The organism is Clostridium sp. BJN0001 (assembly GCF_022869825.1).
Classification (GTDB): Bacteria; Bacillota; Clostridia; order Clostridiales; family Clostridiaceae; genus Clostridium.
Map to the genome: position 1 here is coordinate 2,031,874 of NZ_CP094971.1, position 108,127 is coordinate 2,140,000.

Annotated in this window: 98 protein-coding genes, 9 tRNA genes, 1 rRNA gene and 2 riboswitches (2 of these 110 running past the window's edge); of the genes, 17 read left to right on the forward strand and 91 right to left on the reverse strand. The window is 28.4% G+C overall.

Going from position 1 to position 108,127, the window contains the following annotated elements; all coding sequences use genetic code 11:
• Positions 1-552 carry the 5' portion of a polysaccharide deacetylase family protein gene (locus MTX53_RS09910; RefSeq protein WP_244833639.1) on the reverse strand. It extends 216 nt beyond the left edge of the window, so only the first 552 of its 768 coding nucleotides appear in the window; the start codon lies at positions 550-552; the stop codon falls past the left edge of the window.
• A gap of 146 nt (positions 553-698) precedes the next feature.
• On the opposite strand from MTX53_RS09910, the gene MTX53_RS09915 reads away from it, so the two are divergent.
• Both MTX53_RS09915 and MTX53_RS09920 read left to right on the forward strand, forming a co-directional pair.
• On the forward strand, positions 699-1,994 hold the full coding sequence (locus tag MTX53_RS09915) for a D-alanyl-D-alanine carboxypeptidase family protein (RefSeq protein ID WP_244833640.1): 1,296 nt from the start codon (positions 699-701) through the stop codon (positions 1,992-1,994).
• Between the two features lie 21 nt (positions 1,995-2,015).
• Positions 2,016-2,612, forward strand: coding sequence for a flavin reductase family protein (locus MTX53_RS09920; RefSeq protein ID WP_244833641.1), 597 nt, complete (start codon positions 2,016-2,018; stop codon positions 2,610-2,612).
• 54 nt (positions 2,613-2,666) lie between these two features.
• On the opposite strand, the gene MTX53_RS09925 is transcribed toward MTX53_RS09920, so the two are convergent.
• The 5 genes from MTX53_RS09925 to MTX53_RS09945 all read right to left on the reverse strand — a co-directional run bounded on the left by MTX53_RS09925 (position 2,667) and on the right by MTX53_RS09945 (position 7,731).
• Positions 2,667-3,509 (reverse strand): YitT family protein, encoded by an 843-nt coding sequence (locus tag MTX53_RS09925; protein WP_244833642.1) that lies wholly within the window; start codon positions 3,507-3,509, stop codon positions 2,667-2,669.
• An 88-nt stretch (positions 3,510-3,597) separates the two neighbouring features.
• Positions 3,598-4,416 carry an ABC transporter permease gene (locus tag MTX53_RS09930; protein ID WP_244833643.1) on the reverse strand — a complete coding sequence of 273 codons (819 nt, stop codon included), beginning with the start codon at positions 4,414-4,416 and terminating at the stop codon, positions 3,598-3,600.
• The gene (locus tag MTX53_RS09935; protein ID WP_244833644.1) at positions 4,416-5,174 is read right to left on the reverse strand and encodes an ABC transporter ATP-binding protein; all 759 of its coding nucleotides are present in this window, start codon (positions 5,172-5,174) and stop codon (positions 4,416-4,418) included. Before MTX53_RS09935 ends, MTX53_RS09930 begins: the two co-directional genes overlap by 1 nt.
• Positions 5,175-5,203: 29 nt before the next feature.
• Positions 5,204-6,220 carry an ABC transporter substrate-binding protein gene (locus tag MTX53_RS09940; protein WP_244833645.1) on the reverse strand — a complete coding sequence of 339 codons (1,017 nt, stop codon included), beginning with the start codon at positions 6,218-6,220 and terminating at the stop codon, positions 5,204-5,206.
• Between the two features lie 209 nt (positions 6,221-6,429).
• Complete coding sequence (locus tag MTX53_RS09945; protein ID WP_244833646.1) at positions 6,430-7,731, reverse strand: IS110 family transposase; 1,302 nt, start codon at positions 7,729-7,731, stop codon at positions 6,430-6,432.
• 418 nt (positions 7,732-8,149) lie between these two features.
• Between MTX53_RS09945 and MTX53_RS09950 the strand changes: the two genes are divergently transcribed.
• On the forward strand, positions 8,150-8,854 hold the full coding sequence (locus MTX53_RS09950; protein WP_244833647.1) for a DUF975 family protein: 705 nt from the start codon (positions 8,150-8,152) through the stop codon (positions 8,852-8,854).
• On the opposite strand, the gene MTX53_RS09955 is transcribed toward MTX53_RS09950, so the two are convergent.
• The 4 genes from MTX53_RS09955 to MTX53_RS09970 all read right to left on the reverse strand — a co-directional run bounded on the left by MTX53_RS09955 (position 8,849) and on the right by MTX53_RS09970 (position 15,494).
• Positions 8,849-11,005 (reverse strand): type IA DNA topoisomerase, encoded by a 2,157-nt coding sequence (locus MTX53_RS09955; RefSeq protein WP_244833648.1) that lies wholly within the window; start codon positions 11,003-11,005, stop codon positions 8,849-8,851. The genes MTX53_RS09950 and MTX53_RS09955 overlap by 6 nt on opposite strands.
• 69 nt (positions 11,006-11,074) lie before the next feature.
• Entirely contained in the window at positions 11,075-11,572 is a 498-nt protein-coding gene (locus MTX53_RS09960; protein ID WP_244833649.1) for a TspO/MBR family protein, read from the reverse strand.
• A gap of 63 nt (positions 11,573-11,635) precedes the next feature.
• Positions 11,636-13,633, reverse strand: a complete 1,998-nt coding sequence (locus tag MTX53_RS09965) for a HAMP domain-containing sensor histidine kinase (protein ID WP_244833650.1) — start codon at positions 13,631-13,633, stop codon at positions 11,636-11,638.
• The gene (locus MTX53_RS09970) at positions 13,617-15,494 is read right to left on the reverse strand and encodes a hypothetical protein (protein WP_244833651.1); all 1,878 of its coding nucleotides are present in this window, start codon (positions 15,492-15,494) and stop codon (positions 13,617-13,619) included. Before MTX53_RS09970 ends, MTX53_RS09965 begins: the two co-directional genes overlap by 17 nt.
• Before the next feature lie 175 nt (positions 15,495-15,669).
• On the opposite strand from MTX53_RS09970, the gene MTX53_RS09975 reads away from it, so the two are divergent.
• On the forward strand, positions 15,670-15,858 hold the full coding sequence (locus tag MTX53_RS09975) for a hypothetical protein (RefSeq protein WP_244833652.1): 189 nt from the start codon (positions 15,670-15,672) through the stop codon (positions 15,856-15,858).
• 36 nt (positions 15,859-15,894) lie between these two features.
• Here MTX53_RS09975 and MTX53_RS09980 read toward each other — a convergent pair whose 3' ends face one another.
• The 4 genes from MTX53_RS09980 to polA are packed head-to-tail and all read right to left on the reverse strand — an operon-like array spanning position 15,895 to position 20,870.
• A complete protein-coding gene (locus MTX53_RS09980) occupies positions 15,895-17,049 on the reverse strand; it encodes a glycosyl hydrolase family 8 (RefSeq protein WP_244833653.1) in 1,155 nt (384 codons plus the stop codon).
• Between the two features lie 18 nt (positions 17,050-17,067).
• A complete protein-coding gene (locus MTX53_RS09985; protein ID WP_244833654.1) occupies positions 17,068-17,622 on the reverse strand; it encodes a lytic transglycosylase domain-containing protein in 555 nt (184 codons plus the stop codon).
• Between the two features lie 11 nt (positions 17,623-17,633).
• Positions 17,634-18,230: a dephospho-CoA kinase gene (gene coaE / locus MTX53_RS09990; RefSeq protein WP_244833655.1), complete on the reverse strand. Its 597-nt coding sequence runs from the start codon at positions 18,228-18,230 to the stop codon at positions 17,634-17,636.
• A 36-nt stretch (positions 18,231-18,266) separates the two neighbouring features.
• Positions 18,267-20,870: a DNA polymerase I gene (polA, locus tag MTX53_RS09995; RefSeq protein WP_244833656.1), complete on the reverse strand. Its 2,604-nt coding sequence runs from the start codon at positions 20,868-20,870 to the stop codon at positions 18,267-18,269.
• A gap of 163 nt (positions 20,871-21,033) precedes the next feature.
• Between polA and MTX53_RS10000 the strand changes: the two genes are divergently transcribed.
• Complete coding sequence (locus MTX53_RS10000) at positions 21,034-22,263, forward strand: aminopeptidase (RefSeq protein WP_244833657.1); 1,230 nt, start codon at positions 21,034-21,036, stop codon at positions 22,261-22,263.
• 57 nt (positions 22,264-22,320) lie between these two features.
• On the opposite strand, the gene MTX53_RS10005 is transcribed toward MTX53_RS10000, so the two are convergent.
• The 5 genes from MTX53_RS10005 to MTX53_RS10025 all read right to left on the reverse strand — a co-directional run bounded on the left by MTX53_RS10005 (position 22,321) and on the right by MTX53_RS10025 (position 25,756).
• Positions 22,321-22,396, reverse strand: a tRNA-Trp gene (locus MTX53_RS10005).
• Positions 22,397-22,445: 49 nt separating this feature from the next.
• The gene (locus tag MTX53_RS10010) at positions 22,446-23,357 is read right to left on the reverse strand and encodes a zinc ABC transporter substrate-binding protein (protein WP_244833658.1); all 912 of its coding nucleotides are present in this window, start codon (positions 23,355-23,357) and stop codon (positions 22,446-22,448) included.
• A gap of 69 nt (positions 23,358-23,426) precedes the next feature.
• Positions 23,427-24,161, reverse strand: coding sequence for a glycerophosphodiester phosphodiesterase (locus tag MTX53_RS10015; RefSeq protein ID WP_244833659.1), 735 nt, complete (start codon positions 24,159-24,161; stop codon positions 23,427-23,429).
• Positions 24,162-24,272: 111 nt separating this feature from the next.
• A complete protein-coding gene (locus tag MTX53_RS10020; protein ID WP_244833660.1) occupies positions 24,273-25,052 on the reverse strand; it encodes a class I SAM-dependent methyltransferase in 780 nt (259 codons plus the stop codon).
• Between the two features lie 86 nt (positions 25,053-25,138).
• Positions 25,139-25,756, reverse strand: a complete 618-nt coding sequence (locus MTX53_RS10025; RefSeq protein WP_244833661.1) for a TetR/AcrR family transcriptional regulator — start codon at positions 25,754-25,756, stop codon at positions 25,139-25,141.
• Positions 25,757-25,878: 122 nt separating this feature from the next.
• On the opposite strand from MTX53_RS10025, the gene tsaE reads away from it, so the two are divergent.
• The 3 genes from tsaE to rimI are packed head-to-tail and all read left to right on the forward strand — an operon-like array spanning position 25,879 to position 27,486.
• A complete protein-coding gene (tsaE, locus tag MTX53_RS10030; RefSeq protein ID WP_244833662.1) occupies positions 25,879-26,337 on the forward strand; it encodes a tRNA (adenosine(37)-N6)-threonylcarbamoyltransferase complex ATPase subunit type 1 TsaE in 459 nt (152 codons plus the stop codon).
• Positions 26,337-27,041 carry a tRNA (adenosine(37)-N6)-threonylcarbamoyltransferase complex dimerization subunit type 1 TsaB gene (tsaB, locus tag MTX53_RS10035; RefSeq protein WP_244833663.1) on the forward strand — a complete coding sequence of 235 codons (705 nt, stop codon included), beginning with the start codon at positions 26,337-26,339 and terminating at the stop codon, positions 27,039-27,041. The genes tsaE and tsaB overlap by 1 nt, the downstream gene beginning before the upstream one ends.
• On the forward strand, positions 27,016-27,486 hold the full coding sequence (gene rimI, locus MTX53_RS10040; RefSeq protein WP_244833664.1) for a ribosomal protein S18-alanine N-acetyltransferase: 471 nt from the start codon (positions 27,016-27,018) through the stop codon (positions 27,484-27,486). Before tsaB ends, rimI begins: the two co-directional genes overlap by 26 nt.
• 61 nt (positions 27,487-27,547) lie before the next feature.
• Here the strand turns inward: rimI and MTX53_RS10045 are convergent, their stop codons facing one another.
• The 21 genes from MTX53_RS10045 to MTX53_RS10145 form a co-directional block, all read right to left on the reverse strand.
• Positions 27,548-28,138 (reverse strand): ECF transporter S component, encoded by a 591-nt coding sequence (locus tag MTX53_RS10045; RefSeq protein WP_244833665.1) that lies wholly within the window; start codon positions 28,136-28,138, stop codon positions 27,548-27,550.
• 121 nt (positions 28,139-28,259) lie between these two features.
• A riboswitch (FMN riboswitch) is annotated at positions 28,260-28,373 on the reverse strand.
• A gap of 43 nt (positions 28,374-28,416) precedes the next feature.
• A complete protein-coding gene (locus MTX53_RS10050) occupies positions 28,417-29,337 on the reverse strand; it encodes a DMT family transporter (RefSeq protein ID WP_244833666.1) in 921 nt (306 codons plus the stop codon).
• The gene (locus MTX53_RS10055; RefSeq protein ID WP_280527291.1) at positions 29,330-31,522 is read right to left on the reverse strand and encodes a Tex family protein; all 2,193 of its coding nucleotides are present in this window, start codon (positions 31,520-31,522) and stop codon (positions 29,330-29,332) included. The genes MTX53_RS10050 and MTX53_RS10055 overlap by 8 nt, the downstream gene beginning before the upstream one ends.
• A gap of 21 nt (positions 31,523-31,543) precedes the next feature.
• Positions 31,544-32,491: a type II CAAX endopeptidase family protein gene (locus tag MTX53_RS10060; RefSeq protein ID WP_244833668.1), complete on the reverse strand. Its 948-nt coding sequence runs from the start codon at positions 32,489-32,491 to the stop codon at positions 31,544-31,546.
• Positions 32,492-32,494: 3 nt separating this feature from the next.
• Complete coding sequence (locus MTX53_RS10065; protein ID WP_244833669.1) at positions 32,495-33,994, reverse strand: HAMP domain-containing sensor histidine kinase; 1,500 nt, start codon at positions 33,992-33,994, stop codon at positions 32,495-32,497.
• A 3-nt stretch (positions 33,995-33,997) separates the two neighbouring features.
• Positions 33,998-34,678, reverse strand: coding sequence for a response regulator transcription factor (locus MTX53_RS10070; RefSeq protein WP_244833670.1), 681 nt, complete (start codon positions 34,676-34,678; stop codon positions 33,998-34,000).
• Positions 34,679-35,221: 543 nt separating this feature from the next.
• Positions 35,222-36,323 (reverse strand): peptide chain release factor 2 gene (gene prfB, locus MTX53_RS10075; RefSeq protein ID WP_244833671.1). Its coding sequence is split into 2 segments (ribosomal slippage): positions 35,222-36,244 and positions 36,246-36,323, totalling 1,101 coding nucleotides; the frame shifts between segments, so codons are not numbered across the junction.
• A 125-nt stretch (positions 36,324-36,448) separates the two neighbouring features.
• Positions 36,449-38,989, reverse strand: a complete 2,541-nt coding sequence (gene secA, locus MTX53_RS10080; RefSeq protein WP_244833672.1) for a preprotein translocase subunit SecA — start codon at positions 38,987-38,989, stop codon at positions 36,449-36,451.
• 150 nt (positions 38,990-39,139) lie between these two features.
• Entirely contained in the window at positions 39,140-39,667 is a 528-nt protein-coding gene (gene raiA / locus MTX53_RS10085) for a ribosome-associated translation inhibitor RaiA (RefSeq protein WP_244833673.1), read from the reverse strand.
• 442 nt (positions 39,668-40,109) lie between these two features.
• Positions 40,110-40,778: a phosphoribosyltransferase family protein gene (locus tag MTX53_RS10090; protein ID WP_244833674.1), complete on the reverse strand. Its 669-nt coding sequence runs from the start codon at positions 40,776-40,778 to the stop codon at positions 40,110-40,112.
• Positions 40,742-41,746: a hypothetical protein gene (locus MTX53_RS10095; RefSeq protein ID WP_244833675.1), complete on the reverse strand. Its 1,005-nt coding sequence runs from the start codon at positions 41,744-41,746 to the stop codon at positions 40,742-40,744. The genes MTX53_RS10090 and MTX53_RS10095 overlap by 37 nt, the downstream gene beginning before the upstream one ends.
• 26 nt (positions 41,747-41,772) lie before the next feature.
• Positions 41,773-43,992, reverse strand: coding sequence for an ATP-dependent RecD-like DNA helicase (locus MTX53_RS10100; protein ID WP_244833676.1), 2,220 nt, complete (start codon positions 43,990-43,992; stop codon positions 41,773-41,775).
• Positions 43,993-44,112: 120 nt separating this feature from the next.
• Complete coding sequence (gene metK / locus MTX53_RS10105; RefSeq protein ID WP_244833677.1) at positions 44,113-45,288, reverse strand: methionine adenosyltransferase; 1,176 nt, start codon at positions 45,286-45,288, stop codon at positions 44,113-44,115.
• Positions 45,289-45,385: 97 nt separating this feature from the next.
• Positions 45,386-45,488: riboswitch (SAM riboswitch) on the reverse strand.
• 109 nt (positions 45,489-45,597) lie between these two features.
• Positions 45,598-45,682, reverse strand: a tRNA-Tyr gene (locus MTX53_RS10110).
• Between the two features lie 12 nt (positions 45,683-45,694).
• Positions 45,695-45,769 (reverse strand) — tRNA-Thr (locus MTX53_RS10115).
• 21 nt (positions 45,770-45,790) lie between these two features.
• Positions 45,791-45,866, reverse strand: a tRNA-Val gene (locus MTX53_RS10120).
• Positions 45,867-45,872: 6 nt separating this feature from the next.
• Positions 45,873-45,957 (reverse strand) — tRNA-Tyr (locus tag MTX53_RS10125).
• A 13-nt stretch (positions 45,958-45,970) separates the two neighbouring features.
• Positions 45,971-46,045: transfer RNA gene (locus MTX53_RS10130), tRNA-Thr, on the reverse strand.
• Between the two features lie 21 nt (positions 46,046-46,066).
• Positions 46,067-46,142: transfer RNA gene (locus MTX53_RS10135), tRNA-Val, on the reverse strand.
• A 6-nt stretch (positions 46,143-46,148) separates the two neighbouring features.
• Positions 46,149-46,233 (reverse strand) — tRNA-Tyr (locus tag MTX53_RS10140).
• A gap of 161 nt (positions 46,234-46,394) precedes the next feature.
• On the reverse strand, positions 46,395-46,796 hold the full coding sequence (locus MTX53_RS10145; RefSeq protein WP_244833678.1) for a hypothetical protein: 402 nt from the start codon (positions 46,794-46,796) through the stop codon (positions 46,395-46,397).
• Positions 46,797-46,907: 111 nt separating this feature from the next.
• Between MTX53_RS10145 and yyaC the strand changes: the two genes are divergently transcribed.
• On the forward strand, positions 46,908-47,414 hold the full coding sequence (gene yyaC, locus MTX53_RS10150; protein ID WP_244833679.1) for a spore protease YyaC: 507 nt from the start codon (positions 46,908-46,910) through the stop codon (positions 47,412-47,414).
• A gap of 82 nt (positions 47,415-47,496) precedes the next feature.
• Here the strand turns inward: yyaC and mreB are convergent, their stop codons facing one another.
• The 23 genes from mreB to prmC form a co-directional block, all read right to left on the reverse strand.
• Positions 47,497-48,528 carry a rod shape-determining protein MreB gene (mreB, locus tag MTX53_RS10155; protein WP_244833680.1) on the reverse strand — a complete coding sequence of 344 codons (1,032 nt, stop codon included), beginning with the start codon at positions 48,526-48,528 and terminating at the stop codon, positions 47,497-47,499.
• Positions 48,529-48,606: 78 nt separating this feature from the next.
• Positions 48,607-48,861, reverse strand: a complete 255-nt coding sequence (gene spoIIID, locus MTX53_RS10160; RefSeq protein WP_244833681.1) for a sporulation transcriptional regulator SpoIIID — start codon at positions 48,859-48,861, stop codon at positions 48,607-48,609.
• A gap of 67 nt (positions 48,862-48,928) precedes the next feature.
• Complete coding sequence (locus MTX53_RS10165; RefSeq protein ID WP_244833682.1) at positions 48,929-49,666, reverse strand: M23 family metallopeptidase; 738 nt, start codon at positions 49,664-49,666, stop codon at positions 48,929-48,931.
• Positions 49,667-49,801: 135 nt separating this feature from the next.
• Positions 49,802-50,842 carry a stage II sporulation protein D gene (gene spoIID / locus MTX53_RS10170; RefSeq protein WP_244833683.1) on the reverse strand — a complete coding sequence of 347 codons (1,041 nt, stop codon included), beginning with the start codon at positions 50,840-50,842 and terminating at the stop codon, positions 49,802-49,804.
• A gap of 60 nt (positions 50,843-50,902) precedes the next feature.
• A complete protein-coding gene (gene murA, locus MTX53_RS10175; protein ID WP_244833684.1) occupies positions 50,903-52,171 on the reverse strand; it encodes a UDP-N-acetylglucosamine 1-carboxyvinyltransferase in 1,269 nt (422 codons plus the stop codon).
• Positions 52,172-52,192: 21 nt separating this feature from the next.
• Positions 52,193-52,816 (reverse strand): hypothetical protein, encoded by a 624-nt coding sequence (locus MTX53_RS10180; RefSeq protein WP_244833685.1) that lies wholly within the window; start codon positions 52,814-52,816, stop codon positions 52,193-52,195.
• A 200-nt stretch (positions 52,817-53,016) separates the two neighbouring features.
• Positions 53,017-53,418, reverse strand: a complete 402-nt coding sequence (atpC, locus tag MTX53_RS10185) for an ATP synthase F1 subunit epsilon (protein ID WP_244833686.1) — start codon at positions 53,416-53,418, stop codon at positions 53,017-53,019.
• 11 nt (positions 53,419-53,429) lie between these two features.
• Positions 53,430-54,824 carry a F0F1 ATP synthase subunit beta gene (gene atpD, locus MTX53_RS10190; protein WP_244833687.1) on the reverse strand — a complete coding sequence of 465 codons (1,395 nt, stop codon included), beginning with the start codon at positions 54,822-54,824 and terminating at the stop codon, positions 53,430-53,432.
• Positions 54,825-54,840: 16 nt separating this feature from the next.
• Positions 54,841-55,704, reverse strand: coding sequence for an ATP synthase F1 subunit gamma (gene atpG, locus MTX53_RS10195; protein WP_244833688.1), 864 nt, complete (start codon positions 55,702-55,704; stop codon positions 54,841-54,843).
• A gap of 39 nt (positions 55,705-55,743) precedes the next feature.
• Positions 55,744-57,258, reverse strand: a complete 1,515-nt coding sequence (atpA, locus tag MTX53_RS10200) for a F0F1 ATP synthase subunit alpha (protein WP_244833689.1) — start codon at positions 57,256-57,258, stop codon at positions 55,744-55,746.
• A 10-nt stretch (positions 57,259-57,268) separates the two neighbouring features.
• Positions 57,269-57,808 carry a F0F1 ATP synthase subunit delta gene (locus tag MTX53_RS10205; RefSeq protein ID WP_244833690.1) on the reverse strand — a complete coding sequence of 180 codons (540 nt, stop codon included), beginning with the start codon at positions 57,806-57,808 and terminating at the stop codon, positions 57,269-57,271.
• Between the two features lies 1 nt (position 57,809).
• Positions 57,810-58,289: a F0F1 ATP synthase subunit B gene (locus tag MTX53_RS10210; protein ID WP_244833691.1), complete on the reverse strand. Its 480-nt coding sequence runs from the start codon at positions 58,287-58,289 to the stop codon at positions 57,810-57,812.
• A 49-nt stretch (positions 58,290-58,338) separates the two neighbouring features.
• The gene (atpE, locus tag MTX53_RS10215; RefSeq protein ID WP_244833692.1) at positions 58,339-58,554 is read right to left on the reverse strand and encodes an ATP synthase F0 subunit C; all 216 of its coding nucleotides are present in this window, start codon (positions 58,552-58,554) and stop codon (positions 58,339-58,341) included.
• 28 nt (positions 58,555-58,582) lie between these two features.
• On the reverse strand, positions 58,583-59,251 hold the full coding sequence (locus MTX53_RS10220) for a F0F1 ATP synthase subunit A (RefSeq protein ID WP_244833693.1): 669 nt from the start codon (positions 59,249-59,251) through the stop codon (positions 58,583-58,585).
• A gap of 751 nt (positions 59,252-60,002) precedes the next feature.
• Positions 60,003-61,184 (reverse strand): acetyl-CoA C-acetyltransferase, encoded by a 1,182-nt coding sequence (locus tag MTX53_RS10225; RefSeq protein WP_244833694.1) that lies wholly within the window; start codon positions 61,182-61,184, stop codon positions 60,003-60,005.
• Between the two features lie 124 nt (positions 61,185-61,308).
• Positions 61,309-62,460: a UDP-N-acetylglucosamine 2-epimerase (non-hydrolyzing) gene (gene wecB, locus MTX53_RS10230; protein ID WP_280527245.1), complete on the reverse strand. Its 1,152-nt coding sequence runs from the start codon at positions 62,458-62,460 to the stop codon at positions 61,309-61,311.
• 26 nt (positions 62,461-62,486) lie between these two features.
• Positions 62,487-62,981 (reverse strand): deaminase, encoded by a 495-nt coding sequence (locus MTX53_RS10235; RefSeq protein ID WP_244833695.1) that lies wholly within the window; start codon positions 62,979-62,981, stop codon positions 62,487-62,489.
• Positions 62,982-62,990: 9 nt separating this feature from the next.
• Entirely contained in the window at positions 62,991-63,623 is a 633-nt protein-coding gene (gene upp / locus MTX53_RS10240) for a uracil phosphoribosyltransferase (RefSeq protein ID WP_244835487.1), read from the reverse strand.
• Positions 63,624-63,669: 46 nt separating this feature from the next.
• The gene (rpiB, locus tag MTX53_RS10245; protein WP_244833696.1) at positions 63,670-64,119 is read right to left on the reverse strand and encodes a ribose 5-phosphate isomerase B; all 450 of its coding nucleotides are present in this window, start codon (positions 64,117-64,119) and stop codon (positions 63,670-63,672) included.
• A 34-nt stretch (positions 64,120-64,153) separates the two neighbouring features.
• Positions 64,154-65,203 carry an L-threonylcarbamoyladenylate synthase gene (locus MTX53_RS10250; RefSeq protein ID WP_244833697.1) on the reverse strand — a complete coding sequence of 350 codons (1,050 nt, stop codon included), beginning with the start codon at positions 65,201-65,203 and terminating at the stop codon, positions 64,154-64,156.
• A gap of 21 nt (positions 65,204-65,224) precedes the next feature.
• The gene (locus MTX53_RS10255; protein WP_244833698.1) at positions 65,225-65,815 is read right to left on the reverse strand and encodes a hypothetical protein; all 591 of its coding nucleotides are present in this window, start codon (positions 65,813-65,815) and stop codon (positions 65,225-65,227) included.
• A 55-nt stretch (positions 65,816-65,870) separates the two neighbouring features.
• On the reverse strand, positions 65,871-66,953 hold the full coding sequence (gene prfA, locus MTX53_RS10260) for a peptide chain release factor 1 (protein ID WP_244833699.1): 1,083 nt from the start codon (positions 66,951-66,953) through the stop codon (positions 65,871-65,873).
• Positions 66,954-67,013: 60 nt separating this feature from the next.
• A complete protein-coding gene (gene prmC, locus MTX53_RS10265; protein ID WP_244833700.1) occupies positions 67,014-68,768 on the reverse strand; it encodes a peptide chain release factor N(5)-glutamine methyltransferase in 1,755 nt (584 codons plus the stop codon).
• 194 nt (positions 68,769-68,962) lie between these two features.
• On the opposite strand from prmC, the gene rpmE reads away from it, so the two are divergent.
• On the forward strand, positions 68,963-69,175 hold the full coding sequence (gene rpmE, locus MTX53_RS10270) for a 50S ribosomal protein L31 (RefSeq protein ID WP_244833701.1): 213 nt from the start codon (positions 68,963-68,965) through the stop codon (positions 69,173-69,175).
• A 112-nt stretch (positions 69,176-69,287) separates the two neighbouring features.
• Positions 69,288-70,406, forward strand: coding sequence for a glycosyltransferase (locus tag MTX53_RS10275; RefSeq protein ID WP_244833702.1), 1,119 nt, complete (start codon positions 69,288-69,290; stop codon positions 70,404-70,406).
• Between the two features lie 31 nt (positions 70,407-70,437).
• On the opposite strand, the gene rho is transcribed toward MTX53_RS10275, so the two are convergent.
• From rho to MTX53_RS10340, 13 genes are all read right to left on the reverse strand, one after another.
• Complete coding sequence (gene rho / locus MTX53_RS10280) at positions 70,438-71,793, reverse strand: transcription termination factor Rho (RefSeq protein ID WP_244833703.1); 1,356 nt, start codon at positions 71,791-71,793, stop codon at positions 70,438-70,440.
• 133 nt (positions 71,794-71,926) lie between these two features.
• Entirely contained in the window at positions 71,927-73,528 is a 1,602-nt protein-coding gene (locus MTX53_RS10285) for a CTP synthase (RefSeq protein ID WP_244833704.1), read from the reverse strand.
• A 156-nt stretch (positions 73,529-73,684) separates the two neighbouring features.
• Entirely contained in the window at positions 73,685-73,981 is a 297-nt protein-coding gene (locus MTX53_RS10290; protein WP_244833705.1) for a hypothetical protein, read from the reverse strand.
• Between the two features lie 53 nt (positions 73,982-74,034).
• Positions 74,035-74,460 carry a DUF1934 domain-containing protein gene (locus tag MTX53_RS10295; RefSeq protein ID WP_244833706.1) on the reverse strand — a complete coding sequence of 142 codons (426 nt, stop codon included), beginning with the start codon at positions 74,458-74,460 and terminating at the stop codon, positions 74,035-74,037.
• A gap of 20 nt (positions 74,461-74,480) precedes the next feature.
• Positions 74,481-75,470 carry a tRNA 4-thiouridine(8) synthase ThiI gene (locus MTX53_RS10300; RefSeq protein ID WP_244833707.1) on the reverse strand — a complete coding sequence of 330 codons (990 nt, stop codon included), beginning with the start codon at positions 75,468-75,470 and terminating at the stop codon, positions 74,481-74,483.
• A gap of 13 nt (positions 75,471-75,483) precedes the next feature.
• Positions 75,484-76,134, reverse strand: coding sequence for a stage II sporulation protein R (spoIIR, locus tag MTX53_RS10305; RefSeq protein ID WP_244833708.1), 651 nt, complete (start codon positions 76,132-76,134; stop codon positions 75,484-75,486).
• Positions 76,135-76,194: 60 nt separating this feature from the next.
• A complete protein-coding gene (ispE, locus tag MTX53_RS10310) occupies positions 76,195-77,037 on the reverse strand; it encodes a 4-(cytidine 5'-diphospho)-2-C-methyl-D-erythritol kinase (protein ID WP_244833709.1) in 843 nt (280 codons plus the stop codon).
• A 76-nt stretch (positions 77,038-77,113) separates the two neighbouring features.
• Entirely contained in the window at positions 77,114-79,747 is a 2,634-nt protein-coding gene (cphA, locus tag MTX53_RS10315; protein ID WP_244833710.1) for a cyanophycin synthetase, read from the reverse strand.
• A 3-nt stretch (positions 79,748-79,750) separates the two neighbouring features.
• Positions 79,751-80,563 carry a cyanophycinase gene (locus MTX53_RS10320; RefSeq protein ID WP_244833711.1) on the reverse strand — a complete coding sequence of 271 codons (813 nt, stop codon included), beginning with the start codon at positions 80,561-80,563 and terminating at the stop codon, positions 79,751-79,753.
• A gap of 155 nt (positions 80,564-80,718) precedes the next feature.
• Entirely contained in the window at positions 80,719-82,281 is a 1,563-nt protein-coding gene (locus MTX53_RS10325; RefSeq protein WP_244833712.1) for an SPOCS domain-containing protein, read from the reverse strand.
• Between the two features lie 314 nt (positions 82,282-82,595).
• Positions 82,596-82,832 (reverse strand): Veg family protein, encoded by a 237-nt coding sequence (locus MTX53_RS10330; RefSeq protein ID WP_244833713.1) that lies wholly within the window; start codon positions 82,830-82,832, stop codon positions 82,596-82,598.
• 173 nt (positions 82,833-83,005) lie between these two features.
• Complete coding sequence (gene yabG / locus MTX53_RS10335) at positions 83,006-83,866, reverse strand: sporulation peptidase YabG (protein ID WP_244833714.1); 861 nt, start codon at positions 83,864-83,866, stop codon at positions 83,006-83,008.
• Between the two features lie 167 nt (positions 83,867-84,033).
• Positions 84,034-85,035, reverse strand: coding sequence for a CotS family spore coat protein (locus MTX53_RS10340; RefSeq protein ID WP_244833715.1), 1,002 nt, complete (start codon positions 85,033-85,035; stop codon positions 84,034-84,036).
• Between the two features lie 107 nt (positions 85,036-85,142).
• Here MTX53_RS10340 and MTX53_RS10345 point away from each other — a divergent pair, with 107 nt between their 5' ends.
• Positions 85,143-86,261: a glycosyltransferase family 1 protein gene (locus MTX53_RS10345; RefSeq protein WP_244833716.1), complete on the forward strand. Its 1,119-nt coding sequence runs from the start codon at positions 85,143-85,145 to the stop codon at positions 86,259-86,261.
• Between the two features lie 44 nt (positions 86,262-86,305).
• Here MTX53_RS10345 and MTX53_RS10350 read toward each other — a convergent pair whose 3' ends face one another.
• From MTX53_RS10350 to MTX53_RS10360, 3 genes are read right to left on the reverse strand one after another with little or no spacing between them, the layout of a single operon-like run.
• Positions 86,306-87,337: a CotS family spore coat protein gene (locus MTX53_RS10350; RefSeq protein WP_244833717.1), complete on the reverse strand. Its 1,032-nt coding sequence runs from the start codon at positions 87,335-87,337 to the stop codon at positions 86,306-86,308.
• A gap of 19 nt (positions 87,338-87,356) precedes the next feature.
• Positions 87,357-88,112, reverse strand: coding sequence for a spore coat protein (locus tag MTX53_RS10355; RefSeq protein WP_244833718.1), 756 nt, complete (start codon positions 88,110-88,112; stop codon positions 87,357-87,359).
• A gap of 15 nt (positions 88,113-88,127) precedes the next feature.
• Positions 88,128-89,132, reverse strand: coding sequence for a CotS family spore coat protein (locus tag MTX53_RS10360; RefSeq protein ID WP_244833719.1), 1,005 nt, complete (start codon positions 89,130-89,132; stop codon positions 88,128-88,130).
• A 133-nt stretch (positions 89,133-89,265) separates the two neighbouring features.
• On the opposite strand from MTX53_RS10360, the gene MTX53_RS10365 reads away from it, so the two are divergent.
• Positions 89,266-90,387, forward strand: a complete 1,122-nt coding sequence (locus MTX53_RS10365; protein WP_244833720.1) for a glycosyltransferase family 1 protein — start codon at positions 89,266-89,268, stop codon at positions 90,385-90,387.
• A gap of 59 nt (positions 90,388-90,446) precedes the next feature.
• Here the strand turns inward: MTX53_RS10365 and MTX53_RS10370 are convergent, their stop codons facing one another.
• The 5 genes from MTX53_RS10370 to tsaD form a co-directional block, all read right to left on the reverse strand.
• Positions 90,447-91,583, reverse strand: a complete 1,137-nt coding sequence (locus MTX53_RS10370) for a carbohydrate ABC transporter substrate-binding protein (RefSeq protein WP_244833721.1) — start codon at positions 91,581-91,583, stop codon at positions 90,447-90,449.
• Between the two features lie 157 nt (positions 91,584-91,740).
• On the reverse strand, positions 91,741-92,106 hold the full coding sequence (locus MTX53_RS10375; protein WP_244833722.1) for a carboxypeptidase-like regulatory domain-containing protein: 366 nt from the start codon (positions 92,104-92,106) through the stop codon (positions 91,741-91,743).
• 78 nt (positions 92,107-92,184) lie between these two features.
• Positions 92,185-93,390: a trypsin-like peptidase domain-containing protein gene (locus MTX53_RS10380; protein ID WP_244833723.1), complete on the reverse strand. Its 1,206-nt coding sequence runs from the start codon at positions 93,388-93,390 to the stop codon at positions 92,185-92,187.
• Between the two features lie 82 nt (positions 93,391-93,472).
• Complete coding sequence (locus MTX53_RS10385; RefSeq protein ID WP_244833724.1) at positions 93,473-94,483, reverse strand: alpha/beta hydrolase; 1,011 nt, start codon at positions 94,481-94,483, stop codon at positions 93,473-93,475.
• A gap of 22 nt (positions 94,484-94,505) precedes the next feature.
• Entirely contained in the window at positions 94,506-95,525 is a 1,020-nt protein-coding gene (tsaD, locus tag MTX53_RS10390; protein WP_244833725.1) for a tRNA (adenosine(37)-N6)-threonylcarbamoyltransferase complex transferase subunit TsaD, read from the reverse strand.
• 128 nt (positions 95,526-95,653) lie between these two features.
• On the opposite strand from tsaD, the gene MTX53_RS10395 reads away from it, so the two are divergent.
• Entirely contained in the window at positions 95,654-96,280 is a 627-nt protein-coding gene (locus tag MTX53_RS10395; protein ID WP_244833726.1) for a RusA family crossover junction endodeoxyribonuclease, read from the forward strand.
• A 15-nt stretch (positions 96,281-96,295) separates the two neighbouring features.
• Positions 96,296-96,856: a GDSL-type esterase/lipase family protein gene (locus MTX53_RS10400; RefSeq protein WP_244833727.1), complete on the forward strand. Its 561-nt coding sequence runs from the start codon at positions 96,296-96,298 to the stop codon at positions 96,854-96,856.
• Here MTX53_RS10400 and MTX53_RS10405 read toward each other — a convergent pair.
• Positions 96,851-97,804, reverse strand: a complete 954-nt coding sequence (locus MTX53_RS10405) for an FAD-dependent oxidoreductase (RefSeq protein ID WP_244833728.1) — start codon at positions 97,802-97,804, stop codon at positions 96,851-96,853. The two genes, MTX53_RS10400 and MTX53_RS10405, sit on opposite strands and share 6 nt — an antisense overlap.
• 150 nt (positions 97,805-97,954) lie before the next feature.
• Here MTX53_RS10405 and MTX53_RS10410 point away from each other — a divergent pair, with 150 nt between their 5' ends.
• Both MTX53_RS10410 and MTX53_RS10415 read left to right on the forward strand, forming a co-directional pair.
• Positions 97,955-98,752, forward strand: coding sequence for a hypothetical protein (locus MTX53_RS10410; RefSeq protein WP_244833729.1), 798 nt, complete (start codon positions 97,955-97,957; stop codon positions 98,750-98,752).
• 125 nt (positions 98,753-98,877) lie between these two features.
• Entirely contained in the window at positions 98,878-100,737 is a 1,860-nt protein-coding gene (locus MTX53_RS10415) for an LTA synthase family protein (RefSeq protein ID WP_244833730.1), read from the forward strand.
• Positions 100,738-100,805: 68 nt separating this feature from the next.
• Here MTX53_RS10415 and MTX53_RS10420 read toward each other — a convergent pair whose 3' ends face one another.
• The 6 genes from MTX53_RS10420 to MTX53_RS10445 form a co-directional block, all read right to left on the reverse strand.
• The gene (locus MTX53_RS10420) at positions 100,806-101,522 is read right to left on the reverse strand and encodes an HAD family hydrolase (RefSeq protein WP_244833732.1); all 717 of its coding nucleotides are present in this window, start codon (positions 101,520-101,522) and stop codon (positions 100,806-100,808) included.
• Between the two features lie 31 nt (positions 101,523-101,553).
• Positions 101,554-102,897 (reverse strand): TldD/PmbA family protein, encoded by a 1,344-nt coding sequence (locus MTX53_RS10425; RefSeq protein ID WP_244833733.1) that lies wholly within the window; start codon positions 102,895-102,897, stop codon positions 101,554-101,556.
• Position 102,898: 1 nt separating this feature from the next.
• On the reverse strand, positions 102,899-104,281 hold the full coding sequence (locus MTX53_RS10430) for a TldD/PmbA family protein (RefSeq protein ID WP_244833734.1): 1,383 nt from the start codon (positions 104,279-104,281) through the stop codon (positions 102,899-102,901).
• A 92-nt stretch (positions 104,282-104,373) separates the two neighbouring features.
• A complete protein-coding gene (locus tag MTX53_RS10435; RefSeq protein ID WP_244833735.1) occupies positions 104,374-105,264 on the reverse strand; it encodes a polysaccharide deacetylase family protein in 891 nt (296 codons plus the stop codon).
• A gap of 127 nt (positions 105,265-105,391) precedes the next feature.
• Positions 105,392-105,466 (reverse strand) — tRNA-Asn (locus MTX53_RS10440).
• Positions 105,467-105,531: 65 nt separating this feature from the next.
• Positions 105,532-108,127: ribosomal RNA gene (locus MTX53_RS10445) — 23S ribosomal RNA — on the reverse strand; it runs 313 nt beyond the window's last position.

The window sequence follows — 108,127 nt, forward strand, 5'->3', positions numbered from 1 at the left end:
AATTTCACATTGAGGTACAAGCGTTCTTAACGCATCCCCAGAATCCACATTCCAATCAATATAATCAATTTCTTCATTTCTTAGTTCGCTTCTTATCATTTTTAAAATTGAAGAATTTGCAACATGATTATCTGATCCTCCAGGCATCCTGACAAACTTATGCTTCATATCACTTCCTCCTGCACTTTGAATTATCTCCATACATTTTTTTAAATCATTTATATAGTAATTAACAGATGAATAAAGAGTATGATATTCATGATTATAGCAGTGTGGAATTACAGCCATATTAAGATTCAATATTCTCTTTAATGTATTTAAATTTTCTTCTGCATTTTTACCTATAACGCAAAATGTAGCTTTTACATTATTAGATTCTAGTATGTCTAAAATTTTATCTGTATTATTAAATGAAGGCCCGTCGTCAAAAGTTAAAAACACCACCTTTTCATTTAATTCAGAAATTGGTTTATTTTCCTTCGCATACGTTTTAAAATTGACTAAGATGACAATAAATAATACAGTAGAAATAATTTTTATTATTCTTTTCATTTGTTTACACCTCTTTTCTCTTACTTTATTTTGTTCAGAATTCGATTTAATATTATATATTTTTTATTTTTTCTTCGTTGTTATTAATATTTATAAATGTTATACTTAAAATGTTTAAAAATATATTAGAAGCGGAGAGATACACCTTGAACAGAAAAACACTTATAAAACAATTGGCATTAGGACTTATACTCACATTTACATTACCTGTAAAAGCAGTATATGCTGCTACTAATTCATCTTCAAATCTTCCTGATATTCAGGCAGAAGCAGCACTTGCAATGGACTATGAAACAGGTGAAGTTATTTATGAAAAAGATGGAGATTCTAAAAGATATCCTGCAAGTTGTACAAAGCTTTTAACAGGTCTTCTTCTTGCAGAAAATAAAAGTAAAACAGATGATATTACATTTACCGATTCGGCAAAACAACAGCCTGAATATTCTATAAATATAAATTTTATGCATAATTCCATGAAAGTTGGAGATACTATGACAGCTGATGATGTTATGAAAGGACTTCTTCTTTTCTCTGGAAATGATACTGCATATATGATAGCTGATAATGTTGGTGGTTCATCAGATGGTTTTTCTGATATGATGAATGAAAAAGCTGCTTCACTTGGAGCTACAAGCAGTCACTTTATAACAGCTAATGGTCTTCATGATGAAAATCATTATACTACAGCTTATGACCTTTCTCTTATTACAAAAGCTGCATTTGATAATGACTGGGAAAGAAGCGTAATGGAACTAAAAGATACATCTATTGATGTAAATGATAAAAAAATTATGCTTGAAAATAGAAACCTTACTTTAGGTGAGGATGGAAATATAGCTGGAAAAACAGGTCATACAAGTCAAGCTGGAGGATGTCTTGCAGCTGTATATGAACGTGACGGAAGAAAAATTGTCGGAATTATTTTAAAAAGTAAACAGATTGATAATGCTGACATGTCAAAGTTTAATGATATGGATAAAATAATGGATTACAGCTTTAGTGCAGAAAAAGAGACATATATGCCAAGTAATTCTGTAGTTTCAGATATAGAAGTAAAATACAAACCTTTTATCTTCTTTGGCCCTGAAAAAACTTTAAATGCACCTGTAAAAGTAACTCAGAATGTAACATATTACAAAAACAATATAAATGACGCTGATTCAAAAATTGAATATGATAATACTTCAAAATCTGCATGGCAGCTTTTAGGAACAAAAGATATAGATTTAACTTATAAAACAAGAAATCATGAAGAAAAAGTATCTGGTACTATAACAGTAAGCTTTGGACAGATTTTTAAAGATAATTTAATCACATATTTAGCTGTAATAGTAGCAATTATAATAATTTTATCACTAATATTTATGTTATCTTCTTTAATAAGAAATAGAAAAAGACGTAATAACAGAAGAAGATATAATTATTCAAGAAGAAGATATTAATAAAAAAGGAGACCTTTAAATATGAGCAAACTTAATTTTAAAGGAAGCGTAATGCTAAACCCAACTCCTGTAGTACTTGTAACTTCTAAAAATAACGAAGGAAAAGTTAATGTCTTTACAGTAGGATGGATAAGTACAGTATGCACAAAAGAACCAGTTATTGCAATGGGAATAAGACCATCACGTCTTTCACATGAATATATAAAAGAAAGTGGTGAATGTGTAATAAATCTTCCTTCACGCAATATGGTTAAAATAGTAGACTACTGTGGAGTTGTTTCTGGCAGGAAAGTAGATAAAATCAAACATTTTGGTTTAAAACTTAATAAAGGAGTACAAATTGATACTCCATCACTTGATATGTCATCTGTAGCATTAGAATGTAAGCTTATGAGCATTACAAATCTTGGTACACATGATTTATTTCTATTAAAAATAGTTAATGTTAAAGTAGATGAATTTCTTTTAGATAAAAATAATAAAATATGTTTAGATAAAGCTGATTTAATATGTTACAGTCACGGAGAATATTATGCACTTAATAAAAAACCTCTTGGAACATTTGGATATTCAGTAAAAAAGAAGCATAGAAAATCTACTAACAAGAATAAAGATTAATTTAAAATCGAGATAATTATAAAAAACTTTCGCCATTTGGGCGAAAGTTTTTATTTATTCATCAAAACTTGAAAATCCCTTTCCTAACACCTCAGTTGTTTCTGCAACAGTAATAAACGCTTTAGGATCATTCTCTTTTATAAACTTCTTTAACTTTATAAATTGACTTCTCTTCAAAATTGTAAGAACCATACATGTATTTTTTCCTGTAAAACCTCCCTTTCCATAAAAAACTGTACATCCTCTTGAAATATTCTTTATTATATAGTTTGAAATTAGCTTTTCTCTGCTTGTAAAAATCATTATCTGTTTTGATAAATTAAATCCATATATAAGCTTATCTATAAGTGTTCCTGTTATATATATACTTATAAGTCCAAAAAGACCAAGTTCAACTCCAAAAGTATATAATGCAAGTAAAACTACTATAGAATCTGAAATAAGAAGTCCTTTTCCAAAATCAATATGAAAATATTTTGATAAAAGTTTTGCAGTAATACTCGTTCCACCTGTTGTCGCATTTTGAGAATACATGAGAGCTGTTCCTATTGATAATATAAGGCTTCCAAAAATAGATGCAAGAATCAGATTATCCGTAACAGGCATTGATACTAAAAATTTTTCAAATACTACTATACCAAATGTAAGTGTAAATGCTGCATAAACACTCTTTATTCCAAACCTGCCTCCTATAAATACAAATGCCAAAATAAATAATATTACATTACATATAAGCATTACAATTCCAGTATTTATTTTAAAAAGCGAATTAACTATAAGTGCAAGTCCTGTCACTCCACCGTTTGCAATACTATTAGGGAAGAAAAAATATTCAAGAGATATAATATCAAAACATACACCTATAGTTATAAAAATATATTCTTTTAAAATCTTCATACTTCCTCCATAAAAACTTATAAAGTGTATAAACACTTTAATAAAATAATATTTTTATTTTATATCATTTAGACTTATTTATTCATATTTACTCTGATTTTATAAATTTCTTTTCTATTATCGAAACAGCCTTATACATAATAAAAGCTACAAAAGCTAAAATAACTATACTCATCATTACCATATCAAGTTCTGCTATTTGACCTCCATAGATTATTAAAAAACCAAGTCCCTTTTTAGCCACTAAAAATTCTCCCATTATTACTCCTACCCATGATAGTCCAACATTTATTTTAAGTGCTGATATAAAAACTGGAATGGAGTATGGAAAAATAAGATATTTTAATATTTGAAATCTATTTGCCCTGAAGGTTTTCATAAGCATCATTTTTTCATCATCTATTTCATTAAAAGCTGTAAGTATGCTTATGATTGTTGTTACTATTGAAATAAGAAGAGTTATTGCAATTATTGAGGCCATACCATTTCCTATCCAAAAAATAATTATAGGTGCAAGAGCAACTTTTGGAAGAGCATTTAAGACTACAAGATACGGATCAAGTACTTTTGAGGCATTCTTAAACCACCACAAAAGGACAGCAATAAATCCGCCAAGAACAGTACCTAAAAGAAATCCTATTATGGTTTCATAGCACGTAACATATATATGAGTAAAAATGCTTCCATCATTATATAATGAAATAAAACACTCTATAATTCTTGATGGACTTGATGTTAAAAATGGATCTATCCATTTTAAGTCTGCTGCAATTTGCCAGAGAAAGATAAAAACAACAAGTATAACTATTCTTATTACTGTTATCTTAATTTTCTCTCTTTTCACTTTTTTTAAATATTTTCTATGCTCTAAGCTACCAATATATTTATCCTTCCTCTTTCTAAACATTATTTATCAAGCTCCTTCCATAAGAGATCAAAATATTCTTTGAATTCAGACTCTTCTCTTTTCTGAAATGGAGTAAGATCTTTATTTTTAAAATTAATATCTATAATTCTTTTTATTCTGGATGGACGCTTGCTTAAAACTATTACTCTCTGTGCAAGTGAAATTGCCTCTGCTATATCGTGAGTTACCATTATTGCAGTCTTTTTTTCATTCTTAATTATCTTATACACATCATCACAAACAAGAAGCCTTGACTGATAATCAAGTGCAGAAAAAGGCTCATCTAAAAATAGTATCTCTGGATTTAACGAAAGAGTTCTTATAAGTGCAACCCTCTGCCTCATTCCACCTGAAAGCTCTTTTGGGTAATAATCTTTAAATTTATAAAGTCCATACTGATTTAAAAGAAAGTCAACCCTCTTTATAGATTCTTTATTTAATTGTTTTTTAATCTTTAATCCCAAAATAACATTTTCATAAACGGTATACCATTCAAACAGATTGTCTTTTTGAAACATATATCCAATCTTATCAACATTTTCATCTATACTAGAATTCTCATAGAGAACCTTACCAGCTGATGCTTCTAAAAGACCACTTAAAATATTCAAAAGCGTTGATTTTCCACATCCAGACGGACCCAGTATACATATAAAATCGCCTTCATCAACATTAAAACTTATATTCAAAAGCGCACGAGTTTCACCATTTACTGAATGATAATTTTTAGAAACATCTGATATCTTTAGTAGACTCATCTCTTGTCACCCCTTTACTAAAAGATTAGCTATTTATTCATTGCTTTATCAGCAAATGAATTATCAACTATCTTATCATATGAAGGTCTTTCCTTTAAAAGAGAATTATCATAATCTTGAATTATATCCATGAGTTTATCAAGATTTTCTTTTTCAATTCGTGGATTTTTGGCAAGTGAATCTATCTTTCTATAATTATCAAGAACAGTAACAATTGTCTGCTTATCTGTTCCTGGGAAATAATCTATTATCTCATCAGCAATCTGAGAAGTATTATGATGAAAATACCACTGCTGTCCTTCATAAATAGCATTAGTAAAACCTTGAACTATTTCTTCATTTTCTGCTATATATTCTTTAGAAGCAAAGAAACATGTATATGGTATCTCTCCAGAATCTTCTCCAATTGAAGCAACAATCTTACCTGATCCTTCTTTTTCTATAGCTGAAGCTGTTGGTTCAAATAATGTTACATAGTCACCAGTATTACCTTTAAATGCTCCTGCAGTTGCTGCAAAATCAATATTATTTACCATATTTACATCTTTTTTAGGATCAATATTATTTTTTTTCATTACGTATTCGAAAACCATCTCAGGAACACCACCAGGACGTCCTCCTATTACATCTTTACCTTTTATATCCTGCCAATCAAAATGATCTGTCTTCTCACGTGATACTAAAAATGAACCATCTTTCTGTGTAAGTCCACAAAATAGAACAGGATAATTCTCTCTTCCTTGATTATTTATATAAATTGTCTGCTCAGGTCCACAAAATCCTACATCAGCTGATTTACTCATAACAGCCTGCATAGTCTTATCTGCTCCTTGTCCTGTCTGAAGGTCTATTTCTATACCATTATCTTCGAAATATCCTCTGTGTATTGCAATATACATAGGAGCATAAAAAATAGAACGTGTTACTTCATTTAAACGTACAGTAGTTAAATTATTAGATTCATTTCTATTTGAGCAACCAACCTGAGAAATTAAAATTAACGCAATTCCTAAAATAGAAAGAAATTTTTTAATATATTTTTTCATAACCTTTCTCCTACTAAAATAAGTATACTGTATAATATGAAGAATATTGTGTATGTTGTGTTACTTTTTATGATATAATTTCTTATTGAGATAAATATTTAGACCAGCTAATAATAGTCAAGTAAATTTCTAAAAAATATTAATTCTAAAAAAGTGCATAGCAAACAAACCGTTCAAAAACACGAACGATTACAAAAACAGGAAATAAATTAAGCTACCTTATGTAGATGCTTATTTTCTAAAAACATTTGTTTATGTAGTTTAGGATCTCTTTGTTCAAAGGGCGTTTGATCTCGAAGAACAGCAAAAATATAATTCAATATTTTGTGCATTATAGCAACCAAAGCAACTTTAGCTTTTTTGCCTTTTAGATTAACTTGATAGTATTCCAATAAAACTTTGTTTATAGGGATTCCATTACGATTACGCCTAATTGAGGCAAGAGCTACAGCATACAATGCTCTTCGACCGATTCGAGTTCCACGTTTGGATATTTTGCATTGGTCACCTTGAAATTTACCAGACTGATTAATAGAACTGTCTATACCAAAGAAAGCTACAAGATGTTTAGGCTTAATAAAGCCGTTAATATCACCTATTTCAGCTATTAAAGTAATAGCTGTTAAGCGTCCTATTCCTGGAATTGAATTTATTAATTCAATATTATTTCTGATAGATTCAGGAAATTCAGATGATTCAATCAGTGTGTTGATTTCATTTAATAAGTTATCTATTTGTTCTTCAAAAGCTTTTATTAATGCCAAAGAACTAGATATTTTAACAGACAAACCGCTTAGCGGAACGCCAATAGTCGCAGCTTCTTTTGCAACAGCAATTAACTTTGAATAGATGTTTTCAGACCAAGTTAAACCTTTTTTAGATTTTTCAACAAGAATTTTTAGTATATCTTCTTTTGAGGCATCTATTATTGATTTTGGAGTTGGATAGTTACTTAAAATTTCAAGTGATGTATTAGATGTGGAATCTGAAAATACAGTATTGTAATTTGGAAAGATAACTCTCAAATCAGCAGATAACTTCTTTTTATAAATAGAACATGTATCTGTAAGCTTATAGTATTCTCGCACGATATTTTTCAAAAGAAAAATATCAAGATCATTTGGCGTAGATAACTTAATATTTTGAAATTTTCCTATGTTCGCAATAGATAAAGCATCTTTTTTATCATTTTTCACTTTTCTTATATCCACATTTTTGTTACACTTAGTAACGAGTGGATTGATAACAAATGTGTTATCAAAATTATTATTAAGATAGTGGAAAAGAGATAAGTGGTACACACCAGTGGACTCCATGAAAATGCCAGTTTTCATGTTAAACTCTTCTTCCACTTTTTTTATTTCATTAACTAAGTAATTGAAGCCGCTTACGTCATGCTTTATCTTAAATGATTTTTTATAAACATCACCATTAGGTGCGAGTATTGCAGCATATGAAAAATCAGCTGAAACATCAATTCCAACTACAGGACTATTAAAAAATTTAGACATTGTATATATCTCCTTTAAATTAAATTTGAGATAGAATAGAACTTCCAATCTATCAGATAGCTTATAACCTTGTTTGTGACACGGGTAATTCCCAAAGGGAAACCCAACCAGCTAAACATAGAATTCTACCTGATGGAATGATACGCTAACTTACGGGTATAGGTTCTAAATAAACCTCCCAGGAGGGATACATCTATCTTCTATTCAGGAGTATTATACTAAACTATATTAAATTTGGTTAGATTCCTTTTGGAATTTAAATAAAAAACTATTTTAAGTATGAAATGCATATTCCCTATCGGGGCGTAGGCAGAGTAATAAATAAGAATATTAAGAATAATTAGAAATGTAATGTTCGTTAGTAGACTAAATGGTTTTCTATCAAATGTTACAACTAGATTATACAAGGAGGGTTACAATGATTAGCAGATATGAATTAAAAAAACATGCTAAAAATAGACTTAAAAAAAGATGGATTCTGGCAGTTTCAGGTCTTCTAATATATGAACTTATCATTGCGATAGGAACATATCTTCCAGAAATTATAGGATATACAGAAGAAGGAATAATGTATGATATATTATCTGTTACAGGAATACTTTTAACTATTATTACTATTGCTGGCTATAATAAATTTTCTATTAATTTTGCCTCATCAGATGATAAACCATATTTATGTGATATATTTTTAGCATTCAAATTTCCGTTAAAAACTATAATTACATATTTATTGATTGGAATTATTTCATGTATACCAGCATTACCAGCTCTTATTGCAGGACTTATTCTATATTATAAATTTAATATGTCAAATATAATATTAATAGTATTTTTAGTTATTTTTGTACTTTTGGCACTTATATGTTCAATACCTTTTTCTCAAAGTCTTTATATACTTGTAAATGACCCTTCACAAAGAATACTTAAATATATAACTCTAAGTTATTCAATGATGAAAGGTCATATTATAGAATATATAGTTCTTACATTAAGTTTTATTCCATGGTATATTTTTGTATTTATTACTGCTGGACTAGGTGTTTTCTATGTAATGCCTTATCAGCAGACAACTCTTGCTTCATTCTATTTAAGAATTAAAAATTCATATATAGATAGTTTATAAAAATTCCATTTCCCATTTAAATCTTAATATTTCTTTATCATAAACATATCTAAAATATGCAGAGAAGGTATTTCCTTTTCTGCTTTTTAAATTTCTAAATCCAACTTTTCCATTCTTAAGTAAAAGAATAATCATCTCTTTTGATACTTTTTTACCAAATGATAAAATATATTTATCATTTTTCCATATAGTAAACTTGCAGCCATTTTTCCAATTGGTACATCCAAAGCTCTTTTCATATTCAATTACAGGATTGCCACATATAGGGCATTTCCCAAGTACTTGAGCATCAGATGGTGCTTCTACTTTAAATCTATCTACAGCACTCATATCGTTCTTTATAAGTTCAACTGAACTTTTTGTAAAATCAATAATAAAATGAAGGAACTCATTTTTTTTAAACTTTCCTTTTTCAATATCACTTAAAGTTTTTTCAAGTTTTCCTGTATAGTCTAAATCAAATAATTCTTTTACAGGAAATGTTTCAACAATATTTTTTCCAAGTTCAGTTGCTATAAGACTCTTTCCTTTATATTTTATATATCCTATGTCTTTAAGCTTCTTTATGGTTTCTGCACGTGTTGCTGGTGTTCCAATACTAAATCCACTTAATATTGATTCCATCATATCATTTGAATCTTCTTTTTCCTCAGCGCCTTTTCCGCATGTTTCCATAACTCTTAAAAGTGTCTTTTCTGTATGATGCTTAGGTGGTTTTTTAGTAACTTTAGATATCTTAAGACTTTCCTCATTTAAAATATCACCCTTATTTACTTGTGGAAGAATAACATCTTTCGATTTTATATTCTCTATTTTCTTCCATCCATCTTCAATCTTTACTTTCCCTTTTGCGATAAATACTCCTTTAATATCCTCTTTCTGATCTTTTATAGTAATTTTTGTTTCTTCTGATTTTGCAGCTAACATAAACTGCATAAAAAATCTGTTTCTAATAGCTTCATAAACTATTTTTTCATCAGCTGTCAGATTTGAAGGTTTCATGTAAGTAGGCGTTATAGCACTATGGCTTTCAACTTTTGATGAATCAAATATTCTTTTGCTTTCAGAAAATTTTAATTCATTCTCATAAGCAAAACCTTTTTTTAATATATTAAACACTTTTTTTACTCTGTCTTTTAAACTTTCATCTAAAACAAAACTTGATGTTCTTGGATATGTAGTATATTTTTTTTCATATAATGACTGTGCAACCTTTAAAACTTTATCAGAAGTCCAACCTTTATACTTACTTGTTATATATCCCTGAAGATTCGAAAGATTGAAAAGTCTTGGAGGATATTCAAGTTTCTCCTCAGTTTTTTTATCAATTATAATGCCTTTAGTGCCATTTATAATCTCAGCTATGTTTTTTAAGTCCTGCCTTTTTTCAAACTTTTCATTATCATTTTCATAATATAATGCTTCTATTTTTTGATCATTTTTATCTATAAATATACACAAAAGTTTATAATAATCAGAGGATACAAAGTTCTCTATCTCTTTATCTCGATCATAGATTATCTTTAATGTAGGCAGAAGTACTCTGCCTATATTAATTGTTTTACTCTTTTCAAACTTATATTTTAATGTACTTACAGATGTTAAATTAATTCCAATTATCCAATCAGTTAATTGTCTTCCTATTCCAGCGTCTTGCAAATTCTTCATTTCTTTATTATCTTTAAGGTTTTCCATTCCATTTTTTACTTCATCTTGAGTCCACTCATTTAAAAGTAATCTATAAACTGGCTTTTTCACCTTAAAATATCCAAGAATCTCATCTGCAATAACCTGACCTTCTCTATCAAAATCTGTAGCAGAGACAACACTTGATACATCATCTCTATCAATAAGACTCTTAATTATAGAAAGCTGCTTTGTAGCTCCCTTATCAGCAACATCTTTTGATACATTATCAGATTTTACCTTATATTTAAATTTTTCAGGTATAAACGGGAACTTTTCAAATCTCCAGGCTTTCATATCTTCATTATAATCCTTCGCATCATATAATTGAAGAAGATGACCAAAAGCCCATGTTATATAATACTTATCACTTTCAAAATACCCATCTTTCCTCTTTTTTATATTTAATGCATCTGCTATATTCTTCGCAACAGATGGTTTCTCTGCAATAATTACTTTAGACATGTTATTTTCCCTTTCTCTATTTTGTCAGCACTATATATCTTATCATTAATTCAATAAAAAATATAGTTTTTACATTTCATTAAGCATCCATATATAAAAATTAAGTACAGACGCATAAATTGTCCATACAAAATATGGTAACAGAAGTATCAATGAAATAACCCCATCTTTTTTATAAAATCTATAAATTGTAAAAATAATAAATAATATAAGAATTATAATTTCAATAAATGCTAAACCATATAATCTTAGTCCAAAAAACAAAATAGGCCATAACATATTAAGGCCAAGCTGAATAAAGTAAACAAAAAGTGCAGATGATACATCAATATTATGTTTTTTAAGCTTGTATATCCTATATGACGCATATCCCATAAGAATATAAAGAATTGTCCAAACTATAGGAAATATAAATCCTGGAGGCGAAAAAAACGGTTTCTTAATGTTTTGATATATATTTTTCATATCAGAAATAATAAAAGAAACTATACCTGATAAAAAAAGAGGAAGAAATGTAAGAATTATAAGATCTAAAATATTTGTCTCTTTAGATACTTTATTTTTCATATAAATCACTTTCAATAAAATATTATTAATTAATTAATATGTAATTAATTATATTAATATAACTTAATTAAAATATATATCTGAAAATTCTACATCAACTTTTCTCTTTAAAGAATTAATTTTAGGGAAATGATTTTCTCTTCTCCTATTATTATTTGATTTTCTTAAAATTATTTCAAATTTATTTCCAAGACCGGAATGACTAAATTCTATACTTCCTCCTTGAAGCTTAATTAATGATTTTGCAATAAAAAGTCCTATACCGCTTCCTTCTTTTAATCTATCTAAGGATTTATTTATACATGTAAATATATCAAAAATATATGGTATCTTATCCTGTGATATTAAAGGTCCATCATTTTCAATAGCAATTAAAATTCTTTCATTATTTAGCTGCTTTAAAGAAACTGCTATTATTCCATTTTTCTTTCCATATTTAACTGCATTAGAAATAATGCTTAATATTGCATATGTAATAAGTTCCTCATCACATAATGCAAAAATCCCATCAGTCTGATTATCAAAAATAATACTGCTTAAATTAAGTTTTGTATATTTTTCACAACATAAAACTATTCTACTTATAATATAACCTATATCAACTTTTTCTATATTAACATCAATATTTTTTTTATTTATCTTTTCTGCAAATACAAAATTGTTTATTGTCCTTGCAAGTCTTAATGAATTTTTTTCGATAGCTTTTGTATTTTTCGATAATTTTTCAAAATCATTATTTTGTATATAAATTTCATTAAGCTGTACTGCTGAATAAATCAAATTTATAGGAGTCTGAAGTTCATGAGATACATTCATATAAAATTTTGTTTTTTCATTAAAATCAATAGATAATTTATTCATTTCCTGTTTTATTTTTATTTTTTCATCAACAATAGAAGTACTATTTATATATATAGTAAAATACTCATCTGTAATTGGTTGAAAAAAAATTTCAACATACTTTTCTCCATTTTCAGTTTTTATATGTCCTACAGATTTTTTTCTTCTTAAATATATATTTTTATCAACATTAAAATATTTTTCTATAAATTGTGATATATTCATATTAAATATATCATTTAAATTTTTTATATTTAGTATAGACATAGCTTTTTTATTCATATATCTTGCTTTTTTATTCTTAAACGAAATCATTCCATCAAAGCTATCATCTATAAGAACCTTATAATTTCTAATTCCTTTCATAATAAGATTTTCTTTATCTAAAAGTATCTTATTTCTTTTATGCAAATACTCTCTTAAGCGTTCATTATTTTCCCTTTTTTTCTTCAAATCATTTTTTAAATAAAAAAAAGATCGTGTAAAAATATCTACTACTATTCTTTTATAAACTATATAAGTAATTACTGATGATATCGCAAGTAAACTAATAAGAAAATTGTAATTATTTAAATAAAAAAAAATATATATATTAGCTTTTATACTTATTGAATACATAAATAAAATTATGTAATTATTATATTTATGCTCTTCTATAAATATATTTTGTTTATTTTTTTCTATTTTTATAAAATTGTATAATATAAATACATTTACCAATATAAAATTTATAGATGATACAATAATCATCCAATAAGGACTTAAATATAATCCAACAAAATATATTGTTAATGATGGGATTATGATGCCAGCATTAATTATCTTAAACATATTTATTCCAAAAATACATTTAACTTGCACACTTATTCTTAATTGAATAATTTCCAATTCACTTATTATAATTCCAATCAAATAGCAATATATTTCAAAATAATCATAATATACACGGTCTATTTGATAAATTTTAAGCAAAATTATAATTATGCATATTAATATTATTAAATTTCCATTTTTATAGTAATTCTTTATTATCCTCTTTCCAAAAAAAATATTACTTATAAGAGATGCCATAATAGCAAATGTAAATACCGAATTAACTCTATAAAATAATTTAAAATTTTCAGAAATAATACTTACATGTAATAAAAATGTAAATACAATTATAAATGCACTTTTTTTAATTATATTTTTATTATTTAGTATTTTAGTAACTTTTTTCATAACTTTCACCTTTCAAAAAAGTTAAATGCATTTCATTTATATTATCTTCTTTTGATAAATATATTATTGAATTTTGAGTCTTTGCTAGATATTTATTAATATATAAATAAGAATCAAGATTATCATCTAAGTTTTTACTATAGTAATCTTGTCCATTATCTAAACGATTAGATGCTATCTTAATGTCTAGTTTTGTAGAATCATTATGTACTATCATATAAATATGACTTGGAAAATTTTTTCCTGTAATGCTCTTATTTAAAATTATATATATCATATTTAATAATATTTTCTTAACAATATGCAAATCTATAGATGTATAGTATGGTTTATCTGTATTATAAAATGTAAAATTATACCCTTCATTTTTAACATAATCTGAAATAACATTCACAAATTCATCTAAGTTTTCAACAATATTACATTTAATATTATTTATATTTAAATTTCCAGATCTTATTTTAGAATTATCAATAATATTATTTGAAATAATCTGCAATTGAATACACTTATTATAGATAATATTATTATATCTTTTTATCATATCCATATTCTTGTTTTTTACATATATTTTTATAACCTGTACTGCTGAATTTAATATACTTACAGGATTTTTTATATTATTACCCACACCATCTAAAAATTTAATATGAAGTATTTCTTGTTTTTTTCTATTCTGAATTTCTTTTTTTACTTTTTTTATTTTTACTTTCTCTGTAATATCCTTTATAAGATAGACTTTTCCATCTAATATCTTATATTCATCTAATATAGAAATGCTTACATATTTTTTTACATCATTAATGTTCATAACAGCATTATATGAACTTCTATCTAATGAAACATTTATAAATTTCATAACTTTATGAACCTTAGTATTTATAATCTTCTTCTTATTTTCTATTTTAAACATATTACAAAATTGACTATTTATATATAAGATTCTATTATTATATTCGCTTATAATCATAAGAGAATAAGGTATTTTCTTAAAAAGATTATAATAAATAATCTTATTCTTTTTATATTCATTATTAGATTTTTCTAAAAAAATATTACTAAATTTTATACTTCTATTAAGACCATCAAGATATTCATTTTCTTTTTCTATTTTTGAAAATAACTTTTGACATGGAAAGTTACATACTTTATTTATTGCTAATATTACAAAAAATACATATATAATGCAATTCCATTTTGTCATCTCCATATAGATATTTTTATCCTTTTGTATAAAACAGATTGATATTCCTAAGAAATATGGAATAATGCTATATTCAAACAATTTTAATATATTTATGTATTTTCCATTTAATAATTTTATATTTCTAATCTCACTAGCAAAATTAATTATGATAATAAAATCTGCAATATGGAGAAGTGTTATATATAAATTTGTATATAATGAATCATTTAAAAGCTTAATAACAAAAGATGTAAATACAACCATATAAACTATTTTGTTTTCAATTTTATTATTATCTACTTCATGATGTATATTATTATAAAAAAATAATATCTCTAAAAACATTATTACTTCATTATTTATAAAAAAATAATTTATTGTTAAGTCCGAATTATAAAAACATAAATTATAAAACGAAAATGAACAAAATAGACATAAAGGCAAAAAAAATTGCTCCATAAGTTCACTATAATAATTCTCATCTATTTGTTTTAATTCACTTATAACTATTGCTAAAATAAAAATAAAAACACAGTAACATATATTATCTGACAAAAAACTTCTATATGAAAAACTTATCTCTGATATATTTCTATATATATATATAGCAATACATATAAATAAATATAAAATTATCCTATTTCTACTTATATAATATTCGTTTTCTCTATCCATAATACACCTTTTTTTGTAAAAATATTTTTGTTTAATTATATTTTATCATAAAATTGAATTTTTTTTCTATATTTTAATGAATTTTTACATTTTTATTATTCCTATCTTTTTTCTTGATTTTTAACATTAATTATCCTATACTAGAAATGAAAGAAAGATTTTGGAGGGGTTATTGATGAAAAAAAATGCTTATGATTTAGCAAGGAATTTAATTGAGGTTATGGCTGATATAGATAGAGCCTTGGATCAAAAATCAAAGAGTAAAAATATGAAAGAGATAGAAGCTTTAGATACCAGAATAGATTCTTTAGAAACTAGAATGTATGAGATTAAAAATAAATTAAAATCAGTTGAAGTTAAATAAAAAGAAGGCTGCTTAAAATTTTATGCAGCCTTCTTTTTATTTAACTTCGTTATAGTATCTATATCCTATAAGTGCATTTAAATTATCATAGGAATATACATTTTTTCCATCTTCATTTCCAAATCCACCATAAACAATACTTTCTTTGTTTCTTATCTGATATGATTTCATCTTTTTGCCTGCTTTATCTTCTAATTCTGTTTCACCTTTTAATCTTGCTATCTGAACAATCATAGCATATATTGAAGTTGATTCAAATTCTGATGAATGTTTACCTGTATCTCTTGAATACGTACAATATACAGCTTTATCATCTTTAAACTTTTCTTTTATCCATTCAAGACTTCTATCAATGTTTTCTCCTGCTTCAAGTCTATTATATATTATAATCATTGATAAAAGCGTATCTATATTTTCATCATTATCATTATGGTACTCATTATCATCTCTTGTATAGCTTTTGTTATATAAAGGAAGTTCATCACTTACATAACCATTATCAATTATCTGAAGAGATTTATCATAAATCTTTTTCCATTTATTGTAATTAAGATTGGAAAGCATATTTAATGTTGAAATATCTAAATAACAAAGAGTTGTTGTTTCACTCTTTTCAGTTCCTTTATTAAAATCTGTAATTACATTTTTATCTACAATATTTTTATATATTCCATCCGATATTTTAAAAGCATACTTTCTATACTTTTTATCATTCCATTTTTCTGAAGCTGAAAGAAGTGCTTTTACAACTCTAAAATCATCAATAGTAGCTGAATTATCTGCTTTTTCATCTTCTGATATTCTCCAGCTTATAAGATCTGAATTAAGAATCATATTACTTTCTATAAAATCCAAGGTTCCATCAAACTTCTCCCTATTATCACTTTTTAAATAATAAAAGAGCATAAGACCTTCTGATTCTGATAATATAGTATGTCCTTTTGTAATATCTCCATCAGATTTTTGATCTATTAAATTTGTATATACTGCACCTTCTTCATTCATCATATTATTTTTAATGAATTCATATAGATCTTTTTCATCTTCAGATATATATGAATTAGAAACTATTTTTGGTGTATAAATAGTTTTATAGTATGGCGATATATAATAATAAGCTATAGCAAAAATTACTGTTACCATAAAAATAGTAATAAAGACTAAAAAAATCTTTTTCTTTTTGTTTTTCATAATTAAATCCTCTTGTTTTTATCCTTTATCATATAAAATTCGATAAACTTTATAATATGTATTTACCTTATCTACATATTTCTTTGTTTCCGCAAATGGAATATATGAAAGATTTTCTCCATCCTTTGAACACTCACTATTTTGAAGCCACTTATCTACATTGCTAGGTCCTGCATTATATGCAGCAACTATAAGATCTATATTTCCATCGAATTTATCATATAAATATCTTAAATACCAGCAACCCATCCTTATATTATATTCTTCATTATATAAATTATCTTTTGAGAAAGATTCAAGTTCCATTTTTTCAGCTATCCACTGACCTGTTTCTGTAGTAATCTGCATAAGTCCTACAGCATCCTTATGTGAATGAGCATCATCATCAAAATTGCTTTCGCTTTTCATAACAGCTAAAACAAAAAATGGACTAAGTTTATACTCTTGACTGTACTTATTGACATATTCATTATACTTATAAGGGAATATAGCACTCTTTAAAATATATAATGAACCTATTGATATTAATAATATGCAAATTATAAAAATTAAAATTCGTTTCAGGAACCTCATATCTCCTCCTTCTATTTTAGCAATTTGAAAAATTCAATAAGATTTTTGAGTTGTTTCTGTGTTTTGGGAATTTCATCGCTTGTATCAATAATCATATCAGCATACTTCTTCTTTTCGTTTAATGGAATTTGTGAATTTATTCTATTTACAGCATCGTTTCTTGAAAGATTGTCACGATTTCTTACTCTCTGTATCTGAGTATTAATATCTGTGTAAACAAGCACGATATAATCAACTTCTTTATAAAATCCAGTTTCAATAAGTGTAGGTGCATCAAGTATTATCATATCTTCCTTATTTTTTTCATATTCTGCAAACTGTTTTTTTATCTCAGATTTTATATAGGGAATAACTATATTCTCATATTTTATACGTTCATTCGGAAATCTAAAAATATGATTTCCAAACTCTTTTCTTCTAAACTGACCTCTCCAATCAAAAAATCCACATCCAAATTTATCTTTTATAATATCTAAAATATCTTTATTAGTAACTACTTCTTTTGCAATCTTATCTGCATCTATAACTTTTAAGCCATTATCACGAAAATAAGCACACGCTGTACTTTTTCCTGTACCTATGCCTCCAGTTAATCCAATTTTAAGCAATTTATTCCACCATTCCTTTATTTCTATAATTGTATGCTACTTTGCATCATACCATGTTTTACCATAGTTTAAGTCAACATCTAGTTTAACTTTTAATTTTACTGCATCTTTCATCTCATTTACGACTATTTCACATACTTTATCAAATTCGTCTTTCTTAACATTTAATATAAGTTCATCATGAACCTGAAGTATAAGTTCACTTTTAAGGTTCTTCTCTTTAAGTTTATTATAAACCTTAATCATTGCAATCTTTATTATATCTGCTGCACTTCCTTGAATTGGAGCATTCATTGCAAGTCTTTCTCCAAATGCTTTTACAATTTTATTCGAAGATTTAATTTCAGGTATAAATCGTCTTCTATTTAATATAGTAGTTACTATTCCAGTCTTTTTAGCATCATCAACTATATTATCAAGATATTCCTTTACTTTAGGATAACGACTAAAATATATATTCATATATTCTTCAGCTTCTTTTTTAGAAATCTTCAAATCCTTTGAAAGACTAAACGCACTTATACCATATACTATTCCAAAATTTACAGCTTTTGCTCTACTTCTCATAAGTGAAGTAACTTCAGAAATTGGCACTTTAAATACTTCAGATGCTGTCTTTGTATGAATATCATTATGATTATTAAATGCATCAATCATATTCTCATCATCAGCAATATGTGCAAGAACCCTTAATTCAATCTGAGAATAGTCACAAGAAACTATTAAATCATCTTTTTCCATAGGTATAAATACTTTTCTTATCTCTTTTCCCATCTCATGCCTTATAGGAATATTTTGAAGGTTTGGTTCAGTGCTTGAAAGACGTCCTGTTGTAGTTACTGTCTGATTAAAACTCGAATGAATTTTAGAATCCGAATCTACTACACTTTTTAATCCTTCAACATAAGTAGAATTTATTTTTGTTATCTGACGAAAATACATTATCTTGCTTATTATAGGATGTTTATCATTAAGTTTTTCCAAAACCTCTTGGTTAGTAGAGTATCCTGTTTTAGTCTTTTTTATTACAGGAAGATCGAGTTTTTCAAATAATATTTTTCCAAGCTGTTTGGGAGAATTTATATTAAATTTTTCATCTGCTAAATCATATATTATTTGCTCTGTCTTATCTATTTCACTTTTAAATTTTTTTTGGAGTTCATCTAAAATATCTGTATTTACTTTGAATCCGTTCTCTTCCATTGAAGATAAAACAAAAATAAGAGGATGTTCAACATTATAATATAATTCTTCCATATTTTCAGATTTTATTTTATCTCTCAAAATAGAGTAAAGTTCTTTTATATATGACGCTTTAAAACATAAATCAGAAATTTCTTTTCCATCTATGCTTTCCATTAAGTATCTCTCTATTATATCTGAAAGCTCATATTTATTTTTAGAAGAATCTATAAGATACGATGCTATCTCAGTATCAAAAATAAATCCTTTTATTAAAATATTATTCTTATTTAAATAAGTAAGTAAATTTTTTCCACTATGAATTATTTTCTTTATCTTTTCATTTTCCATGAAAGCCTTTAATATAGAAAGCGTATTCTCTTCATCACTTAAAAATATTTTTTCGTAATCAATATAATAACACTTACTTTGATCTGAAATTATCATATATTTAAGTTCCATATTAGAAAATCTTTCACGATTACTAATACCATACGATAAAAATACTTCATTTGTATATTCATCAAATACTTTTTTCATGCTTTCTAAATTTTCAATATTTACTATATCAAGCTCTTTTTTTTCTTCAGTATCCTTAAGATCCATTTTATTAAGAATTGATTTCATATTCAATTTTATAAGCATATTTTTTATATCTTTTTCAGATACATTTTCATTCTTCAAAAGTTCATCAATTGTATAATCTATTGGAACATTAGTCACTATCGTTGCAAGTTTTTTAGAAAATATAGCCTGCTCAACATTTTCTTCTAAATTTTGTTTTAACTTATTACCTTTTATTTTATCTATATTACTTAATACTTCTTCAATAGAACCATATTCTTTTATAAGCTTAAAAGCTGTCTTTTCTCCAACTCCTGGAACTCCTTTTATATTATCAGACTTATCTCCCATAAGACCCTTTACATCTATAAATTGTTTTGGAGTAATTCCATATTCAGACACAAATGCATTTTCATCATAAACAGCTGTTTCTGTAACACCTTTTTTTGTTATGACAACTTTTGTTGTAGAAGATGCAAGCTGAAGTGCATCATGATCTCCTGTTACTATATAAGATTCAGTATTATTTTCTTCTGCAATCTTTGAAACAGTTCCTATTATATCGTCAGCTTCAAAGCCTTCCATCTCAAATATTTTTATGCCCATAAATCCCATTAATTCTTTCATTATTGGAAATTGTTCAAAAAGTTCAGGCGGCATCTTTTTTCTTCCTGCTTTATATTCATCATATTCTTTATGACGAAATGTAGGAGCTTTTAAATCAAATGCTGCTATAATAGAGTCCGGATTAATTTCATTTTTCATCTTTAAAAGCATATTTAAAAAACCATAAATAGCATTTGTATTAACTCCGTCATTATTTGTTAAAGGAGGCAGTGCATAAAAAGCCCTATTCATAAGTGAATTTGAATCTAATACTAATAATCTTTTCATATATATCCTCCTTAAAAGTAATCATTACACTTTATTATACTATTTGTAATATTTAAAGTATACCCTAAAATTCAATACTAAGACTCAAATACATCGTAATTTGAATATGTTTTTATTATGTGTTTAAATAAAAATATATATAAATACTGAAAGGAGTATTAATATGATAAAAGATTTACTTATAAAATATGCAGAGCTTATAATTGTAAAAGGAATAAATTTAAAAAAAGATGGTCTTGTTGTTATTTCATCTCCAATAGAATGCTCTGAATTTGCATCTATTATTGCTAAAAAAGCATTTAAACATGGAGCATCTGATGTAAAAATAAAATATTCAGACTCTATATTTAATAAGATACGATTAGAAAACATATCTTATGATACATTAAGCATAAAACATAATTTTGAAAAAGATGAATACGAATATTATGTAGATAATAATGCATCATTCATATCAATATCTGCAGAAGATCCTGATATTTATAAAGATGTTGATTCAAAAAAGCTTTCTTTATACAATAAAGCAAGACGTCAGAATCTAAAAAAATATTTTGATGCATGTAACTCAAACAAAAATGCTTGGACTATTATTTCAATTCCAACAAAATCATGGGCACATAAAATATTTAATACACTTCCTGAAGATAAAGCTTTAGAAAAACTTTATGATGCTATTTTTAATATAATGAGAATTTATGATGATGATCCTATAAAATCATGGACTAAACATATTAATTCTCTTAAAGAAAAAGTTTCAAAACTAAATTCACTTAGCTTAAAATCTCTTCATTATAAAAATTCACTTGGAACAGATCTGACAGTTGAACTTGCAGATGATAGCATTTGGTGTGGAGGAGATGATATTACTTTAGACTCAACTCATTTTATAGCTAATATGCCTACAGAAGAAGTCTACACAACTCCAAAAAGAGATCATGTAAATGGTGTATGTGTAAGTTCAAAACCTTTAAGCTATCTTGGGAACTTAATTGAAAACTTCTCTATTACATTTAAAGACGGAAAAGCAGTATCATGTACCGCAGAAAAAGGACTTGATGTTTTAAAAGAAATAATATCATCTGATGAAAACGCATGTTACCTTGGAGAAGCTGCTCTAGTTCCTTTTAGTTCTCCAATTTCAAAATCAAATATAATTTTTTATAAAACATTATATGATGAAAATGCATCATGCCATTTAGCATTTGGATCATCTTATCCATGCTGTATAAAAAATGGAGATAATCTCTCATCTAAAGAACTTTTAAAAAAAGGTGCTAATACATCAATGACACATGTTGATTTTATGATAGGAACATCTGATCTTTCAATAGACGGTATTAGAAAAGATAATAAAACTATATCCATTTTTAAAAATGGTGAATGGAACATATAAACAAAAAAACTTATTCTTAAAAATTTCAAATTTTTAAGAATAAGTTTTTAATCATTCTGGCAGGGGCACTAGGACTTGAACCCAGAACCAATGGTTTTGGAGACCACTACTCTACCAATTGAGCCATACCCCTTCAACGGGTTTTATTATACAACATTTTTTTTATTAAATCAACTACTTTATTACGAATTTAAATTTTTCTTATCATAATATGCTTTATTATTTATAATAACCTTCGAAATTTCGTTCATATTATATTCAATAAGTCTTTCAAAAGAATAATCTCCATAATATTTCCAAAGCTTTACGTACCAATAATCTTGTAAATCTACTTTAGATGGCTCGTCCCCATCATCAATGACGATTACCTTTTTATAATCAAGCTTATTATCTTCTATAGTCTGCTTTATATTATCATCTTGAATTTTTACTGTCTTTATTCCAATAGAATTAGTAAAATACTGAAATCTATCATCAAATGTCAAAAAAGTAAAATCAGATACTTCCTGTTTTAAATAATTAAATTTTTCCATTTCACTATCAAGTTGTTTTATAGCTTCATTGTAATTATCTTCATAAAAATCCCTGTTAGCAGGATCTTTATCTTGAATTGCTGATTTTACATTGTATAGTGCAATTTTGTAATTATCTATGTTTTCAAAATAATAAGGATTTTCTTCTGATATTCCATTTATATTAAAATTTAAAAGACGAATTCCTCTTGATAAATTAACAATACTTATATTACCCTTTTCTAATTTATCAATAAACTTCGATGCCCATGGCTCAAAATCTGTTCCTGTATATATAAATATATCATTATTCGAAATATTTTTTACTGCATTTTCTGTTATTTGAAATTCATCTATATCGTTCTGATCTTTCATCATATATGTCACATTATGCTTATCTTTAATTATCTTTTTCACCATATAGTACTGAGGCTTATTTACTGTAATGATATTGAGATACTTATCTCTCGCTTCAGTTCTTATATTATTGTCTGTATTTGCTGATAACGGATTTGAAAATATACACATCCCTAACGATAAAACAATAGTTATTATTACCATAACAAAAGTAAGTTTCTTCAAAATATCCCACCTCCTAAGCAGACATATATGCATATTATCTTAATTATTATACCTCAACAAAATAATAAATCAATTACTTTTAAGAAGTTTATTTAACTTTTCAACTTCATTTGTTATTATACTGTTAACTTTTAGATTTATTACCTTTTTCATGTCAAATAAATCATTTACAGTATAAGGATTTATTTGAATCCCTCTTTTAATAATTCTTTCAGTATATTCCTTATTTAAAATGCTATAAAAGTATGGATGATAACACTCTACATCTATTTTCTTTAAATATTCTTCAGGATATGCAAGTGTTGAATCGGTAAGTGCTCCAAGCATTACATCTTTATCAAGTTTTCTAAATCTTACAAGACTTACATGATTAAAACTTGAAATTATAATTCTATCTTTTATTTTGTATTTTTCAATAAGATCTAGTACTTTTTCTTCTAATCCATCATAATCTATTATGCTATTTTTTAATTCAAGATTTAATACTTTCATATCTGTCTTTGAAAAAAAGCATAAAAGTTCCTCTAAAGTAGGTATCCTTTCATCTATCTCATATTCATCATGTTTTTTCAATATATTGATTTTTTTTAATTCATCTAAAGTATAATCTTTTAAAAAACCTTTTTTATCTGTTGTTCTATCTAATTTTTCATCATGCATTATAACAGGAATACCATCTTTAGAAAGCTGCACATCTGTTTCAATTCCATCAGCTTTATATTCATATGCCTTTTTAAAAGCTAACATAGTATTTTCATCATATCTCCCACTATATCCTCTATGTGCTATGTTTAATATACTCATTTAAATAATTCCCCTTTCAAATTCAATATATTTTTATTATGTGTCATATTTTGTAATATTGCAATAAAAAAATAAGCTTTAACTATAATTTTACATAGCTTATGATAGTAACTATTTTATTCCATAAATAATCCCCATATTATGAAACATCCATGGTGCTTTTTTTATATAATTTGGAATAAAACTCATATTCTCAGTATTTGCTTCATAATAAATTTCTGTTATTCCTTCTTTTCTTAATTGATCTATAAATTCTTTAATATCTCCATATAACTTTTTTTGTTCAAACATATCATGGAATACAAAAGCCCCTCCTTTTTTTACAACTCGTAGAGCTTCTAAAACAACTTTTCTTTTGTTTTTTTGTGTTTTTACTTCGTGAAATACAAAATTACTTATAGCTGCATCAAAATAATTATTTTTAAAAGGAAGCTTTGCAGCATCACCATTTTTAAATATAATTTCTGAAACGCCCTCTATTTTAGCATTTCTCTCGCACTGCTTTTTATCATAATCCCACTCACTACCAAAATAATCAATTCCAACAATCTGTGCTTTTTTGAATTTTTTTGCGCATCTTACTGATAGAGCACCTGAGCCACATCCTATATCTAATAATTTTCCTTTTCCATCCCACATTAGTTTACTTAAGACAAATTCATGAATCTGCCCCATAACATTTCCTCCATCAAACGAAAATGCCAATCTACACTTTTGCATATAAATTGTAAATGATAATATTAATAAAAATAATATTGAAACAATTACGCTTAAAACTTTATTTTTTAATGTAGCTGTAAACACTATATCAATTATTAATAGTAGCAATGTTAGAATCCAAGAATATTTCATAAGTTTTTTAGGCACCCAGTTTCCATAATTAGTTTTCATAAATAAATTCCTCCTTTAAAATTAAAAGCATAACATTTGTTATGTTTTGTTATGTAAAAAAACCTGATGATTTGTATCATCAGGTTTTATATTTTTTCCTTTAAATCATTAATTAACTTTTTAAATCCACCTTCTGCATAGCAGGCCATAACTTCATTTAAATAAAGTGCTTCTTTCATATTAGATGCTCCCTTTAAAATATTTATATTTGTTTCTATTCTAATATTAACTAACATTTTAATTACTTTCTCATCAGGTTTATGTCCAAGATAGATAGTAAAATAATCCATAAATTTCTTATTTATTATATTAAAAACATTATTTTTAAAATCTTTATAAATGCTCCCATCACTTTTTTCTAATAATGTCAAAATTACAATTTTATTTTCTAATTCAAATTTCATTATTTTTTTCTCATTATCTATTGATGATGACGAATCATTTTTTTCTTTTTCTGAAAGTTCATCTATTAACTTTTTCCACTCTAGTATTACTGGATCTACTATAATTTTAAATAAAGACTCTTTATTTTCAAAGAAAAAATATAATGCACCAGTTGTAACATTACATTCTGAACAAATTTTTCTAAGACTTGCTCCTTTATATCCTTTCTCAAAAAATTCTTTTTTTCCTGCATCTATAATTTTTTGTTTAGTTGGATGTATTTTTTCTGTTAATAATTTATTATTAAACTTTTCTTCCATAACACATGTTATGTTACCATAGAATCATTTTTTTATCAATATTAAAGAAACGCTCTAACTTGATTTTCTATAAAATTCATATACAATAAAATAAGAGATATCATTACGTAGGAGGATGTTTTATGATATTTGAATTTAACAGTGTTTCAGAAACAACTGATTTAGGAATAAAATTAGGCAAAATAGTAAATCCAGGAGATGTAATTTGTCTTACTGGTGATCTTGGAACTGGAAAGACACATATAACAAAGGGAATAGCCTTAGGTCTTGGTATAAAAGACACTATAACAAGTCCCACATTTACAATTGTTAATGAATATGATTCAGGACGTATAAAACTTAATCATTTTGATGTATATAGAGTTGCTGATCCTGATGAAATATATGCAATAGGTTTTGATGATTATATTTTTTCAGATGCCGTATCAGTAATAGAATGGGCAAATTATATTGAAGAAATACTTCCAAAAGATATTCTTCATATCAACATAAAAAAAGATCTTTCAAAAGGAGAAAACTACAGAAAAATAACAATAACTCCTTTTGGTACACGATTTAATTACATAAAGGAGTTAAAATAATGATTGTATTATCTGTTGATACATCATCAAAAACAGCAACAGCTGCAATAATTGATGATAATAAAATTTTAGGTGAAATTAATTATAATGATAAAAGAGAACATTCTACTATATTAATGGGAATGATAAAACAACTTCTTAATGATACTAATCTTACAATTAATGATATTGATGGATTTGTAGTATCTAAAGGTCCTGGTTCTTTTACAGGACTTAGAATAGGAATGGCTACCGTAAAAGGATTAAGCTTTGGAAGCAAAAAACCATACGTAAGCGTATCAAGCCTAGATGCACTTGCACTTACAGCGATAAACTTTGACGGAATAATATGTCCTATAATGGATGCCCTAAGAGATAGTGTTTATACTGCTTTTTATGAAAAAGATGAAAGTAATGAACTTAAAAGGACATCAGATTATGATGCACTTACACTTGATACTCTTATAGAAAAAATCAAAGCAAAAAATAAAAAAGTAATCTTCATAGGAGATGGCGTAAATAAATATAAAAATTATCTACAGGAAAATTTAAAAGACTCATTTTTCCCACCACACCATCTTAATTTTATTCATTCTTCTGCATTAGGTGAACTTGGTATCAAAAAATTAAAAGAAGGAATATATGATAATCCAGATTCTGCACCATTTTATATAAAGAAATGTCAGGCTGAACGTGAGTATGAAAAACGTCTCAAACAATCTTAAAAATATTTCAATCACCATGATGGATAAAAATGATATAGATGAAATATTAGAAATTAGTTCTAAAAGTTTTCATATATCATGGAGTAGAAATTCTTATGAAAATGAACTTATAAATCCTAATGCAAGATACTTCATCGCTAAGTATGATAATAAAGTAATAGGTTTTGCTGGAACATGGATAATTTTAGACGAATCCCAAATTACAAATATTGCTGTAGATCCTAATTTTAGAAATAATAAAGTAGCTTCAAAACTTCTTAAAGCTTTAATCTCATACTGCACTAAAAATGGATGCACTTCTTTCACTCTTGAAGTACGTGAAAGTAATGAACCTGCAAAAAATCTTTATTTAAATCATGGATTTAAAATAGAAGGTTTAAGAAAGGGGTATTATCAAGATAATAAAGAAAATGCCATTATAATGTGGAAAAGAGATAAGCAATAAAAAAAGGTAGAAAAAGCAAATCTTTTTCTACCTTTTTTAGTAATATGTCTTATATTTATAATTATATTGTTTCTGTCTTTTTATCTACCTTTTTATTAGAAAATGCTGTTTCATTTTTAAATATTGAAACAGATACTCTTTTATAAATTACGTATGTTACTACTGATACTATTAATGATTTTATCGCATTAAAAGGTATTAATCCTGCAAGAGTATAATTTAAAGCCTGTGCAGATGTCATTTTCATGCCAAAAGCAGGAAGAAGTATAAATATATTAATTGGAGGTGCTAATACTTCAAGTGTTAAAGCACCCAAAATCATACCAATAATAGCTGTTTTCTTAGATTTATTTCTCTTATATAAAAGTGCTGGTGGAAGTATAAATACTACTCCTAAAAAGAAATTAGCAAAATCTCCAACCCCTCCTGTAGTAGTTCCTTTAATTACTAGTATAAGTACATTTTTTATAAGCTCTATTATAACTCCAGCCATAGGTCCAATTCCAAACGCTGCAATAAGTGCAGGAACATCGCTTAAATCAATCTGTAGCCATGCAAATGTAGGCAAAATAGGAAATTCTATATACCTTAGTATTAATGCAATTGCAGCAAATAATGCTACTTTAACGATTTTATCTGTGTTTCTCTTCATTTTTTATATCCCCCTAAAAGAATATCTTCATAAAGTAGAAGCTTATTAAAAAATTATAAAAATAAACCCTGATATATAAAAATATCAGGGCTATAAACTACTAAAAAATAATAATTTAATAAGTTACCTTCTTCTATCCAGACTATACTGTTGGCCTCGGAATCTAACCGAATCATGCTATACGCTCGCGGGCTTTACCGCCAGTAGGGATTTACACCCTGCCCTGAAGATATATTATTTATTTTATGTTTATATAATACACTATATTTTAAATTTTTTCAATCATTATAAACAACATATATACCTATACATACAAGAAATAATGATATAAGTGTATAAAAATCAAAAATATTCTCGCGAAGAAATATTGCTGATAATATACTTCCAAATACAGGTGTTAAAAAATTAAATACACAAATAACTCCAACTTTATTATACTTTAAAAGTTCAGTCCAAAGCACAAATGCAACAGATGAAATAAGTGCCATATAAATTAAAAGTATTGACGATTTAATTGTAAATCCATGCAAGCTTCCGCCTGTAGAAAATCCTGATAAAATGAGTATAATTCCTCCAATCAGAAGCTGAAAACCTGATGCTTTTACAGTATCTAATCTTCTTGTTATATGTTTAGAATATATAGCAGAAAGTGCAAAAAATACAGCTGCTATAAATACAAATCCTTCTCCATAAAATGAAAATCCTAAGCTAGATACAGATTTTGAGCCTATATTAACTAAGATTACTCCAGCAAACCCAATTACGCACCCTAAAATCTTTTTTAAACTTATCTTATCATTTTTATATATAAAGTGTGAAAGTATTATACTAACAAACGTTCCTGTACTATTTATAATCGATCCTCTAACTCCTGTTGTATAAGTAAGACCTATATAAAAAAATATATATTGAAAAGTTGTTTGAATCATCCCAAGAAAAGCAACCTCGAAAAAGTCTTTTCTATTTAATTTTAAAATTCCTTTTCCTCTAAAAAAGTACCCTGCTATAATAACCAAAATGCCAGCAAGCGCAAACCTGTATCCAGCGAAAATAAGTTTTGATGAAACATTAACGCTTGCTATATTAAATAGAAAATATCCATATTTAATTGAAGGATACGCACTCCCCCACAAAAAGCAGCTTATCGCTGCTAATAAAATTATATTTCTTCTATTTGTATAAATTTTTTCTCTATTCATTATCTTCATCTTCTAAATTAATTTCTTTGATGTTCTTCATTGTAAGAGATATTCTCTTTCTCTTTTCATCTACATCAAGTATCTGTACTTTTACAATATCACCTACATGAACAACATCAAGAGGATGTTTTATAAATCTATCTGCTAGTTCACTTATATGTACAAGTCCATCTTGATGAACTCCTATATCAACAAACGCGCCAAAATCTGCAACATTTCTTACTGTTCCTGTAAGAATCATACCTTTTTTTAAATCTTTCATTTCAATAATTCCAGTTTTTAAAACAGGCTTAGGCATTTCTTCTCTAGGATCTCTTCCTGGCTTTTTAAGTTCTTTAGTGATATCTATTAATGTAGGTTCTCCTGTATCTAAAGTTTCAGATATTTTATCTAAACCAAAATTTTTAACTTGTATATCTATATCATCAAGCTTCTTACCTTCAAGATCTTCTTCTGTATATCCTAATAATTTTATAAGTTTCTTTGCAATTTTATATGATTCTGGATGAACTGCTGTATTATCAAGTATTTCATCACTTTCAGATACTCTCATAAAACCTGCGCACTGCTCAAATACCTTTGGTCCAAGTCTTTTTACTTTTAAAAGATCTTTTCTTGACTTAAATTTTCCATTTTCTTCTCTAAACTTAACAATGTTTTCAGAAATAGATGATGTAATTCCTGAAACATATGAAAGAAGAGAAGGTGTTGCTGTATTTAAATCTATACCTACATTATTTACACAATCTTCTACTACACCTTTTAAAGACTCTTCAAGCTTTTTAGGTGTCACATCATGCTGATACTGTCCTACACCTATTGCTTTAGGATCTATCTTTACAAGTTCCGCAAGAGGATCCTGTAGTCTTCGTCCTATTGATATTGCACCTCTTACAGTAACATCAAGATCTTTATATTCTTTAGTTGCAAGTTCAGATGCTGAATATACAGACGCTCCTGCTTCTGAAACAATTACATATGAAATTTCCTTTGAAGTTTCATTTTTAATTTCTTTAATCATATCTGATATAACTTCTTCAGATTCTCTAGATGCAGTACCATTTCCAAGTGAAATCACGTCAACATTATATTTTTTTATAAGAGCTTTAAGTATTTTTTTACTTCCTTCAATATCTTTTTTAGGTAAAGTAGGATATATAGCTGTACTATCTAAATATTTTCCTGTTTCATCAAGTACTGCAATTTTACAGCCAGTTCTAAATCCTGGATCAAACCCAATAACAACTTTACCTTTTATTGGAGCTTGAAGAAGAAGAGATTTAAGATTTTCTTTAAATATCTTTATTGCAGATTCTTCTCCTATATCTGTAAGTTCCTTTCTTATCTCTCTTTCAAGACTTGAGAAAATAAGTCTTTTCCATGAATCTGCTATTGCAGATTTAAGATATTCATCAATCTGTGCATTGCCTTTAAGAACATGATTTTCAATATATTTAATAATTTTTTCTTCATCACATACTATTTTAACTTTGAGTATTTTTTCTTTTTCTCCTCTATTTATTGCTAAAATTCTATGCGGAGCTATATTTCTTATTGCTTCTTTATATTCATAATACATTTCATATGGAGTAGGCTCTTCAGATTTTCCTGAAGTTTCAATATATCCTTCTCTATATATAAAACTTCTAATATACTTTCTATATTTAGCAGAATCCGATATATTTTCAGCGATTATAAATAAAGCACCATTTATGGCTTCATCCACATCTTTTACACCTTTTTCTTCACTTATATATTTTGCTGCTTCTTCTTTTATATCTGCTTTAAATTTTCCATCTTCTATAAGAAGTGCAAGAGGCTTAAGACCTTTTTTTATCGCTTCTGATGCTTTTGTTTTCTTTTTGGGTTTATACGGTCTATATATATCCTCTAAATCTGTCATTGTGTTTGCAGATTTTATTGCTTTATCTAATTCTTCTGTATATTTTCCCTGCTCTTTTATAAGCCTTTGTATATCATCTTTTCTCTGCTCTAAATTTCTTAAATATGTAAGTCTTTCATAAAGTTTTCTTAATACTTCATCTGAAAGTCCACCTGTTGCTTCTTTTCTATATCTTGATATAAATGGAACTGTGTTTCCACTATCAAGAAGTTCAATAACATTTTTTACCTGACTTAATTTTATGTTTAATTCCTGTGCTATTCTTTCTTCTATTGTCAAAATCATCTTTTCCTCCAAAGTAAATTATAATAATGATATTAATATTAAAATAACTGATAAGCCTATATAAAATATCATACCTGAATTTTTAAATATCAATCTAAAATCGTCGTTAACTGTGCCACTTACGTTTCCAGAATTAAAATATACCATTTTTACATTTTTTACTATCATAAATATTGCAAAAATTATTGATATAAACATAAATACTCCACCTGAAAAAGCTTTCAAAGTAGCATTATTTGAAAATAATCTTAATAAAAGTCCCGAGCCTATAAGATTTATAATACAATGAATTATTACCGAATAAAAAATTGTGCCTGTTTTTACTGTTATATATGCGAAAATTGCACCTAGAGAAAATGCATAAAAAAACTGAGAAAGATTTCCATGACCAAATGCAAACATAAATGCAGAAACAAATACCGCAATAAATTCACCATATCCAACAAGTCTTGATATTATTATTTTTCTAAACATAACCTCTTCAATTATAGGTCCAATAAAACATATGAAAAATATTTTTAAAAATATGCTTCCACCACTTAGCATATCTGAAACAGGATTATTTAATCCACTTCTTGTAAATGTTCTTAATAAACTATCAATTATTAAAGAAAACATATTTGATATATACATAACTCCAAAAGAAAATAAAATTATCATCAAAAAATTTTTTAATGATATCTTCTTTATATAATTAGCCTTTGCTTTTCGTAAATTTTTAACTATAAACAAAAATATAGGAAATCCTATTACGTAAACAGGTAGAGTTGATGCTAAAAATCTCGCATCTGGATCATTTATTATTCCTTTGCCTAGTACATGTAATATAATGATTGCTAAAAAGCCACCAAGTTCTGAAAATATAGTAAATGCTGCAAGAGCCCATCCTATACTACTTATAGCGGATTTTGCAGCTGCTTTTTCCTCCATCTTTTTATAGTCATAGTCATAATTAAATTCGCTCATTTTCTATCCTTTCCTGCATTCTATCGGCATTTCAATTTTAAATACAGTGCCTTTATTACTACTTTCTATTTTTACAGTTCCACCATGTTTTTTAATTATATTCTTAGTAATAGAAAGACCAAGACCAGTTCCCCCTGTGTTTGAATTCCTAGATTTATCAAGTCGAACAAATGCATTAAATATTTTATCCTTTAATTCATCTGGTATTTTATCACCATCATCAGAAATATATATATAAATACTTTTAAATTTTCTCACAGTATTTATGTTTATTTCTGCACCCACTCTATTATACTTTATTTTATTATCAATTATATTATTAACTGCCCTTGTAAATTTTAAATCATTTAAAAGAACATAACAAGGCTTTTCATCTATATCAAATTTATAATTGAATTTTTTTTCTTCAAATTCATCAACTCTTGATGCAATAATCTGTCTTAAAAGTTCACATATATCCATACTTTTAAATTCAAATTTAGTATCGCAGTTTTCATAAAGTGAATATTCAAATAAATCATTTAAAAGTTTATTTGCCCTCTTTGAATTATTATATATTATTGTTAGATATTTTTCTCTTTCTTCATAAGATAAAGTTTCAGAATTTAAAAGAGTTTCACTATATCCAAGAACTGAAGAAAGCGGATTTTTTAAATCATGTGAAACATCTAATATTAACATTTCTCTCATCTTCTGCAATTTTTCTTTTTCAACCTTTTCTTTTGATATAGTTTCTGCCATTTTATTAAATCCATTAGCTAAATCTTTAAATTCATTTTTTTTATCACTGCTTATCCTTATATCATAATTTCCTTCTGCAATCTGCTTTACTCCCATCAAAAGACTATTAATTGGATGAACAAAAGTTTTTGCACTAATTTTTGAGAAAAAATATGCAAAAGTAAAAAATATCATTATATCAATTAATATAATTGCTTTAAAAATAATTTCATTAGAAACAATATTAGTTACTATATTAGGCTTTTTTGCTTCATAATAAGGGCATCCAAAAACTAATAAAGATGATTCTTCTTTAATATATTTTGTGTAAAAACAATATTTACCATTTATTTTTGTATTTGCTATGGCATTATTAAAATCTTTTATAAGAGAAAATGCTAAAAAATCATTATTTACATCTACTTCATTATTTTCCCTTATCCCAAAAAGACTCATATATGAATTTAAACTTATTTTTTTGTCTTTAAATTCATCAATCACTTTTCCTTTACTATATGATATGGTATTATCTTTATCAATTTTTACTATAAATCCACTTATATCATAAAGTTCATTATCGCTTACAAGAGTATAATTTTCCTGAAGCTTATTATCTATTTTTTTAAATGAATCATTATATATATTATGACCACATAAAAAACCATATAAAATCATAGATGTTAGTATAAGAAGTATAAGAAGAAATGTAAAAATAGTATATGCCACAGTATATGTACAGAAAAGTTCAGATGAAAGACTTCTTCTTCTATTTAACTTAAACATCTATTAAATCCTCTCCATCTTGTATCCAATACCTCTAATTGTTTTTATATAAACAGGATTTTTAGGATTGTCTTCAATTTTATCCCTTATATGGCTTAAATGAACCATTATATTATTAGAATCTCCCATATACATATCTTCCCATACTTCTTCATATATCTGCTTTTTTGTATATACTTTTCCTAAATTGGCCATAAATAAATTTAATATTTTAAACTCCTTAGGATTTAAATCTATTTTTTTATCTCCTTTATATAGTTCAAATGTATCAATATATAATTTTAATTCTCCAGTTTTATATATAGTATTCTTTTGTGCAGTATATTTATAACATCGTCTAAGTACAGAATTTACACGTGCACAAATTTCCACAGGGCTTGCAGGTTTTACAATATAATCATCTGCTCCAAGTCCAAGTCCAAGAACTTTATCTGAATCTTTTCCCATTGCAGTAAGAAAAATTATAGGAACAGTTGATTCATCTCTTATCTTCTGCATAAGTTCTATCCCGTTCATTTTAGGCATCATTATGTCAATTACTGCTAGATCAATTTTTTCTTTTTTGAAAATTTCAAAAGCTTCTTCTCCATTTTCTGCCTCAAATATATTATGTCCTTCTTTTTTTATGTGTAGAGAAATAAGACTTCTTATATCTATTTCATCTTCTGCAACTAATATATTCATTTTAACCTCCAAAATAAAAGCTTTGTATTATAGTCTATATAATACATATTATATTACTTATTATAATCTTCTAATATTAATATAATCTTAAAAATATAATTTTTCCCTCTTGATTTTGGTCCATTTTACATATATAATAATAATTGTTAAATATATACAGATAGGAGGCATCACATTTGCTAAAAAAATTACTAAAATTTAGTTCATTTTTTTTCCTTTTTTTCTTTTTAGTAATACTTCTTAATGAGTTTAAAGTGGTATCTTTCTCAAATAAAATAAGAAGTATTTGCATTTTTTTACTTTTAGTCATGATTATATTACTTTCAATAGGTGCTGTCCTATCTGCTAAATCTGGTTTTTTAAAACTTATCGGAATAACAATATTCATTTCATTATTAATCGGATGTATACAAGCCATCGTCAAACCAGGATTAAATATATTCCTATATGTTTGCACTATAGGTTCAACAATTTTTTCATTTATAGATATGTTTTATAAAATCAGTTAAAGGGGTTTCGCATATAAGTGCGTCCCCCCTTTTTTTATGAGTTCATCTTCAAAAATCCTATAATAAATTCATCTAAATCGCCGTCCATTACAGCATTTATATTTGAAGTTTCTATATTCGTTCTATGATCTTTAACCATACTATATGGATGAAAAACGTATGATCTTATCTGACTTCCCCAACCCATATCTTTAAGCTCTCCAGTTAAATCTTCAATTTTTTCCTTATGTGCTCTTTCCTTAAGTTCAACAAGTTTTGATTTTAACATTTCCATCGCAGTATCTTTATTAGAAAATTGACTTCTTTCATTTTGACATTGAACTACTATTCCTGTTTTTAAATGCGTAATTCTTACAGCCGAATCTGTCTTATTAATATGCTGTCCACCGGCTCCACTTGCTCTATAGGTATCTATTTTTATATCCTGTGGTTTTATAACTATATCCTGCTCTTTTGTAAGTTCAGGAATAACTTCCATAGATGCAAAAGATGTTTGGCGTTTTCCATTTGCATTATATGGTGATATTCTTACAAGCCTGTGTATTCCTTTTTCAGCTTTTAAATATCCATAAGCATATTTTCCTATTACTTTTAATGTTACACTCTTTATACCTGCTTCATCTCCATTTAGAAGATCGAGAATTTCTACCTTATATCCATGACTTTCTGACCATCTTGTATACATTCTCATAAGCATTTCAGTCCAGTCGTTTGCATCTGTTCCTCCAACTCCTACATGAAGTGTTACTATTGCATTATTAAGATCATATTCTCCTGATAAAAGCATTCTTACTTTATATTTCTTTATCTCATTTTCAAGAAACTTTACAGAATCTATTATTTCATCAGCAGATTCTTTATCATTTTCATCCATAATCTCTTTTAATACTTCAATATCTTCAATTTTAGAAGTAAACTTTTGAAATTCATCTATTTTTTCTTTAAGCATTTTACTTTCTTTTGTAACATCTTCTGCATGTTTTATATCATCCCAAAAACCATCTTCTTGCATAAGATAATCAAGTTCCTGAATTCTTTTCTCTATTCTATCCTTGTCAAAGTGAAACACTCATTTCTTCAATAGATTTTTTAATGTCAGGTAATTTTATAATCGCTCTTTCGAGTTCAATAATCATTTGACATACACCTCTTTCTATTTTTTAAGATAATAAAGAGGACAAATTCAATGTTTTTTACTTAAAAAACCAAACAAGATTCTTTTAGCTCCATAACAATTATTTGTCCCCTAGTAATTTACTTTTTAAAATTTGCCTCTTCCACAACAGTTTTTAAACTTTTTGCCACTTCCACATGGACATGGGTCATTTCTTCCTATACTCTTATATGGGTTTACTGCTGGCTGTTTAAGTGATTTACTAGGTCCATTCTGAGATTCAGAAGGACTTTCATTATGAACTGCTGAAGTTTCCTTTGCCATTCTTTCTCTTTCTGGTGCCTTTTCAATTCTTACATGGAATAAAAGCTTTATTGTTTCTTCTTTTATAGATTTAATCATATCATCGAACATTTCGCTACCTTCTTGTTGGTATGCCTGAGTAGGGTCAATCTGATTAAATGCTCTTAATCCTATTCCTTGTTTTAAATGTTCCATATTATCTATATGATCCATCCACTTAGTATCTACTGATCTTAAAAGAACAACTCTTTCGATTTCTCTTAATCTTTCAGGAGTAAATTCTTTTTCTTTTTCTTCATAATCTTTTGCAGCTATTTCATAAATTTTTTCTGCAATATCATCATTTGAAAGATTTTCAAGCTCTGAAAGATTTATTTTTCCAGGATCTACACATATATCCTGAAGTGCAACCATAAGCTTTAAAAATTCTTCTCTGTAATCTTCACTCTGTCCTGTAATTTCATAGTTTACTGCATCTTTAATTACATCTTTAAGCATTCCAAGGATTTCATCTTTAACATCTTCGCCTTCAAGTACTTCTGATCTTTGCTTATATATTACTTCTCTTTGCATATTCATTACATCATCATATCCAAGAAGAGTCTTTCTTATGTCAAAGTTATTTCCTTCTACTTTCTTCTGAGCATTTTCTATTGCCTTTGAAACCATTTTACTTTCAATTGCTTCATCTTCACTAAGTCCTAATTTTCCAACAATACTTTGTATCTTTTCTGATCCAAATATTCTCATAAGATCATCTTCTAAAGAAATATAAAATGTTGATTCTCCTGGATCTCCTTGTCTTCCTGAACGTCCTCTAAGCTGATTATCTATTCTTCTTGATTCATGTCTTTCTGTACCAATTATCTTTAATCCGCCTAGTTCTATTACGCCTTCTCCAAGTTTTATATCTGTACCTCTTCCAGCCATATTAGTAGCAATTGTAACCATGCCCTTTTCTCCAGCATGACTTATAATTTCGGCTTCTTTTTCATGGAATTTTGCATTTAATACTTGGTGGCTTATTCCCCTCTTATTTAGAAGGTTTGATAAAATTTCTGATCTTTCAATACTTACTGTACCAACAAGTACCGGCTGACCTGTTTTATTAGTTCTTTCTATTTCATCAGCTACTGCATTAAACTTTCCTTTTTCAGTACTATATACAAGATCTGGGTTATCTTTTCTTATTACAGGTTTATGAGTTGGAATAACTATTACATCAAGTCCATAAATTTCTCTAAACTCATTTTCTTCTGTAAGTGCTGTACCTGTCATACCTGAAAGCTTGTTATACATTCTGAAATAATTCTGGAATGTTATTGTAGCAAGTGTCTTAGATTCTCTTGCTATCTTAACTCCTTCTTTAGCTTCTATAGCTTGATGAAGACCATCTGAATATCTTCTTCCTTCCATAAGTCTTCCAGTGAATTCATCAACTATCATTACCTGGCCATCTTTTACCATATAATCTTTATCACGTTTCATCTGGAAATTTGCTTTTAACGCTTGAGTTATGTAATGCTGAAGTTCAATATTCTCTGCATCCGCAAAGTTTTTAACATTAAATGTTTTTTCTGCCTTACTAACACCTTCATCTGTAAGCATAACTGCCTTAGCTTTTTCATCTATTGTATAATCTTTTTCTGCTTCTAACTTTCTTGCAAAAAGATCTGCTATCTTATAAAAATCAGTTGATTTATCTCCCTGACCTGAAATAATAAGAGGAGTTCTTGCTTCATCTATTAAAATTGAGTCAACCTCATCAACAATTGCAAAATTAAGAGGTCTTTGAACTCTTTCTTCTTTATAGATAACCATGTTATCTCTTAAATAATCAAATCCGAATTCATTATTTGTTCCATATGTTATGTCGCTTCCATATGCTTCTCTTCTCTGCTCATTTGTAAGTTCATGAACAATTACACCTGTTTTTAATCCTAAGAATCCATAGAGTTCACCCATCTGCTCTGCATCTCTTTTAGCAAGGTAATCATTAACTGTTACTACATGAACTCCTTTTCCTGATAATCCATTTAAATATGCAGGAAGTGTTGCAACTAATGTTTTTCCTTCACCAGTTTTCATTTCTGAAATTCTTCCTTGATGAAGTATAATACCTCCCATAAGCTGCTCATCATAATCTCTTAATCCAAGTACTCTTACTGAAGCTTCTCTTACTACTGCAAATGCTTCTGGAAGAATATCATCTAAAGTTTCTCCTTTTTCAAGTCTTTCCTTAAATTCATCAGTTTTTCCGCTTAATTCAGTATCTGATAATTTCTTTATTGAATCTTCAAAACCATTTATCTTTGCTATTATTGGTTTTAACCTATTTACTTCTCTTTCACTATATGATTTAAATAAGGCATTTAGTAATCCCATAATGTCATCCTTTCAAAACTTTAATAATTTATCTGCATATTCTATGATTATATCATTTTATACACATATAATTCAATAACACCATTAAAGTTTAATTATTTTTTAATAAAAATATGCTTAAAAAAATCCTGCATAAGCAGGATTTTTTTATTATTTATATTCTGGTTCTAACAAACCATAATCTCCATCTTTTCTTTTATATAATACATTTACTTTATTTGTATCTGCATCTTGAAAAACAAAGAAATTATGTCCAAGTAAATCCATTTGAAGAATTGCTTCTTCTGTATCCATTGGTTTCACTCCAAATTTCTTAACTTTAACAAGTTTTCCATCATCAGCATCTTTTAAATCCATGCTTTCGATTTGAGCAAATTTAAGTGAACCATTATTTCTTCTTGCTAACCTTGTTTTTTGTTTTCTTATCTGCCCTTCTAATTTGTTTTCGACCAAATCTATTGATTTATACATATCCGAAGTTGATTCTTCACTTCTCAAAATTACACCATTAAAAGGAATTGTAACCTCAACAATCTGGCTATTTTTCTGAACACTCAATGTAGCTTTTGCTTCAACATCTGATTCAAAGTACTTTTCAAGTTTTTTAATTTTCTTCTGAACCATGTCTTTTAAAGCCTCAGTTAATTCAATGTTCTTTGCTATTACTTTTATCTGCATAAATGCCAGCCCCTCTCATATTAAATATTATATATCGTATACATAATATTTATTTATCACCTATATTCTATCACCCTTTTACAATATATACAAGCTAATATTCAGTAAATTCAAACAATTATTTATTCGTTTACATTTTTCTTAAAAATATTACATCTTTTTTTATAAAATATACATAATCAGCTGACCTGATTTTTGCCCCCACACTCGCCTGCTGCAGCTTTTGCTAATAAAATTTAATTCCTCACTACTAACCATCTCAGCGCTTATAATGCACTGGCAGGACTTACTTCTATACCGCACCATGCTCTTTAAACATTTTGTTTAGATTACGTGGATCGTTTTGCCTGCGACTGGCATCGACTTTCAACCACAGACCTGATTATGTACATTTATATTATATATGACTTTTTAAAATCGTCAATACCTTATGTCCTTTATTTTATAAATTACTTCTTGCAACTGTACATAACTTTATATCAATTGCACCTGCATTTTTTAAAACACTATAGGCTTCTTTTAACGTTGAACCCGTTGTTACTACATCATCTATAAGAATTATTTTTTTATTATTTATATTAATTCCTTTCGATAAAATAAATGCATCTTTTATATTTATTTTTCTCTGATTTTTATTAAGAGTCTTCTGCTTTCCAGTTTCTCTTATTTTTATAAGAAGAGATTCATACTTTATATCAATTTTTTTTGATATAAAGTCACACAAAATTCTGCACTGATTAAAACCTCTTTCTCTTTCATCACTTTTAGTCATTGGAATATATGTTAAAACATATTCTTCATATGATTTTATATTTTCTTTTATAAAATCTGATAAAAATTCAGATAATATATATCCTGCTGTATAATCCTTTTTATACTTAAAATTCAAAATTAACTTCTTAAGAGAATGTCCGTAATATCCAAAACTTATAATAATATCATCCTCTTTTACCTCTACTTTTTTGATTTTTCCTAAACAATTATCACATATACCATAACAACCAGGTTTTTCACATAAAATACAGTGATTTTCTATAGGATATATTATATTAATAAGAGAATCAAAAATATAGTTTATTTTCTTCTTAATGATATTAATTCTTTTTCCCATACTTTTTTATTGAAGTTAAGAGCCATATTCTTAGCCTTCTCCATAGACTCTGAAACTGTATTTGAAACAAATAATATTTCAGGGACATCATCAGAAACCTTTCTTGCGTATCCACAGATAAAAAGAAGTTTCTTAAAATTATATCTATCATCATCAGAAAATAAAACTACAATATCACTAATATTATTTAACATTTCAAGTTTTTCTATTTTATCTGTCATAATAAATATTGACTTATCTTTAAAGTTTAATACTCTTTTAACAGATTTAATTTTAGTATTAGAATCTATCTTTATATTTCTAGAATTTTCAAGCTTTAACTTTTCTTCAAAATAAGAATAAATATTCTGAAGTTTTTTTGAATCTGGTACACATATTATTACATTATGTCCATTACAAGAAAACCATTTTATATAATCATATAATTTGTATGGAATATCATCATTTAAATTTACCCTTGTTTCTAAAAATCTTGGTTCTATAAACGGTTTTTCATAATCATAAGCTGCCATATCAATTTTATCCCCAGAAATTGGCATCTTTTGAACAGAATACACAATAATTCTTTTTGATATGTTCATAACTTTTTCAATTCTATCTATAATACTCATAGTATTTATTGTAGAAAAACAAGTAACATCATCAAATATAATAAGATCATATTTTTTAGTTAAATCAATGTTGTCATAATCTGTAAACTCAATATTATCTTCTTTTAAAACATCTCTTAAGCCATAATACTCTTTAATACCATTTATAAGATCTCTATTTTCAAATTTATTCTTCCAAACATACAATACTTTTTCATTTCTTTTAATAAATTGTAATACTATATCAACGAAAACACATGGAGTATTAAATGGTATTGTAATTATGTTCAAAAATTTAATATCTTTTTTGTACCACTTGTTTATTTTATTAATAGCATACTCTATATTTTTAAAATTTATTTTTCTGTTTTCTGACATATCTAATCTATTTACTCCTTAAAATATTACTCTGTTTTATTTATTATATCTTTTATTCTATCTTTAAGAGAAGTATATCTTTTTGTGCTCTCTGTATTTTTTATCATAAATTCTAATGCTTTTTGCATTCCAACTATTACAACAAGTTGCTTTGCCCTTGTTATACCCGTGTATAATAAATTTCTATTCATTAAAAATGGTGATCCCATAAAAATAGGAATTACTATTACTTTAAATTCGCTTCCTTGGCTCTTATGAATTGTCGCTGCATATGATAAATCAAGATCATCAAGATTTGAAAAATCATAATTAACTTTTTTATCATCATCAAATATTACAGTTAATTTTTCATTTTCATTATTTATCTTTGTAATCATTCCAAGTTCTCCATTAAATATACCACTTCCATGTTCCAAAGAGGAATTAACATTACTCCACGGAAGAGAATAATTGTTTTTAATCTGCATAACTTTATCCCCTTCTCTAAATGTAACATCCTTATTCTTTATTTCTTTTTTAGATTGTGATTTTGGATTAAATACTTCTTGAAGTTTTGAATTAAGATTTATTACACCAAGAGTGCCTTTTTTCATAGGTGATAAAACCTGTATATCCCACACTCTATCCCATGTTTTGTTGAAATTAGGGAGTCTTTTCCCTATAAGATCAATAACTGTACTTAATATTTTTTCAGGATTTTCATGTCTTATAAAGAAAAAATCTTTATCTTTTTTATTTAAAATAGGCATAATTCCTTCATTTATTCTATGTGCATTTACTACAATAAGACTTTCTTTAGCCTGCCTAAATATCTCTTTTAAGCATACAACTTTTATTGACTCGCTTTCAATTAGATCTTTTAGAACATTTCCAGGGCCTACTGATGGAAGCTGATCAGAATCTCCTGCTATTATTATTCTTGTTCCAAGTTTAACAGCCTTTAAAAGATTATGCATTAAAATTACATCTATCATTGATGCTTCATCTATTACTATAACATCTGTTTCAATAGGTGATGATTCATCTTTATCAAATACAGTTTTTCCATCAGATTCTGAAACATTCATTTCAAGGAGCCTATGTATAGTTCTAGCTTCTCTTCCTGTTGACTCTGTCATTCTTTTTGCTGCTCTCCCTGTAGGTGCACATAAAAGAACTTTCATTCCATTTTGTTCATATATATCTATTATACATTTTATTATAGTGGTTTTTCCTGTTCCAGGTCCACCTGTAATTATTTCAATTCCATTTGCAAAAGCACCTTTTATAGCTTCTTTTTGAGAATTTGAAAAATTTATTTCGTTTATTTTTTCAAAATTTTCTATATCAAAATCAATATCAGAATTTATAGTTTGATAGTTTTGCATATAAAGATTAATTATCTTGCTTGTTATACCGAGTTCGCAATAATAGTAAGTTAATAGAAGAACTCTCTCCTCTTCACCTTTTTTTTCAACTATTATTTTCTTTTTACCAGCCATATCATATATATTTTCTAAGATATCTTCTTTCTTAACTTCTAAACTATCTGAACATTCATCTATAAGTTCATTTAGTGGCATATATGTATTTCCAGAATTACAAAATCTATTTAAAATGTATTTTATTCCACTTTGAATTCTAAACGATGAATCATTTTTAATTCCTATACTCATTGCAATTCTGTCTGCTGTTTTAAATCCAATCCCTGATATTTCATCTGATAAAATATAAGGATTTCTATTAACTATTCCTTTTGCATTAGGTCCAAATTTTTTATATATCTTCATACACTGATTAGTATTTACGCCATGACTTCCAAAGTATAAGACAATCTCTCTAAGTCCCTGTTTTTCTATATATGAATGATATATTATATCAAACTTTTTTTCACCTATTCCTTCAATTTCTTTAAGTCTTTCTATGCTATTTTCAAGTATATCTAATGTTTTTTCACCAAAAACATTAACTATTTTTTTTGCAGTTATAGGACCTATTCCTCTAATTATACCGGTAGATAAATAATTAATAACTGCTTCTTTAGATGTAGGTAAAATCTCTTCATATTCATTTATATTAAACTGCTTTCCAAACTTTTTATGTATAGTATAATATCCCTTCAAAGAAACATTCTGCCCAGATTTTATAAGAGGCACTATTCCAACAGCACTTATAATTTTATTTCCATTTCTTATTCTGCACACTGTATAACCTGTATCTTCATTCTGATATATAATACTTTCAACTAAACCTTCAAGTACCTCCATGATTATAATTTCCCTTTCTTAGCTTTAATCTTATAAATATTATAGCATAAAACACAATTACTTCTTAAAATACGCAAAAAAGGCCTTCATGAATAGCAATTCATGAAAGCCTTAAAAAAATTATAAATATTTCTTTATTTCATCAACTTTATTAAGTTTTTCCCAAGGAAGATCTAAGTCATTTCTTCCAAAATGACCATAAGCTGCAACCTGTTTATATATAGGTCTTCTTAAATCAAGATCTCTTATTATTGCACCTGGTCTTAAATCAAAGACTTTTTGAACAATTGAAACAATCTCATCTTCTGAAATCTTTGAAGTTCCAAATGTTTCAACTTCAATTGATACTGGTCTAGCAACTCCAATTGCATAAGCAAGTTGAATTTCAAGTTTATCAGCTACTCCTGCTGCTACAAGGTTTTTAGCAACCCATCTTGCTGCATATGCTGCAGATCTATCAACCTTTGTTGGATCTTTTCCTGAGAAAGCTCCACCACCGTGTCTTCCATATCCGCCATATGTATCAACAATTATCTTTCTTCCTGTTAATCCAGAATCTCCTTGAGGTCCTCCTACAACGAATCTGCCTGTTGGGTTTATAAAATACTTTGTATTTTCATCTAAAAGATCAGATGAAACTACTTCGTTTATTACATACTGTTTCATATCTTTTTCTATCTGCTCTAATGATACTTTTTCACTATGCTGAGTAGAAATAACTATTGTATCAACTCTCTTAGGCTTATTATCTTCATATTCAATAGTAACTTGTGTTTTACCATCTGGTCTTAAATAAGGTAAAGTTTCATTTTTTCTAACTTCAGTAAGTCTTCTTGAAAGTTTATGTGCAAGTGAAATAGGAAGTGGCATATAATCATCTGTTTCGTTTGTAGCAAAACCAAACATCATTCCCTGATCTCCAGCACCTATTTTGTCTAGCTCGTCTTTATCTCCGCTTCTTGATTCAAGAGCTCCATCTACTCCCTGAGCTATATCTGATGACTGTTCGTCAATTGATGTAAGAACAGAGCATGTATCACAATCAAAACCATACTTAGCTCTATCATAGCCTATTTCTCTTATTGTTTCTCTAACTACCTTAGGAATATCAACATAACAGTTTGTAGATATTTCTCCCATTACCATTACCATTCCTGTTGTTGTACATGTTTCGCATGCAACTCTTGCCATTTTATCTTCCGAAAGAATAGCATCAAGTATTGCATCAGAAATCTGATCGCACATTTTGTCTGGATGTCCTTCTGTAACTGATTCAGAAGTAAACAACTTTTTCATATATTTCTCCTCCATTTCATACTCTATATCAATTTTTAAGTATTTCAGTAAATAAAAAAACTCTTCTGATAAGAAGAGAATTTTTTTCTAATTTTCTTTCTTATCTTGTAGATTATTAGTATTCTACGGAATTTGCACCTTATATATTACAGGTTGCCGGGTTTCACAGGGCCCTTTCCCTCCACCTCTCTTGATAAGAGCATATATTAATTTTTTCAAATGTAATTCTATCATATGAATTGTTCATCGTCAATAGTTCATATATTCCAATAATAATAAAAAGACTGTCTAAATATTAGACAGTCTAAGTGGTGGAGGAAGATGGATTCGAACCATCGAAACACGAAGTAACAGATTTACAGTCTGCCCCCTTTGGCCACTCGGGAACTCCTCCTTAATAGTTTTGTGGAGCTGGCAATAGGAATCGAACCTACAACCTGCTGATTACAAGTCAGCTGCTCTACCGTTGAGCCATGCCAGCACAAGTATATTTTATTTTAAGTGGTGGGCACAACAGGGTTCGAACCTGTGACCCCCTGCTTGTAAGGCAGATGCTCTCCCAGCTGAGCTATGCGCCCTTAAAATGGTGGAGGAAGATGGATTCGAACCATCGAAACACGAAGTAACAGATTTACAGTCTGCCCCCTTTGGCCACTCGGGAATTCCTCCATAATAGTTTTTGTGGAGCTGGCAATAGGAATCGAACCTACAACCTGCTGATTACAAGTCAGCTGCTCTACCGTTGAGCCATGCCAGCACAAGTATATTTTATTTTAAGTGGTGGGCACAACAGGGTTCGAACCTGTGACCCCCTGCTTGTAAGGCAGATGCTCTCCCAGCTGAGCTATGCGCCCTTAAAATGGTGGAGGAAGATGGATTCGAACCATCGAAACACGAAGTAACAGATTTACAGTCTGCCCCCTTTGGCCACTCGGGAATTCCTCCATATACTGTTCACTTGAAAGTTTTCTAAACTCGCAACCGACAAAGACTAGTATATAGTCAAATCAATTTTTTTTCAACTTAATATTATAGCCATTATTTAAAATTACCTCTACATTTCGCTTATTTTCTCAGTTTTTCTTTGTTTTATTGCTTTATTCACTTTATATATTTATATTATCAAAATTGATATATTTTTTTAAAACTTTTTCTATTTTTTGATAGTCTTTGCTTCCAAGGCGCTTCTTTATTATATTAACATTATCTAAAAATGATTGACTATCGAGCTTACTATTATTATCTTCTATTTTAAATAGTTCATCAGATGATAATTTTGATATTACAGATTTAACTTCAGTCTTATCCTCTGGACACATATTATTAATTATTGAATTTAAATCTATTTGTGTTGTACTTTCATTCTGATTAGTAGCCATTGCTTCAGTAGACTCTTCTTCATCTATTTTATTATTAGCCTCACTATATATGCTATCATTTGAAAATAAAATTAAACTATTTAATATTATAGTAAAAACAAAAATTCCTATCAAACATACTTTTTTCATATTAATCTCCTTTTATGTTTATTATTATCTATATTAATTAATATTTCCATATAATATTTTTTTATACTATTTATATCTTTAATTTCATATATTTTCTAGAGGTGATTTATATTGAATAATGAGTATATGTTATCAAAACAGCTAATGAGATATTTAGATAAAGATACAGCAATAATCTGCATTGGAACTAATAAATGTATAGGAGATTCTCTTGGTCCTATTGTAGGTACACTGCTTACTTTAAATTGTTTTCCTCTTCAAGTGTATGGAAATCTAAATCATCAAATTCACGCATTAAATATAGATAGAGAATTATCTGAAATATATAAAAAATTTAGCAATTCAAAGTTAATTGGAATAGACGCATGTCTTGGATATGAAAAAGATATTGGCACTATAAAAATTCGAAATTGTGCCTTAAATCCAGGAAGAGGTGTTGGTAAAACTCTTCCTAAAATCGGAACATCATCAATTATTGGAATTGTAGATTCAAGTAATAATTCTGATTCATTTTTTAACAAAAACATAAGTAAATCTTTTATAATGAATATGGCAAAATCTATTTCACGAATAATTTTTAATGCATATGATATGTATAACGATTCTTTTCATGATTAATAAATTTTATAAAAAAATTGTGCACTAAATATTTAGTGCACAATACCTAAGTCTTTATATTTATATAATTTATATTCTAAATTTAGTCTTCTATAAGAACAATTTCTTTTGATTCTATATTTAGCTTATCTATATAATCAAGAACCTTTCCTGTTCCCTTTACAACACATTCAACTGGTTCATCTGCTATACGTGTCTCTACGCCTGTCCTATACGATATTAGCTTATCAAGACCATATAACATAGCTCCTCCACCAGTCATAAGTATTCCTTTTTCTGCAATATCTGCTGCAAGTTCAGGTGGTGTTTTTTCAAGAACTATTTTTACAGCTTCTGCAATACTCTCAACTGTTTCTTCTAGTGACTGTCTTACCTGTTCAGTAGTTATTTCAACTTCTCCAGGAAGTCCAGTAATTAAATTACGACCTTTAATTGTATAAGTAAGATTTCTTGAATCTTTAAAAGCAGAACCAATAGATATTTTTAAATCTTCTGCGGTTTTTTCACCAATCATAAGATTAAAATTAGATCTTATATATTTAATGATTGATTCATCAAACTTATCTCCAGCAACTTTAATTGATTTTCTTTCTACAACTCCGCCTAACGAAATTACCGCAACGTCACATGTTCCGCCACCAATATCTACAACCATAGTTCCATCTGGTTTAGTAATCTCAAGACCGGCTCCTATTGCTGCTGCAAGTGGCTCTTCTATAAGATGTACTTCTTTTGCTCCTGAGTTCATACCGGCATCAATAATAGCTCTTTTTTCAACTTCAGTAGCTTGAGATGGCACACATATAACAATTCTAGGTGCTCTTATTCTCCTTTTTCCAGATGCTCTTTTTATAAATTCTGTTAACATTTTCTGTGTTATATCATAATCTGAAATCACACCATCTTTAAGTGGACGTACAGCTACTATATTTCCAGGAGTTCTACCTATCATTTTTCTAGCTTCTTCCCCTATTGCAAGAATACTGTTATTATTCTTATTAATTGCAACAACAGAAGGTTCCTTTAATAATACGCCCTTTCCTTTTACATATACTAATACTGTTGCAGTGCCTAAATCAATTGCTATGTCTGTACCTGCTCTCAAAAAGCCCATCAATCTTCACTCCTATAATACATATTTCTGCATTTTATTGCACTATTCTACCATTTATATATTATAGTATTATTAAGCTTAAGATTCAATAGCTTTATACTTCATTTGAGTTGCTCTTCCACCTCTTATATGTCTCTCTGCTTTATTAATTTCTAGTATTGTATGTGTCTTTTTTGCTATTTCAGGATTAAGCTTTGGAAGCCTTTCTGTCATATCCTTGTGTATTGTACTTTTACTTACTCCAAACTCTTTTGCAGTTTTTCTTATAGTCGATTTTGACTGAATTATATATTGAGCTACCTCTAAAACTCTCTGTTCTATATAATCTTTCATAAATTTTCACTCCTTGTCTTTATTTTTTTCTTTCATAAGGACTGCACCGTTGCAGCCCTTAAATAAATTATTTAGTTTTTAAGGAAAAATATTTAGATGGATTAACCTGCTCATTATTTGCGTTTAATACTTGTAAATTTAAAAATTCACCATATCTATCTTTACTAAATACTTTTGCAGTTTCTCCAACTTTAGCAATTACCTGACCTGCTTTAATGTTATCCCCCTTCTTAACTTTTAAATCTGGATCAAGATTTCCATAAATAGTTTTTATACCATTTGCATGTTTTAATTCAACAATATATCCTTGTTCAACTCCACTGTTCTCAGCTAATACTACAATTCCATCAGCAGCAGCCTTTACATCTGTTCCTATTTTTGACTCAATGTTTACCCCCTTTATATTTCTAAATGTATTGTCTTCAACTTTTATAGGAGTTGGATATGAATATGTTCTGCTTACTACACCGCTTACTGGAAGAATAAACTTCTGAGCTGAATTTGATGAAACCTGTTTTGATGTTTTTTCGTCAGAAACAGCTTTCTTATTTTTTTCTTCATCTTTATTATCTTTTGAGTTATCAACTCTTTCTGCGTTCTGAATATTTTCTACTTCAGAGCTATCTTCCTTAAATGCTATCTCATTATTTGAATCTTGAGCCTCATTTGCATTCCTGTCTGCTATAATGTTTTTGTATGATAAAGTCCCTGCTGTTACTAACATACATAGACAAACAAACAATGCAATATAAAATCCTTCCTTTTTAAGAATACCTTTCAATTTCTGTTTTAAATTTGTGTCCATATTTACTAACACCTCCTTTTTTTATTGTTTCCTTTTTTTGAAAAATAATACATAACCTTAACTTTTTTTCTAATTTTTTTATTAGCGCAAAAAATACCTCCGTACTATGTGTACAGAGGTTAATAAAAATACTATTTACTTTTTAATTATTTTATCAATATCCACTCCATTATAATAATGTTTAAGAATTTCTTCATATGAATATCCTTTTTTAGCAAGAACATTAGCTCCCCACTGACTCATTCCAACATTATGCCCATATCCTGTGCAATATACATTAACTTTATCAGAAGTATATTCTAATTTAAAATCTGTTGAATTAAGAGAAAACAAACTTCTAAATTTACTGCCTTTTATTTTTTCATTTCCTATAAGCATATTTTTTACAGCTCCAGATCCTGTAAAATCACATATTTTTACTATATCTTTAAAATTACTCCTGTTTATATTGCATGAAGGATATTTACTTTTAATTGTATTTATAAATTCATCCATGCTTATAGATTTTTCTGATGAATACTTAGGTGCAATTTCTTCTCCTTTACTCTCCTCACTTTTTAAATAAGGAACGTTAAAAGAAAAAACATCGGCACAGTCCTCAGTTTTACCTGGACTTATAGCAAAATATTCTGGATATTCAACAAGCTTATTATCATATGTTAAAATTTCTCCTTCAGTTTCAGAAACTGCATCTTTTATCTTATCCCAATATTCATCTGCCTTTTTTTTACTCCATAAAGACATCCTTTCTTCCTTAGACATATATGCTTGACAGTGGGCTGTTGCACATATTTCCCCTCCATATTTTTTAGCTACCGTACATTTTGTTTTTCTCTTAGACATATAATAAGTTCTTGCTGCAACTGCTTGAGCTTTAAGAGCTTCCTCATTAAATTCTGCAGGCATTTCTGCACAAACCACACCCATTACATACTCTTCTAAATCAATATTTAAAACTTTTCCATTTTTAGAATCATAAAGTTTTACTTTCTGATTCTTTGGAAAGGTAATATCTTCTGAATCATGTATAACTGAACTATCATCTAAATTAAAAATATTTATTTTATATTTGCTTACCGTAAATATAGAACCTAAAGTCAAGACTATTATAATAATTCCTGTAATTATTATAATAGTCTTAATTAAATATTTGTTATTAAAATCTCCATTAGTCATCTTCTTCCTCCTATCATATAAATATTTATATGATAGAAAAACATAATTATGTTAATATGACTATTTTTTATCTTTTACTCTGATAATATCAGCACCAAGTTTTCTAAATTTTTCTTCAATTCTATCATATCCTCTGTCTATATGATAAATATCAGTTATCTCAGTTTCACCTTCTGCAATTAGTCCACATAATATCATAGCTGCTCCTGCTCTTAAATCAGTTGCATGAACTTCACATCCAGTAAGCTTTTTTACTCCATCAATTATTGCACAACGTCCATCTATTTTTATATTGGCTCCCATTCTCTGAAGCTCAGATATATGCATAAACCTATTTTCAAATACTGTTTCTGTTACTATACTGGTTCCTTTTACAACAGAAAGCATTGCCATCATCTGTGCCTGCATATCTGTTGGAAAACCAGGATATGGCATAGTTTTTATATTTACAGGTTTAAGTTCTCCTCTTCCATCAACGTATATTGATTTATCACCACATTTTTCAAACTTAAAACCACATTCTTTTAATTTTTCAATTAATGGTCTTAAATGTTCTTCATACACGCCATTTATCTTTATTCTGCTTTTTGTTATTCCAGCTGCTATCATAAAAGTACCAGCCTCAATCCTATCATAAATAGGAGTATATGATGCTCCATGAAGATTATTAACACCTTTAATTATTATTTTTCCCATTTCAGAAGTATTAATATCAGCACCTATTTCATTTAGAAAATTAGCAAGATCTATTATTTCCGGTTCTTTAGCAGCATTTTCTATAACTGTTAAGCCTTCTGATAAAGCAGAAGCCATCATAATGTTTTCTGTCGCTCCAACTGAAGGAAAATCAAGATAAATTCTATTTCCTTTAAGTTTTTTACATGATACTTCTATAAAACCATGTTCTGAATTTATCTTAGCACCCAAAAGATTAAATCCTTTAAGATGAAGATCTATTGGTCTACTTCCAATATTGCATCCTCCAGGCATTGATAGTCTACATTTTCCAAATCTTGCAAGCATAGGACCCATTATTAAAAAAGACGCTCTCATCTTCCTTATAAGGACTTCATCAGGTTCTATAATTTTAATATTTTTATTATTAATTATTATTTTTCCGGAATCTTCAATAACTTTTATATTCGAATTTAATGATTTTAATACATTTAATATCACACGAACATCTTCAAGCATAGGAACATTTTCTAATATTATATCGTCTGAGCTCAAAACTGTAGCAGCTATAATAGGCAGAATTGAATTTTTTGCACAACTTATATCTACTTCACCTTTTAAATTATTTGCTTTTTTTACTATTATTTTTTCCATATTATCCTCCAAATTAAAATGCTAATATGATATGAATATTATCGGTGTAGCTATAATTATATAAGTGCCCGTATTATAAGTATTAACTGCAAAATTAATTCTTTGATTTTCTAAATAACCAATGCCACTATATCCTGAATTAATACTTACCATCTGTACATCGTTAAGATTTTTCTCTAATTTTTTTAATATAAAATTATCTATTATATTTCCTTTATAATATAAAAAATATTGTTTATTCATCATATCCTTATTTTCAAATTGTTTAAACATATCCATTAACTTTTCAGTTGAAATAGTTGAATCAATATTTCTTAAGCTAAGTTCAACAAATGTTATTTTATCTTCTGTCCAAATATGAATATTAATATCTTGATTAGTTTTTTTTAATTTATAGCCGTCATAACTTTCATTAATGCACACATACTTATCTTTCAATAAAAATTCAATAAGCCTATCTTTTTCTTTATTTTTTGTACTTTTGGTATTATATGTGAGCCTTAATCCATTTTCACAGAATATGCTTTTCTGACTTATTTGTGACTCAATACTATTAAATTTTTGCTTATTTTCTATACCATAAACAGGATTTATATTAATAAAAAATAGCATTATAACAATGAATAAACTAACTTTTTTTCTCATTAAAGACGCCCCCTATGCATCTTTAATTATTGTCAATATATATTTTTTTATACTAAATTTTAATATAATTATTTCTATAGTACATTATATTTAATCATTTGAATTTTGTGCAGAGATGTTATTTTATGTAAATAAAATAATAAAAAAAATGAAATAAGACTAAACAAGTCTCATTTCATTTTTTAATATAATCTCATATATTATTCATCTTTTAGTTTAAGTCGTTCATTAGCTCTTAAAAGTGCTAATTTAAAAATCTTCACATCATATTTATCAGGTTCTTCAAGCCTTTTTAAAGCTCTATCTTTAGCTTTTTCAGCTCTTTTAAAATCTATATCTTTTGGAAATTCTGCTGCATCAGTTGATAAAACTACTCTATCATTCTCTACATTTACAATGCCTGATGAAACGAATAATTTTACAAACTTTCCTTCTTCATCTTCAAATTTAACTACATATGGTACTGTAGCTGCTATCATCGGAGCATGTTGAGGAAGTATTTCAAAATTTCCATTTGAACCATTTAAAAAAATTCTTTTAACTCTGCCACTAAAAACATCTTTCCTTGGAGTTATGATATTTAATTCAAAAGTATCACTCAAAATATCATCTCCTATTCTAATGTCTTAGCTTTTTCAATTACATCATCAATTGTACCTGCAAAAAGAAATGCAGACTCTGGAACAGTATCATACTTTCCTTGAAGAATTTCTTTAAATCCTCTTATTGTTTCTTTTATAGGTACGTACTTACCTGGCATACCCGTAAACTGTTCACCTACTGTAAATGGTTGTGATAAAAATCTCTGTATTCTTCTTGCTCTTGCAACTACTTTTTTATCTTCATCTGATAATTCATCTACACCTAATATTGCTATTATATCTTGAAGTTCTTTATACTTTTCAAGAATATTTTTAACATCTGTTGCAATTTTATAATGTTCTTCTCCAACTACTCTAGGATCAAGAATTCTTGATGAAGATTCAAGTGGATCAACTGCTGGATAAATTCCAAGTTCAACTATATTTCTTGATAAAACTGTTGTTGCATCAAGATGTGTAAATGTTGTTGCTGGTGCTGGATCTGTTAAATCATCAGCTGGTACATATACAGCCTGAACTGATGTTATTGATCCATTAACAGTTGATGTTATTCTTTCTTGAAGTGCACCCATTTCTGTTGCTAATGTAGGCTGATATCCAACAGCTGATGGAATTCTTCCAAGAAGCGCTGAAACTTCTGAACCAGCCTGTGTAAATCTGAATATATTATCAATAAATAACAGTACATCCTGTCCTTTATCTCTAAAATATTCTGCCATTGTAAGACCTGTAAGTGCAACTCTCATTCTTGCCCCTGGTGGCTCATTCATTTGTCCAAATACTAATGCAGTCTTCTTAATTACTCCAGAATCACTCATTTCATGATATAAATCATTACCTTCTCTTGATCTTTCTCCTACTCCTGTAAATACAGAAAGACCACCATGTTCTTTTGCAATATTATTAATAAGTTCCTGAATTAGTACAGTTTTTCCAACACCTGCTCCACCAAAAAGACCTATCTTACCACCCTTTTGATAAGGTGCTAATAAATCTATAACTTTTATTCCTGTTTCAAACATTTCAGGTTCTACAGCTTGATCTTTAAAGCTTGGTGCTGGTCTATGAATTGGATATTCTTCAGCAGATTTAACATCTCCTTTTCCATCCATAGGTTTACCTAAAACATTAAATAAACGTCCTAATACTTCTTCTCCTACAGGAACTTCAATCGGATTACCTGTATTTAAAGCTTTCATTCCTCGTCTTAGTCCTTCAGTTGCTTCCATGGCGATACATCTTACTATATCGTCACCAACATGCTGTTCAACTTCAGCTACAAGTACTTTGTCTCCTCCCAAATTTATATCTATTCCATTATATAAGTTAGGTAGAGAGTCTGAATCAAATTTTATATCTATAACCGGTCCAATTACCTGGACTACTTTTCCCATTTTTTCAGGCATCTAAAATACCTCCTTACTATTTTTGAGCTTCTGCTCCTCCAACTATTTCACTTATTTCTTGAGTAATCATTCCTTGTCTTATTCTGTTATATTTAAGGTTAAGATTACTTAGCAAATCATTAGCATTATTAGTAGCTCCATCCATTGCAGTCATTCGACTACTCTGTTCGCTGCATTTTGCACTTAAAAGTGCATCTCTCATTTTACCTTTTAAATATAATTCTAGTGAAACACTTACTGCCTCTTCTAGATTAGGTTCAATAATAATATTTTCATTATATTCTTTATCATCATCATCAAGACTTATAGGAAGAATCTTTAAAGTCTTAGGTTCCTGTTTTACTGGAGAAATAAATTCAGTATAAACTAAATTTATCTCCGATACTTCCTCATCTTTATACATATTTAAAGCATCTGTAAAAACAACTTTCATTTCTTTTACTGTTGGAATATCAGAAATATCAACATACTCTTTAACTGTTTCAAATCCAGCTCTTTTTACGTATCCTATTCCTCTTTTTCCAATTACTATAACCTTTGTATTATCCATATCATCTTCTGATATTTCAGACTTTAAAAATGAAACAATGTTTCCATTATATCCTCCACATAATCCTGATTCAGATGTAATAATAATATATAATTTATTATTACTTTTATTTCCCTTTAGATATATATCTTCTGTATTACTTTCTAATGCTTTAGCAATTTTTTTTACTACTTTGCCCATTGATTCTGTAAAATCTATATTTACAGAAAGTTCTTTTCTTGCTTTTCTAAGTTTTGAAGTCGCAACAAGCCCCATCGCGTTTGTTATTTTTCTTGTGCTTTCAACGGATTTTATTCTTCTTTTTATTGCTATTAATCCAGCTGCGCCCATAATTTTACCTCCTTAAAGAAGGGCATAGCTATAATTTAGCTATGCTTCTTGTAAAAAAACTTTCTTAAATTCAGCTATTGCTTCTTCAAGTTTACTCTTAATCTCATCTGTAAGAACTTTTTGTTCCATAATTGCTTTTTGAGTTTCTCTATAATGAACATCTATATATTCTGATAGCTCTTCTTCAAATCTTCTAATATCTTTTACTTTTATATCTGATAATAAGTCATTAGTAGAAGCATAAAGTATTATAATCTGCTTAACAACATCCATAGGTTTATATTGATTTTGCTTTAATACTTCCATAAGTCTCTTACCTTTTTCAAGTCTCTTTGTTGAATCAGCATCCATATCAGAGCCAAATTGAGCAAATGATTGAAGTTCTCTAAACTGAGCAAGTTCTAGTCTTAATGTACCACTTACCTGTTTCATTGCTTTTATCTGTGCATTACCACCAACTCTTGATACTGATATACCAGCATTAACTGCTGGTCTTTGACCTGCATTAAATAATTCAGATTCAAGGAATATCTGACCATCTGTTATTGAAATAACATTTGTTGGTATATATGCTGTAATATCTCCAGCTAATGTTTCTATTATAGGAAGTGCTGTTAACGAACCTGATCCAAGTTCTTTTGAAAGCTTTGCGGCTCTTTCTAATAATCTTGAATGTATATAGAATACATCTCCTGGATATGCTTCTCTCCCTGGTGGTCTCCTAAGTAATAACGACATAGCTCTATAAGCTACCGCATGCTTAGATAAATCATCATAAATTATAAGTACGTCTCTTCCTTGATGCATAAAATCTTCGCCAATACTACATCCTGCATATGGAGCAAGATACTGGAGTGGTGCTGAATCAGCTGCAGTCGAACTTACAACGATACTATAATCCATAGCATCCATTTCTGTAAGTGTATTTACTATATTAGCAACAGTAGACTGCTTCTGTCCTATTGCAACATATATACAGATAACATCCTTACCTTTTTGGTTTAAGATTGTATCTACTGCAAGAGCTGTTTTACCTGTCTGCCTATCTCCTATAATAAGTTCTCTTTGACCTTTACCTATAGGAATCATTGAATCTATAGCTTTAATTCCTGTTTGAAGAGGTTCATTTACTGCACTTCTATCTAATATACTTGGTGCAGGCACTTCAATAGGTCTTGTTTTATTAGTATTAATAGGTCCTTTACCGTCTATAGGTTCACCTAATGAATTTACTACTCTACCTAAAAGTGCATCTCCTACGGGAACTTCAACTATTTTTCCAGTTCCTTTGACAATATCTCCTTCTTTTATTCCTTCTTCGTCTCCTAAAAGAACACATCCGACATTATCTTGTTCAAGGTTTAAAGCCATTCCATATACATCGTTTGGGAACTCTAAAAGTTCACCTTCCATACAATCGTCTAATCCATAAACTCTTGCAACTCCATCTCCGATTTGGATTATAGTACCAGAATCTACTGTTTTTATTTGCTTTTGATATTTTTCTATTTCTTTTTTTATAATAGAAGTTATTTCTTCTGGTTTAATATTCATGGACTCACCTCTAGTTCTTTTTTAACATTAATTCTTTCATTTCGTCTATTTTTGATTTTACTGTTCCATCAATAACGTCATGTCCAACTCTTACAAAAACTCCACCTAAAACGCTTTTATCAACTTTAGTTTTAAACAGAATCTTTTTATTATATTTTTTTTCAAAAATATCTGTTAAGCTTTGAAGTTCATCTGGCACAAGAGGTACTGCTGTTTTTATAACACCTCTTAATGTATTTCTTTTCTCAAGATCTATATTCTCCATCTGTTTGAGTTTTTCTCTTAGATAGAGTATTCTGTCTTTTTCAATTAATATAAGTAAAAAAGACAATAGTTCTTCATCAATTTTTCCTTTAAAAATGTTAATAAAAATTTCTTTTTTCTTTTTTGTGTTAATCTGAGGATGCTTTATTACTTCTCGAAAATCTTTATCGTTATCAATTAAATCACAAATTTCTTTAAGATCCTCTATATATTCTGAAACTTTTCCTTTTTCTTCTGCCACTTCATAAAGTGCTAAAGCATAACGCCTGTCTAGATACTCATACATATTACATACCTACCTTAGCGATAAAGTCACTTATTAATTTTCTATGCGTACTTTCATCTATATTTTCTTTTAAAGCCTTAATTGATAATTCTACAGCTAAATCTACAACCTGTTTTTTAATTTCATATTCAGCTTTTTCTTTTTCTCTTCCAATTTCAACATCAGCTTTTTCAACCATGTGCTCAGCTTCAGTTTTGGCATTATCTATTATTTCCTGATATATCTTATCAGCCTTCTGCTTCTGCATTTCAGTGATCTTTTTGCTTTCTTCTTTAGCAGACTTTAAAATCTGCTCATTTTTTAAAAGATACATTCTTGCTTTCTGTGCATCTTCATCAGCTTTTATAAGCTGTTCATCAACATAATTTTTTCTGTCTTCTATTACTTTTTGAAGTTTTGACCAGAAAAAATGTTTCAGAATTAATACTAGGATAATGAAATTAATGATTGTTTCTATTACTTCTACAACTTTAATATCCATAGATTTAATTTATCCTCCCTTCGGAGTTAATACAATCAACTCATGTTCTTTATTTAGCTAATGCCATTAATGCAATTACGAAACCATATATTGCAGTACCTTCTGCAAGTCCTCCACCTATAATTAATAATGTTAAGATTTTTCCTGAAGCTTCTGGTTGTCTTGAAACTGCTTCCGCTGCTTTACCTGTTGCAATTCCTATTCCAATACCAGCTCCTATACCTGTTAATACAGCTATTGCTGCTCCTAAAACTCCTAAACTCATATCATTTCCTCCTATAATCTAATATTTTTTACTCGTCTGACATCATTTTTATTTGAATCATTGTAAGCACTGAAAATACCAACATTTGAATGGTACCATCAAATAAATCAAAATATCCATGTACAAATATCGGAAGACCGACTGCATATTTTCCAAGTGCACTATAAATAAGATTTATAAGCATTGAAGCCGCTAGCATATTTCCATAAAGTCTTAATGCTAATGAAACTGGAAATACTGCCTTCTCCATAATATTTATTGGAAGCATTACAAAAACTGGATGAAGATATGTTTTTAAATAACTTCCTACTCCATTCCTTTTTATTGAAGTATAATGAATCATAAAAAATGATGTTAATGCAAGACCGATAGTAACGCTAACCTCTTTAGTAGGTGGTTCTATTCCTATCAAGCCTGTAAAGTTCATACAAATAAGAAAAATCATCAATGTGCCTATGTAATGTATATAGCCTGTAAACTCATCACCCATAATATTACTTACTTGATCAGATACTGTTGTATAGATTTTTTCAAGAAAAGCCTGCTTACTATCTGGTTTTTCTTTTAAATCTCTTGTAAGCATATATCCAGCAATTCCGAGTATTAATATTATTACCCATTGAACAACTATTGCGCCCATAATATCAATATTAATACCAGCAACATTAAAAGAAAATAAAGGCTTACTTTGCTCCAATAATAACCACTTCCTCTCTTTTTTCTTATTATCATATATTAAATATGCAAAATAAATAAAAATCACTTAAAATTAATCATAAATAACATTTTTTTAATTTTTACTTGTCTGCCTTTTTAACATTAGTAATTATAGTTCCAACTTAATCTATATTAAAACATCATATTTGACTATTTACAGCTATATTTAGTGATCATTTAATATTACATTCATTTTACTCAAAATTGCTTACTCTACATCTTGTTTTTATTAATTTGCGTTTATTATGACATACATTTTTATCATCAATTCAATTTTCTGAATAATGAAAATGCCTTTTCTTACTTCATTCTTCATTGATAACATTTTCATTTTAATTTTACTATATTTTTAAAAAAATATAAGGATATACTTGTAAATATTCTTAAGATTATATTACTTTTGTGTAATTTAAATAAAATTTAATTTTTATAAGTATTGAATATATTATAACCTTATAATTCATTATTTATTTCTTTTTTTATTGTTTTTTTACTCTATTTCATTGTAAAACCTCATAATGACTGCTTTACAGGGTATTTATAACTCTATTTAAATATATATGTTAACCACTTTTATACATATGAATAAACCTGTTAACACTTTATTCATTTTTTGAAATTTCAAAGTACTATTTTGAATATATATACATATATCATATATATTAGTTTATAATAGAAAACTGTCCTTAGCATTTTAAAATGCCAAGAACAGTCTTTATAAAAAACTTCTATTAAGCTCTTTCAACTACGATAGCAGTTCCCATTCCTCCACCTATGCATAAAGTTGCTAAACCTTTCTTAGCATCTCTCTTCTGCATTTCATAAAGTAATGTAACTAAAATTCTTGCTCCTGATGCTCCTACTGGATGACCAATTGCAATAGCTCCACCATTAACATTTACTTTGCTCATATCAAAGTGTAAGTCTCTTGCAACAGCAATACTCTGAGCTGCGAAAGCTTCATTTGCTTCGATTAAGTCTAAGTCATCAACTGTTAAGTTGGCTTTTTCTAATGCTTTCTTAGTTGCATAGAATGGTCCATATCCCATGATTGATGGATCAAGTCCTCTTGAACCATAAGATAAAATTTTAGCTATAGGTTTAAGTCCTAATTCTTCAGCTTTGTCTGCACTCATAACAACAAATGCAGCTGCTCCATCATTTATTCCTGATGCATTTCCTGCAGTTACAGTACCATCTTTTATGAAACATGGTTTTAATTTTTCTAAAGTTTCAAATGTTGTTCCGAATCTTGGTTGTTCATCAGTATCGAAAACAATTGGATCACCTTTTCTTTGTGGAATAGATATTGGAACTATTTCATCCTTAAATCTTCCAGACTTAATTGCTGCTTCTGTCTTTCTCTGAGATTCTGCTGCAAATTTATCTTGATCTTCTCTTGTTATGTTCCATCTCTTAGCTATGTTTTCAGCAGTTACTCCCATATGATAATTATTAAATGCATCCCATAAAGCATCAGTTATCATTGTATCAACGGCTGGAGTATTATTCATTTTATGTCCCCATCTCATATCTTTTAAAGCGAATGGAGCATTTGACATACTTTCCATACCACCTGCTACAACAACATCTGCATCTCCTGCTTTAATCATCTGAGCTGCAAGACTTACTGCTCTAAGTCCAGATCCACATACTTTGTTAATTGTCATTGCAGGTACTTCTTCAGGTAATCCTGATTTAATAGTTGCCTGTCTTGCAGTATTTTGTCCAAGTCCAGCCTGGATAACATTACCCATTACTACTTCTTCAACAAGTTCTTTCTTAATTCCAGCTCTTTTTACTGCTTCTTTAATAACAGTAGCTCCTAAGTCAACTGCCTGAACTCCTTTTAAAGAGCCACCGAATTTACCAACAGCTGTTCTTACTGCACTAACTATAACTACATCTTTCATCTATTAACCCTCCTGAAATTTTAATTTACTTTTTTATTTGCTTTTGTTAAATTATTAACATAATTTAATTATATACACTTATCAGTATTTTTTCAAGCTTTATATGTTAAATATTAGTCAAAGTTTATTTATTAAATTCTTTAACATTAATATCAGTTAAATTATAATAATTTAATATTATATCTGCAATTCTCTTTGATGCAATTCCATCTCCATATGGATTTACAGCTTTACTCATTTTTTCATATTCTTTGCTATTATTAATAAGTTTTTCTGCTTCTTCTACTATCTTATCAACATCTGTACCTACAAGCTTAACTGTTCCAGCTTCTACTGCTTCAGGTCTTTCTGTAACTCCTCTTAAAACAAGAACTGGTTTTCCAAGATGAGGGGCTTCTTCTTGAAGTCCACCTGAATCTGTCATTACCATAAAGCTCTTATTCATAAGATTATGTGTCTCCTTTGTATCAAGTGGAGGAAGAAGATGAATTCTATCATTTCCTCCAAGCCTTTCGTATACAACATCTCTTACTACAGGATTTAAATGTACAAGATATATTAGTTCAACATCTTTGTTATCCTCAACTATTTTGTTAAGCGCTTTACAGATGTTTTCAATTCCTTGTCCCCAGTTTTCTCTTCTATGTGCTGTAATCATAATAACCTTTTTATTATCATAATCAATCTTATTTAATTCATCATGTTCAAAAGTATAATCTTTTTCAACAGTATGTTCCATAGCATCAATTACTGTATTTCCTGTAACAAAAATTATATTTTCATCAATTCCTTCTCTTAGCAAATTCTTCTTTGCCCCTTCAGTTGGTGCAAAATGAAGATCTGCTAAACTTGCTGTAAGTTTTCTGTTCATTTCTTCAGGATATGGAAAATATTTATTAAATGTTCTAAGTCCAGCCTCTACATGGCCTACTTTAATTTGCTTGTAAAAAGCTGCAAGTGCTCCTGCAAATGTTGTTGTAGTATCTCCATGAACGAGTATCATATCAGGCTTTTCTTCTTCAAAAATTTCTTCAAGTCCTTCAAGAACTCTTGTTGTAATTCCTGTTAAAGATTGTTTCTTCTTCATTATGTTCAAATCATAATCAGGCTTAATATGAAATAAATCTAGTACTTGATCCAGCATTTCTCTATGCTGTGCTGTAACACATACTTTTGAATCTATCTGTTCTCTTTTTTCAAGTTCCTTAACAAGCGGAGCCATTTTTATAGCTTCAGGTCTAGTTCCAAATATAGTAATTACTTTTTTCCTACTCACTTTCTTTTCCCCCTGCTTTAAAAAATTTAATATCCATATTCTCCATCAATATTTAATGAATCATCATCAGATATCCATTTTTGAACAAAGATTTCTCTATATTCATTATATGTATCTCTTATTATTACATTTTTTATTCCTGCATTTATGATTAGCCTTTTGCACATTGAACACGAATTTGCATCTTTTACATACTCTTTTGTTTTAGCATCTCTACCTACTAAATAAAGAGTTGATCCTATCATATCTTTTCTTGATGCACTTATTATTGCATTTGCTTCACTATGCACACTTCTACATAATTCATAATGTGTTCCTCTTTTTACATTAAGCTTTTCTCTTACACATTTATTTAAATCTATGCAATTCTTTCTTCCTCTAGGCGCACCTGTATATCCAGTTGAAATTATCTCATCATTTTTTACTATAATCGAACCATAATTTCTTCTAAGACAAGTACCTCTTTCTGAAACTGTTTGTGCAATATCTAAATAATAATTATTTTTATCTCTTCTATTCACAATTATACCCTACTTTGTTCCAAATAATCTGTCTCCTGCATCTCCAAGTCCTGGTACTATATATCCATCTTCATTTAGTTTTTCATCAATTGCAGCTAAATAAATTTGAACATCAGGATGTGCTTTTACTACTGCTTCTATTCCCTTTGGAGCTCCAACAAGACACATTAATTTAAGATTTTTTGCTCCTTTATTTTTAAGCATTGTAATCGCATCTATTGAAGATCCACCTGTTGCAAGCATTGGGTCAACAACAAGAACTTCTCTTTCTTCTATGTCTTTTGGAAGCTTGCAAAAATATTCTACTGGCTTAAGAGTCTTTTCATCTCTATAAAGTCCTATATGTCCTACTCTTGCAGCTGGTATTAAATTTAAAACTCCATCAACCATTCCAAGTCCAGCTCTTAATATTGGAACAACTGCTAATTTCTTTCCAGCAAGCATTTTACATTTTGTTTTGCATATAGGAGTCTTAACATCTACTTCTTCTGTTGGAAGATCTCTTGTTACTTCATATGCCATAAGCATAGAAATTTCCTCAACTAATTTTCTAAATTCTTTAGAACCTGTTTTTTCATCTCTTATAATTGCAAGTTTATGTAATATTAGTGGATGAACTATTTCTGTAACATTTGTCTGCATCATTTTTTCTATATTTTCCATTTAAAAACACCTACTCAATTCTAATTTATTTTGAATACTTTTTTTCTATTTCTGTTATTTTATCAATTCTTCTTGTATGTCTTCCACCCTGAAATTCAGATGATAAGAATGTTTTTACTATATCAAGTGCAAGTCCAGGTCCTACAACTCTTTCTCCCATTGTAAGGATATTAGCATTATTATGTTCTCTTGTTGCATGAGCGCTAAATGTATCAGAACATAATGCAGCTCTTATTCCTGGAACTTTGTTTGCAGATATTCCTACACCTATTCCAGTTCCACATATTAAAATTCCAAATTCATATTCACCTTTAGAAACGCTCTCTGCAACAGGAAGTGCATAATCAGGATAATCACATGATTCTGTTGAATTTGTTCCAAAATCCTTTACTTCATAATTTTCACTTTCTAAGTATTTTATAATCTCCTGTTTCAAATTAAAGCCGCCATGATCACAGCCAATTGCAATTTTCATAAATAATCCTCCTAAATTTTATTTATATATAAATTTATACATTTATAATATCAAATCCAGCTGACTTCTTCAGTCTATTCATTATTGCTATTCCAATGCCTTTTTCTTCAAATGCTTCTGAAAGTATTATATCAGCATTTAAATCATCGCATTTTCTTAAATCTTCAAATAGATTTCTTGCAACTGTTAATAAATTTTTATTTGTTCCAAGTAATACTATTTTCCCATTATTATAGAATTTCTGATTTTCTTCAACTGTTAATATGCATACTTTTTTTCCTAAGTTTTCATATTCATCTGTTAATAAATTAATCTTTTCTATTACTTTCTCTCTTTTGCCTGAAATTATTCTTACTTTTGCTTTTGGAGCATAATGTCTATATTTCATTCCAGGTGCCTTAGGTTTTAAACCTTCCTTAGGCTTTTGCATAATAGCTTTATCTATTTCAATTCTTTTATCTATATTCTTTAACATCTCAAGCGTAATTCCACCTGGTCTTAAGACAACTGCAGGATCGACACTACAATCTACTATTGTTGATTCAACTCCAACTTCACATATATCCCCACCTAATATGCAGTCAACTTTTCCGTCTAAATCATATATACATCTCTCAATATCTGTTGGACTTGGTCTACCGCTTATATTAGCTGATGGCGCAGCAATTGTAGTACCAGAAAGTTCAATAAGCTTAGATGCTACTTCATTGCTTGGCATTCTTACACCTACTGTATCTAATTTTGCACTTGTTTCATATGGAATAATATCTTTTTTCTTTAATATTATAGTTAATGGTCCTGGCCAAAATTTATCCATAAGTTTCTTTGCAATATCAGGTATATCCTTAACATACCTTTCAATATTTTTTGAAGCTACATGTATAATAAGAGGATTATCCTGAGGTCTACCTTTTGCTTTAAATATTTTCTTTACTGCATCAGAATTAGTCGCATCCGCTCCAAGTCCATATACAGTTTCTGTAGGAAAAGCTACTATTCCACCATTTTTTATAATATCTGCAGCTTCCTCTATTTTTTGTATATCTTTAATTGGATCTTTAACTATTGATATCTTAGTTTTCATTTTTTAACACTTCTTTCGAATTTAAACTACCATCTGACCTCTTGCTATTTTTATGCTTTGAATACATTCATCCGTATAAAAAGCTTTAACGCAATTTTTATAAATACAATCCAAAAGGAAGTACTTTTTAAGCCCTCCCCTTTTTATAATTTCAATATAATACACTTTGTTTTTATCATAATCCTCAATATTTTTTAGCATCTTTAATATATATTTATGACGCTTTAGTGTTTTGTCATTTATAACTCTTAATCCTTTATTTCTAAGTTTTATATCCGTTATAAGTATAATTTCTATATCATAATCAGAATTCATCGTATGAACAGCCTTTACAGAATTGCATAAAAGCACATACTCATTTGAAAAAAGTCCTACTTTAAATTTTAATCTATTATTTTTACATTTATATTTCACAAGATAAAAATTTAACTTTGCAAGAATTGAAATCAATATAAGAAATTCAATTATAACAAGATACATAATGTAGAATAATTTTATTTTAATACCACTTAAATACAAAATACATGGAAGAAGAAAAGCTATAATTGACATAGCAGTTAAAAATATCTTTGTGTGGCTTTTTTCTTTTTTTACTGCCTTATTTATATCCAAAATTATTCCTCCGTATGCTCATAGAGCCCTACATAAATGTAGGGCACTATAAAAACTATTCCTCAGAATTACCCATCTGTTTCATCTTTTGAGCTTGATCAGCTGTAATTAATGCATTTATCATTTCATCTAAATCACCATCTAAAAATGCATCAAGTTTATATAATGTAAGACTTATTCTATGATCTGTAACTCTTCCTTGCGGATAATTGTATGTTCTTATTCTTTCGCTTCTGTCTCCTGTTCCAACCTGGCTTCTTCTATCTTCTGCAATTCCATCTGCTCTTTCTTGTTCAGCTTTATCATAAAGTCTTGACTTTAAAACTTTCATTGCTTTTTCTTTATTTTTAAGCTGTGATTTTTCATCCTGACAAGAAACAACAAGTCCTGTTGGTATATGAGTTATTCTTACCGCAGAATCTGTTGTATTTACGCACTGTCCACCATGTCCTGAAGCTCTAAATACATCTATTCTTACATCTTTATCTTCGATTTCAATTTCAACATCATCAACTTCTGGTAAAACAGCAACTGTTGCTGTAGATGTATGTATTCTTCCGCTTGATTCTGTATCTGGCACTCTCTGTACTCTATGAACTCCACTTTCATATTTTAACTTTGAATATGCGCCTTTACCTTTTATCATGAATACAACTTCTTTATATCCACCTAAATCAGTCGCATTTTCACTCATTATTTCAACATGCCATCTTTGACTTTCAGCATATCTTGTATACATTCTAAATAAGTTGTATGCAAATAAAGCAGCTTCTTCTCCTCCTGCTCCTCCTCTTATTTCAACGAAAACATTTTTATCATCGTTAGGATCTTTAGGAAGAAGAAGTATCTGAATATCATTTTCAAGCTTCTCTTGTTTTTCATTTAATGAAGATATTTCTTCATTAAGCATATCTTTCATTTCTTTGTCTGATTCTTCTTCAAGCATAGATTTATCTTCTTCTAACTGATTTATTACACTCTTATATTGTCTGTAGCTATTTACTATTACTTCCATATCGGATTGTTCTTTACATAGCTTTCTCCACTCATTTTGATTTTCGATAACTTTTGGATCACTTATTTTAACTGATAATTCTTCATATTTATTTTCTATGAATGCTAATTTATCTAATAACATTTAATATCACTCCGAACTTTATTTTTCCACATTTCTATATTATATCACATTGTTTGATATTTAATCAATCTTTTCGCCTATAACTACTCTATCAAGTCCTGCTAAATCTTTAATTATTTTTATATTCTTATATCCGCTATGTTCCATTATATTTTTTACGTTTTCTCCTTGATTATACCCAATCTCAAATGCAAGGATTCCTGAAAAATTTAATATATTAATACTTTGTTTTGATATTTCTCTATAAAACTTTAATCCATCAGTGCCTCCATCGAGTGCAGTAAGTGGTTCATATTTTTTAACATCATCCATAAGATTATTTATTTCATCTTTTTCTATATATGGCGGATTAGAAACTATGATATCATATTTCTTTTCAGAATCTATTAATTTATCTAGCAAGTTACTTCTAATAAAATTAGTTCTGTCTTCAAGATTATAATTTTTTATATTAATTTTCGTTACTTTTTCTGGTATATGATAATAATCTACAAAATCTACATTTATATTCTTCCTATAATATGCAAGTGCTATTCCTATAGCCCCACTTCCGCAACATAAATCACATACGCTTTTTTTGTCTTCTTCTTTAATATTTTTTAAAACTCTATCAACTAAAATCTCTGTATCACTTCTTGGAATAAGTACGCCTTCTTCTATATAGAAATCTATACCCATAAAATCACACTTTTTTAATATATATTTTACTGGCATCTTCTTGCTTCTAAGATTAATAAGGTCATAATATTTTTTACTTTGCTCGTCTGTTACCTTTTCTTCTTTATGTGTAATTAAAAAAACTCTTTCCTTATTTAATACATTTCCAAGAAGAAGCTCTGAATCAAGTTTTGATGTATCTATATCTTTTTTTTCAAGAATTAAATTTCCTCTTTTAAGAAGATCTCCTATAGTTTCATCTTTTATGCCTTCTGCAGTTTTTAAAGATTCTATTGCGACTTCAATTTGACTATCATCAGGTTCTCTTGTTGTAAGTATCTGGAGTTTAAGACCAGGAGAAGCTATAATTTTAGATAAAGTGTTATCATTTTTCCCAAGCCATCTTATTATTTCATAACTTATCCCTGTAATAAGAGGAATAAGAACAATCCTTAGTATCATTCTTTCTATAATACTTCCCCATCCTGTAAATGTAAAAATAATTATACTTACAAACATAACTAAGAATAAAAAGTTTGTACCACATCTTGGATGAAATCGTTTCTGAATTTTTACATTTTCAACCGTAAGTGGAAGTTCCTTTTCATAGCAGAATATAGTTTTATGTTCTGCGCCATGATATTGAAGAAGTCTGAATATATCACTCATTTTACTTATAAAAACCATATATAAAATTAAAATAGCTATTCTAAAAAATGCTTCTATAAGATTTAATGCAATATATGAGCTTACTAAACTTTTAAAAAATGATGCTATTGCTGTTGGAATAAATGCAAAAAGAAGGATTGCAATTAAAAATGATAATATCATAGTAAAACCTGTTATTATACTTTCAGTATGTTTTCCAAACTTATCATTAAGCCATTTATCAAATTTGCTTTTTTCTTCATCATCACTAAAAAAAGAGGAAGAATAATTAAGTGAATCCATTCCTGTTTTTAACGAATCAATTAATGCAATAAAACCTCTTAGTATTGGAAGATTTAGTATTTTATATTTTTTAGAAATAGGCTCTTTATTTTCAAGCCTCGTATGAATAATCCCATCAGAATCTCGTACAGCTACTGCTACACCTTTTAAGCCACGCATCATAACGCCTTCTATTACAGCTTGACCTCCCACATTATATTTTTTCATATTAACACATCACTCTCATTTTATTTTTATATTATACTCAAAATTTATTATATCATCTATGAAAGAACTAAAAAAGCAATTTTTATAATATAATTTATCAGAATAATTGACGAATGATACCCCTTATGATATAATTCAGTAGTTGTTACTAGAAATGAATATATTATTTAAATAATTGAAAGAGGTGAATATAGATGAGAAAAGGCATACATCCAGAATACCACCATGATGCTGTGGTTAAGTGTGCATGTGGAAACACTTTCACTACTGGTTCTGTTAAATCTGAACTTAAAGTTGAAATATGCTCTAAATGCCACCCATTCTTCACTGGAAAACAAAAGATTATGGACGTTGGCGGAAGAGTTGATAAGTTCAACAAGAGATTTAAGCTTAGCCAAGAAAAATAATCATGAAACCAAAAGAGAAAGAGCTATTCTTTCTCTTTTTTTATTTAAATGAATTCAAAATCATGCTAAACTTATATTGTATTATGATTTTGGAACGAAATGAGTGAAATTTATGAAAAGAATACTTATTTTAACTACATCAACAGGGCAAGGACATAATATTGCTGCAGCATCAATAGAAAATTCCTTCAAAAATGCAGGATATGAAGTTATAAAACATGATTTTTTAAAAGGAAATAGTAAATTCTTAAATGATTCATTTGTTGAAGGATATAAAATTCTTGCTACAAAATTTCCTAAACTTTATGGCTTACTCTATGATTTTACAGACAGCACTTATATTAATAAATTTTTAAAAATACCATTTTTCATAACAAAATTAAAAGTAAAGAAAAAGATAAAAAAAATAAAACCGGATCTTATAATTGCAACTCACTCAATAAGTGTAAATGTAATTGAGGATTTGAAAAAGAATGGACTTAATATACCTTATATACTTGTAGTTACAGATTTTAAAGCACATTATCTATATATTAGTAATTATGTAGATGCATATATAACAGGAAGTGAATATACAAAAAAAACATTAATAGACAGAAATATTCCAGAGAGTAAAATCTATCCTATAGGTATTCCTATAAATAAGAAATTTTATACTTTTACAAAAAAAGAAGATTTGGTTGATAAAGATAATTATTTTAATATTCTTTTAATGAGTGGTAGCTTTGGTCTTAACGATACATCGTATGTTCTTAAAACTTTAATAAAAAATAATCACAAATTAAGAATTATAGTAGTATGTGGAAAAAATGAAACATTAAAAAATTCATTAACAGAATTTATTAAAAGATCAGAATATACAGATAAAAAAATCCATATACTTGGTTTTTCAACTGATATACCTTATATTATGGAATATTCAGATATTATAATATCAAAACCAGGAGGACTTACAGTAACTGAATCTATTGTTAAGAATCTTCCTCTTATAATTCCATTCTCTATACCTGGACAAGAAAAGGAAAACATCGATTTTCTTGTAAACTCAGGGTGTGCATTATGTCCTAGTACATATGATGAAATTAATATATTAGTAGATAATCTTATAGACAATAAAGATTCTTTTTTATCGATAAAAGAGCGTTTGAAATCTTTATCTAGTACCTATTCATTATCTAAAATAGTTTCTATAGGGAAAAATTTAATTGAAAATTTTAATAATAAAAAATAAGCTGTTGTACTATTACAACAGTTTATTTTTATTATTTTCTATTTGTTTTTAAATATAAATTTAAAAATTCATTATTATCTTTTGTCTTAGAAAGCATACTTATAAGATTTTCTGTTACCGTATCTGTATTTCCTTCTTTGTACATAAGTCTTCTTATTAAGAATACAGCTTCAAGTTCTTCTTTTGATAAAAGAAGATTTTCTTTTCTTGTACCAGATTTATAAATATCTATTGCAGGGAAAATTCTTCTTTCCTGAAGTTTTCTATCCAAATGAACTTCCATATTACCAGTACCTTTAAATTCTTCAAATATCATATCATCCATTCTTGAACCTGTTTCTATAAGTGCTGTAGCAAGTATTGTAAGGCTTCCACCTTCTTCTATATTTCTTGCAGCTCCAAAAAATTTCTTTGGCATTATAAGTGCACCCGGATCAAGACCTCCAGAAAGAGTTCTTCCAGTCGGATTTATTGTAAGATTATATGCTCTAGAAAGTCTTGTTAAACTATCCATAAGTATAACAACATCTTTACCTTGTTCTACCATTCTCTTTGCTCTCTCTAAAACCATCTGAGCTACTTTTGCATGATTCTGAGGTTCTTCATCAAATGTTGAATAAACTACATCTCCATTAATAGATCTTTTCATATCTGTAACTTCTTCTGGTCTTTCATCAATAAGAAGTACAATAAGCTGAATATCACTATAATTTTGAGAAATATTTTGAGCTATTTTTTTTAAAAGAGTAGTTTTTCCAGCTTTAGGAGGAGCTACTATTATTCCTCTCTGTCCTTTACCTATTGGACATATTACATCCATAAGTCTTGATGATAAATCACAGTTTCTTCTTGTTTCAAGTTTTAATCTTTCTTTTGGATATATAGGAGTTAATGTTTCAAACGATTTTCTTCCTATCGCTTTTTCTGGATTCTCTCCATTAACCTTTTCAACATATAAAAGAGCTCTAAACTTTTCGCTGTCCTTTGCATCTCTTACTTTTCCTATTATCTCATCACCTGTTCTTAAATTAAATCTTCTTATCTGAGATGGTGATATATATATATCTTCACTGCTTGTTAAATAATTTTTACATCTTAAAAATCCAAAACTATTATTCTCCATTATTTCAAGTATACCTTTCGCACTACCTGAATCATGTATCATTTCTTTAAGCTGTTCTTTTTTAGAATTATTTTCATGCTTTTTAGGCTGTATTTTTTCAACTAATTTATCTTCATCTTTTTTAGAATCAGCTGTATTTTTTGTATCTTTTATTTTTTCTATTAATTCACTTTTTTTATATTTTGATATGCTCTTTATTCCTAGCTCTTTAGCTAGCGTCTTTAGCTCTACAAGTGACATTTTTTCATATTGCTCTTGTGTCAAAATTATATCAACCTCCATATTATATAGTTTTATTATGATTTATACGTTTGGGAAAATCTAAGATATGTATTTATATAATTATATAATATAGCAGAAAGAGTAGTAAACCCTTCCTGCCTATTTATATAATATTCTATTTATTCTTTAAAGCTGCTTTTATAAAGCCAATGAATAATGGATGTGGCTTATTTGGTCTTGATTTAAGTTCTGGATGAAACTGAACTCCAACAAACCAAGGATGATTCTTTATTTCAACAATTTCAACAAGTCTATTATCTGGGCTTGTTCCTGCTATAGTCATTCCACCTTTTGCAATCTGTTCTCTATAGCTATTGTTGAATTCATATCTATGTCTGTGTCTTTCATTTATATTTTTTTCTTTATATGCTTTTAAAGCATTAGTATCATCAGCAATTCTGCATGGATATTTACCGAGTCTCATTGTTCCACCAAGATTTTCAATATCTTTCTGATCATTCATTAAATCTATAACAGGATACTTAGTATCTGGATTTATTTCTGAACTATTGGCATCTTTAAATCCTAATACATCTCTTGAAAATTCAATAACTGCACACTGCATTCCAAGACATATACCAAAGAATGGAACCTTGTTTTCTCTTGCCCATCTTACTGCTGAAATCTTTCCTTCAATTCCTCTATCTCCGAAACCTCCTGGTACAAGTACTCCATCTGCACCCTTTAGTATCTTATTTACATCTCCACTTTCAATATCTTCAGCATTAATCCATCTGATATTAACTTTAGAGTTATTAGCATAACCACCGTGGCTTAATGCCTCTACTACTGATATGTACGCATCATGAAGTTCTACATATTTTCCAACTAACGCAATAGTAACAGTATCTTTAAGATGCTTAATCTTATTAACCATTTCTATCCATTCGGAATTATCAATATCTCTATATCCTAATTGAAGTTTTTCACATACAAGATTATCTAATCCTTCATTGTGAAGCATTAATGGAACTTCATAAAGATTTTCTGCATCAAGGTTTTCAATAACCGCTCTTGCTTCAATATTACAGAATAAACCTATTTTAGCTTTTAGATCATCACTTAGATTTTTTTCTGTTCTACATACTATTATATCAGGTTGAATACCTATAGTTCTAAGTTCTTTTACTGAGTGCTGTGTAGGCTTTGTCTTTAACTCCCCAGATTTTCCAAGATAAGGTACTAAAGTAACATGTATATAGCATACATTCTGACTTCCAACCTCATTTTTTATTTGTCTTATAGCTTCTAAAAATGGCTGCGATTCTATATCTCCAACAGTTCCTCCAATTTCAGTAATAACTACATCGACATCTCTCTCTTTAGCAACTTTATAAACTTTATCTTTAATTGCATTCGTTATATGTGGAATAACTTGAACAGTTCCTCCTAAAAATTCACCTTTTCTTTCCTTTTCAATAACTGAACTATATATTTTTCCAGTTGTAACATTAGAATTTTTAGTTAAACTTTCATCGATAAATCTTTCATAGTGTCCTAAATCTAGATCAGTCTCTGCACCATCATCAGTGACAAATACTTCTCCATGCTGATAAGGACTCATTGTACCTGGATCAACATTTAAATAAGGATCAAATTTCTGAATTGAAATCTTCACCCCTCTATTCTTTAATAATCTACCTAAAGATGCTGCTGTTATTCCTTTTCCTAATCCTGAAACTACTCCGCCTGTAACAAAAACATACTTAGTACTCATTTTTTTCCTCCTTATGTTAATATTAAAAATATTATTGACTTTTGCAAAATCTCTGATATAATGATAATTACCCCATAACATAACTATGGGGTATTTGTTCTGCTCAATAACATAGATACTATCTTAACATATTTTTTTAATAATATCTAGTCTTTTTTATAAATTACCTATACTATTTCTATCAATACTTTTTTCTAAATTAAAAAATTTCTTTCTAAACTCACTATTAATCAAAAGTTTTCTTTCTGCCTTATTAACTCTGTTTACTATACTCCTTACTGTTTTCAAATTCAATACCGAAGTAAGCTTATCTTTTTCAAAGCAATTATTATACTTAAGCAGAAGCAGAAAGAAATCAACTTTTTCTTTATTTTTTAAATTATTTATCAAATCATTATATGTAATCTCATAATATCTGCACAAAAATATAAGAATTTCTCTATATCTTAACATAATTATCACCTATTAATATTATTTACTAATAATGATATCCAATTTTATGTATTTTAATCAATATTTTTTAATTTGATTTTTATAACGATACTTGTTCTTGATATAACCTGTCCATCAATAGACAATAAATAAAGACATCTTATAACTCCACCACAATCATCTACATTTACAGTAAGATCTATTGTATCTATTTCAATATTGATTATTCCATTAGCTGTTTTATATAGACATGCAGTTCTCTCTTTTTTCTTAAACTCCATTTCAGTTTCTATATTTCCGCTTCGTATAATTTTAAACGAATCTTTTTTTATAAGTATCGATGTATGTGTACCTTCCATTCCCGATACTTTCGATTCATCATATTCCGCCATAGCAAGACTATGTTTATTTATAAAATACCCATCAGATATAACTTCAATAGAATCATCTTCATCTCCATGAATTATACTTTTGACAAATATCAATGCTTTATTTTTCATTTAGCTTTCCTCTTTAAATCTTAATTTACACAGTATTTTTTCATATCATCTTCATTAAAAGGTGATACTTCTCTTATATTTTCAAGATCAGTCTGTGCATGTCCAAATTTAATTTTTATGCTTTCTTCATTTTTTCCTTTGCTATACCTTGCAGCTAATCTACATGCAAAAATGATATCATCTTCAATTATATTATTTCCTTCTGGAATAATAACAGATGCTCCATTATAATCACATGCCATAAAAAGAAAGTCATGAACATTCATAATTTTTTTTATTTCCATAAATTCATCATGTGTTCTTGTGACAATTACTTTTACTTTATTGTCAGTAACAAAGTGACGTCCATATCTTAAAAGTTTAATATCTTTTTCAGTCATATCACCTGTACGCTCAAGGTTTTCTCTAAGTCTTAATGAATAATTCGGTTCTGTAAGCTTACATCCTCCAGCTGGTGATGGATAATCTGTTATTTTAAATTTTTCAGCAAGTTCCATTTGAACTTTTCTATTTCTTCCTGAAATGTCAAATAATTTTTCTCTATCTACAAGCCCATCTTTTTCCATCTGTGTTTCTTTAATATTTTTTGCACATAAAGGTCTTAATATTTTATCTGCAAATCCAGATTCATTTTTTACAATATCAAGTGCGGCTCTATTTTGAGACATTGGTCTCTGATTTAATACCTCACCTGTTACAATAAAATCTGCATCATACTTTTTAAGCATTTCTCCACTATATCTCATCATCATTGCATGGCAATCTATGCATGGATTCATATTCTTTCCCCATCCATGTTTTGGATCTTTAACCATTTCAAAATGCTCTTTTGAAAAGTCTACTACAACAAGTTTTATTCCTATTTGCTTAGCCATCCTTTCAGCATTTTCTTCATCAAAAAAGTATGATTTAAAACACAATCCTATAACTTCTACTCCTTGATCCTTTATTACTTTCGCTGCAAGAACACTATCTAAACCACCAGACATCATAGCTAATGCACGTACCATTATTGTTTTCCTCCTAGTTAAATAAGTTTTTTAATATTTCTTCTAATTTAAATTTTATCTGTATTTCATCGTTATCTTTATTGTTTTCTGTACTATTACTTATTTTTTCTTCTGTTTCGTTATATTTTATTTCGGCCATACTTTCATCAACAAAACATAATGGTGGAAACATAACACACCACCAATTTTTACCTTCTCCTTTTCCTATGATCACTCTAAAAGCTTCATAATTTCCCTGTGGAAGAATAATATTTCCATAAGATTTTTCGGGAAAGTTTTCCCGTGAAAGTTTAACATCTACATCGTAATTATAAGAATCTAACTTTATTTCATCTTGAGCTATCTTTTTTACTTTATCAATATTCTGTAAAATAATCTTTCTAGACTGATCAAGAGATTCTGACTCACTAAGATATGGATAAAGATAATTTATTATTTTATTTTTTACTTTTATTTTTAAATTTTGATCCTCTTCACTATCACTATTTGCAATAACATGAAACCTTATAAGAGAATCTTTAACATTACTATAATCTAAAACCTTTTGATTATATGTACATAATTCACTATAACTATATAATTCATTTTGATTTAGATCACACCCACATACAAAAAACAAACAACTTATTGACAAAATCATAAATACTAACTTTAATATTCTCATATTCATTACCCCCACAGTTGAAATGATAACCAATTTGAGAATATTTATTCACAATATTAATTATATAGTTCTTGTCAAGTATACTTCTTTGTATTTGCAAGACATTTTATTATAAAATCTCTGTGCTTTTATCATATCATCAAAAAAAGCAAAAACTGTCGGACCACTTCCACTCATCATTGTTCCCTCAGCATCATTATTCATAGCTTGAATTTTTATTTCTGAAATTTCTTTATATTTTCTAAGCGTAACATTTTCAAGTAGATTTTTCATTTTTTTATAAACCAATCCATCTTGATTTTTTTCCATATTATTAATTATTTCATCTATATCTGGATGATTGTATACCTTAGACAAATCAAACTTTTTATATACTTCTTTAGTTGAAACTCCAAATGGAGGCTTTACAAGAACTAAGATTCTGTTTTTAAATGGTTTTAAGGAAGTTATTATTTCTCCTATACCTTCGCAAAGAGCAGTTCCTCCTTCTATACAGTATGGAACATCTGCACCAAGACTTAATGATAATTTTTTAAGATTATCACTGCTTTCATTAATATCAAATAATTTGTTCATTATTTTTATAACTGCAGCTGCATCTGTGCTTCCTCCAGCAAGTCCTGCTGAAACTGGTATATTCTTTAAAATATTTATATCTACTCCTGAACTTATCTTATATTTATCTAAAAAAATATCTGCAGCCTTATATGCTAAATTTCTATTATCTACAGGCACATATGGCTTATTACATGTTACATGTATTCCAGATTTAGCTTTAGATACACTCACAACGTCATAAAGATCAATCGTCTGCATTATCATTCTTAAAAGATGATAACCATCATCTCTTTTTCCTACAATATCTAAAGCAATATTTATTTTTGCATATGCCTTAATATCCATAAATTTCGTCCTTTCATTTTTTCTTTAATATTTTAACATATGCAAAAAACTCTGTCTATTAAGCAATCAATATTATCTATTTCTGTACAACTTTTAATAGTTCCATATTATAATTTTCTTTATTCAAATCATTTATGATATTTTCAAGAGGTTCAATCTTTTCATAAAACATAACAATGGTATCATTTGGTTTACTTATATTTATTGCATACTTTAAGGCTTCCTCTTCATTCAAAATAGACTTTACAGAAACACACTCTTTTGTTTCTTTAACTGCTCTTGTTAAAATTGATGCAATCTCTCCTTTTTTTCTTCCACGTCTGTCAACATCTTCTTTTATAATAATATTGTCAAGATATTTTGCAGCTATCTCTCCAACTTTCTTAATATCACTATCTTTTCTATCACCAGGCATTCCTATAATTCCTATAAATTTTTTACCTGTTGAAACACTTTTTTTTACAGAACCCAAAACAGCTTTATACCCTTCAATATTGTGACCATAATCTAATATAATATTTCTTTTTATACATTTATATAAATTAAATCTTCCTCTATTTTCTATAGAATTAAGTTTAAAATTTCTTAATCCTTTTGATATAATACAATAATCAATATTCATTCCTACAAGTGCAGCAACTGAAGCCATTGCATTTTCTATATTGTATTTTAAAATTCCATTATATGAAATTGGTAAATCATAGATAGATATTAACTTATACTCAGTTCCTTTATTTGTAACACATAGATTATTATTATTTAAATATACAGCCGTTCCTCCATTTTCTATATTTTTTTCAATAAGAGGATTATTTTTGTTTTTAGAAAAATAAATTATATTACTCTTTAATCTGCTTATTATCTCCTTACTATATTTATCATCAGCATTAACTACCACATATCCATTTTTTTTAACAGCTTCTCCAACAAGAGATTTTACAAAGCACAAATCTTTCATTGTATCTATTCCATTTAATCCAAGATGATCATTAGTAATATTAGTTATTACTGCAACATCTGCTTCTTCATAAGCAAGACCTTTTTTTATTATTCCTCCTCTTGCCGTTTCAAGTACAGCAATATCGATATCTTTATTCATAAGTATCGTTTTTGCACTATTAAATCCAGAATCATCACCTTTATGAATACACTTTTCATTTAAAAACACACCATCTGTCGATGTCATTCCTATATTATAACCTACTTTTCTAAGTACATATGATATAAGCCTTGTAGTCGTTGTCTTTCCATTCGTTCCTGTGACAGAAATAACTGGTATATTTGCAGGTCTATTATTATAAAACATATTCAAAATTGCTTTTCCAACATTATGTGACTCACCCTTACTTGGAAAATGATGCATTCGTATTCCAGGTGCAGCATTAACTTCCATTATTATTCCTCCATTTTCATCAAGAGGAACTGAAATATCATTTGAACATATATCTATTCCACATATATCAAGTTGTAATATCTTAGCTGCAGTAATACAAAAATCTATATTTTCTCTGCATATTTTATCCGTGCAATCAATAGCTGTTGCACCTGTTGATAAATTAGCATTTTCTCTTAAAAACACCTTTTTATCTTTTTCTATAACAGTATTTAATGAAATATTTTGTTTCTTTAAATTAATTAGAAGATCATCATCTATCTTTATTTTAGTAAGTGGTTTTTCGTGATCTTCTCCTCTCATTTTATTTTCATTTTCTAAATATATTAGAGATTTCAAATCATTTACTCCATCACCTATTACATATGGTAAAATTCTTTCCGAAACTGCTACAACTTTATAATTTACTACACATACTCTGTAATCTTTTCCTTTTTTATATTCTTCAAGCATAATATCTTTAAATTTCTTTTTTATTACTGAATATGATTCAACTAGCTCCTTTTCATCTTTTATATTAAGTATTATCCCTTTTCCCTTATTACCATACTGTGGCTTTAAAACAACAGGATATCCTATTTCTTCTGCGTTAATTAAGAGATTCATTACATTTAATACTTTTTCTCCTTTTGCAACAGGTATATTCTGATTATTTAACATATTTTTAGTAAGAAGTTTATCACAAGATATATCTACTCCTATACAGTTAGTAGCATTACCTATAGTTGCCTCAAACATTCTACCCATTTTCCCATATCCTATCTGATAAAAACCACTATCATAAAGCTGGATTACAGGGAGATTATAATCCTTAGCGGCTAAACATATAGCTTTTGTACTTGGTCCTAATTCTTCTTTAAGGAAAATATGTTTTATCTGCTCTATACGTCCCTCAAATTCAATAGGTATCTGATTTATTAATGAATTTATTATATCAACTGCTAAATAAATGCATGAAATCGCTGTATTTTTATATTGATATTCCAAAATAATGTAATATGAATCTTCTTTAATTTCTCTTGCCTTTCCATACGAAACATCTATTCCAAATTTATTTTGGAGTGCAATACATATATGCTCACAAATATGGGCAAGATATGTTCCTTCTTTCAATCTTTTGACAAATCCACCTTCTTCATCAATTCCACATCTATGTTTTTTTAATTCAGGAATCATTTTTATAAGATTAAAATTAAAATTAGGTATATCTTTACTTGGTACTTCGCAGTAACCCTCCAAATCTACATCAACTCTAATGCATTTTTTATAAGAGTATATATTTTTATTTTCATATACTCTCTTATCAATAATCTTCATACCCTAATTTTCCTCCTCAAAAGGTAATTTTTTTAGTAAATCAAACTTATTTCCACTTGTTAAAATATATAATTTAACATTGTACATACTTAATATTTCATCTGCATGAAGTTCTGAAACATTTGTATATGTTATTGAACTTCCATCAATAACATATACAGCTCCTTCCCCTATAACCTCTATACATTTTTCTTTATTTACAACTATTGCAGTGTTTTCATCTATACCTATGCCTAAAACTTCAGGATTTTGAGCAATACCTGTTAAAAGACGTCCAATTCTACCTCTTTGTGCAAAATGCTGATCAATAATAACCCCATCTAAAAGTCCTAAACCAGGAGACATCTTTAAAGTGCATTTTCTTGGTGAACCATCATCATCACCTTCTACAATCATAGTGTCGCTCATAACTGAAGCTCCAGCTGAAGTTCCTACTATAAACTTTCCATTTTTATGAGCTCTTTTTAGAGCATCATTTACAATAGTCCCCCCTATAATGCTTGTAATTCTAAGCTGATCTCCACCAGTAAAAAATATTAATGAAGCTTTATCTATAAGATTCGCATTCTCTTTTCTATATGCCTGCCTTCTTTCGCTTATATCTAAAACCTCTATATTTTTAACTCCAAGTTCAGTAAAAACTTCCTCATATCTTGCTGCTGCTTCTTTAGGATATTCTGTGGCTATTGTTGCAACAAGAAGCATATCCTTATCTCTATCAATAACATTACATACTTTTTTTAATATCTCTTTTCTTCCTTTTTTATCTTCTGCTCCTCCAATTATGATTAAATTTCCACTTAAATTTTCTTCCAAATTTATCACCTCATATCATGCAATAACTATTATTTCCCTCTCACCAAAAATTTATTCAAAAAAGAGTTTTTTATATAAATATCGCTGATATATACTATTTTTATGTATAAAAATAGCCGCTAAAAAATAGCGGCTTCTATTCTTACATAAAATTATTACAATTTTACTCTTCCTGGAATTATTATTTTTTGTCCTATATATATTTTATTTTCATCTGCTATATCATTCACTTTGAGTATGCTATCTACTGTTGTATTAAATTTTTTAGCAAGTCCCCATAAAGTATCATCTTTCCCAACAACATAAATTGTCATACTTGCTTTTTTAGATGGAATTTTATTTTCATCCTCATAAACATCAACAATAAATTCTTTATTAGTTTCATAATATACTTTTGCAACAATATTAGGTTCAATTTTAATCCCTATAGAATTTCCTTCTATAGATGCATCTACATCCTCAATATATGTTTTTAAAATAGCATGCATTTCATCTGTTGCTCCAGGAATTGAAACTGCTGAAGAAAATGGTATTTCAGCCTTTATACTCGATACAGGATTTTCTTCATCGTCTGTCTTATAAAACACCTCTGCATTAATAATTCCCTCAACAATTACTTTATCTGAAAGTACTTTTTTATCTGAAATTGATACTGATGCTTTTTCAGATATAATTTCTTCTGGCTTTAATGTATCCTCACCTAATTTTATATTATCCCTAACTGTTATCTGCTCGCTATTTATTCCTTGAAGAATACCAAATTCACACATTTCTCTTTTTACAGATATTACAGCATCAGGAGAATATGCATCATCTACTGCAGCTATTGTCTCTTCTGAAAAAACTTTTACTGTAGAAATTACATTAAATTCACAATTTATTATTCTCTTTTCTCCTAAATCATCTTCCTCAAGATTCATGTCTATATCCCGTACTTCAAAATCTGAACAAGCCATCATGTCTTCAGTTATTCCTTCGCATTCCTTATCTTTTGAAAGATATATATCATCTTCAGCTACCATTATATTTTTTGAGTCGCTTGTCCTATACACTACTTTTACGTAGCAATAGCATCCAATATATGCCTTATCTTGAGCAAGTTTTACTTCTCTTTTATGAAGAGAAAGACTGCAATGTATAATCTTCTCTGCCTGCTCCTTATCCATTCCTATTCTCATAATTGTTTTTCCAGGCATAGTGACTTCACCGCTGCACTTTATCTTATTTACTGTTTCAGTTTTTTTAAGTGTTTCAACATCGTAATCAGAATTAATATCTTTTACAAATTCAAAATTTTTGCTTTTATAAATTTCAAACTGCAATGTAAACAAAGAATCTATTGAAATTTTTCTTTCATTCATTATTGAACCGTTAATATCACTTTTTATAAAAAACGCTTCACATATAGTTTTATGTTCATCCTGTTTAAGATTTATACTGTTTGAAAAACTCTCTAAATAATTAACTGAATTTACAAGTATTCCATCTTCTTCAGCTAAATATACAACTGTATATCTCACTTTTCCTTCTATATTAATTTTATCCTTAGTTATTTCTTTTTTAGTTATTTCAGGCACTGCTGTAACACTTAATATTTTATAAACATCTGGATGAGTATCTGGAATTAAATATTCATCTTTTATCGGAATATCAATTTTATCCTCTCTAATAAGTTGTTCAAATTCTGCATTCTCTTTTACTAAATCCAACTCAGACATTATATTTCTGCCTCCTCATTTTAATTCTACTATCTATATATATAGAATCAAATGATCTTTTATTCCTTGAGGCTTCATATATTTTATTCTATTTTTCTACTATTTTATACATTAAATATCATTTATTTCTTTTTTATTGACATTTTTTTTAATTAGACGTATTATATATTTGGTTATTAATTATATAACCTCTCATAAATTCTCAATACCCTTTTATACCCTTTTATACCATAGTTGAAAGATGGAAACCCGCCATCTTTCTTTTTTTATATATTTTTATTATAAAAAAAATAAACTTCGATATTTATCGAAGTTTATGCTGGAAAAACCAGCTGAACAGTTTTTGTCAAAACATCCGAATAACTATATGTTACTGTTCTTTTTATATCATCTTTTAATCTAATTACAAAAATACTAGGGTATACGCTCTCAATAATGCCATCATTTACTAATATTTTTTTTCTTCCTCCGTTAGCCTTTAATGTCACCATTTCTCCTACATGTCTTTCAATATCATTCTTTATTGAAGCTATCGTTCTGACCTTTTCCATGTGAACACCCTCTTTCAATTATATATTATACAAGAAGCATTGCATTCTGTCAAGTAAAACATTTATTTTATCATTATTTAATTATAATGTCAATGTTAGTATTTTTCAAAAAATGCTCTTCTAGTATTATTGTCTTCTATTATATTTTTTTTATTCAGTATATCTACTTCTTTTTATATATATACAGATTTTGGGTATCCTTCTCTATATTTGCCTCTTGTTTGCAATCCTCCAACCCCTTTTATGCCTGTTATAGTGTTCTCTATCACGTCTTTTATAGGGACTATCTTATCTACTCTCGTATAGGCTATCTTCTCACATACAAAAACAGGATCAAGGCAGTGAATAAGCACTCTATTAGGACTTGAAGCAAAATTTGCACCTACATCTAAAATTCTCTCATAACAGCTCTGGCATGCTCCTGCAAAAATAACAAGTTCATCATAACTTGAATTATAATCTCTTAAATTTTTTACAGATTCTAAATAATACTTTGAATTTCTATAATTTTTTAAATCTAAATAATCATCAGGTTTTTTTACAACACTATCATGACCAGTTAAAACTACTATATCAGGCTTTACTTCTTTAACTATAGAAACAACATTATCTGGCTGATCCTGCTCTGCAATCGTTACTCCTACTGCATCAAGGGAAAGCTGCTTGTATACCTTAAGACATGTCTCCATATACTCCTTGTCCCCATCAATATGAAGTATACGTCCTGGTCTTCCAAACATTAATTCGTTTTTTTCTTTGCTTGCCTTTACTTCTTTTCCTCCTCTAAAATCATTTCTATATGAAATTGCCTTTTTAATTGCATTATTAACTCTTTTATTTAAAATTTTCTCTTGAGCTGATGTTGAATAATCTTCAACCTTTATAAGATCATCTGCATCCGCATCTGCAATTATTCTAAGGCTTATTCCTTTTAAAACAATGCAGTCTTTTCCATTTTTAGTTTTTAAATCTATAATTTTAAATATTACATCTTTTCCATAAGATTTTCTAACCACTTTATCTCCTATATTCATTTATTTTTTCTCCTAAATCATTCTATAATTTATATTATGATTTTCATCTAAATTAGGTTAATAATCTTTTAACAATAAATTAAATAAAATAAGAAAGTTTCCGCAAATTACTGCGAAAACTTTCTTATTAACAATTCTGTGCATTGTTTCTCCGTTCTTTAATCTTTCTATTCTTTGACATAAATTTTTTTGAATTCTTTTAAAAATTCCAAATAATTTTCCTTTTCATCTACTATTTTTTGAAGTTTTAATGAAAATGTGTTTTGTGCCCAATTAACTTCATTATAATAATATCTGTTTGCAAGCCTCCAGTACCTTTGTGGAAATTCTAAGTACGCAAAAAGAACTCTATATTCTTCATTTTTAAGTTCAGATACTGAATTGTAAGAATCTAATATAGCTTTTGCATACTCTATATTCCAATCTACTCTTTTTAAAACTTTTGTAATAAAATTACTTATATCAAAAGTTCTTATCTCTCTTTTGCAATAATCAAAATCAATTATACTTATGTCTTTTTTATCATTTAAAATTATATTATGATATGTGTAATCATGATGACAGAATGTTTTATTATTTTCAGCCTTCATACATAACTCATAATACTCAGATTTATTGAGTTCTAAAAGTGCATTTTTCCCAAGTTCCTTATAAAATTCCAAAGAATTAATATACTTAACATCAAAATCATTTTTTATGTTTTTCTTTCGTGCCATGTCCCTCATCTTATCAAATGATTTTATTCTTTTTTCCATAAGATGAGGCCAACGTCCAAGATCACTCTTAAGTTTTGAATTCTCAGGAGGATCATATCCTTTTGATGCCTCATGCATTTTTGCAAGTGCTACAGATGCAAGTTTTACCTCTTCTATATTATGAAAGTCACATTCACATCCATCAAGCCATTCAGATAATGTATATAGATCTTCATTTACTAAAGCATATGGTTCTCCATGTATATTTAAATAATATTTATCTAAATTATCAAATCCATTTTTTACAAGATGGTCTTTAGCTCCATATACAAATGCTAATTTTTGAGGTCCATAATTTATCTTCTTTAAGCACCTGTCACCTTTATTTGTTTTTAAATGATATACACCTTTATTTGCTTTCATTTGTTCAATCTTTATATCGAATTGTCTTTCAATTTCAATTTCTCTCATCATTTCCCTCACCTCCTGTATATTTATATGTTAAACATACTTCTTTTATTAACATTTTTATACTGTTTTAATATAATAAATTAAGACAATTACTTAGAAAGGGTCACTAAATGAAAATAGGTATAGATGGAAGAGCTGCCAAATGGTATCGCGGCACTGGAATTGGTACTTATACTCATGAACTTATAAAAAGTCTCAGCAACACTGATTCTATCAATAATTATTCAATTTTTATGCCTGATTGCGAATTGAAAAACACTCTGTCTGATAACTTTAAAATAAATTATGTTGATACTGATTACTCAAATAACTTTTGGGATGAAGTAAACGTTCCTAATATTTTGAATAACTCAGACATCGATCTTTATCATGTTCCCCAAAATGGAGTGGGACTTTCAGAATACGTCAAATGCAAAAAGGTTATAACTCTTCATGATATAATACCACTTAGAATGCCTGAAACTGTAAGTGACAGATATCTTCGAATTTTTAATAACGAACTTCCAAAAACTCTTCAAATATGTGATGGAATTATTACTGTTTCTGAATTTTCAAAAAATGATATATCAAAACAATTTAATATTCCAGAAGATAAAATTTTTGTAACTCATCTTGCTGCTGAAGATTTATATACTCCTCTCAGTAAATGTGGATCAAAAAAAGAAATAACTAAAAAATATGGCATTGAAGAAGATTTTATACTTTACGTAGGTGGATTTAGTCCAAGAAAAAATATAATAGGACTTATTGAATCTTATTCACTTCTCCCTAATAATTTAAAAAATAAATATAAACTAGTTATCATAGGCAAAAAGGGAAAATCATATTCAAAATATAAAAAAAGAACTGAAGATCTTAGTATAAGCGAAAATGTAATATTTACAGATTTTATTCCTTTACATGATATGCCGTTATTTTATAATGCTGCTGAAGTACTTGTATATCCATCATTTTATGAAGGATTTGGGCTGCCACCAATTGAAGCAATGGCATGTGGTACACCTGTTATAACATCAAATGTAACATCGTTAAAAGAAATCTGTCAAGGTTCTGCAATACTTGTTAATCCAGAAGATATCGATATGCTTTCAAAAAATATAGAAAGAGTTCTTACAAACAGTCTTTTAAGACTCACTCTTGTAAGAAAAAGTCTTGAAAAAAGCAGAGAATTTTCTTGGAATAAAACAGCCTTAAAAACAATAAATGCATATAGAAAAATTTTATCATAATTGAAAGAGCTGACACAAAAATATATTAGTGCCAGCTCTTTTTGTTATATTTCCTTTCTTAAAAAATCTAAAAACTGATATCTTAATTTATCGTTTTCAATCTTCATTTTTAACCTATCAAGATATATATTATAATCCCACATCTTTCTTCTAAAATAATAATCTAATGATATATTGTAAAAATCTTTTGGAAAATATAACAATCCATAAAGTACCTTTTTCTCTCTTAAATCAAGCTTTGAAACTGATTCATAAGATTGTAACACAGATTTCATTTTTTCAAAATCAAACCCCGCATTTTTTATAGTTTTTAAAATAAAATCTGCTACATCCATAACTCTTAGATCAATAGTCATAAAATCAAAATCAATAAGACTTACCCTATCGTTATTCACAATAAAATTTCTATATACAGTATCATTATGACAGACACATATCGTTTCCTTCTCCTGCCTCAAATCATTATAACTGCTATTTAATAAAAACCTAGAGGCTGCTATAACTTCGTCTAAATATTTATCTATATATCTAAAAAATAAATCATCAAATTCATTTTTATATTTAAATCTTGAAACCATATCTTTTATATATTTTAAATTCTTTACACATTGATCTATTTTAAAAAGAAATGATTTGTCAATAAAATTTTTATTATATTTTTTATTAATATATTCCATTATTCCTTTAGAGGATTTATGCATTTTTGCAAGAGATTTCGCACAAAGATCAACTTCGACAGGATTTGAAAAAGAAACCTCATGCCCTTTAAATATATCCATAACAACATACATATTTCCTTTATATTCTTTAAATACATTTCCATCTGGAAATTTATTAAACTCTATTATATCAGGATCAGTTTTCTTTATATACAAAAGGCACTCATTTATCATATTTATTTCATCAGAACTTTTTTCAATTTTCTTTAATATTTTTTTACCATTTTTAGTAGAAATGACAAATACTTTTCTAAGTGGAATAATATCATCTACTTTAATATTAATACTATCAAAAAAATTTTTATCAAGATCATAGCCACATAAATATTTCTGTTCAATGTATTTATTTTTTACCACTTATATTCCCCTTTATATATTAATATATAAATAAATCTTTTTTTTCTTCATATGCAGCTGCCTTTTTAAGTTTTTTTAAAGTTTCATCAAATGTTTTTCTGCTTTTATTATCTGAATACCTTTCCCATTGTTTTAAAAACTCTTTTGGATAAAACATCATACCCTTTAAATACTTAATAGTATCAAATGAAAGATGTGATTTAAATGCAAAATATTTAATTAAATCTTCTATATCTCCTTTATATCCCCTTTTCTGAAGCCTTTTTATATATCCAAGTAAATCCTCTTCAACAAGATTATAGCAAATTGATTTTAAATAATATATCACTAATTTTTCTCCATCTTTCACTAAATTTGTCTCATCACATTTTACAAGGCAGATTTCGTTTCTATTCATACTTCTTTTTATTATATCCAGATATCCATTATTATATATATACCTTATAGCTTCATTTCCCTGATTAAGCATATTCATTCCCTCTGATATAAGATATATATCTACACAATTTTTTATAGGATTTGAATAAATATTATTATAATACCTCTCAAGTTTTTTAAGCTGCATTTTATATCTTTCAATTTCTTTTCCGATTACACTTTGCAGACCATCTATGCTGTCAAATGAACATGATTTTGCTTTTTTATGAAATGAGGTAATTAAATCAATCTGCCTGTAAATAAATTCTTCATCAATATCAGAAACTTTTTGAAAAGGATTATCTGATATTTCTATTCCTGCACATTTAAGTTTCAATTTAACACTTTCACAGCTCAAAATTTTACCTCCAATCTAAAAATAGCCATCAATGAAATTTTCCCTTTCATCACAATCTTCAAGATATTTTATAAGTTTTTGATAAAAAAAGTCTTCTCCCCATGGTTGCATTTCCCAATATACCTGAAGTCCTATCTGCCAAAAGCTCTGAGGGAATCTCATAAATTCACGCATTATCGGTACTTCATAATCTTCTATCGCTAAATTTTTACTATACGAAGTTATTATTAAATCTGCTATATTTGAGCACCATTTTCCATTTTTCATGGTTCGTATTAAAAGTGAACATAGATCATGAAGATGTGTATCTAAAATGCAATAATCAAAATCAATTATATTTATATTTGAATCTTTATCTATAAGAATATTATGATGAGCAAAGTCATGATGACAAAATCCTCTTTTAAAAACTTCTTTTTCCATGGCTTTTACATAAAAATTTTCTTTTAATCCTTTAATACTATTCTCTGCTCTCTCTATTTCCTTTCCTGCGTATTTAAGATACAATTTATCAAACTTGTTTTTTTGTGCTTTTTCATCTATTCTTTCTAAAAAATTTGAAATTTCATTCTTTCTATCATTAAAATTTTGTTCCCATCTAAACCAATAGATTCTAGGACTCATATCAGATGATATATTAAAATTTCTACTTTTCAAATGAAGTTCTGAAAGCTTCTCAGAAATATATTCAAGTTCTACAGGATTACTGAAATTACTTTCTCTTGCTTTAAGCCATTTTGTTAGATAAACACATTTTTTATCAATAACACCAAAATACCTGTCTTCTTTATCTTTTATTATTTCAGGTACAGAAAAGAAATTATTTTTTCTTAAATGTATAATTGCTGAAACTATAAATAACGTATGCTCATACGTATACTCATTAACCTTAAGGCAGTAAGATTTACCATCACTTTTTATCATATAGCTTCCTTTAACTTTTATAATTTCTTGGCACTTTATATCATACTTTGATTCAACATATTCTTTTATAGAAATACTGCTTAAAGTATTGTCCATAATCCACTCCTATCGTAATTCTTTTAAATATTATATGTATATAAATATTTTATTGTGATTTTTATTTAATAAAGACACACTTTTCAAAAAAAATAATATTCTATTTATATAGTTATAAATAAGGAGACTCTATATGAAAATTGCCATAGATACTCGTGGTGCTACTTTATATCATGGTACTGGAATAGGAACGTATACTGAAAATATTATAAATGAATTTTTAAAAATCTCACGCTTAAATGAATTTTATTTATTTTGTTGTGGCAATTTTAATAAAAACTTTATAAGCAAGAATAGTCACATAATATATTCATCTGGTAAAAAGAGTACTTTTTATAATAATTTTTATATACCTGATAAAATATTTAGAAATAACATAGATATATATCATATACCTCAAAACGGAATAGGACTTAATAAATGTAAGAATGCAAAAAATGTAGTTACTATTCATGATTTAATACCTTATATCATGCCTGAAACTGTAGGAAGCGGATACTTAAAAAAATTTTTAGAAGATATGCCTCATATAATAGCAGATGCAGATGGAATATTAACAGTATCAGAATACTCAAAAAAAGATATCCTCAAATATTTTAGCTTTTATCCTGAAAATAAAATATTCGTTACACCTCTTGCTGCTTCAAAAAATTATGTTCCACTAAATAAAAAATATTGCAAAAAATTTGTAGAAAACAAATTTAATGTTCCTGCGCCATACATACTTTATATAGGCGGATTTAGTCCAAGGAAGAATGTTATTGGTCTTATAAACGCATTTAAACACATTTATAAAGATTTAAATGCTAATTATAAATTATTAATTTGTGGTTCTCTTAAAGATGAGGGCCTAAGGCTTTATAATTATGTAAAAGAAATAAATATGGATAAAAATATTATTTTTACAGGTTTTATAGAAGATGATTTGCTTCCAATTTTATATAATAGTGCTGATACATTTGTATATCCATCTCTTTATGAAGGCTTTGGTCTTCCTCCACTTGAGGCTATGAGTTGTAAAACAGCAGTTATTACATCTAATGTTACATCTATTCCAGAAGTAACTAGTGATTCAGCAATTCTTATAAATCCTCTAAAAGAAAATGAATTAGAGGAAGCTCTTTTAAAGACATTAAATGATTCTTTATTTCGAATGTCTCTTGCGGAAAAAGGATATCAAAGAAGTCTTAATTTCACATGGGAAAAAACCGCGCAAAAAACATTATCTGCTTATAAAAAAATATTAGAAGAATAAAAGCAGAAAAGCTTCTGTATTTTTACAAGAAGCTTTTCTGCTTTACAATAAATTTTATATTATTTTTGATAATTTTTATTTCGTATAGAAATATATTTTTTATACGAATTAAATTCTGGTGTTTTTTCTTCTACGTTAGCTAAAAGAAGAAATGGACTTTGACCATTAAAGTTATTCACTTTTTCTTCTATTTCTTTTGATTTATAACACGACTGAAAACTCGAGAAAAATTCGCCTTTTTTTATATAGTCTACTGCAATAGAATTATCTGTAACTAAAAATGTTGTGAATTTTTCTATAAGCTTATTGTTTGAATTATTTAAAAGTAAAAGATTGCTTCCCTCAGAGGCAAAATTTTTATTTTCTCCAACATTTAAAGTTGGAACTTTTATCGCTACATAATTCTCGCTATCTTCTAATTTCGATATTTCTTTAACAGCATTAATAGATCCAATTCTCGCTATATATTTATCATTTTTGTTCCATGTAAGTACATTAGAATCTTTAAGCTCATTAAATTTTGTATCTAGTAAAATTTTTATTTGATCCTCATCTAGATTATCATTATATGTATAAACATATTCCATTAAAAGAAGATCTAATAAATCATTATAATTCTGACCTGTACCACTTAATAATTTCACTTTTCCTTCACTTTTTTGATATACTTCTTGTCCAATTTTTATTATATCATCCCATTTATTTATATCTGACTGTGTATATCCATATTTACTAAGTAAACTTTCATTAATAAATAACGCTAGTGGTCTTGATGTTAATGGAATTTTTATAATATTTTGATTTTCTTCTTTTTGTAATCTATATTTCGAAAAATTACTTTTATATGGTTTTATATATTCATTTTCATCGGCCGAATATATATTTACATTTTCATATATTTTATTAAGTTTTGTATCATTTATTTGAACCATTGTATAATTTAAAGTATTATCTTTTATGATATCTTCTAAACTAGCTGTATCTGAAATCTTATCTATTTTTATATTAGTTCCTTGATTTTGTAACATAAATTTATCAGCTACATCTTGCATATACTCATACATATCGTCGTTTACAGCAATTGAGATACTTCCTTCTATCTTCTCTTTATCTGAATGTCTTAAAAAAAATATTGACATTATAATAATTATCATTAACGCTAAAAAAAATCCTATAATTTTGATTTTTTTATTCATACTGACACCTCTAAGTTAAAAAATTTATAAATTAAGTATACCATAAAATAAATATTTTTATTTAAAATAAGTAGTGACGGATAAGAAATCCTTATCCGTCACTTAGCCTAAATGTTTAAAACATATCTTTATTAATGTTTTAATCTCATCTTCTGTTTTAATTGCAACTATTGCATCCAGGTTCGCCTATACAACATCCTTCATAGCATTCTGCTTCAATTTCTTCATATTTGATACAAATTGAATCTTTATATATCTTAAGCATATATCTTTGATTAGGACATAAAGGTCCAAGCAAAAACTGGCCAAATTCGTCTGTAAAAGTATGAGTTAATGGTATAATTCCTCTTCCACAATCTGATACCTTTAATAATTTAACTACTGCATCTGCAACAGGTTCCATGTCTTCATCTACTACAGTTCCATAAATTGCACTTCTAGTCTCTTTGCAGATCTTAACAACAGCATCAATCTGTTGATTTTCTTTTGGGCAAATAGAACATACACTTACTCTTCCGCTCATTATTTTTCCCTCCAATGTGTTTTATACTATAAAATATGAAAAAATAACAAGTTTTGTTCATGATATTAATTTTATATTCTAAAAGTTAACTGATATATCTATATTTTTCCCATCTCTGACTACTGTTAAAGACATTGACTCACCTGAAGTTTTTTCATTGAGCATTTCTTTAAGTTCTGTACTCTTAGTAACATTTTTACCATCACATTCAACAATTACATCTCCAACTTGAAGTCCACTTTTTTCTGCCACTGAAAATTCATTTACCTTTAAAACATATACGCCTTCAGGTAAATCATATTGCTTAGCAGTATCACTATCTATATCACGTATACTTACTCCTAATGTAACCATCTGTTTTGATAATGAATCAATTTTTTCTTTTACTTCATTTATAGGAATTGCAAAACCTAATCCTTCAACTGATGCAGATGATGTAGTCTGAGAACCAAGCTTCATTGAATTAATTCCTATTACCTGTCCTTTTGTGTTGACTAAAGGTCCTCCACTATTACCAGGATTTATTGCAGCATCAGTCTGTATAAGATTAACGCTAGTACCATTTTCTGTTTCTATAGTTCTATTGTTTCCGCTTATAACACCTTTTGTAAGTGTTTGTGCAAAGTTTTTCGAAAGTGGAGTTCCTATTGCTATAACTTCTGCTCCAGGATAAATCGCATCTGAATCTCCAAGTTCAGCTACTGCAGGAACTTTTGAACTATCACTTAGTTTTATCATTGCTATATCCTTCTCTGAATCGTAATTAACAACTGTAGCTTTATCTTCAGTTCCATCACTTAATGTAACTGTAACTTCCTTTGCTCCTGAAATTACATGATAATTTGTAAGAATATAACCATCTTGATTTATAATAAAGCCTGAACCCATGCCTTCAACTTCTTGTTGACCAAACATACTATCTGTAAGGCTTTTAGTTGATACAATTACTACTGCTGGTGCAACTTTATTAAACGCATCTGTTGCTGACATCGCATTGTCTTCACTCTCTGTAAAAGACTGTGGTACATATGTTAAATTATTATTTGTAGTTAAGTTTAACTTATTCTGTTTAACCATATAATATGTACCATAACTTCCAGCAGCACCTGAAAGAAGTGATATTACAACTATAATTGCTACTTTTCCTAAAAACTTTGAAAATCCTTTACTCTTATTATTCCCTTTATTCTTAGGCTCTTCATAAAAATTTCCCCATACTGGTTGATCATTATTATTATTATTAACTGGTGATGAATCAACATCAATGTAATCATTATTATTCATTCAAATACCTCCAATACTTAATTCATTTATTATCTAAAGTATATAATCGTTATATGTCAAACCAATGTCAAAATATTTTATTTTATGAATTTTTCCTAAGTTCTTTCAAAATCTGTTTTGAAACTGAATTTATCGCATCAACAACATCATCTTCATAAGATTTTGAAGAAAGCTCATCTGTTTTTTCTATATTATTTACTTTTAAATTTTCAGGATCAGTAAGTTTCTCTAATGATTCTGATTGTTCATCTGTAAGTATATAAACAGGCTTTCCTTTTAAAACTCCTTCATTTTGGCTATCAGAATCTGCATCACACAAAGCCTTATATTCATTTGCAACTGCTTGCCTGTACTTCTTAGTGTTTTCAAATGCACTAAATTCAGCAAGAGGTACTTCACTTAGAGTGCTCTTATAAGCTGTGTTATCCTGAACAGACAAATTAAAGTCATTAATTATATGTGTAAGATAGATATTGGAAGCACATTCTTCAATTTTTGCTCTTAAATATTTCTTCTTATATTCTTTTTTTATAGAATCTTCTTTAAGTGATTTTTCATTAATTGGATTAATTAAAACCATTCCTCCTACTTCATCAGGATATTCATTTGCAAAATTAGTACCTACAAGACTTCCATATCCTTCACCTACGATTATGTATGGTTTGGATACTCCAGATTTCTTTAATATAGTTTTAAGTCTCATTGCTTGCTCTTTAGGAGTTAGTTTATCTCCTCCATCATTATATCCGTATCCCTGTCTATTATATGTAAATATAGAAATATCTTTATTTTCCTTTAGTTTATCAATAATACCATTCCACTGATACATTGTAGTTCCTATACATCCATCTAAAATTACAGTAACGCTTCCTTTTCCTTTATAATTATATTCATTTTTCTTCCCATCAATACGAATATATTTATAATCAGATTTAAATTTAGTATTATTTATAAAATCAGTCCCAATTTGAAGCACAACTCCAATAGATAAAATTACTGCAATTATAATAAGAATAAATTTTAATACCTTAAAAACACTTACTTTTTCTTTAGGAACTTTATATATACCATTAGAATTTCTCAATAATTTCATTTCTTGCTCCCATCAAAAATATTTATATTTCACCAAGTTTTAGATTAGGTTTTGCATTTATATCTAGATCTGATACATAGCCTTTAATATAATTAAAATATGCAGCGCTTCCGATCATAGCGGCATTATCTGTACATAAAATAGGTTCTGGGAAGAGTATTTTTATTCCTTTTTCTTCTCCTTCACTAAGAAGTTCATGACGAAGATGAGAATTTGATGCTACTCCTCCTGCTACTGCTATTTTATCTACATTTCTTTTTTCGCATGTTAAAAAAACATTATTTCTTAAAACATCTATAACTGCTTTTTGAAATGATGATGCAACATCTGCTTTATTTATTTCTATATTCTTCATTTTTGCACTATTTATATAATTTAAAACAGCTGATTTTAATCCACTAAAAGAAAAATCTAAACTGTCATCGTGAAACTTTGCCCTTGGAAAATTAAAAGCTTTATCGTTTCCTTCATTAGATATTTTATCTATCTTAGGTCCTCCAGGATAACCGAGTCCAATTGCTCTTGCAACTTTATCAAATGCTTCTCCAGCTGCATCGTCTCGTGTTTCTCCAATTATTTCAAATTCAGTATAGTCTTTTACATAAACTATAAAAGTATGCCCTCCTGATACTACAAGTGAAACAAATGGTGGCTTAAGCTCCTTATACTGAATAAAGTTTGCACTTATATGTCCCTGAATATGATTTACACCTACAAGAGGCTTTCCAGATGAAAGTGCCAAACCTTTTGCATACTGAAGACCAACAAGAAGTGCTCCAACAAGTCCTGGTCCATACGTAACACCTATCGCATCTATTTCATCAATCGTTAATGAAGCTTCTTTTAAAGCCTGTTTAACTACTTTATCAACAACTTCTATATGCATTCTTGAAGCAACTTCAGGAACTACTCCTCCAAATTTAGTATGAGTTTCTATCTGTGATGAAATTACATTTGACAGAACTTCTCTGCCATTTACAACTACTGCCGCTGCTGTTTCATCACAACTTGATTCAATCGCTAATATTACTTTTCTATCCATTACAAATACCTCTATTTTTGTATATTATCACAATACTATTTTATCATAAGATTGCCTAAAATAGTATTATACTATATACTAAAATTAATATTTAAAATTTATTAAACTTTTAAGAGGAGATATTATAATTGTGCACATATGCAAAAATAATAGTAGATGGTTCACCACTTACAAAATCTAATTTCAAACTTCATAATAAAAATGGACGTGCAATTTTACCCACATCATCTGGTTCTTCTAATGACAGATATGCTGTATACGAAGAAAAAATTGCTTATATGGCACGAGCTCAAAATCCAAATATTATATTAGATGAAAGTCTTATAGCAATTCTTCATGTATATTATAAAAGTGAAAAAAGACATCCAGATACAATAAACATTACTAAAAGTATCTTCGATGGAATTGAAAAAAGCGGACTTATAGTAAACGATGCTCAAATTACAAAAATATATACAGAAGAACATTTTGATAAAATAAATCCACGATTTGAACTTTTCTTATATCCAGAAAGCAAATTTAATATCAGTATAGACATAACTAATAAAAAAATAAAAGCATCACCTAAAATATATTTTCCAAATACTAAAAATATATTACATAAAATCAATAAAAAAGCTAAAGAAACTGAACCTATTATTATAGATTCCAATACCTGTTCAGTTTGTGGCAAAAAGATACAAAATGATGATTATGTATCTACAGATAAAGGTAAGAAAAAAATATGTAGAAAATGTTTTTCAAAATTATTTTAAAAGAAGGTTATTTAATTGAATAAAATAAATACAATCTTTATTGGTGACAGCCTTACATATGGATATGGTGTAGATAAAAAATCATGCTGGGTTTATAAGCTTTCAAAAGAACTTAATATATCTTATTTAAATAAAGGATTAAATGGAGATACTACCTCTTCAATGCTTGAACGATACTATGAAGATGTAGTAATTTATAATCCTAAATATGTATTTATAATGGGCGGAAGTAATGATCTTTTATGTATGAGAAGTTCAAGTTCTATCATAGAAAACATATCGCTTATGATAAAAGACAGCATAAATAAAAGCAATATATTAATAGGAATACCACCTTGCATAGTAAGTGAGATGGCTTTTAATTTATTTTCTCCATCTTCATCATATAAATATGCAGAAAAAGAATTAATTGTACTTAGAAAAAAATTAATAGAACTGTGCATAAAATATAAAATAAAATATATAGATTTTTATGAAGAAACAAAAAATAAAAAAGAATTATTTTTAGATGGAATCCATCTTACAAAAGAAGGTCATAATATATTGTATAAAAAGGCATTAAAAGCCTTTTTATAAACTGTTTTTTATATACATAGAAGCTTTTTCTCCACATAAAAAATTATTTTCTTCATTAGTTTTAAACATATTCTCTGAATCTATTATATTTCCACATGCAAAAAATCCAGGAATCGAAGTTTTAAAATCATTTACAATTATATCTTTTGTCTTTTCATTTACTTTTATTCCAATTTTTTCAGCAAGCTCGCTCATGCCTCTAAATACACCTGATAAAATAAGTGAATCACATTCTATTTCTTTTATTTCATTATTTTCTATATTTCTTATTTCTACTTTTGATACTCTCACATCTCCAAAAATTTCTGTAATTTCAGCTCTTTCTATTATTGGTATTTTAAAATCTTCAACTATACTTAAAATATCTTTATCTTTTTCCTTAGATAATTTTCTTCTAAATATAAGACTTTTTACATGTCCGCCTTCAAGTATTATCCTTCTTGCAAGTATTGCAGAATAAAGATCTTTTCCTGTAATAATTGTATCATTTCCAATAAAATATCCTTCAATAGTTATCATTCTGTGAGCTTCACCTATAGTTGCTACACCTGTAATACCTTTTATAGGCATCATAACATTCGGTTCATACTTTTCTTTTGCACCCATTGCCATAATTATTGCAGCTCCTTTAACAGACTGAACCCCAGATATAGAGTTAACATATGTAATTTTATGATCAAAACAAATATCTATAACTTTTGTATTTTCTTTTATTTCTATGTTAAATTTATAAAGTTTGTCTCTTAAATAATCTACATATTCAGGTCCTGTTACTTCATATCCAAATACTTTTTCTCCATATGAATTATCAATAAATTCATTCATAATTCCACCATAACAGTCCTGTTCAAGTATTAATATATCTTTAATTCCATTTTCTGCAGCTTCCACTGCTGCTGCCATACCGGCAACACCTGCTCCTAGAATAATAAGCTCATAATTTTGCATTTTATACCTCCAAATAATAAAATCTCTTCTATTTTATTAATTATATTATAGTTGTTTTACCTTTATTTTGTAAATTTATTTTGCTCAATTATTAAAAATGATAAAGTATTTTGGTATAATATAGTTAGAAATCAAGAAGAGGTGATAATCATGAATCTATTCCGTTTAAGTTTATATTTTATTTGTGCAATTATTTTTCTTATATCGGTAATTCTCGTTGCGCTCTCAATAAAATGGAAAAACAGAACATTTCGCATAATTTCTATTTTTATTCTTTTTTCTTCTTTTGTACTGGCTGGTGCTGGAATTGGTTCAGAATTTATATTTAATAAATACATCAAACCAAATATTGAAAAAAAACAGACAATTCAGCATGAAGAAACTGCAACAATTTCTGATCCTTCAGTAGATGATTTAAAATGTTCTTATAAAATTTTGGGATCAGATAATCAATATAAAAAAAATGCAGAAGTTACAATAAAAAATAATACAGACTCAATATTTACAGGAAATATAAAGCTCGACTTTTTAGATAATGACGGAAGTACTGTTACATCTATTACATTACCTGTAACTAACCTTATTCCAAATAAATCATCTAAAAATAATGCTATAGTAGATAAATCATCGTCAAAAATAAAATACACTTTCACAGGAGATTTTATAGATGCTGATGAGAATTCATTAAAAAATTACTATGAGATATCTAATATATCAGCTTCAGACAATTACTTAAGATTTGACATAGTAACATCTGATACTTCAGATAAAAATTTAAATAGAATATCTAATGAATTTAAATCAAAATATAATCAGACTTTATGTAACAGTTTTATATTATATTTTTATAAAAATGCCGATAAAAGCAAAAATAATCTTAATAATTCAATAGCAGATTTCTATTGTGATAATACTTCAAGTAAATCACTATTATCTAAATATAACTAGATAAAAGATTCTAAACTTATTTTATGGTTTAGAATCTTAATTTATTTTTCATATTTACTTTATTGTTTTATTTTATATTTTATATATAATAGTATTGTTGTATATAATAAAAATGAGGTGAATATATGAATAAATTTATAGCCAAACTACAATATACTCTAAAGAATAAAGATACTATAATCGATATTCTTATGATTATACTTCCTGTAATATGTCTTGTTTATAAAGGGGTTATTCTTCAAGGTTTTATTACAAATAAAGATCCATATGGTTTCAATTTTGGAGCTGGATATATTTCGGCTTCTCCGTTTTTTAAATATTACATATTCTTTTCTGCAATATTTATAAGTTTCTCTTTTCTATTTAAGAGAAGAGGACGAGCTATTTACTTGTTAATTACGAATTTTTTTGTTACGCTTTTGTATCTTCTTGATATATGGTACTACAGAGGATTTTTAACAGTTCCATCTGCAAGGATTTTAACTCAAACTGCAAATCTTGATAATATGGGAGGAAGCATACTCTCAATGACAAGTCCTTTGGATGTTCTCTTTATAGTAGATTTTATTCTATTAGTACTTTTAGTAATAATTTTTAGAAAGAATATCTTTGTAAAAAAATGTAGAAGTATTATTTCTTTTGTAACTATCTTAGTAATTTCATTAGCAGTAATTCTATATATACCATTTAAAGTTAATGTTTTACATATGCAAAACGTTAGTGGATCTTACGTATTCTCAAATTATGATCCGACTAATACAGAACGATATTTTTCAGCTATAGGATATCATATAAATGATATATATACAGTTTACAAAGATTCAAAACCTTATGCAATGACTGATGAGGATAAAGCTTACGTTAAAACATATTTTGAATATAAAAATGAAAACCTTGAACATAATGAATATTTTGGAAAAGCTGAAGGGAAAAATATACTTTATATTCAAGTTGAATCTTTAGAAAATTTTGTTATAAATCAGAAGATAGACGGTCAAGAAATAACTCCAGTACTTAATAGTCTTTTAAATTCAAGTTACTATTTTCCTAATACATTTGAACAGGTAAATGAAGGAACAAGTGCTGATTGTGATCTTATGGTAAATACATCAATGCTTCCATTAAGACGAGGTGGAACATTCTTTAGATATCCAGATACAGATTACAACTCGATGCCTAAAATATTAAAGAAATACGGCTATCAAACTAACGTTATACATCCTGATAAAGGTTCATTTTGGAATTATCAGGCAGGATTAACAGGTGGAATTGACTTTGAGAATTTCTATGATTCTCATTCACTTGACACAACTGATCAGATTGGTCTTGGAATAAGTGATGAAAGCTATTTTAATCAGGTTGAGCCTATGATTAAAAATTTCAAAGAACCTTTCTATACAATGACAATTACACTTACAAGCCATGGTCCATTTGATTTACCTCAAGATTTAAGAGAACTTAAATTGAATAGTGAATTAGATAATAGCGAACTTGGTGGATACTTCCAGAGTATTCATTATACAGATAAACAGATTGGAAATTTCTTAGATAAACTTAAAGAAGATGGACTTTTAGATAATACTATTGTTGCTATAATGGGAGACCATACAGGTGTTCATAAATACTATAACAGCAGTATTGAAAATTTATCAAATAAAGAAGACTGGTTTATGTTTAATGGAAATCCTACAATGCCTTTTATAATTTATGATTCTTCTCTTAATAAAAAAGTACAAATAGACAATTATTGTGGAGAAATAGATGTGATGCCTACTCTTTTATATCTTATTGGTGTAGACGATGATGATTATCAAAATACATGTCTTGGAAGAAACATGTTAAATACTAATAAATCATATGCTATTCTTACAAACGGTGAATTAAGAGGCGGAGATGATTTATCAGGTAAAGAAAAAGAGGTATATAAAAATTCTCTTGAAATGTCCGATAAAATGATTCGTGCAAATTATATACCAGAACATTAAATATTAAAATAAAAGCAGATGTTTTAGAAAAACGAAATTTCTAAAACATCTGCTTTTTTATTTAAATACTATTTTAATAATAATCTTTCTATTTTTTTTATATTACCATCTAAAATATTAAATTTACTATAAAGTTTTCCTTTAACTTTAGGTGAAATATTTGTTTCAATATAAAGAGAATCTATTCCAGCCTTATATGATCCTTCTATATCAGACATATAATCATTTCCTATCATTATACTTTCACTCTTTTTTAAATTATATCTTTTTATTATAATATCATAAAAGTTTGCAGATGGTTTTCTTATTCCTTCATCTGAAGATAATACTATTCCATCAAAAAGATCATATATTCCAAGCATTTTCATTTCAGGTACTGTAAAAATATGCTGTGCATTCGATAAAAGATAAATATTTTTTTCCTTTTCTCTAAGCTTTTCAAATAAATCCAAAACTCCATTATACAATTTTATATATTGGGTAGATGTTATTCTAAAAAATTGACCTGTATATATACATAAGTCATCATCTGCTTTTATACCTTTTTTATTATAAAGAATTCTAAAAACATTTAATATATCTATTTCATAATTTTTAATGTTCTTATTTTTTTCTATTTCATTACTACATATTTTTTTATACTCTTCTTTTATTTCTAAAGGTTTGTAAAAAGCACCCTGAAAGCTATAAAATTCTGAAAGTTTTATCCATAGTTCTTCTTTTCCCTCATCTGTATTTAAATCTACAAGCGTTCCATATAGATCAAATATATAATTTTGGTACATTTTTTATCCCCCTAAAACATTTTATTGACTTTTATTTTCCTGCTACTGATAAGCCCTCTACTATAACAGAAGGACTTCCAATACTACTCATTGGAAATTTAAGATCATTTCCAATATCAGTTATATTCTTTAAAAAGTCAAAGAAGTTTCCAGCAACTGTTATCTGTTGGACAGGTCTTCCCTTTTTTCCGTGACTTACTACAAATCCCTTAGCTGCAAGAGAAAATTCTCCAGTAATTGCATTTGCACCCGAGTGTAGTCCATTAAATTCTGTAATAATAAGTCCATTATCTATTTCTTTTAGTAATTGATCAAATCCCTTATTTCCTTTTTTTATATACATGTTTGAAGGTGATATTCCTATAGTTGATGCATAAGAAGATTTAAATCCATTACCTGTTGATTTAACATTCGCTTTGCTCGCAGTTTTTAAATTATATAAAAATGTTTTTAATGTTCCATTTTTTATAATTTCTTTACTAAAAGTAGCAACTCCTTCATCATCAAAAGGTGTAGATGAAAGTCCTCCTTCTAAATGAGGATCATCAACTAAAGTTACTATATTAGATGCTACTTTTTCTCCTTCTTTATCTTTTAAAAGTGATAATCCCTTTTGAACATTTTCAGAATTAAATACTGAGCAAAATGTTGAGAGAAGAGAAGACATTGCTTCATTATTAACAATTATCTTATACTTTGAAGAAGGAACACTTTTTCCACCAATTCTAGATAATGCATCATTAACAGCTTCCTTAGCAACTTCTTTGGGATCTATTTTTTCTATATCATCTTCTATTCTATACCCAATTCCATCAAATTTATCTTTTCCATCAGATACTATTGGTATTACATATGCACTTAATGAATTATCTCTATTTTTTAAATTAAGTCCTTTAGAATTAATTATTCCATAAGATGCTTTTCCATATCCTGCTGTGCATCCTCCAAAACTAACAATTTTATCAGATAATTTTCTACATTCTTTTTCCATATTAATTGCAAGAGAAATAAGCTTATCAGAATGTATTTCATCTAATGAATCATTGTAAGTATTAAGTTTTTTATATTCCTTGTCACCTTCATAAATAAACTGTTTATCTTCGTTCTCTATTGCTAGTGCAGCACTTTTTGCATTTTTTATAAGCATATCTATTGCAGCATCATCTGCTATTTCTGTATATGAATATCCCATTTTACCATTTATTTTACCTCTAAATGAAAGTCCAAAACTCTTATTCATTTTGTACTTTTCTACTTCACCTTCATATACATTTATACTCATACTTTCGCTGTCCATATAATAAACTTCGTATTCATTAAATCCATTTTCAATTGCTTTTTTAAATAATTTTTTAGTAAAAAGTTCTAGTTCCATTCTACTTACCTCCTACAGTCATATCTCTTACTCTAATCATAGGCTGACCCACATTAGCTGGTATATTACCTGAAGAAGCTCCACATACTCCTTGTGCAAGTTCTAGGTTATCCGAAACCATATCTATATTCAAAAGTACTTCACTGCCTTTACCTATGAGGCTTGCTCCTCTTACAGGTTCACTAATAACTCCATTTCTTACTAAATATCCTTCAGAAACTGCAAAATTAAATTCTCCTGTTACAGGATTTACAGAACCTCCTCCAAGTTTTCTTGCATAAAGGCCTTCTGATATTGATTTAATTATATCTTCCTTTTTATCTTTTCCTTTAGCTATATACGTGTTAGTCATTCTTGATGTAGGCGCATACTTATAACTTTGTCTTCTTGAATTTCCAGTAGACTCAATGTTCATTCTACGCCCATTAAGTTTATCTACCATATAGCTTTTTAAAATTCCATCTTTAATCAAAATATTCTTTTGAGTTTCATGTCCTTCATCATCAACATTACTAGATCCCCAGGCATTTTTAATTGTTCCGTCATCAACTGCAGTAACTACAGATGATGCTATTTTCTGTCCTAACTTTCCAGCAAATACAGAATTTCCTTTAGCAACAGAACTTGCCTCTAATGCATGACCACATGCTTCATGAAATATTACTCCTCCAAAACCATTGTCCATTGCAACAGTCATATTACCAGCAGGGCATTCTCTTGCATTAATCATAGTATGTGCAGTTCTTGCTGCTTCTTTTCCTGCCTTTTCTGGATCTACTATATCAAACATTTCAATTCCCATTTGTCTTCCTGGAGCTTCAGTACCTGTTTGTTTTTCATTATCTTTAGTTGCTATAGCACTTACTCTTAATCTTGTAAGAACTCTTGTATCTTCAGTATAAAGCCCATCTGTATTGGCTATAAGTACATTCTGCTGACTGTCATTATATCCTGCTATAACCTGGCTAATATCATTACTATAATTCTTAGCCCCATTATATGCACTTTTTATAATATCTATCTTCTTATTGTATGCCACATCTTTAGGATAAAATAAAATAGGATGAATTGTCTGTATCTTTTTTTCGTTTATAATTATTGTTTTAGATATATCTCTAATTTCACCTAATGCTAAAGCTGCATCTTCAGCTACTCTTAGAAGACTTTCAAGGCTATTATTATTTGTATACGCATATACACTTTTCAAATTTTTAAATATTCTTATTCCTATTCCATATTTTCTGCCACCAATAGCATCTTCAACTTTACCATCAATAAATGAAATTGCATTACTTGTCTTATCATCTTCAAATATTTCTGCAAAATCTCCACCTGTTATAAGGCATTTAGATAGAACTTCTTTTACTACTTTTTTATTAAGCATATGAATCCTCCCTAAATCTATTTCTAATTCTATTTTATATCAATTTTAATTATATTTAATCACATTATAATAAATATTATACTATTGTACAATTATTGTATAGTCATAAAAGAATATCCGTTTTGCTTTAAATAGTCTATAATTCTTGGAAGCGCCTTATATGTTTCTTCTTTTCCCTCACTATCATGCATTAAAAAAACCACCTTTTCCTTTTCTGCTATCGAGTTAACCGCATCATCATATAATTCATCTGCACTTTTTTTCTTTTTTCCTTCAGCATCTTTATTTAACGAATTCCAATCAATATAACTATATCCCTCATCTTCAAGAATCTTATCTATTTCTTCCTCATTATTCCATGACATATGGCCACCAGGGAAACGAATAATATTAGTCTTAAAATCATCTCCTAGAACAGCTTTTAATGAATTATTACATTTTTCTATTTCATTCATAAAAGCCTCTGCATCAACATTTCTTCCTGGATACAAAACTTTATACTTATGTGTATATGTATGGTTTCCAATAGCATGTCCATCTTCATATTCACGTTTTACTATTGCTTTAGTTTTTTCAGATGAATCTAAAGATTTTCCAAGAATAAAAAATGTTGCTTTTACATCTTCACTATCTAAAATATCAAGAATTTTAGGTGTAATATTTTCTGATGGACCATCATCAAATGTCAAATATGCAACTTTTCGACCATCTGCACCTTCAGGCATAGTCCCTTTAAGTTGATCATTAATATAATTCTGAATATATTGTCCACTTTCTACGTAGGATGATTTTTCTTCTTTATTTTGATTAGTAACTTCATTAGAAGCATTTACAATATTTTGTTTGGTGTAAACCATTTTTTTTGCAAATAAAACACTTATAAGTATTGTAAATATCGCTGCAAAAACAAATAAAATTAACATTCTATTTTTAGTCTTAATCTTTTTTTTTGAAGCATGTCTATTTTTATTTTCTATATTCATTCTTACTCTCCATCCCCATATATAAATGTTTTATAACACTATTATTACTATTCTTTATATAAAAAAATATTATTATATAAACAAAAAAAGCCGAATTATCATCGACTTTACTGTTACAATATTAAAATGGCTCCGCGAAGAGGGCTCGAACCTCCAACCTATCGGTTAACAGCCGAGTGCTCCACCATTGAGCTATCGCGGAACGTTATTTTGAAAGATTTGTTCTTTCAAAATTGCATATAAATCATGTATTACAACTTTTTTAATTTGGTCAAGCCCTCGACCTATTAGTATCAGTCAGCTAAATATATTACTATACTTACACCCCTGACCTATCAACCTTGTCGTCTTCAAGGGGTCTTACTAGCTTACGCTATGGGAAATCTTATCTTGAGGTGGGCTTCACACTTAGATGCTTTCAGTGTTTATCCCGTCCCGACTTAGCTACCCAGCTATGCTTCTGGCGAAACAACTGGTACACCATAGGTCAGTCCATCCCGGTCCTCTCGTACTAAGGACAGCTCCTCTCAAATTTCCTACGCCCGCGACGGATAGGGACCGAACTGTCTCACGACGTTCTGAACCCAGCTCGCGTGCCGCTTTAATGGGCGAACAGCCCAACCCTTGGGACCTACTTCAGCCCCAGGATGCGACGAGCCGACATCGAGGTGCCAAACCTCCCCGTCGATGTGAACTCTTGGGGGAGATCAGCCTGTTATCCCCGAGGTAGCTTTTATCCGTTGAGCGATGGCCCTCCCACGAGGTACCACCGGATCACTAAGCCCGACTTTCGTCCCTGCTCCACCTGTATGTGTCGCAGTCAGGCTCCCTTCTGCCTTTGCACTCTTCGAACGATTTCCGACCGTTCTGAGGGAACCTTTGGGCGCCTCCGTTACATTTTAGGAGGCGACCGCCCCAGTCAAACTGCCCACCTAACAATGTCCTGTCACCAGTTTCATGGCATCCAGTTAGAACTTCAGTACTGTCGGGGTGGTATCCCAACAACGACTCATTCAGATCTGGCGACCTGAATTCCCAGTCTCCCACCTATCCTGTACAGACAATACCGAAATTCAATGCTAAGCTACAGTAAAGCTCTACGGGGTCTTTCCGTCCAATCGCGGGTAACGAGCATCTTCACTCGTACTACAACTTCGCCGGATTTGCAGTTGAGACAGTGCACAAGTCATTACGCCATTCGTGCGGGTCAGAACTTACCTGACAAGGAATTTCGCTACCTTAGGACCGTTATAGTTACGGCCGCCGTTTACTGGGGCTTAAGTTCATACCTTCGCTTGCGCTAAGTATTCCCCTTAACCTTCCAGCACCGGGCAGGCGTCAGCCCCTATACATCAGCTTACGCTTTAGCAGAGACCTGTGTTTTTGTTAAACAGTTGCTTGTGCCTATTCTCTGCGACCTGCTCTCGCAGGCACCCCTTATTCCGAAGTTACGGGGTCAATTTGCCTAGTTCCTTAACTGCAATTCTTCCGTCGGCCTTAGGATTCTCTCCTCATCTACCTGTGTCGGTTTGCGGTACGGGCACTACTTCTCTCTCTAGATGCTTTTCTTGGAAGCATGGAATCAGATACTTCGGTTCACAAGGAACCTTCCCCATCACACCTCAGAATTATAGGAACGGATTTTCCTGTTCCTACTCCCTAAATGCTTAGACTAGCGTCCAATAGCTAGCACATCTTATCCTTCTCCGTCACACCCTCGATAATAACGATGGTAGTGGTATTGGAATATCAACCAATTGTCCATCACCTACGCCCTTCGGCCTCGGCTTAGGTCCCGACTAACCCTCAGAGGACAAACCTTCCTGAGGAAACCTTAGATATTCGGCCTGTAGGATTCTCGCCTACATCTCGCTACTAATGCCAACATTCTCACTCGTAATCAGTCCACCGCTCCTTACGGTACGACTTCAACCCAATTACGACGCTCCTCTACCGCTCATACTAAAGTATGAACCCGTAGCTTCGGTGGTAAGTTTGAGCCCCGGACATTTTCGGCGCAGGATCTCTTGACTAGTGAGCTATTACGCACTCTTTTAATGAGTGGCTGCTTCTAAGCCAACATCCTAGTTGTCTTAGAAATCCCACATCCTTTTCCACTTAACTTACACTTTGGGACCTTAGCTGACGATCTGGGCTGTTTCCCTTTTGACCATGGAACTTATCTTTCATAGTCTGACTGCCGGACTGATAGTATATGGCATTCGGAGTTTGATAAGGTTCGGTAAGCTCTATGCCCCCTAGCCTATTCAGTGCTCTACCTCCACTACTCACATTTTCCGACGCTAGCCCTAAAGCTATTTCGAGGAGAACCAGCTATATCCGAGTTCGATTGGAATTTCTCCGCTATCCACAGCTCATCCCATGCTTTTTCAACAGCAACGTGGTTCGGTCCTCCACAAGGTTTTACCCTCGCTTCAACCTGGCCATGGATAGGTCACCCGGTTTCGGGTCTACAGCATGCAACTAGTCGCCCTATTAAGACTTGGTTTCCCTTCGGCTCCGTACCTTAAGTACTTAACCTTGCTACATACCGTAACTCGTTGGCTCGTTCTACAAAAAGCACATCATCACACACATAAGGTGCTCTGATCGGTTGTAGGCACATGGTTTCAGATTCTATTTCACTCCCCTCCCGGGGTTCTTTTCACCTTTCCCTCACGGTACTTCTTCACTATCGGTCATCAGGTAGTATTTAGCCTTGGGAGGTGGTCCTCCCAGCTTCCCACAAGGTTTCACGTGTCTCGTGGTACTCTGGTGCAGAACTTGAAGAATATGATTTTTACTTACAGGACTTTTACCTTCTACGGTCTAACTTTCCAGCTAGTTCAGTTAATTATATGTC

Excerpts from the sequence above, each read along its gene's own strand:
- metK (WP_244833677.1), bottom strand. The coding sequence starts at position 45,288 with ATGAAAAAGTTGTTTACTTCTGAATCAGTTACAGAAGGACATCCAGAC.
- MTX53_RS09955 (WP_244833648.1), bottom strand. The coding sequence starts at position 11,005 with ATGTCTAAAGTAATTATTGCAGAGAAACCATCTGTTGCGAAGAATATA.
- rimI (WP_244833664.1), top strand. The coding sequence starts at position 27,016 with ATGAAAAACGTCTCAAACAATCTTAAAAATATTTCAATCACCATGATG.
- MTX53_RS10295 (WP_244833706.1), bottom strand. The coding sequence starts at position 74,460 with ATGAAAAATAAAGCATTGATATTTGTCAAAAGTATAATTCATGGAGAT.
- MTX53_RS10375 (WP_244833722.1), bottom strand. The coding sequence starts at position 92,106 with ATGAGCGGAAGAGTAAGTGTATGTTCTATTTGCCCAAAAGAAAATCAA.
- rpmE (WP_244833701.1), top strand. The coding sequence starts at position 68,963 with ATGAGAAAAGGCATACATCCAGAATACCACCATGATGCTGTGGTTAAG.
- MTX53_RS10145 (WP_244833678.1), bottom strand. The coding sequence starts at position 46,796 with ATGAAAAAAGTATGTTTGATAGGAATTTTTGTTTTTACTATAATATTA.
- spoIIR (WP_244833708.1), bottom strand. The coding sequence starts at position 76,134 with ATGAGAATATTAAAGTTAGTATTTATGATTTTGTCAATAAGTTGTTTG.
- MTX53_RS09980 (WP_244833653.1), bottom strand. The coding sequence starts at position 17,049 with ATGAAAAACAAAAAGAAAAAGATTTTTTTAGTCTTTATTACTATTTTT.
- raiA (WP_244833673.1), bottom strand. The coding sequence starts at position 39,667 with ATGCAGATAAAAGTAATAGCAAAGAACATTGAATTAACTGAGGCTTTA.
- MTX53_RS10090 (WP_244833674.1), bottom strand. The coding sequence starts at position 40,778 with ATGGGAAAAAGAATTAATATCATTAAGAAGAAAATAAACTATATTTTT.
- MTX53_RS10165 (WP_244833682.1), bottom strand. The coding sequence starts at position 49,666 with ATGGACACAAATTTAAAACAGAAATTGAAAGGTATTCTTAAAAAGGAA.
- spoIID (WP_244833683.1), bottom strand. The coding sequence starts at position 50,842 with ATGACTAATGGAGATTTTAATAACAAATATTTAATTAAGACTATTATA.
- MTX53_RS10380 (WP_244833723.1), bottom strand. The coding sequence starts at position 93,390 with ATGAATAATAATGATTACATTGATGTTGATTCATCACCAGTTAATAAT.
- MTX53_RS10050 (WP_244833666.1), bottom strand. The coding sequence starts at position 29,337 with ATGAATAGAGAAAAAATTTATACAAATAGAAGAAATATAATTTTATTA.
- yabG (WP_244833714.1), bottom strand. The coding sequence starts at position 83,866 with ATGAATATAGGAGATAAAGTGGTTAGAAAATCTTATGGAAAAGATGTA.
- cphA (WP_244833710.1), bottom strand. The coding sequence starts at position 79,747 with ATGAAGATTATTGATAAGAGAGTATATGAAAATAAAAATATATACTCT.
- atpA (WP_244833689.1), bottom strand. The coding sequence starts at position 57,258 with ATGAATATTAAACCAGAAGAAATAACTTCTATTATAAAAAAAGAAATA.
- MTX53_RS10385 (WP_244833724.1), bottom strand. The coding sequence starts at position 94,483 with ATGAAATTATTGAGAAATTCTAATGGTATATATAAAGTTCCTAAAGAA.
- MTX53_RS10205 (WP_244833690.1), bottom strand. The coding sequence starts at position 57,808 with ATGTATGAGTATCTAGACAGGCGTTATGCTTTAGCACTTTATGAAGTG.
- MTX53_RS10360 (WP_244833719.1), bottom strand. The coding sequence starts at position 89,132 with ATGGACAATACTTTAAGCAGTATTTCTATAAAAGAATATGTTGAATCA.
- spoIIID (WP_244833681.1), bottom strand. The coding sequence starts at position 48,861 with ATGAAAGATTATATAGAACAGAGAGTTTTAGAGGTAGCTCAATATATA.
- MTX53_RS10330 (WP_244833713.1), bottom strand. The coding sequence starts at position 82,832 with ATGGAAAAGGTCAGAACGATAGCTTCAATAAAGAATGATATTGAAAGA.
- MTX53_RS09965 (WP_244833650.1), bottom strand. The coding sequence starts at position 13,633 with ATGAAAAAAGTTACTAAAATACTAAATAATAAAAATATAATTAAAAAA.
- MTX53_RS10025 (WP_244833661.1), bottom strand. The coding sequence starts at position 25,756 with ATGGAAGAAAAGTTTAATAATAAATTATTAACAGAAAAAATACATCCA.
- MTX53_RS09920 (WP_244833641.1), top strand. The coding sequence starts at position 2,016 with ATGAGCAAACTTAATTTTAAAGGAAGCGTAATGCTAAACCCAACTCCT.
- MTX53_RS10000 (WP_244833657.1), top strand. The coding sequence starts at position 21,034 with ATGATAAAAGATTTACTTATAAAATATGCAGAGCTTATAATTGTAAAA.
- MTX53_RS10325 (WP_244833712.1), bottom strand. The coding sequence starts at position 82,281 with ATGTCTGAGTTGGATTTAGTAAAAGAGAATGCAGAATTTGAACAACTT.
- tsaD (WP_244833725.1), bottom strand. The coding sequence starts at position 95,525 with ATGGATAGAAAAGTAATATTAGCGATTGAATCAAGTTGTGATGAAACA.
- prmC (WP_244833700.1), bottom strand. The coding sequence starts at position 68,768 with ATGAAAAAATATAATGTGGGAGGTCAAGCTGTAATAGAAGGCGTTATG.
- MTX53_RS10070 (WP_244833670.1), bottom strand. The coding sequence starts at position 34,678 with ATGAATATATTAGTTGCAGAAGATGAAATAGATATAAGAAGTCTTATT.
- MTX53_RS09985 (WP_244833654.1), bottom strand. The coding sequence starts at position 17,622 with ATGAGGTTCCTGAAACGAATTTTAATTTTTATAATTTGCATATTATTA.
- MTX53_RS10370 (WP_244833721.1), bottom strand. The coding sequence starts at position 91,583 with ATGAATAAAAAAATCAAAATTATAGGATTTTTTTTAGCGTTAATGATA.
- atpG (WP_244833688.1), bottom strand. The coding sequence starts at position 55,704 with ATGGGCGCAGCTGGATTAATAGCAATAAAAAGAAGAATAAAATCCGTT.
- MTX53_RS10405 (WP_244833728.1), bottom strand. The coding sequence starts at position 97,804 with ATGCAAAATTATGAGCTTATTATTCTAGGAGCAGGTGTTGCCGGTATG.
- MTX53_RS10430 (WP_244833734.1), bottom strand. The coding sequence starts at position 104,281 with ATGCTTAATAAAAAAGTAGTAAAAGAAGTTCTATCTAAATGCCTTATA.
- mreB (WP_244833680.1), bottom strand. The coding sequence starts at position 48,528 with ATGGGCTTTTTGAGAGCAGGTACAGACATAGCAATTGATTTAGGCACT.
- MTX53_RS10065 (WP_244833669.1), bottom strand. The coding sequence starts at position 33,994 with ATGTTTAAGTTAAATAGAAGAAGAAGTCTTTCATCTGAACTTTTCTGT.
- MTX53_RS09960 (WP_244833649.1), bottom strand. The coding sequence starts at position 11,572 with ATGAAAAATAAAGTATCTAAAGAGACAAATATTTTAGATCTTATAATT.
- MTX53_RS10290 (WP_244833705.1), bottom strand. The coding sequence starts at position 73,981 with ATGTTAAGATATAGAGAAATTCTTATATTTTTGTGCAGATATTATGAG.
- ispE (WP_244833709.1), bottom strand. The coding sequence starts at position 77,037 with ATGGATATTAAGGCATATGCAAAAATAAATATTGCTTTAGATATTGTA.
- rpiB (WP_244833696.1), bottom strand. The coding sequence starts at position 64,119 with ATGAAAATTGCAATTGGCTGTGATCATGGCGGCTTTAATTTGAAACAG.
- atpD (WP_244833687.1), bottom strand. The coding sequence starts at position 54,824 with ATGCCTGAAAAAATGGGAAAAGTAGTCCAGGTAATTGGACCGGTTATA.
- MTX53_RS10100 (WP_244833676.1), bottom strand. The coding sequence starts at position 43,992 with ATGGAGGTACTTGAAGGTTTAGTTGAAAGTATTATATATCAGAATGAA.
- polA (WP_244833656.1), bottom strand. The coding sequence starts at position 20,870 with ATGAAAAGATTATTAGTATTAGATTCAAATTCACTTATGAATAGGGCT.
- MTX53_RS10340 (WP_244833715.1), bottom strand. The coding sequence starts at position 85,035 with ATGATGAGAGAAATTGAAATTGAAAGACAATTCGATATAAAGATTGAA.
- prfA (WP_244833699.1), bottom strand. The coding sequence starts at position 66,953 with ATGTTATTAGATAAATTAGCATTCATAGAAAATAAATATGAAGAATTA.
- MTX53_RS10020 (WP_244833660.1), bottom strand. The coding sequence starts at position 25,052 with ATGAAAACTAATTATGGAAACTGGGTGCCTAAAAAACTTATGAAATAT.
- MTX53_RS10425 (WP_244833733.1), bottom strand. The coding sequence starts at position 102,897 with ATGGAACTAGAACTTTTTACTAAAAAATTATTTAAAAAAGCAATTGAA.
- MTX53_RS09925 (WP_244833642.1), bottom strand. The coding sequence starts at position 3,509 with ATGAAGATTTTAAAAGAATATATTTTTATAACTATAGGTGTATGTTTT.
- MTX53_RS10285 (WP_244833704.1), bottom strand. The coding sequence starts at position 73,528 with ATGAGTACTAAGTATGTTTTTGTTACAGGCGGAGTAGTTTCAGGATTA.
- tsaB (WP_244833663.1), top strand. The coding sequence starts at position 26,337 with ATGATTGTATTATCTGTTGATACATCATCAAAAACAGCAACAGCTGCA.
- MTX53_RS10365 (WP_244833720.1), top strand. The coding sequence starts at position 89,266 with ATGAAAATTGCCATAGATACTCGTGGTGCTACTTTATATCATGGTACT.
- upp (WP_244835487.1), bottom strand. The coding sequence starts at position 63,623 with ATGCAGACAAATGTTACAGAAATAGTTCATCCACTAATATTACATAAA.
- MTX53_RS10060 (WP_244833668.1), bottom strand. The coding sequence starts at position 32,491 with ATGAGCGAATTTAATTATGACTATGACTATAAAAAGATGGAGGAAAAA.
- MTX53_RS10250 (WP_244833697.1), bottom strand. The coding sequence starts at position 65,203 with ATGAAAACTAAGATATCAATAGTTAAAGATCCAATTAAAGATATACAA.
- MTX53_RS10180 (WP_244833685.1), bottom strand. The coding sequence starts at position 52,816 with ATGAGAAAAAAAGTTAGTTTATTCATTGTTATAATGCTATTTTTTATT.
- MTX53_RS10300 (WP_244833707.1), bottom strand. The coding sequence starts at position 75,470 with ATGGTACGTGCATTAGCTATGATGTCTGGTGGTTTAGATAGTGTTCTT.
- MTX53_RS10435 (WP_244833735.1), bottom strand. The coding sequence starts at position 105,264 with ATGAATATAGAAAATAAAAATAGACATGCTTCAAAAAAAAAGATTAAG.
- atpE (WP_244833692.1), bottom strand. The coding sequence starts at position 58,554 with ATGAGTTTAGGAGTTTTAGGAGCAGCAATAGCTGTATTAACAGGTATA.
- MTX53_RS09950 (WP_244833647.1), top strand. The coding sequence starts at position 8,150 with ATGATTAGCAGATATGAATTAAAAAAACATGCTAAAAATAGACTTAAA.
- MTX53_RS10225 (WP_244833694.1), bottom strand. The coding sequence starts at position 61,184 with ATGAAAGATGTAGTTATAGTTAGTGCAGTAAGAACAGCTGTTGGTAAA.
- MTX53_RS10015 (WP_244833659.1), bottom strand. The coding sequence starts at position 24,161 with ATGAGTATATTAAACATAGCACATAGAGGATATAGTGGGAGATATGAT.
- MTX53_RS09945 (WP_244833646.1), bottom strand. The coding sequence starts at position 7,731 with ATGTCTAAATTTTTTAATAGTCCTGTAGTTGGAATTGATGTTTCAGCT.
- MTX53_RS09935 (WP_244833644.1), bottom strand. The coding sequence starts at position 5,174 with ATGAGTCTACTAAAGATATCAGATGTTTCTAAAAATTATCATTCAGTA.
- MTX53_RS10275 (WP_244833702.1), top strand. The coding sequence starts at position 69,288 with ATGAAAAGAATACTTATTTTAACTACATCAACAGGGCAAGGACATAAT.
- tsaE (WP_244833662.1), top strand. The coding sequence starts at position 25,879 with ATGATATTTGAATTTAACAGTGTTTCAGAAACAACTGATTTAGGAATA.
- MTX53_RS10210 (WP_244833691.1), bottom strand. The coding sequence starts at position 58,289 with ATGGATATTAAAGTTGTAGAAGTAATAGAAACAATCATTAATTTCATT.
- MTX53_RS10420 (WP_244833732.1), bottom strand. The coding sequence starts at position 101,522 with ATGTACCAAAATTATATATTTGATCTATATGGAACGCTTGTAGATTTA.
- murA (WP_244833684.1), bottom strand. The coding sequence starts at position 52,171 with ATGGAAAAAATAATAGTAAAAAAAGCAAATAATTTAAAAGGTGAAGTA.
- MTX53_RS09975 (WP_244833652.1), top strand. The coding sequence starts at position 15,670 with ATGAAAAAAAATGCTTATGATTTAGCAAGGAATTTAATTGAGGTTATG.
- MTX53_RS09940 (WP_244833645.1), bottom strand. The coding sequence starts at position 6,220 with ATGAAAAAATATATTAAAAAATTTCTTTCTATTTTAGGAATTGCGTTA.
- MTX53_RS10095 (WP_244833675.1), bottom strand. The coding sequence starts at position 41,746 with ATGTCAGAAAACAGAAAAATAAATTTTAAAAATATAGAGTATGCTATT.
- secA (WP_244833672.1), bottom strand. The coding sequence starts at position 38,989 with ATGGGATTACTAAATGCCTTATTTAAATCATATAGTGAAAGAGAAGTA.
- MTX53_RS09970 (WP_244833651.1), bottom strand. The coding sequence starts at position 15,494 with ATGGATAGAGAAAACGAATATTATATAAGTAGAAATAGGATAATTTTA.
- MTX53_RS10345 (WP_244833716.1), top strand. The coding sequence starts at position 85,143 with ATGAAAATAGGTATAGATGGAAGAGCTGCCAAATGGTATCGCGGCACT.
- MTX53_RS10415 (WP_244833730.1), top strand. The coding sequence starts at position 98,878 with ATGAATAAATTTATAGCCAAACTACAATATACTCTAAAGAATAAAGAT.
- MTX53_RS10410 (WP_244833729.1), top strand. The coding sequence starts at position 97,955 with ATGAATCTATTCCGTTTAAGTTTATATTTTATTTGTGCAATTATTTTT.
- MTX53_RS09930 (WP_244833643.1), bottom strand. The coding sequence starts at position 4,416 with ATGTTTAGAAAGAGGAAGGATAAATATATTGGTAGCTTAGAGCATAGA.
- MTX53_RS10045 (WP_244833665.1), bottom strand. The coding sequence starts at position 28,138 with ATGAAGAGAAACACAGATAAAATCGTTAAAGTAGCATTATTTGCTGCA.